Origin of the sequence: Gilliamella sp. W8145, assembly GCF_016101145.1 — a bacterium.
Lineage (GTDB): Bacteria > Pseudomonadota > Gammaproteobacteria > Enterobacterales > Orbaceae > Gilliamella > Gilliamella apis_A.
The window spans coordinates 1499458-1614800 of record NZ_JACFRC010000001.1 but is presented as its reverse complement, the minus strand read 5'-3'; the positions used below and the strand labels follow the sequence as shown (position 1 = coordinate 1614800).

The window sequence follows — 115343 nt, the reverse complement described above, 5'->3', positions numbered from 1 at the left end:
TAGGTTTCTAAAATTTTGTTAGTCGTTCTAGGATAAACATAATCAGTACCCACTAAAACCCAACGTTCAATATTAAATTCTTTCTTCAAATAATCTACAGCAGGAATGGCTTGTTGATTTGGTGCTGCGCCGGTATAGAAGATATTTTTTGAGGATTCTTCTCCTTCATATTGTACTGGGTAAAATAGAATACCGTTAAGTTCTTCAAAGATAGGTAATACCGATTTTCTTGATACCGATGTCCAACAGCCGAATACCGCTGATACTTTATCTTTTGCTAGTAGTTCTCGTGCTTTTTCGGAAAAAAGACTCCAATTTGATGCTGGATCGACGACCACTGCTTCTATTTGTTTACCTAACACACCACCTTTTTTATTTTGTTCATCTACCAGCATTAAAAGTGTATCTTTCAAAGTGCTTTCTGAAATTGCCATCGAGCCAGAAAGTGAATGCAATACACCAATTTTAATGGTATTTTCAGCCGCATAAATTAGATTAGTCGTGAATAAGCCAACAGCTAGACAAGTTAACTTAATGGATGTATTTAATTTGCTCATTATTGACATAGTAATACCTCTTTAAACATACAATTGGTGGTGATTTATTGTTATTTAAGGTAATGCAAAAGTTATGCCAAATAGATGATGAACTGTGTTTTTTATTTAATAAACTTATAGATACAATATTTTATACTAGCCATAGACGTTTACGTTGTAGGTTGACTATTGGTATTTTTAGCTTATAAACAATATGAATAAAAATAGATAACGCACTTTATTTGATCGAATGGTCTAAATTGGTGCAGATTAAATATGTCTTTTGACCTGAAGCTATAGTATTGATATGATTGATTAAAATGATATAAAGATGAAAGGTAATCAGATATGAATTACGCCAATAAACAACAACTATTAGATGAAATTAATAAAACAGCTAAGCTATTTATTGATGAATTCAGTGGATTAACCGAAGCGGAAAAAGATAAATTAATTGAAGGTGTTGATCGAACGCCAGCCCAGATGATTGCTTATCAATTAGGATGGTTAGATCTTGTTAAATCTTGGGATGATGCTGAACTTGCTGGGCAAACGCCTATATTGCCAGCGGAAGGATACAAATGGAATCAGTTAGGTGAATTATACCAACATTTTTATAAAATTTATCAAGATGATTCATTACAAGAACTGATCCAATTATTTAAACAGAAACTAGCTACTTGGAATAGCTGGATTGAGTCATTAGATGATAATACGCTTTTTACTAAAGATGCTCGCAATTGGACTAAGCCTTATCCTTCAGCGTGGCCTGTGGCACGATTTATCCACATTAATTCAGTTGCACCATTTAAATCCTTTAGAACTAAAATCAGGAAATGGAAAAAACTAAATTCGCATTAGTAACATCATAACAATTTTTTAAAATGGACAGAAAAAATGGCCTTTTCAGAAACCGAACGCCAACAATTATTAGAATTAAAATTTGTTGGCACTAAAATTATTGAAAGACTTGAAGAGATGCAACTTGATTCTTTTGATAAATTACGCAATGCCTCGTTAGATGAAATTCTTAACAAAGGTGCTTTACTAACAGGATCATCATGTTGGAAAAATAGCCATCAAGCTAAAACAGCCATCCAAAATATTTTGGCTTTGGTTAATCAAAGCTAATTAATATTTGATTCTAACTAATTGCTAACTCTTTGTTTATTCTTATATGTATAGGGAACACATCCAACCGAGGCACCAAAAGCCCTAATTGGGCGGTTTATCCCTATGTATATAGGGAACACTCTAATTATAACTAATTGTTTTATAATTGAAATATACAGTCGTCATTTTTTACCGATTTTATTTGTTTAAATTTTAATCAATTTATTAGAAGATAGAATTATTACTTTTTAAATGTGGATTAAATTAATTAAGATAAAAACCTAATTCTTTAGTATAAAAGGAAGATTCTTTTTCTAACTTAATTAAAACAATTATTGCATTAGATCTATGTATTTGTTGTCTTAATTTTTCTAGATGTTGTTGATCAAGTTGTGGAATGTCATTTTTAACCCTAGCCCATTTAGATGCACTAATTGTAAGATGACTTTGTTCCCAAGCATACTCACTACTACTTGAGTAAGGCAGAATTTTATCTTCATGTTGATATGCTAAATAAAGATCAACATTATCCTTTGATAAACGGGTAGAAACTTCAATTTCCTTATCCCATTCACCATTGAATTGTTCACGGCTATAGCATTTATTAAAATTTAATGTGATACTTTTAGCTTGTGAGCTTTGGCCAAGTTGTTGTCCTAGTGCTTGATAAAAAGCTTCTTGTAAACCTTCTGGTGGTTCAAGATCATGGCGATAAACAGCTTCTATAAGTAGTCTCGCATCTTCAGGCATTGTTATAACACCTCTTTCACGTAAAACTCGTTGGGTAAACCATAAATAGGCATGATTAGCGTAAACATATTTAGTATTGCGAAATTCTGGATTATCTAGCCAATCTTCGCTTGGATCATCATCCCACGTTGGTGCAAAAACGGTCAATATTGGTTTGTTACGATCATCAATGGGACGATTTTGCTCTGTAGATGGTTTGATATTGCCTTGTTTATCGCGTACATGCCTTTGTAAACGTCCTGCACGTTGAATCAATAGATCAATAGGTGCAATGTCACTAATCATTTCGTCAAAATCAAGATCTAATGATTGCTCAATGACTTGAGTAGCAATAATAACCTTACCTGTACGAATTGTATGATTTGAAGTTTTCCCCGCCCATTCGATAGTTTTTTGCTCGATAGCCAAACGGTCACAATAAGCAAAACGACTATGAAATAGCAAAATTTGCTTAGTATCAAGATGCAAATTTTGTTGTATTTGTTGATATAAACTAATGGCATCAGCCACACTATTTTTTATCCAACAAATAATTTTTCCTTGCTCAATTGTACTCTTTATTTTTTCTATACCGGAATTGATATTATCAATCCAGTCAATCTTAACTTGTCGCTTTACTTCATCTCTTGTTTCTATTGCTTGTTCGACTAAGCTTTTTTGATTTAGTTGAGTAAATAAAGGAAAAGGTAAATCTGTATTAACTGTTAAAGATGATGATGTTGATGTTAATCCACTATAGAAGGCGTTAAGCAATTTTTCGCGCAGAAAAAATGGTAAAGTCGCAGTAAGAATAATTGCACTGCCACCTTGCGATGCATGATTATGCAATAATGATTCTAATAGTTTTACCATATAACTATCATAAGCATGAACTTCATCTAAAATAAGTAATTTATGACGCAACCCTAATAATCGCAAAGATTGATGTTTAAATGGCATTACAGCCATCAAAGCTTGATCCAACGTACCAACCCCAACTTCCGCCAGTAATGACTTTTTACGAGTATCGACAAACCATTCATTGCACTCGCTACTGGCTGAATTATCATTGTTGAGATATTTTTGCTGACTAATATTATCTAAATTAATTATTGTTTGAGTAAAAGTCGGATTCATGTAACTTGCACCATGAGCCAAAACCAGTGATGGATGGCTGTCGGCTTGATACAATTGGCCGTAGACCTCTGCCGTTCGTTGATAGATACCATTAGCGGTTGCTTGAGTAGGCATACCGATGTAAATACCGTGTGCTTTCCTGGCAGCCATTAATCGATGTGCCAAAATCATGGATGCTTCGGTTTTACCGGCACCGGTGACATCCTCCATAATAAATAATTCAGGTCCAATATTGGTTAGTTGGCAGGATAGTGCTTGTTGTTGTAGTGGTGTCGGTTTTTCTATAAATGGAAACAGGTTTTTAATACCATTAAAAGGAGTAATGGAGGACCTTTTAGGTAAAGTTGCTACGGCTTTTTCAGCATTAGCGAGTGCATAGTTTGCCCAATACTCTGATAACTCCATTGATTTTGAACAAAAAGGGAAAAATTGCTCATTGGAACCTAACCAATCGCTAATAACGGTTATGGCTGCGATTAACCAGCTCAGTTTGCTGAGAATTTTGCGAAATTTTTTATCAAAAAAACTAGTGTGGTAGCCAGCTAACCGATTATCTACAATAAACAACTTATTAATTGCTTTAATATAATCTAAAGATGCATGTTTATCTTGTGAATTAAATGCTAAGTTGCCTTTGGGATCTAAGATTGGTGGCTTGCCATGGTGGCCGGTCATGATTAATAACCAAATATTATATATTTGGTCAATATTATAATTGTAATGTTCTAATTGGATTTCTGATTCTTGCATTAAATAATTCTTCCATAACCAGTGTCCAAGAGAATCATGTCGAGTTAAATAACTTTTGGCAGGATCTGGGGCGACGAGATGGGGATTATTGTGTTTGAATAATTGCTGAAATCCATTAGCGAATTTGCCAATATCATGCCAAGCTAGAAAATAGGCGAACCAAAGGGCTGCTGTTTCAGTCTCATTTGATGAAAAACCAATCTGCTCAAATAGCTCTGCAGAATTAAAATGATTGTTTTTTACTATATGATATCCACAAGCTGCAACATCTAAATTGTGGTAGGCTAAAAGGTGATAATTATCTGACTGATCGCCTTGTTGGCATTTTCCCCAATATTTGTAGAATGATTCAAGCATTAAAACGGATATCCTTATTTTAGATGATTAACTGGTTGGAATATTTAGCTTAGTATCATTAATGATTCTAAAATAATAAAAGAATATTGATTAAATTGCTAAATTTTTATACTAAAAAACCCCGTTCCTCAAAATTTTTTTATTATGAATCATGACGATTTATTCTTATCTAGTTAAAAATTTGTTTTTATAAAAGAATATATCTTAAACAAATATTGATAACAATTAATGTTATAATCGCTGTTCATTATTAAGTTTATTAATAAGGTTTTGCTCATTCGCTGGAAGTTTGGCAAAATAGTTAACTTACTATGTTATTTAGCGTATTCTAAATTGTTTGAAATTTTTAATACTCAATAGGGTAAAATCTTATTTTGATAAATTGTTGATAAAACAGGAACTAAATTAGGATGATTAGTCAAAGAAAAAAAAATATCGAAAAGTTATTCATCTCAAGCTGTTTGAGTGGATTATTATTTTGTTCAATGACTGTCTATGCCGAAGAAAAACCAAATGTCACTTTGCTGTCAGATACACCGCTACAAGCTAACCCATCAACTGAGACCATTGAATCCCAGCCGATTGACAGCATTGAACCGAATCAACCAACCGAGCATATTTACCATAAAACCATTTTTTCGTTATTGGGTGATCCGAAATATCCTGAAAATTTTGACCATCTAGAATATGTGAATCCCAATGCCCCTAAAGGAGGGATTATCAAACTACATGAAATAGGTACCTTTGATAATTTTAACCGTTTTGCTAGTCGTGGCGCACCTGAACACAATTCTGGTTCGTTATATGATTCTCTTTTTACCTCAACAGCCGATGATATTTCCAGCTTTTATCCACTGATAGCAACTTCAATTACTTATTCTGATAGTTATCGTTGGGCAGAAGTCTCGATTAATCCTAATGCACGATTTCAGGATGGTAAGCCAATAACCGCATATGACGTGGAATTTACTTTTCATAAATTTATGACCGAAGGTGTTTCACAATATCGAGTTTATAACAAAGGGATAAATGTTAAAGCGATAGATGATTATCGGGTTAGGGTGGAATTGCCTGAAACCGATCGTGAAAAATTACTTTCTTTTGTCGGTAGTATGCGTGTTATTCCTAAACATTTTTGGCAAGATCATAATTTTTCTGAGCCGTTAAGTACTCCTCCTATTGGCAGTGGTCCTTATTATATTAGTGATTATAAAATGGGGCAGTATGTAGTTTATAAGCGTAATCCTGACTATTGGGCAAAAGATTTACCTGTTAATAAAGGTTTAGATAATTTTGATGAAAAACGTATCGATTATTATATGGATACGAGTATAGCTTTAGAGGCGTTTAAAGCTGGAGAATACGATTTCCGCGGTGAAGGGCAACCGAAAAACTGGTTTACTCAATATCAAGGAAAATACTTTGATTCAAAGGATATCATAAAGCAAGAAAAAAACGTCGAAACCGCTGTAGATACTAAATGGTTAGCGTTTAATTTGCAGAAAGATCTTTTTAGAGATGTTAGAGTTCGTCAAGCAATAACCTTAGCTTTTGATTTTGAATGGCTTAATCACGCCTTTTATTATGATAGTTATAAAAGACCGTTTAGTTTTTTTGAAAATACTATTTATGCTGCAAAAGGTAAACCTAGTGAACAAGAACTTAAATGGTTAACACCATATAAAGATATTATTCCCGAGCAAGCTTTTGATGAAGCCTACACTATTTCGAAAAGTGATGGACAAGGTTTTAACCGAAATAACTTATTAACTGCAGCTAAATTATTAGAAGAAGCGGGTTGGATCATTAAAGATGGTAACTTAATTAATGCTAAAACTGAGCAACCTTTTGCGTTTGAATTGTTGACTTATCTAGGTGATGATATTAAATATGCGATTCCATTTCAGCAAAATTTAGCCCGTTTAGGGATTACAATGAAAATAACTTCATTAGATTATGCCCAATTGACGCGCAGAATGCGTGAGCGTGATTATGACATGATGCCACGTAATTATAGTGCAATAGACTATCCATCTTCAGATTTAATGATTTTTTGGGGAAGTGAATATTTAAATTCTTCTTATAATGGTTCAGGATTACATAATCAGGCAATTGATTCGATTATTGCTGAAATAATCAAAAATGTAGGTAATCAAAGTGAGTTAATTTCACTAGGAAGAGCGCTCGATCGTATTTTAACTCAAGAATATCCGATGATTCCAATGTGGTATAACAGCAAAACTTATTATGCATATTGGAACAAGTTTGGGCAACCAGCCATACAGCCAACTTATGCAATAGGTATTGATAGCTGGTGGTATGATGCAAACAAAGCAGCTAGTTTGACAAAGAATAGAGTACGTTAATATGTTGAATTATTTTATCCGTCGATTATTGCTAATTATACCAACCTTATTAATCATTTTGACTATCAACTTTTTTATTGTGCAAATTGCACCAGGTGGCCCCGTCGATCAAGCTTTAGCTATGATAGAGAATGGCCCTCAAGCAGGGCAAGTATTGCTGCCTGGCAGTGAAAATAGCCCTGCTAAGTTGACCGAACCAAAAAATGAATCAAATTATCGTGGTGCACGCGGTTTAGATCCAGAAATTGTGGCAATGATTGAAAAACAGTATGGATTTGATAAACCGCTTTGGGAACGCTACATCAATACGTTAAAGCAATATATCCAGTTTGATTTTGGTAACAGTTTTTTTAAAAGTGAATCAGTATTAAGTTTAATTGCAAAAAGTTTACCTGTTTCTATTTCATTGGGATTATGGAGTACATTAATCATTTATTTAATCTCAATCCCATTAGGGATTCGTAAAGCGGTTAAAGATGGTTCAAGATTTGATTTTTGGTCAAGTACGTTAATTATCATTGGTTATGCAATACCTGCTTTTTTATTAGCCGTATTATTAATTGTTTTGTTTGCAGGTGGCAGTTATTGGGATATTTTCCCGCTGCGCGGATTGATTTCTAATAATTTTGAACAATTAGATTTTTGGGGCAAAGTAAAAGATTATGCATGGCATATTTGCTTACCGACTATCGCTATGGTAGTAAGTGGTTTTGCCACACTAACCATGTTAACCAAAAACTCATTCTTAGATGAGATTCGTAAACAATATGTTGTCACTGCCAGAGCGAAAGGGTTAAGTGAAAGGCAAATTCTGTATAAGCATGTTTTTCGTAATGCGACCTTGCTTATTGTATCGGGTTTTCCTGCTGCATTTGTTGGCATTTTATTTACCGGTTCCGTTTTGATTGAAGCTATTTTTTCGCTTAATGGATTGGGTCTTCTCGGTTATGAAGCAATTATTCAGCGTGATTACCCGGTTATTTTTGGTTCATTGTATATATTTACATTGATTGGGCTTATTACCAAACTCTTATCAGATTTATCTTATATGATAATCGATCCACGTATTGACTTTGAGGCTCGCAACTGATGACTACGCACTATTCAATTAATCAGCTACGTTGGCAACGATTTAAACGCAATCGACGTGGGTATTATTCATTATGGTTATTTTCAATATTATTTATAATCAGCCTATTTTCTGATTTTATATTTAATGATCGACCAATATTTATCAAGTATCAAAATAACTATTATTCGCCAATATTCCATTTTTATCCGGAAACTGAATTTGGTGGGCAATTTCAAACACAAACTAATTATTTAGATCCAGCGGTACAAAATAAGATTGAGTCTGATGGTTGGATACTTTGGCCTCCATTTCGTTATACTCATAATACTGTGATTCATGATACAACCAGCACGTTTCCTACACCACCATCAAAAAACCATTTGCTCGGCACCACCGATGCTGGATTTGATGTTTTAGCAAACATTGCCTATGGTTTTAGAGTATCAATGTTTTTTGCTTTGTTTCTTACCTTTTTTACCTCCATTATCGGCGTGCTAATTGGCGCGATTCAAGGTTATTATGGTGGAAAAGTTGATCTATTAGGACAACGATTTATTGAGATTTGGAGTGGTTTACCTGAGTTATTTGTGATAATTCTGCTTGCCAGTATTTTACCGCTTAATTTTTGGTGGCTATTAGGTATTACGGTGTTATTTGGCTGGATGGCATTGGTCGGTGTTGTTCGAGCAGAATTCTTCCGAACCCGTAACTTCGATTATATTCGAGCCGCTAAAGCTATGGGCGTAAGCGATAGTAAAATTATGTTACGACATATGCTACCAAATGCGATGGTGGCAACATTAACATTTTTACCATTTATTCTTTGTGGTTCAATTTCAACACTAACGGCACTTGATTTTCTTGGCTTTGGTTTACCAATCGATTCACCATCTTTAGGGCGATTATTACTACAAGGCAAAAATAATTTGCAAGCGCCTTGGTTAGGAATTAGTTCTTTTTTAGTTATTTCCATCTTATTGTCACTGTTAATATTTATTGGTGAAGCAATTAGAGATGCATTCGATCCAAACAAAGGAGTATATAAATGAGTTCTCCTTTATTATCTATCATTGATTTAAGTATTGCCTTTAAAACTGGCCAGCATTCACAAAATCAAGTTGTTGACGCTATTAGTTTTGATATTAATGAACAAGAAACAGTGGCATTAGTCGGTGAGTCAGGCTCAGGGAAAAGTGTAACAGCACTGTCAATATTGAGGCTGTTATCAAAAGAGCGAGTGATTTATCCTTCAGGAGATATTATTTTTGAAGATAAATCATTATTACATGCCTCTGAAAAAGAATTGCGTAAAATTCGCGGTAATGAAATTAGTATGATATTTCAAGAGCCAATGGTATCACTTAATCCATTGCATACCGTTGAAAAACAACTTTATGAAGTCTTATCTTTACATCGGGGTATGCGACGTAATGTGGCTCGAGGTGAAATCTTACAATATCTCGATCGGGTTGGCATTAAAGATCCTAAAAGCAAACTGGCTTCTTATCCTCATCAGTTATCTGGTGGTGAAAGGCAACGAGTAATGATTGCCATGGCCATTTTAACTCATCCAAAATTATTAATTGCTGATGAACCAACTACTGCTTTAGATGTTTCTGTTCAAGGACAAATTATTGAACTACTCAAAGAGCTCAAAAAAGAGCTTAATATGAGCATGTTATTTATTTCACATAATTTGGGCATAGTAAAAAAATTGGCAGATAAAGTAGCGGTAATGCGAGATGGCCAAATTGTTGAATTCAATAATAAACAACGTATCTTTTTGCGTCCACAGCATGAATATACTCAAACATTATTAAATTCTCAGCCTAGTGGTGAACCGGTTCCTTTACCTGATACTCCCGGTATATTGCTGAATGTGAATCATCTTAATGTTGAGGTCGTCACTCAAAAACGATTATTTAGCAGCAAAAAGAAAAAAATTGTTGATAATATTGGTTTTGCGGTACATCAAGGTGAGACAGTTGGTATTGTTGGGGAGTCAGGCTCAGGTAAAAGTACCACCGCACTGGCTATTTTACGTTTAATCAAATCAAAAGGTGATATCCTATTTGATAGCCATCCTATCCAGAATTTATCTGGTAAGAAGTTATTACCATTCCGTAGCCGAATTCAGGTTGTATTTCAAGATCCCTTTTCATCACTTAATCCGCGCTTTAATGTTGAGCAAGTTATCAGTGAAGGTCTAATGACACATAAAAAATTGACTAAAGCTGAGCAAGAACAAGCGGTAATTGATATTATGCTAGAGGTTGGTTTGGACCCTGAAATGCGTTTTCGTTATCCAAATGAGTTTTCTGGTGGACAACGGCAAAGAATAGCGATTGCTAGAGCTTTAATATTGCAACCGGAGCTATTAATTTTAGATGAGCCAACGTCATCTTTAGATCATACAATTCAAAAGCAGATAATTAATTTACTTAAATCATTGCAAGAGAAACATCATTTTAGCTATCTGTTTATTAGCCATGATCTTGCGTTAGTCTATTCAATATGTCATCAGATTGTAGTTATGAAAGACGGTAAAATTGTTGAACAAGGTTCACGAGAAAAAGTGTTTTATACGCCGGAATCAGAGTACACTAAAGTTTTACTATCATTTTTAGATAAAACACCGAGAAAAGCGACTAAGACGTTAATTCATGCGGATATTATCGAAAAAACTCAAAAAACAGGATCATCTGAAAATGTAGAAAAAGATGGACAGTCTGATGAAAAACAACAAGCTCAGCAAGAGCATAAACAAGAACAAAAGGTTAATTGGGAAGACGCATTATTAATGCGAAAAAAATAAATGTACAACTTTGTGGCTTAGCTATAAACCACTATTAAATATTTAGTTTAGTAAACGAGTTAACAGGTTCATTATGCAAAAAAATATATTCCATTTTTTAACCGTTTCATGTTTATCATTTATCTCAATAAATGCAATGGCATTGACGTGTTCAGATAATCCCGAACAAAATAAAGTAGAGGCAAATAACTATATTTTTAAAATATTAGACTTTATTGATTCAACAGCTAAAGGGATTAAGCAAGAAGTGAGAACTTCAACCATTACATCAGATACTGGTACGATACGTTCAATTGTCAAACATAGTTTAAATTATGATCCAAATGGTTTGATTACAGAAAGTCATTACGATCTTTATTCCGGTGATAATGAAAAACTCTATTCTGAACATCTACAAAAAAACGAATCTGGCTGGCAAAATGTGATTGAGGATATTGAGGATGAAACAAGGAGCACCACTCAATTCAAAATCGATACACAAGGTAGAGTTATTGCCTCTGAACAGATAAAACAAGCGCCCGATTTTACCTTTATTGAGAATGATAGTTATCAATTTGATAATAACAATTGTTTAATTAATAAAAATGTGCAATGGCAGCTAAAAGAGTTGGATGCTAATGGCCAAGTAGTAGGGACAGAGCAAAAAGGTGCTTCGATTTATGCGTTTGGTTATCAAAATCGCCATTTAGCAAAAGTATCGGCGCAATATAGTAATAAAACTAAAAATGAAAGCGATTTTTCTTACCAATATGATGATAAAAATCGATTAAATACAATCCAATCGACTTATTCAATAGTTGGAAAAAATACAACTTATTACATGACTGAATTTTTAACTTTTAATGAGAAAAATGATTGGCTGAGTGCAACACAATCAAAACAAAATAGAAAAAACAAACAAACTAATATAGTTCGGCAGATTACTTATTATTAATCAATTAAACATGGCGTTATCACAAGTGAACTCGATAACGCCAATGAATAAACATCACTCTAGTTTTATCTTACAAATAAAATATAAATCGCATGAGCTGTCCATGCTAACGCTAAACCATACGTAAGTAGCTTTTCTCGCTTTGGATAGATATTAAATTGATGTAACAAAGTTAGAATCTGTTGCAATCCACACCAAATTGGTAGTGAAATCATTAAGCACAAAAATAATTTTCCTAATTCAGTATTGGCTAACTTTAAAATATATGAACGCGTTATTGCGTCACCAAAAGGAATGATAAACGTAACAATGATTAATACCACTGGTGCGAAAATAGCTGCCCAAAGTCCACCTAAAGCAAATAATCCTTTTGCCACTTTTGAGTCAGACTGTATTGGTTGAGTTTCTTGATTTTTCATTGATCAAATACCACTTATTTAATTATCAATAATAGTAAGCAATATGAAAGTAAAATTGTGACACCCCATAAGCCAATAATAAGTAAATATCCTTGTTTCTTTTTATGAATATTTTGCTTAAAAATAATCTTTGGCATTAACCTAAACCAGTTTATTGAATGAAATAAAGCGAGTAGTAATGCAATACAGTTTAGCACTACAACAACTGGGCTTTGTAAGAAAAAAATAAAACGATAAAACTCATCTTGTCCCATTTTATTTGTATACATACAGATAACACCATACATCAACACCAAACTAACCCAAATCATGGAAAAAGGTGTTAATTTATCAATGATTGACAGAAACAACGGCTGTTTTGTCTGTAACGATGTGATCTCGGACTGTGTACCAGCATTGTTATTATTTAAATCATTATTTGCTGGATAATTATCATTATTCTTCTTAATCATAACTTTCTCAATGTGAGTAACATTATTATGTAATTAACGTTTCTAGGGGTGAATGTTTAATGTTGTATTATAAACATTAACTGATTCAAATCGTCAAATTAAAGTCCTGCATAATATCGGTTTTTAAGGTAATAACACTAGGCAGAAAGTGCGTTGAAATGGTTTACATGATATTGCAAATGTGATTAATTAGTAAATTATTTGCTAGTAACAAATAACTTATAATCAATTAAGTATGAGCCTATTGGTGTTTCTTTAACTCTTACTTGAGCTTTAGTACCATATTTGATTTTGTCATTTAAATTTATACATAGAAAAAAGAAATAATTGTTATCTTTATCAAGAATCTTTAAACCATTTTTACAATGCCCATGTTTACCTCTACTTGGCCCTGGTGCGGTAATTTTATATTCAGTGGTATAAATTTTAGATTCAGTAGGATAGAAATAAATAATATCTATTGGTATACCTAAAAAAATTAGGAGATTAAAAGAAAAAATCATAAAAGCACGTGCAAGGTACTGTTTAATTCGTTCTAAAAATGGTTTTTTCAACATTTTTTTTCTAGAAAAAGCGAGAAGAAAACTAAGCATGATGGCTACAGAAAAAAATGAAAATTCAATTTTAGGGAAGATAATAGTTCTTTGGTGTACTCGCAAAGCAAAAAGAATATTAAGAATAAACAAGAGTGCCACTGAAAGCTGTACTATTGCTGTTATATTTTTCTTTAATACAACTTTTTTTAATAGATCTTGATTATAATTTTTAAAGTTTTGTGGCATATAAGATCTCTATCATCTCTTCTTAATAAAGTTTATTTTTACTATATCATTAATAGCTAATTTTTAGCTAAACTAAAATAATTATTAAAAATAGCGTACAATACTCAATATTAATCATCAATTCATTATCAATCATTTAGGAATTTTGTATGACAGGTAAATTTATTGTCATCGAAGGTTTAGAAGGTGCAGGCAAAACAACAGCCATCAATACTGTTGCACGTATTTTAAAACAACATCATATTGCTGATTTACAATTTACTCGCGAACCTGGCGGTACTCCAATTGCAGAAGCATTACGAAATATTATTAAAAATGGTTTAGATAATGAACCGCTAACCGATAAAGCGGAATTGCTAATGCTTTATGCTGCTCGTATACAATTGGTTGATAATGTAATTAAACCGGCATTAAAAATGGGGAAATGGGTTATTGGTGATCGGCATGATTTATCAACTCAAGCTTATCAAGGTGGTGGGCGACAGATCGATAAGGTTTTTATTGAAACATTACAAGCTCAGGTTTTGGGTAATTTTAAACCTGATTTAACCTTGTACTTAGATATTGTGCCAGAACTCGGTTTAATGCGGGCCAAATCTCGCGGGCAGCTTGATCGCATTGAACAACAATCATTACCGTTCTTTGAGCGTATTCGTCAGCGTTATTTACAACTAGCTGAGCGTGATAATACTATTGTTACCATCGATGCCAATAAATCTATAGAAGAAGTGACAGCTCAAATTGAAACTGTTTTGAATTCATGGCTAATAAATTAGGTTTTAGTTTTATGATTTTTAATAAATATCCTTGGCTTGCATTACCTTTTCAGCAACTTGCTGATACGATTGTTAATAATCGGGCACATCATGCCATGTTAATTAATTATATTCAGGGAAGTGGTGAAGAGGAATTGATAAATCTACTGGTAAATCGATTAATTTGTCAATCTTCACAACAATCAGAGCCTTGTGGTAATTGCCATAATTGCCAGTTGTTTTTATCTCAGCATCATCCTGATTATTACGTCATTACACATGAGCAAGGTAAACAATCAATTGGTATTGATCAAATACGTAGTATTTCGACTAAAGTTTATGAAAAATCACAGCAAGGTGGCAATAAAATAATTTGGATCAAACATGCGGCTTCAATGACGGAAGCGGCAGCTAATGCATTGCTAAAAACATTAGAAGAGCCACCAGAAAATACCTATTTTATTTTGAGTGATGAGCATAATAGCCAATTTTTACCCACGATTCACAGTCGTTGTTTTTGTTATTTTTTACCTATTCCAAAATTAGAACAATCTATTGATTGGTTAAAAAAACAACACAATCACCTATACAGCGATAATGAGCTTGCCACTGCATTATTATTGAGCGAAAATGCGCCACTAAATGCAGCAATATTACTTCAGCCTGAAAAATGGCAGCAGAGAAAATCATTTTGTGAAAATTTATTAGAAATCTTACCGCAAAATAATTTTTGGCAATTAGCAAAAACTTTTAATCATGAAGGTTTTTTTGAGCACATTATTTGGTTTTGTGCATTGTTAAGCGATGCCTTAAAAGCCAAACAAAAAGTAGGTCGATACATAGTTAATCGCGATCAAGTGCCTTTAGTCAGGCTACTTGCGACAAAAAATAATGATGAAATAGCTTCGTTGTATCAAATTTGGTTACAAGCGAGGAATTTATTGTTATCGGTCACTGGATTAAATAAAGAATTGATTATCTATAATGCTTTAGCTCAATCACAACTAATTGGCTATCAGCAGCAGAATTAAGAGAGTAATAATATAGAAATAAAGTTTTGGTCAACGGTATATTTACAGATGAAAGGATTGCAGTGAGTTATTTATCGATTGAATTTGGTCTAATTTTTGTGGGTTTCTTTGCGATATATTGGGCTTTTAGATTATTACCAAAATTTCAGAATATATTACTTTTGATTTCAAGTTATCTTATTGTTAGTAGTTATAGTTTGCAGTTTGCTGTTATCCTTTTTATTTATACCTGTGCGATATATTTTGTTTCTGTGATGATTGCTGGTTCCAAACATCATGCTAAGCGATGGTTGATATTAGGATTGGTTGCGGCAATCATCAATTTAGCATTATTTAAATATTTTGATTTTTTTCGGTATGAGTTACAGTCATTATGTAATTATTTAAACTTATCAATTTTAATACCTGTTGTTACGGTTCTTATTCCAATAGGCATTTCATTTTATACTTTCCATTCTGTAAGTTATTTAGTATCAATTAAAAAAAGAGAATTACCGGTAGCGAGATTTAGGGATTTTGCTTTGTTTTTAGCTTTTTTCCCCAGTTTAATTGCCGGTCCAATCAATCGAGCAAAAACGTTTCTACCTCAAATAGCAGTAAGTCAACCTAGAGATATTTTAGAACCCTTTCGCGCTTTTACATTAATTATTTTAGCCGTCATAAAAGTTTATTGTCTGGGCGGATTAATTAGTGAAAATTGGGTAACGCCAATTTTTTCAAACCCTTTAGAATATAGCGTTATTGATTTATTAGTTGGCTTATATGCTTATGCTATGCAAATTTATCTTAACTTTTCTGGTTATACTGACTTAGTGACAGGAATTGCGCTTTTATTAGGTTTCCGGCTGCCGATTAACTTCAATTTTCCTTATTTAGCCTCTAATTTACGTGAGTTTTGGGATCGCTGGCATATTAGTTTATCTCATTGGATTAGAGATTATATTTATATTCCTTTAGGTGGTAGTCGTCGTGGTTTTGTTCGCACTCAAATTAATGTGATGTTAGCTATGTTACTGTCTGGATTATGGCATGGAGCAGGGATTAATTTTATTATTTGGGGCGCTTGTCACGGTATAGGCATTGTCTTTCTTAATATTTTAGACCGTTGTATAGGTCGAGGATGGATAACGCAACGTTCGCCAATTGTTGCACGATTATTAACTTGGCACTATGTCTGTTTTACCTGGCTATTTTTCTGTTGTGAGAGCTTCACTGATGCATTAGATTACCTATATGCTTTATGCCACAATTTTACCGTAGATTCACATTATATCGGGGCATTTATAAGTATAGGTATCGTATTTTTTATATATCCAATATGTAAAAATATTCCTACTTGGAGTGCGTTACAATTTAGTAAAATAAATAGTATTTACCTGCCAGTCTTTTTTATCCTTATATTATGGCTAACAATCTATTTAGCACCTTCTGGTGTACCAAATTTTATTTATGCTAATTTTTGATTATGATGAAAAATTAAAATGACATACAAAAAAACATTTTCGAAAAATAGAAGAAATACGTCTAAAAAAATTAGGCCACAAAATCAAGTGTTGAAAAATAATAGTTTTAATAATAAGAGAACTAAAAACAATTTTAAAAAATCAGATTGTTTACTAGATAAGCAAGATACGCTTTCTGCAAAAAAAATTTTTTTCCTATTATTTATTACCGGTATTGCATTAATTGCAATTTATCACCGATCAATTTTAATCTATTGGCAACAAACTTATCATTCCGATCTTTTTAATTCAGAAAGTGTTACTCAAGACTTCATAAAAGAAGATTCTGACGAACCTATAGATGAAATTTTATTAGGATCTCAAACAACAACCGTTGAACAGAATGATAACTTAAAAGATGTTAATATTCATTTGGTTAAAGATGTTCTAATTATTTCACAACCAGATGTTGTTAAAATAAACAATACGACTAAACAACAAATACATAATCAATCCATTCCTAATAATAAAGATGTTACTCAATCAAAAAATCAGCCAAATGAGCTAGTAAACAATCAAGCATCTTTATTAACTGATATTGAAACACCTAAAGTGCCAAAACATGATATCCCATTAATTCATGAACCATTACCAATAGTATTAACCGAAAATGATAAGGTCTTTTTTGCCGGTGATTCATTAATGCAAGGCGTTGCACCATATGTTAAAAAAATGTTATTCAAACAATATAAAATAGAAAGCATTGATCTTAGTAAACAAAGCACGGGACTTGCTTACCCAAAAGCCTTTAATTGGCCAAAAACAATTAGTGATAACTTAATTACCGATCCTTCTATTAAATTACTTGTGGTATTTCTGGGGCCTAATGACCCGTGGGATTTTCCCTTAAAAGGATACCCTAAATACGTTAAATTCAAATCACCTATATGGGAAGAAGAATACCGTTTGCGTATAGCTGCTATTTTAAATAGTGCTTATGAGCATGATGTACAAGTCCTTTGGCTAGCAGCTCCTTGTATGCGTAAACCGAAACTCAATGAAGGCATGGTGTATTTAAATATGTTGTATCAATCTGAAATAGAAAAAGTACAACAACATTTTTTAACTACTAATCAGTTATTAGGTTGTACTTATGAGAATTTTACAAGTTTTGTTGAATCCGATAAAGGAAAAATAAAAGTAAGGGTTGATGATGGCGTCCATTTTACCACCACCGGCCAGAAAATTTTAGCCACGGCTATTATGGAAAAAATCATTTTTAAACAATTAGAGGACAATGATAGTGATTAAACTTTTAAAGTATATTCTTACTGTAATGATTGTCACTGTTTCTGTTGGTTGCAGTGTCGCTGAAAGTAGAACAAGTGCACTATCCGGTATTGTTGACTTTGGCGATCCCAATAGCAAACAATTTATCCAACGATTAAACTCATTGTCCAAAAATACAAATAGTAATCAAGTAGTGAATATCACTCAACTTGGCGATTCTCACTCTGCAGCAGATTTTTTTACTGGTGAATTTCGAACTTTGATACAACAAAAATATGGTAATGCAGGGATTGGCTGGGTCACTCCGGTTGCGATAAAAGGTCAAAGCCATGCAGGGGTAAGTTGGAAAGTAAAAAACTGGAATGTATTAAGTAGCCGTACATTAAGTAATTTAGATTTCCCGATGGGAGGATTTATTGCTAAGCCAACCAAAGATGTAGCGACTATACAGCTGATACCTAAAAATGCAGGCAACAAAAATTGGCGAGTACAATTAACCGTTAAAGTTTTAAAAAATAGTCCTAATTTGTTGAATATTTATGATGCTAATGATAAAAAAATAGATATTAGCTATTCATCCAAAAGTAATGTCTGGCAGACAATATCTTTTATCACTAAAGCACCTTTTTCTATCAAAGCAACTAACGATATTGAAATAGGTGGTATATGGTTAACTCGTTACCAACAATCTGGCGTTGTTGTCTCTTCGATTGCAACTAATGGTGCCAAACAGACAATATGGCAGAAGTGGGGCCCTAACTGGTTAAATGAATTATCGGCATCAAAAAGTGATTTGATTATTCTTGAATATGGTACAAATGAAAGTTTTGATGAAACTTTAGATGCGAATGCTTATCGTAAAAACTTGGTGAAAAATATTCGTCAAATTCGCAAATCCTCACCAAATTCGGTAATATTATTAATGACGCCACCAGATACAATGTTAAATGAAAAGAATTTTCCAAAGTCTTTTGCTAAAGTAATGAGTATCCAAAAACAAGTTGCTAAGTCAGAGAAAACGCTATTTTGGGATTGGCAACTGGCTATGGGCGGCCCTCATTCTATTAAAGATTGGCGTAGGCGAGGCCTTGCTCGTCCAGATTTAGTACATCAAACATTACAAGGTTATAAAGAAAGTGCTCGTATATTCTATGCTGATTTAAGTGAATTTATTAAAAAGAATAGTTAAAAATTTATAATTAAAAGGAATAACTAAGTTATGTCATCTCCAATTATTGTTGCTGTTGATTTTTCTGATACAAAGTCCGCATGGAATTTTATTGATAAAGTTGAACCTAAAGATTGTCGCCTTAAAATCGGTAAAGAATTATTTACTCATGCTGGTCCTGATTTTATTAAACAGATACAACAAAAAGGTTTCGATATTTTTTTAGATCTCAAATTTCATGATATTCCTAATACGGTAGCCAAAGCGGTAGCTGCTGCTGCTGAGTTAGGTGTCTGGATGACAAATGTTCACGCCAGTGGTGGGATTCGTATGATGGAGGCGGCAAAAGATGCCCTTTACCAATATGGAAAAGATGCACCTTTATTAATTGCGGTCACTGTACTAACGAGTATGGAATCTTCAGATCTTAAAGAAATTGGTATTGAGGTATCGCCATTAGAACAAGCAACTCGTTTAGCATTATTGGCCAAAAACTGCGGACTTGATGGTGTAGTTTGTTCAGCTAAAGAAGTACAGAGCTTTAGAACGCGACTTGGTAGTGATTTTAAATTGGTGACACCAGGTATCCGTCCGGCCGGTTCTACACCTGATGATCAGCGACGAATTATGACACCACAACGAGCGCAAGCAGCTGGTGCAGATTATTTAGTCATAGGTCGTCCTATAACGCAAGCGGATGATCCAAGCAAAGCATTACAAACTATTTTATCAACACTTGATTCATCTAAGAGCAATTAGTATGTCAGATAATCCAATTGTTTATTCAACTGAGCATGGTCGAATAACACCTAAAAAAGCCACTAAGCCTCGTCCTAAAGGTGATGGTATTATTCGTATTTCACGTCAGACATCGGGCCGAAAAGGAAAGGGTGTTTGTGTGATTGATGGTTTTGACTTAGATGATGGCCAATTACAGCAATTAGCCGTCGATCTTAAAAAACGTTGTGGTTGTGGCGGTTCGGTTAAGGATGGAAAAATTGAGATTCAAGGTGATAAACGCGATCTATTAAAATCACTAATAGAAGATAAAGGATTTAAAGTTAAACTTGCTGGAGGTTAGTAACCAGAAAATAATACCCTTTTAAAAAAGGGTATTATTTGAAAAGAAATTAATTAGAACGGTAACCACGCATTTTTTTACTGATGTCACGACGTTCCTTAGAAATTTCAGCATTTTTGATGATGTAATCATCAACACGATCATCGTAATCGCTCTTCATGTTGGCAATAATAGCTTGAAGCTCTTCGTAAGTCATATCAGGTTTAATATAATCACTTAAATTTTCAAGTAATAATACGCGCTTTTGGTTGTCACGAATTTTCTTCTCGTTATCTGAGATTTCGCGTTTTAATTTGTTTAAACGACGTGACAAACGAATGTATTCAAGAACATCTTGAAATGATGGTGCGGCTGATTTTTCCTTGTCCATCTATAACCCCTTATTTCTGAAAAAATGAAAAACAATTATTCTTTAATTATATACCAATAATTTTTTGTGGTCATATTAAATATAGTTTTATTGTTAAATGTTATAGTTAAAAATTAATTTTGATGATTATTTTTGTTTTGTCTGAACTTTTTTAAAGTTTGGTTGTATATTATTTTTAAGTAATATCAAAAATTTTATTGAATTGCGGATAAATTGATATAAAAGCAAAAACAAGTATTAAGAATTATTGCAAAGTATTATACAATACGTCGTTAATTATAGAGTACCGAATGAGAGAATCATAATGAGCTGGATTGAAAAAATTCTGAGTAAAAATAATATATCGTCAGATCATAAAAAGGCGAATATTCCAGGTGGTGTTTGGACTAAATGTAGCAATTGTGAGCAGGTCATTTATCAAGCTGAACTTGACCGAAACTTAGAGGTCTGTCCGAAATGTGATCACCACATGCATATTCCTGCCCGAGTTCGCTTATATCGTTTTTTAGATGAAGGATCTGATGTCGAAATTGGTGCAGAACTTGCTCCGAAAGATATTTTAAGATTCAAAGATACTAAAAAATATAAAGATCGTTTAACTGCTGCACAAAAAGAAACTCACGAAAAAGAAGCTATGGTCGTTATGAAAGGAACACTACTAGGGATTCCGGTTGTCGTAGCTTGTTTTGAATTTGCTTTTATTGGTGGATCAATGTCATCGGTGGTTGGCGCTTTATTTACTCGTGCTGCTGAACAAGCAATTGCAGATAAATGCCCACTAATATGTTTTTCAACCAGTGGTGGTGCTCGTATGCAAGAAGCACTATTCTCATTGATGCAAATGGCAAAAACGAGTGCTATTTTAGCCAAAATGCAAGATGAAGGGTTACCATACATTTCAGTAATGACTGATCCAACAATGGGCGGTGTATCTGCAAGTTTAGCTATGCTCGGCGATATTAATATCGCCGAGCCTAAAGCGTTAATTGGTTTTGCTGGCCCTAGAGTGATACAACAAACTGTACGTGAAACATTGCCAGAAGGATTCCAACGTAGTGAGTTTTTACTTGAAAAAGGCGCAATTGATATGATTATTCATCGTCGAGATATGCGACCAAAAATTGCTGGTTTATTGGCTAAATTAATGAAACTTCCTAACCCTTTTGATAATGTCGTTAATGATGAAACAATTTAATTGATCATGCAAAATAAAATCCCTGATGCCATGTCAGATCTTGAGACATGGCTTTGTTATTTGGAACAGTTACACCCTTCAAGCATTGAATTAGGGCTGGAAAGGGTAAAATCAGTCGCTGAGCGATTAGATCTATTACAACCAGCACCTTATATTTTTACTGTAGCAGGCACTAATGGCAAAGGGACAACTTGCCGTACGCTAGAAATGATTTTACTTGCTGCTAATAAGCGTGTTGGTGTTTACAGTTCTCCACATTTATTACGTTTTACTGAGCGAGTTAGAATCAATAATCAAGAGTCAACCCCATCAGATACTGTTAATGCATTTGCTGCGATTGAAAAGGCCAGAGGCGATGTTTCATTAACCTATTTCGAATATGCAACACTGGCGGCTTTATATCAATTTAAGCAAGCTCAACTAGATATCGTTATTTTAGAAGTGGGGCTAGGTGGTAGGTTAGATGCCACCAATATTGTTGATGCTGATATTGCAATTATAACGACAATCGGTATCGATCATGTTGAATATCTTGGCAATACCCGAGAAAGCATTGGGCAAGAAAAAGCGGGTATTTTTAAACCTAAAAGCATCGCTGTAGTTGGCGAACCTGAAATACCATCTTCCATTTTAGACGTTGCCCATGCTATAAATTGCCCTATCTTTGCTGTAAACAAAGATTGGTCTTATCAACAAATTGATAAATTATTCTGGCAATTTCATTCTTCGATAAAGCAGTATAAAAATCTTCCGATTCCACATGTACCTCTCTCTAATGCTGCAACAGCAATTGCAGCCCTTAGTTATTCGCCATTTTCTATTACTCAAAAACAAATAGACAGTGCTCTTGAAAAAACTAGCTTGATAGGACGTTTTCAAATCATCCAATCATCACCAACTGTAATCGTTGATGTTGCGCATAACCCTCATGCGGCTAGTTATTTAGTCAAGCAAATTGAGTTATTAAAACAACAACAATCAAAAGTTGGAAAAGTGAGATTTGTGATAGGAATGCTTAAGGATAAAGATATTAAAAGTACTTTATCTATATTTAATGCTGATCAGTGGTATTGTGCTTCACTTTATGGTGAACGGGGATGTAATGCTGATATATTAAAGCAGTTTTTACAAGAAGAAAATGTAGCGAACATTGCAACGTTTGATTCGGTATATGAAGCATATCAAAAGGCTATGCAAGAATCTAAAGAAGATGATATTATTGTCATTTGTGGTTCATTTCATACCGTTTCTGCCGTTTTGGATACTGTAAGCAACTAGGCAAATGTGAACATGGATAATAATCAAGAGAAAATTAAATGTGGCTCAAATAAAGTTAGAAATCAACTTATTGGTTTTGCTACATTTTTATTAATAATTGCTATTATTGCTCCAAATATAATCACGGATAAATCTAATTCGCAAACATCAACAGTTCCTATATTACAATCAGGTGTAATAGATGAACAAAATCAAGATGTTGCTCTGAAAAATGATTCTTCTTATACACCTGATTCAGATCAATATCCTAGCCCTTTAGCTTCACCTGATATTATTGATGAGAGTTTTGATTCTCAAATAACGACATCTTCTGAACAAACTGATAAACCCTATATGATTCAGCTTGGTGCATTAAAAAATAAGAAAAAAATTGAGGAACTAGTTGCCTTATTAAGGTTGAATAACTATAACGTTAGAGTGATACCAAATAATCCTGGACCAAATCAACTAATGAAATTACAGGTAGGTCCTTATGCGAAAAGAGAACAAGCTGAACAGTTGATTAGTAATTTAAATAATTTAACTAAGTTAAAAGGTGTAATTATTACTAATTAACAACCATTTTATGATGTATAAAGATTAAAAAATATTAATATAAAATTGTGAGTTATTATGATGAATTGGGTTGATTTTACGATTATCGGTGTGATTCTTTTATCTGCACTGATTAGTATTATTAGAGGTTTTGTCAAAGAAGCGCTATCTTTAATTAGTTGGGTGCTAGCGTTCTTTATTGCCAGTCGTTTTTATATGTACATTACTAGTTATTTGACTTATTTTGATAGTGATGTCATTCGGATTGCAGTTGCTATTGCGATACTTTTTATTTCGACATTAATTGTTTGTGCAATCGTCTCTTATATTATAAGTCAATTAGTCCAAAAAACAGGACTATCAAGTACCGATCGAGTATTGGGAATTTGTTTTGGGGTATTAAGAGGTATTTTAGTTGTTGCAGCAGTGCTCTTTTTTGTTGATACCTTTACACCTTTATCTCAATCTCCATATTGGGTGCAATCACAACTTATTCCGCATTTCCATTTTATTATTCGCTGGTTTTTTGATTTTATACAGCAGTCGTCTTCATTTTTAGTTCAATAAGTTTGAGGTAATCATTGTATGTGTGGTGTTGTTGGTATTGTAGGATGTAGTACTGTTAATCAATCTATTTATGATGCTTTAACTGTTTTACAACATCGTGGACAAGATGCAGCTGGGATTGTAACCATTGATGAACAAAATCGCTTTCGTTTACGTAAAGCAAATGGTTTGGTAAAAGATGTATTTCAAGAACATCATATGCAACGTTTACAAGGTAATCTAGGTATAGGTCATATTCGTTATCCAACCGCGGGTAGTTCAAGCCCTTCAGAAGCTCAACCTTTCTATGTAAATTCGCCATATGGCATAGCATTGGCTCATAATGGTAATTTAACTAATACTGAACAGTTACGAGATAAGGTGTTTGAATTAGCAAGACGTCACATAAATACTAGCTCAGATTCAGAAGTATTACTTAATATTTTTGCTAGTGAGTTGGATAAATTTCCGACTTATCCGTTAACTGCAGATAATATCTTTAGTGCTGTCCATCAAGTTCATCAAATTATTAAAGGAGCTTATGCTTGTGTCGCAATGATTATTGGTCATGGGCTGGTTGCTTTTCGCGATCCATTTGGTATCCGACCATTGGTTATTGGTAAAAAAGTTATTGATGATCAAAAAACAGAATATATGGTTGCCTCTGAAAGTGTCGCTTTAGATATCCTCGATTTTGAATTTATGCGAGATGTAGAGCCAGGTGAAGCTATTTATATTACTCAAGATGGCCAGCTTTATTCTAAACAGTGTTCTGATAATCCGCAATATTACCCATGTATTTTTGAGTATGTTTATTTTGCTCGACCTGATTCATTCATGAATGGTGTATCTGTTTATCAATCACGGATATTAATGGGGCAAAAACTAGGACAAAAAATAGCTAGAGAGTGGAAAGATATTGATATTGATGTCGTCATCCCTATTCCAGAAACATCCTGTGATGCAGCTCTTGAAATTGCTCGTATTTTAGATAAACCTTATAGACAAGGATTTGTTAAAAATCGTTATGTAGGGCGCACCTTCATTATGCCTGGACAAAATGCTAGAAAACTTTCAGTAAGAAGAAAACTTAATGCTAACCGTATTGAGTTTGAAGGTAAAAATGTACTTCTTGTTGATGATTCTATTGTCCGAGGGACGACGTCTGAAAAAATTCTTGAAATGGTTCGTTCTGTTGGCGCTAAAAAAGTTTATTTAGCTTCGGCTGCACCAGAAATTAGATATCCTAATGTTTATGGTATCGATATGCCTGTTGCTAGTGAGCTAATTGCTTATAATCGATCAGTAGATGAGATTGCAAAAGAAATCGGAGCTGATAAATTAATATTTCAAGACCTCTCTGATTTAATTGATTCTATTAGAGAACAAAATCCCAAAATTCACCATTTAGAATGTTCTGTATTTACTGGCAACTATATTACAGAAGATGTTGATGATAATTATTTTAATCAATTAGAGAATAATAGAGCAGAAACTAAAATATCTTTGCCAATTAAAGAATCTGAAAATCTTGAAATTTATAATGAAGAACAATAGCAGTTATTTAATATTGCTAAAAATTATGACAAGATTATAATAAATAAATCTGAAGTAGTAATTTCAGATTTATTTATTGAAACCAATCAGTTTAATTAGTTTGAAATTTGAACGTATCGATTAATTGTTCATTAATAAAAAACTATATTTTTCAACAAAGTAATAAAAAAGCTAATTTATCCTAAAAAACTCTCTAATATAACCTTATGAAAAATAATGATAAAATCTATCTTTACAAAAAAAATCAAAAAAAAGAATAAAATATTTTGATAAATGACTTTTTTGTAATAAAATTCTTATAAATTTGATCTTTTTGTAAAGAAATATTAATTTTGTAAAAGTGATTTAATAATATATAAACTTAATTAAAAGCTAATAAATAATCACAACTATTAATGACAATGGTGTAATGCTAAAAAACATAAAAAAAACATTCTAATATTGTCAGAGGAATATAAGGAATAATTAAGATGACAAAGAGTCTTAATTTAAAAATTATCTCAGCTTTCGTAATTGCAACGTTGTCTCTACAACCTGTTTATGCTACAGACTCGGAGACAGCATCAAACGCAGTTGATAGTAATAAGATAATTGAATTAAAGAATGGAACTAAAGCTCGAGAAATGATAAATAATCAACAACGTAGTCTATATCAGATTGCGTTGTTAAGTAGTATTTCTATTTCAGAGTTAAGAACGATGAACGCCGGTCGATTTGACAAGAAAGATGTTGTTGATGTTGGTGACCGTTTAATTTTGCCTGAAAATTCCCCTTTATTACCAGCTATAAAAGTTAGTAATGATAAACAAGATAAATATTCGAATTTACCTAAATTGGGCTCTGACGATAATTATAATGTAAAACAAGATAAAGATGCTTTAGCTACACAAGTGGCGTCTACATTACAAACTCTCGCTACTCAAGACTGGAAGCAAATTACTTCATCAGATAACGGCGGTATATCTGGTCATTTAAAAGACAAAGGTAAAAATTACGCTGAAAGTTATGTTCGTAATGGCGTTAAGACACAGGTTGTCGATCCTGTTCGTAATGCTGCACAAGATTTCTTAGGGCGTTTTGGTACTGCTCAGTTACAGTTTGATTTGAGTGATAAGGGCCAATTTAATAACGTCAATTTAAAATTATTTAGTCCTTGGATTGATACCGAGGATATGTTGATTTTTAGCCAAATTACATTCCAAGAATATGAACATAATCGCCGTATAGGTAATATTGGTATTGGTCAACGTTGGGATGTAGCCGATAAAAAATGGTTACTTGGTTATAATGTGTTTTTGGATCACGACTTTCAACGTGCACATAACCGTTTAGGTATTGGTGCCGAGGCATGGAGTGATTATATGAAATTCGCGGCTAACTATTACCATCCACTCTCAGACTGGAAAAATTCTAAAGATTTTGATGATTATTTAGAAAGAGCTGCAAAAGGTTTTGATATCCGTTTTCAAGGTTATCTGCCACAATATCCTCATTTAGGTGGATCGCTAATGTATGAACAATACTTTGGTGATAAAGTCGCATTATTTGGCAAAGATAACTTACAAAAAGATCCTCGAGCGATAACTGTTGGCTTGGATTATACCCCTGTTCCGCTTTTCACGATCAAAGCACAACATAAACGCGGACAAGATAATAAAAAAGCTACCACAGCAGAATTAACCATGAATTATCGGATTGGTACGCCATTAAAAGACCAATTAGATCCAGATATGGTGCAATCTGCACGATCTTTAAAAGGCAGTCGATATGATTTAGTTGATCGTAACAACTATATCGTCCTTGAATATAAAGAGAAAAAAATGACTGTCGATTTAGGATTAGAATCTGTTCAAATAATTGAAGGTTCAACATCTAATATTTTTATAGGTTTGCATAATGCTAAAGGTGTATCCCAGTTAGTGTGGTCTGGTAATATGCAAGATATCGATAATGGCGGTGGTTTTTTATGTTCAGCAACCGGAACGTGTACTGGTTCTTCATGGCTTAATCCACCTGCAACTGTTGATAATTGGAAAATAGTAGCACCGAAGTATCTGAATAAAGACGGTCAACGTCAACCTGTAAGTACTAATGGAGTTTATTCTTTATCGGTAACGGTTACTGATAGTAGAGGAAAATCAGCAACCTCCAATGCTGTATCATTTGAAGTTCTACCTAATACCGAACTTCGTAGAGTTGGTGTTTGGGCTATTGATAAACTTGGTAGACCAAGTGCAGATCCTATTCAGAATCCAGCTAATGGTTCAGAAGCAGTTACGGTAATGGCAACTTTGGTTATGCCAAAAGATGAAGTAGCAAGTCGAAGCATGACTGATTATGATGGATTTAGTGATGATGTTTTGATGGATAGCATTGCTAATACGTTTGAAGCTTCGGTTACCAATTTGTGGATAGCAACTAGCAATGGTAAGCCAATTAATTTGATTGATGGAACTTCTGGAGATGTAAGTGCCTGTCCATCAGTAGAGCCTTGTGTCATTGTTAAATCATTTGAAAAAGTTAAGATGGGACAGAAGGTATCTAGTAATGCTGCAACAGCGAAGGATATCGAAGTAATTGGTGATACTTATGCTATTGATGTAGCTTCAAATATTACTGGTACGGTGGATTTTGTGGCTAAACTAAATCAATATGGTCAATCCATGAACCATGCTGTTGTTTACTTCAATGGTGGGCAAGCTGGTAAGCTTGAAGTTTATCGAAGTCCAGACAATGCATTAGTTGCAACTAGTGATAATAGTCCTTATTTGGTATTCAATCCGAATGGTCCCAAAGAGTGGAAAGTTCATAGTGAATATTATGTAGTCGCTTACGATATGGCTGGTGAAGTAATTCAAGACCCATTTGTTGTCTGGTCACTTGTTGGTTCAAATGAGAGTGCATGTCCAGGTAATAAGACGACTCATATAAAAAATGATTACGCTAATCCAGATTATCGAAATGGACCGTGGTTTAACGTAAGTATGGGTAAAAATGCACATTATAAAATTCGAGGAATCAAATCGAAAGGAAATGGCAGTAACAGCGATGGTGAAGATAGCTATGCGTTTATAGGTACAAGTATTGAAAAAGTTGATGGTGCACCTGAGTATGTGAATTGGCAACAAGTATCTATTCCTGAAGGGGCATGTGCTGGTGACCAAGGCTTTTTATTACAAATTACAGCTTATTAAAATTAGAAGAGTTTTTAATTGTCACGATTTATCGTTGATAATTTAAAAGGGAACACCAAAAAATGGTGTATTTATATAAATACAACATGTTAATTTATCAAAGAAAATAGGAAGTTAAACATGAAAAATCTAGCAATCAAAAAAGTCGCATTAGGCTTGTTCTTAGCTGGTTATGCAGCTAGTAGTGCCTATGCAGTAGATCTATCAAGAATAGCAACTAATCTAATAGAAGGTAATGCACCTGTTATTTATTCTGACCTAAATAAAAAAGAACGACAAGTGACTGTTCGTATTTCTGCAGACGAAGCAGGTTCAACAGCTACAGGTCATGATAAAAAAGCACAAGTTGGTGATTATATTCACGTCTTTTATGAATTAAGAGATTTGGATGGCGATCTAGATGAAACTGGTGCCGTAAAAGATACATTAAAAGTATGGATTAATGATGGTACGAATTGGAAAAAGATAACCAACCTTCTTGATATTAGATATGCCAATGATGGTGAAAAAGGTCACTTATATTTTGAAATCACTGAAGATATGGCTGGTGCTGTGAAAGTTGGTTTACAACTTCAAGAGAAAACTACATTTGGTAACCCAAATACAAACCAATGGTTAGACATTGCTGATATTTGGGGTGATAATGAACCGGGAATAAAACCAGATCTTGGTGACGATGAAAAACCAGGTGACGATACTGGTCCAGGTGATTCAGATCCTGATAACCCAGTAGGACCAATCATTTCTGAAAAAACTACAAAAATTGGTATTTTCAAATATAATACAGATGGTTCACTTGATATGACTATAAATTTAGCTAGTTTGTCAAGACCAGCAAGCATTACAAATGATGATGAGTGGGCTCAAAAATCAACACCACGCTACGGAGATCGCTTAGCTGCTGTTGTTTGGCAAAAAGTGAGCGGTGACACTAGTGATACTGCTGCACCAGGTGCTAACGATAGAATAACAACAGATTTATATACATTCACATGGAATCTATCAGGCCCTTCTAACGACACTACTGGTAATGTAGCATCTTCAGCAGAAGTTACTGCAGGTGTTTATACTGTAGTTGGTAATAATACTAATGATTCAATTGCTTTAGGTGCGGTTAACGCAGCAGGAGGCAACGTTGCTTTAACAGGAGCAAAACATAACTCAGTATATAGTATCGCAGGTACTAAAGCTGGTATTCAAGGCTTCAGACTTAAAGTTACAGCAAACTAATTATTCATTAGTTATGAAATTGATAAAAACCACTCTTTTGGGTGGTTTTTTTTTGATTAAATAAACTTAATTTAAGCTCAATGGCTAAAAGTTTTAGTCAATATAATATTTTATTGTGCACTTCTTAGCATGAAATTGATACAATAAACTGAAATAGCCCAATAGATAACTACAATCATGATTATTCCTTGGCAAACACTTGACCCTCAAACATTAAATAATCTTATTGAATCTTTTGTATTAAGAGAAGGTACTGATTATGGTGCACAAGAAAAAACGCTTTCTGATAAAGTCAATGATGTGAAACTTCATTTACTTAATGGAACTGCCGCAATTTTTTGGTCTGAATTACATGAAACAATTGATATCAAAATTATAAAATAATGATTAAAATCGTTTTATTGAGTATATGATTTATTGTGTAACTTTGTTATAGTGTTATCGTAGTAATTGAATGGAGAGGACGGAATAATGATTGGTAAACAGCAATCAGATACAACATTAGAATGGTTTTTATCTCATTGCCATATTCATAAATATCCAGCTAAAAGTACCCTTATTCATCAAGGAGAAAAAGCCGAAACTCTCTATTATATTTTGAAAGGATCTGTTGCTGTATTAATTAAGGATGATGAAGGTAATGAAATGATTTTGTCTTATCTAAATCAAAATCAATTTCTAGGTGAATTAGGTCTTTTCGAAGAGGGCACGGAGCGTAGTGCTTGGGTTAAAGCGAAAACAAGTTGTGAAGTGGCTGAAATTTCCTATAAAAAATTTAAACAGCTTGTACAAGTTAATCCCGATATTTTAATGCGACTCGCTAGCCAAATGGCAAGTCGATTACAAGTGACATCAGAAAAAGTGAGCAACTTAGCTTTTTTAGATGTTGCTGGACGAATTGCACAAACCTTATTGAACTTAACTAAACAGCCAGATGCAATGACTCATCCGGATGGTATGCAAATTAAAATTACTCGTCAGGAAATTGGACAAATAGTTGGTTGTTCACGTGAAACGGTAGGCAGAATTTTAAAAATGCTTGAAGACCAACATTTGATTTCGGCACATGGCAAAACAATTGTGGTTTATGGTACCCGTTGATTATCGAAGTTGTGATTAAAATGATTGAGATATTACGAGATATTAAATGACACAACAAAGATATATTCCAAATCATGTCGCTATTATAATGGATGGTAATGGTCGTTGGGCTCAGCAACGTAATCAATTAAGGGCGATTGGTCATCGAGCGGGTTTAAAAGCGGTTCGTAAAATTGTCACTCATGCCGCAAAAATAAATATTAAAGTATTGACTTTATATGCTTTTAGTAGTGAAAATTGGAAACGACCCTCTAATGAGGTTTCAGCGTTAATATCACTTTTTATTTATGCTTTAAATCGTGAAATCAAAAATTTAAATAAACATAACGTTCGTTTAAATATTATTGGCGATATATCAAAGTTTCATGAACATCTCCAAAAACTGATTATTGATGCCCAATACTTAACACAAAATAATACTGGCCTTGTTCTCAATATTGCGGCTAATTATGGTGGTCGCTGGGATATTGTACAATCAGCGCAGAAAATGGCAACTGAGGTTTTGCAAGGAAAAATAAAAATTGAAGATATTAATGAGGATAGCTTTGCTTCAACTATTTGCATGAGTGATTTGCCTGAAGTTGAATTAGTTATTCGTACTGGTGGAGAGTATCGAATGAGTAACTTTTTATTATGGCAAAGTGCCTATGCAGAACTCTATTTTACTGACACACTTTGGCCTGACTTTAACTCAATATCCTTCGATGAAGCGATAAGCGTATTTAATACTAGAGAACGACGTTTCGGCGGTGTTCAAAATGAGGAACTTTAATGTTAATTCACCGTATTCTAACAGCACTAATACTTATTCCGCTGGTAATTTTTGCTTTATTTTTTGCGCCATTATCAATATTTTCTTATCTAATCATTGTTGTTTGTGGAATGGCAGCATGGGAATGGACTAATTTTCTCGCTATCACTAAACCATTAAATAAAATTATTTTTGCATTTTCTGTTGTAATGTTATTAAGTTTAGTTTACCTAATTCCAAATACAGAATTAATAAAATACAGATTATTCAATTATATAATTTGTTTATCGATTATTTGGTGGTTAGCTGCATTATTGCTGGTTATTAGTTATCCAAAATCAGCAAAATACTGGTCTAACTCTATAGTTATTAAGTTGTTATTTGCTTTATTTACTCTGTTTCCTTTCTTTATCGGTATGATTGAGCTACGATCAATTAATTATACATTAAATACTTATACTGGTGCTGTTTGGTTGCTATATGTATTTGTGTTAGTATGGGCTACAGATACTGGTGCATATTTTGTTGGAAGAGCGTTAGGTAAACGAAAATTAGCAGCAAAAGTATCGCCCGGTAAAACGATAGAAGGCTTTTTAGGTGGGGTTGGTTCTGCTATTTTAATTAGTACGTTTGTTTATTTAACTGGTTATTTTCAATTGAGTTTCACTACCTTTATATTGAGTTCTTTATTGGCTATTTTGGTTTCAGTATTAGGCGATTTGACTGAAAGTATGTTTAAAAGAGAAGCGGGTATTAAAGATAGTGGTAATTTAATACCTGGGCATGGTGGCATTTTAGATCGGATTGATAGTTTAACTGCGGCAATTCCAATGTTTGCGGCACTATCTTTACATTTACTTTAAAAGGTTATTGATTTTGCTCTGGTCACTGTTGTTATTTATTATTACTATCAGTATATTAGTCACCGTACATGAGTTCGGACATTTTTATGTGGCTAGATTATGCAGGGTTCATGTTGAATGTTTTTCGATAGGTTTTGGTAAAAAAATATGGTCACATAAGTTTTCAAGTGGAACTGAATTAGTTATTGCTATTATTCCTCTAGGTGGCTATGTTAGAATGCTCGATAGTCGAGCAGGGCAATTAGCTCCCGATTTTGAAAAACTTGCTTATGATAAAAAGAAACTATGGCAAAGAGCCGCAATTATTTTTGCGGGTCCATTTGCTAATTTTGTTTTAGCTGTGCTTATCTATTGGATTATTTTTTTGATGGGAGTCATTGAGTATCCAGTTAAAGTAAAAAATGTCATACCATTAACTCCGGCTGCAACTTTGAGTATCCCAGCTGATTCTGAGTTAAAAATGATAGATAATGCAAAAATTGATAGTTGGAATGATGTAAATATTGCATTATTAACTGCTTTAGGTAATCAAAATATTAAAGTAACCTATATAGATAGTTTAAATGGCGATAAAAAAAACAAAGAAGTGACTAAAAATGTTAATATTAGTCATTGGTATTTTGATATAGAGAAAGATTCTGCTATAACCGCATTTGGTTTTATACCTAAACAGTTGGAAATTTATCCAATTGTGAGTAAAATTGTGAAAGATTCAGCTGCTGAACAAGCTGGTTTGCAAGTTGGTGATAAAATTATTAGTTATAATGATCAGTTATATACAAATTGGAATGATTTTACTAATACAATAAAAAGAGCCGAAATTATGGTGTTGAAAGTGGATCGTAATGGTAAAAATATCAATATGACTCTAACACCCAAAATAAATCAAAATGGAGAGGGTGTTGCAGGGTTTTATCCTACATCTGATTCAGTAATTAAGCAGTATAGTTTTTTAAATGGATTTGACAAGGCGATGGAACAAACTATATTAACAACAAAGTTAACTGTTCGATCTCTTTATCAATTAGTAACAGGTGTTATTGGTCTTAAGCATTTATCAGGACCAATAACTATAGCAAAAAGCGCAGGGCAAACAGCAAGTTATGGTTTTACTCCTTACTTATATTTTCTTGCCTTTATTAGTATAAGCTTAGGTGTAATCAATCTTGTTCCATTACCAATGTTAGATGGGGGGCAGTTGCTTTTTTTATTCTTTGAAAGAATAAAAGGAAATGCCTTATCAAATAAAGCACAAGAGCGTTTTTTTCGTGTCGGATTTGTTTTATTAATGGTAATAATGGGAATTGCACTATTTAATGATATTTTACGATTGTAATGGGATGAGGTTATAAATATATACGATGAAAATAAATAACTTACTTATAGCATCTTTGCTGTTTAGTACTACAGCAGTATATAGTTCCAATGCATTTTGTGTTGATGATTTTGTAGTTAAAGATATCAAGTTTGAAGGTCTGCAGCGAGTAACTGTTGGCGCTGCCATGCTTGAAATGCCAATCCAAGTTGGTGATTATGTAAATGAATCTGACTTAGGGCGTATTATTAAATCTCTCTACTCAAGTGGTAATTTCGATGACATCACGGTATCAAGAGATGGGGATAGGCTGATTGTTCATGTGCAAGAGCGTCCTACTATTGCCAGTATTACTTTTTCCGGTAATAAATCTGTTAAAGATGATATGTTGAAAAAGAATTTAGATAGTACAGGTATCCGAGAAGGTGATGCATTAGATCGCACAATGCTCTCAGGTATTGAAAAAGGTTTAGAGGACTTTTATTACAGTGTAGGCAAATATAATGCTCAAATTAAAGCTGTAGTTACGCCATTGTCTCGTAATCGTGTTGATCTAAAATTAGTTATTGCTGAAGGCAAATCTGCGTTAATTGATCAAATCAATATCGTTGGTGCAAAAGCTTTTTCATCAGAAGAACTGATTTCTCGTTTTACATTACGTGACGAAGTTCCATGGTGGAATATGCTAGGTGACCGTAAATATCAAAAACAAAAATTAGCATCTGACTTAGATGAATTGCAAAGTTTTTATCTAAATCGAGGTTATGCACGTTTTAACATTGAATCTACACAAGTTAGTTTAACTCCAGATAAAAAAGGTATCTATGTAACTATTAATATCCATGAAGGTGAACAATATAAATTATCTGGTTTAGATTTTAAAGGTAACTTTGCTGGTCATAAAGAGGCAATAACCAAAATAGCCAAAGAAAAACTAACTGTTGGTGACCTTTATAGTGGTAGCAAAATTACTGATATTGAGGATAATGTAAAACGCTTATTAGCTAATTTTGGTTATGCTTACCCACAAGTATCTATTCAACCAGAAATGGATGATGCATCACATACTGTTAAATTGATAGTATTAGTTGATGTTGGTCAACGTTTCTACGTCCGTAATATTAAGATTGTCGGAAATACAATTACTAGTGAAAGTGTCGTTCGTCGTGAACTTCGTCAAATGGAAGGTTCATGGTTAAGTAATGGCTTGGTCGAACTTGGAAAAGATCGTTTAAATCGACTTGGATTTTTTGATTCGGTAGAAGCGAACACCGAACGTGTTCCTGGTGTAGATGATCAGGTTGATATCATCTATAAAGTTTCCGAACGAAATACAGGTAGTATTAAATTTGGTGTTGGTGTTGGCTCTGATAGTGGTGTTAGTTTTAATGCTGGTATTTCACAAGATAACTGGTTAGGTACTGGTAATAGTGTTTCTTTTGATATTAATACTACTAGCAATGATAAAACAGCATCAATATCGATTGTTGATCCATATTTTACGGTTGATGGTGTCAGTTTAGGTGGTAGTGTTTATTATAATACTTATAAAACTGATAGCGATGATGATGAGTCAGAATATTCAAGTAAAACTTGGGGCGCTACAGCTAATTTAGGTTTCCCAATAAGTGAAAATAATTTTCTTCGTTTTGGCGCAGAATTTGCTAACCATCAATTAACTGATATGCAGGCGCAGTATAATATGTGGCGCTATTTTGAATCAATGGGTGAAAATATGAAAAATAAAGATAAATCTTTTTCATATGATACCAACGATTTGTTGCTAAATGCTTATTGGACATATAATTCATTAGACCGCGGATACTTTCCAACTGATGGTTTAAAAGTGACTGCAAATTTAAAAGCAACAGCGCCAGTATTTGACAACCGATACTATAAAATGGTTACTGATGCATCTTATTACTATCCAATTGATGGAGATCATAATTGGGTGTTCTTAGCTCGTGGTCGATTAGGATATGGTGGTGGATTTGGTGGTAAAGAGTTACCATTTTATGAAAACTTCTATGCAGGTGGTTCAACCGTTTTACGTGGTTTTAAGTCGAATACTGTTGGACCTAAAGCGGTATATTTTAACAAAAATGGTTGTCGAACTCTAAATGATACATCGGGATGTGAAAAATCTAAAGATGCTATCGGGGGGAATGCTCTAGCATTTGCCAGCACAGAATTGGTTGTCCCTACTCCATTTGCCAGTGAAAAATATGCCGATAGTATTAGAACATCAGTATTTTTTGATGCCGGTACTGTTTGGGATACCGAATGGGATCTAAAAGGAAAAAATATTCCTGATTATAGTTCCCCATCGGATATTAGAATGTCAGCTGGTCTTGCTGTTCAATGGATGTCTCCATTAGGTCCATTGGTATTTTCTTACGCACAACCACTTAAGAAATATAATGGTGATTCAGCACAACAATTTCAATTTAATATAGGTTCAACATGGTAATACCAAGTTGTGAATAACTAAAATATATAGGTGAATAAAGTGAAAAAAATTATATCTGTTCTTGGTCTTAGTGTTGCATTACTTTTTACTGGTGTAGCAAATGCTGAAATTAAAATTGGTGTTATTGATGTTATGTCCGTGTTACAACAAATGCCACAACGAGAAACGGTTGGAAAAGCTTTAGATAAAGAATTCGAAGCGAGAGCGAAAACATTACAACAAGAAGAGAAGAAAGCTAATGAAGCGGCAGCTCGTTTAAAGAAAGATGGTTTAACTTTATCGTCTTCTGAAAAAACAAAATTGAATAAAACTATTTCTGATTTTGAAAATAAAGCAAAAGCTTTTTCAAATGATTATCGTAAACGAGAAACAGAAGAAGCCAGTAAATTATTAACTAAAATTCAAGAAGCTGTTAAAAAAATAGTTGAAGAAGAAAAATATGATTTAATATTAAAAGCAGAAGCAACTTTATCGGCTTCAGATGCAGTTGATATTACAAATAAAGTTTTGGAAAAGGTTAAAAATTAATGTTTGCTTTTCGTTTAGAGCAATTAGCTGAACAGTTGGGTGCTACTTTATACGGTGATGGTGAATTAATCATCACTGGTGTGGCATCAATGACAAGTGCAAAGCAAGGTCAAATAACTTTTTTGTCCGATAAGAAATTCCAAAATAATTTATCTAGTTGTGATGCATCTGCTGTTGTCATGACTGAAGATAGTCTTAAATATTGGAGTGGGGCAGCTTTAATCGTAAAAGATCCTTATTTATGTTATGCAAAATTAGCCCAAATTTTGGATACCACTCCTTTGCCAGCTAAAGATATTGCTGATTCAGCAGTTATCGATCCCACTGTGAAACTAGGTAATAATATTGCTATCGGTGCAAATGCCGTTATCGAAAGTGGTGTTGTTCTTGGTGATAATTGTATTATTGGTGCCGGTTGCTTTATTGGCAAGGATACAATTATCGGAGCGGGTACTAAACTATGGTCTAATATATCTATATATCATAACTGTGTTATTGGTGAAAATTGCTTAATTCAATCAGGAACTGTAATCGGCGCTGATGGGTTTGGTTATGCTAATGATAAAGGTAAATGGATAAAAATTCCTCAACTAGGCCGAGTTGTAATAGGTAATAATGTTGAAATTGGCGCATCAACTACTATAGATCGTGGTGCTCTAGATGATACTGTTATAGGCAATGGTGTCATCATTGATAATCAATGTCAAATAGCTCATAACGATATTATCGGTGATCATACCGCTGTTGCTGGGGGTGTAATCATGGCTGGAAGTTTAACTATTGGTCGTCATTGTTTAATTGGTGGTGCAAGCGTCATTAATGGACATATGGAAATTTGCGATCAAGTTACAGTAACAGGAATGGGAATGGTAATGCGTCCAATTACCGAACCTGGTGTATATTCATCGGGAATCCCATTACAACAAAATAAAGTATGGCGTAAAACAGCTTCATTAGTATTACATATTGATGAAATGAATAAACGTTTGAAAGCACTTGAGAAGAAGCAGTTAAATATCTCGACGTAGTCGATTACGGTCGGTATAATGCTTTCCTATTTTGTAAAATTAATTAGCTCAATTATTGTTTATAATATGATTATGAGCGAGTATATTTAATAATTTCGAGGTATAAAGATGCAAGTTTCGGTAGAAACAACACAAGGTTTAGGTCGTCGTTTATCAATTACTATTAAATCAGAAGATATCACTAAAGCGGTTAATAAAGAACTTTTAAATACTGCTAAGAAAGTTCGTATCGATGGTTTTCGTAAAGGCAAGGTTCCTTTAAAAATTGTTGAGCAACGCTATGGTGCTTCTATTTTACAAGATGCTTTAAGCGATTTAATGCAACGTAATTTTATCGATGCTATCATTCAAGAAAAATTAAACCCAGCTGGTGCACCAGTATATACTCCAACAGAATATAAAGATGGTGAAGATTATACTTTTACCGTTGAGTTTGAAGTTTATCCAGAAATCAAAATTAAAGATTTAGATAAAATCGAAGTTGAAAAACCAGTTGCCGAAGTTGTGGATGCAGATGTGGAAACAATGATTGAAACTTTGCGTAAACAACAAGGTTCTTGGAAAGTTGTTGAACAAGAAGCTAAAGAACAAAACCGTGTTACTCTCGACTTTTTAGGTAAAGTTGACGGTAATGAATTTGAAGGTGGTAAAGCTGATGATTTTGCTCTTGTTTTAGGACAAGGTCGTATGATTCCTGGTTTTGAAGATGCAATTATTGGTCATAAAGCTGGTGATCAATTTGATATCAATGTAACTTTCCCAGAAGATTATCATGCTGAAAACTTAAAAGGTAAGCCTGCGGTATTTGCTGCTACACTTAAGAAAGTTGAAGAGTTTGAACTTCCAGAACTTAATGAAGATGTGGTTAAAAGATTTGGTATTGCTGATGGAACTGTTGAAAGTTTACGTGCAGAAGTACGCAAAAATATGTTACGTGAACTTAATGCTACAATTCGTAATAAAATTAAATCACAAGCTATTGATGGTTTAGTTAAAAATAACGATACTGAAGTTCCTGCCGCTTTAGTTAATCGTGAAGTTGATGTGTTACGTCAACAAGCGGTTACTCGTTTTGGTGGTAATGCTAAACAAGCAATGGATCTTCCTAAAGAGTTATTTGAAGCAGAAGCTAAACGTCGCGTATTAGTTGGATTACTATTTAGTGAAATTATTGAAAGCAATAAATTACAAGCTGATGATACTAAAGTTCAATCATTGATTGATGAAATTGCAACAGCTTATGAAGATCCAAAAGAAGTAGTAGATTATTACCGTAAAGATAATAAAGCAATGGATAATATCCGTTCTGTTGCGCTAGAAGATCAAGTAGTTGATTTATTATTAGCTAGTGCTAAAGTAACAGAGAAAACCTATTCGTTTTCTGAATTAATGAATCAGCAAGTTGCATAAGCAATTTGTTATTTTATTTAATTAAAAAATTTTTTATAAAGCCCAAATAAGGATTAACTGTTTGGGCTATTTTGTTTAATTAGGAGATGAAAATGCCTTTAGAACCATGCATGAGTGTGATTCCAATGGTTGTTGAGCAAAGCTCTCGAGGAGAAAGGGCTTATGACATTTACTCACGACTATTAAAAGAAAGAATTATATTTTTGACTGGACAAGTCGAAGATAATATGGCGAATCTAATAATAGCTCAAATGCTTTTTCTTGAAGCAGAAAATCCTGAAAAAGATATTCATTTATATATTAACTCTCCTGGTGGAGTTGTAACTGCTGGTATGGCTATATATGACACGATGCAGTTTATTAAACCAGATGTTAGTACTATCTGTTTAGGACAAGCATGCTCAATGGGCTCTCTACTTTTGACAGCTGGAACTAAAGGTAAACGTTACTGTCTACCGAATGCTCGTGTTATGATTCATCAACCTTTGGGTGGTTTTCAAGGTCAAGCATCCGATATTCAAATTCATGCTCAAGAAATTTTGCAAGTTAAAAGTCGATTAAATAATATCTTGTCAATGCATACAGGGCAGGATATAAGTGTGATTGAAAAAGATACAGATCGAGATAATTTCATGTCAGCTGAAAGAGCGGTTGAATATGGATTAGTTGATGCCATATACAATAAGCGTTCTTAAATATTAAATAGGTGGTAAAAGTGGATAAAGAAAACTCAGAAAAATTACTCTATTGTACTTTTTGTGGAAAAAGTGAGCATGAAGTCCGTAAACTAATTGCTGGGCCATCATCTATTTATATTTGTAATGAATGTATTGGTTTGTGTAATGATATTTTAAAAGAAGAGAGTAAAAATTTTCTATCTCATGAAGAATTCATAAGTAAACCATTGCCAACTCCTCATGAAATACGTGATCATCTTAATGAATATGTCATTGGTCAAGAACGAGCAAAGAAAGTATTATCTGTGGCTGTTTATAATCATTATAAACGCTTGCGTAGTTATTCTATTCGTAGTGATGTAGAGTTAGGTAAAAGTAATATTTTATTAATCGGTCCAACAGGTAGTGGTAAAACACTATTAGCTGAAACATTAGCGCGCTTTTTAGATGTACCTTTTGCTATGGCAGATGCAACAACTTTAACCGAAGCAGGTTATGTTGGCGAAGATGTTGAAAATATTATTCAAAAATTACTGCAAAGTTGTGATTATGATGTAGAAAAAGCCCAACGAGGAATTATCTATGTTGATGAAATAGATAAAATCTCAAGAAAATCAGATAATCCATCTATCACACGAGATGTATCAGGTGAAGGGGTACAACAAGCATTATTAAAAATAATTGAAGGTACAGTGGCATCGGTTCCCCCTAAAGGTGGACGTAAGCATCCGCAACAAGAATTTTTACAAGTTGATACCTCGAAGATTCTTTTTATTTGTGGTGGTGCGTTTAGTGGCTTAGATAAAGTTATTGAAAATCGAGTTTCTACTAATACTGGTATTGGTTTTGGTGCAGATGTAAAAAGTAGCAAAAATAAAGCAACAGAGTCTGAATTACTAGCTCAGATTGAGGCAGAAGATTTGGTCAAATTCGGTTTAATTCCAGAATTTATTGGTAGACTACCTGTTATTGGCACTTTATCGGAACTAGATAAAGATGCTTTAATTAATATATTGACAGAGCCTAAAAATGCCTTAACTAAACAGTTTAATGCATTATTGGAATTAGATGGTGTAGAACTAGAATTCACGAAAGAGGCTTTAGAGGCAATTGCCATTAAAGCTATGAAACGTAAAACAGGTGCTAGAGGATTACGTTCAATTGTGGAAAATATATTGTTAGATACAATGTATGATTTACCATCAATGGATAATGTAAAAAAAGTACTTGTTGATAAAGAAACGGTTGATCAGTTGCAATCACCTAAATTAATTTATAGTGAAAATGCAGAATTGTCTGCTTAATAGGTAAACTAATAAATTTTTTAAGCAGATAAGTTACAGTTAATGTTCAGCAGCCTAAAATACGTAGGTGCTTTGATAGTGCTTACGTATTTAAAACGTCAAAGGAAAAGCTTGAATATCTTTAAATGGCCCCAATATAAGACAGATAAGTTTGTACTACCGAGAGAATAAAATGAAGACAAAACAAACTAAACAAATGATTATGCCTATTTTACCATTACGTGATGTTGTTGTATTTCCTCATATGGTGATTCCTCTCTTTGTTGGTCGAAATAAATCAATTCGTTGCTTAGAAAGTGCAATGGAAATGGATAAGCAAGTTTTCCTTGTTACGCAAAAGCATCCTTCCCAAGATGAACCAAATGTTGAAGATTTATATGAAGTAGGTACCGTAGCTAATGTCTTACAGTTACTTCAATTACCAGATGGTACAGTGAAAGTACTGGTTGAAGGGGTTACTCGAGCTAAAATTGTTGATATTGTTGAACGAAAAGAAGATGATTTTTTAATAGCCAATATCAAACCCTTAAAAGAGTCGAAGAAAACAGATAAGATCAATCAAGCAATGACAAGGGTACTACTGTCAAACTTTGATGATTATGCCAAACTTAATAAAAAAGTAACACAAGAAGTTGTTGATTCTATTCATCTTATAAAAGAACCATCACAACTTGCTGATTCCATTGCCGCAACCTTGTTTATAAAAGTTGAACAAAAACAAGATATTTTGGTTACGGCGGATTTAGAAAAACGTTTTGAATTACTTATTTCATTAATGGAAGCTGAAATCGATTTGTTACAAGTAGAAAAAAATATTCGTCAACGAGTCAAGCAACAAATGGAAAAGGCTCAAAAAGAGTATTATCTGAATGAGCAAATTAAAGCAATCCATAAAGAGTTAGGTGATATAGATAATAAACCTGATGAATTTGAAGAGTTAAACTTAAAAATTTCTAAGGCAAAAATGCCTCAAGAGGCCAAGGAAAAAACGCTATCCGAACTAAATAAACTTAAAATGATGCCAGCTATGTCGGCTGAAGCAACTGTGGTTCGAGGTTATATCGATTGGATGTTACAGTTACCTTGGCATAAACGTAGTAAAGTAAAAAAAGATATCCAAGCAGCACAAAAGGTATTAGATAAAGATCATTATGGGCTTGAGCGTGTAAAAGATCGAATATTGGAATATTTAGCCGTACAAGGGCGTGTTAATAAAGTAAAAGGTCCAATTTTATGCTTAGTAGGTCCTCCGGGTGTCGGTAAAACGTCATTAGGCCAATCTATTGCGAAAGCAACTGGACGACAATATGTGCGTATGGCATTAGGCGGTGTTCGTGATGAAGCAGAAATTCGTGGTCATAGAAGAACTTATATCGGATCCATGCCGGGTAAATTAATCCAACGGATGGTTAAAGTTGGGGTTAAAAATCCCCTATTTTTGTTAGATGAAATTGACAAAATGGCTTCTGATATGCGAGGTGATCCAGCTTCTGCATTGCTTGAAGTACTTGATCCAGAACAAAATAATGCATTTAATGATCATTATTTAGAAGTAGACTATGATTTATCTGACGTAATGTTTGTGGCAACGGCTAATTCCATGAATATCCCAGCCCCATTACTTGATAGAATGGAAGTCATCCGACTGTCTGGTTATACGGAAGATGAAAAATTAAATATAGCTAAGCAACATTTAATCTCTAAACAGATTGCTAACAGCGGTTTAAAAGCCAAAGAAATTGATATTGATGACTCCGCTATTATCGGTATCATTCGCTATTATACTCGTGAAGCTGGAGTGAGAAGTTTAGAAAGAGAAATAGCTAAAATTTGCCGTAAAGTGGTTAAACAACTGGCTTTAAATAGTAAATTACATAAAGTGAATATTAATCAAGATAATCTAAAAGACTTTTTGGGTGTACAACGTTTTGATTATGGCAAATCAGAAAGTGAAAATCGAATCGGTCAAGTTACTGGTTTAGCATGGACGGAAGTCGGTGGCGATTTATTGACAATTGAATCGGTAAGTGTTGTCGGGAAGGGGAAATTAACTTATACCGGCTCTCTTGGTGATGTAATGCAAGAATCGATTCAAACTGCACTGACTGTTGTTCGTTCGCGAGCAGAAAAACTTGGTATCAATAACGATTTTTATGAAAAACGTGATATACATGTGCATGTTCCTGATGGAGCTACGCCTAAAGATGGTCCAAGTGCAGGTATTGCGATGTGTACCTCGTTGGTATCAACTTTAACCGGTAATCCAGTTCGTTCTGATGTCGCGATGACCGGTGAAATAACCTTACGAGGTGAAGTATTACCAATTGGTGGATTAAAAGAAAAGTTATTAGCCGCTCATAGAGGTGGTATTAAAACAGCATTGATTCCTATTGATAATGTTAAAGATCTTGAAGATATCCCAGATAATGTGAAATCTGAAATTGAGATTACACCAGTAAAATGGATTGATGAAGTATTAACTATCGCCTTACAAAATAATCCATTTGGTATTGAGCCTATAACAGAAAAAGTGAAAAGCAAAAAAGCTAGCACAAAATCTAGTAGAACTACTAAAAAAGTATAAATGTGTTTGCTAAATTTCTGAAGTGAGATGAATAAAAAGTCAACCGTGTGTTGACTTTTTTTATCGACTTTTAATTGAATAATAGCCTATTTTAGCAAATATGCTATACTTGCGAAATTCAAATTCAGGTGTATGGAGAATAGCCAGTTATGATGGAAACAATTAGAACAGCAGCAAATAGTGTTGTTGTTAAAATAATCTTTGCAATCATTATTTTATGTTTTATTTTTACCGGCGTTGGATTTTTTGGTTTTGGTGGTAGTGGTAATAGCGCCAATGATGAGCAGTTATACATTGCTAAAGTTGATGGTGAAGGTATCAGCCGAGCAGGATTTGAAGAGCAAGCTAAACAGGCGATTGAAAACACTTCCGGTGATGCTTCTCTTATCAAAATGTTGCGTCGAAATATTTTAGCTCAGCAAATAGATAATTATTTAGCTTATCAGTTCGCGGACAAAATTAATACCGCTATTAGTAACGAAAGTATAAAAAACTATATTAAACAACAAAGAGTTTTCTTTATAGACGGTAAATTTGATAATCAGAACTATTTAGATTTACTGGCTAAAAATGGTTTCACTCCTGATAGTTATGCTGAAATCTTAAAAACGTCATTACAACAACAACAAGTTATGGATGCTTTAGTTCAATCAAGTTTTGTTCTGCCATCTGATTCCGAAATTGGATTATTAAAAAATCAAACGAGAAATGTTTATGCGACGGTAATTGATTCATCAATTGATGATAATAAAGATATAAATATTTCTGAAGCGGATGAACAAAAATATTATAATGAACATCAAAATGATTTTCATAAGAAAGAACGTGTAAAAATTAAATATATTTACAATTCAAAAGACCTTATTGCGAATTCAGTTAAAGTCAATGAAGATGAAGTTAAAGCTGAATACAATAAAAACATTCATGAATATAGTTATCCTGCTCAAAAAGCGTTCAGTGTCATTTTTGTAACAGATAAAGCACAAGCTTATAAAATAACTAAAGAATTGGCTGCAGGTGCTAATTTTGAACAAATAGCACAATCTATCAATTTAAATAACGATATTTCACCGTATGGTAAGAATGGCGCATTAGGCTGGTTTGCTGAAGATAGTTCTTTACCTGAACTATTTAAAAAAGCAAAACTAAAGAAAGTTAACCAAATTTCAATGCCAATACCAACTGATGATGGATATGCAATAATTAAGTTAGATGGTGAGCAGCCAGCCAAAAGTATAGATTTTAATTTGGTAAGAGACAGAATTGAAGCAAGCATAGCTAATCAAAAAATACAAAATGAATTTAATGCAATTGAAGATAAAATTAAAATTGCATTAAGCGAATCACCTAAAACTATTGAGGAGTTAGCTGAAAAAACAGGACTGACTGTAAATACGACTGATTGGACAACTTATCAAGATCCTTTTTCAATCATGAATCATCCTGAAATAAGCGATTTAGTCTTTAGTGAAGAAATGATAACTGATGGTCAGTTAACTCATAAAATATCTGATTTAATTCCAATTGAAAGAAAACAAGGTAGTTATGATTTTGTTATTCAAGTTATTGATAATCGTGCTGAAGGAATAGCGCCATTTGATGAAGTTAAAGATGCCATTAAACAACAATTAACTAAAGATATATCTGATAATCGTTTTAAATCTAATGTTGAAAACCTATTAGCTGAATTAAATACTACTGGCAAATCAGATAAAATTCGATTAAGTCAAAGGTATGAGTTAAATAGAGACTCAACCAATTTAGATAAACAAGTCGTCGATATGGTATTTAATTTAGAGCAACCGATTAAAGGTGTTAAATCTGTGACTTATGGAGCAGAATTCTTAGAAAATAATACAGCTTATATTGTTGCATTAACTAAAGTAAATACTCCAACTGAGTATCAAGATATTTCATCAGAATTATTACCATTATTTGCTGCTGATACGTATTATTATCTTCGCGATGATATTCGTTCTAAATCAAAAATTGAAATAATGCCTGATGCTAATATGTGATTGAGATCGAAATAAATTTCTATTAGCTGTAATTAAAGCAAAGCCACTTAGGTGGCTTTTCGCATTTTTATTATAAGTAAAATTCATTTTATTAACGTTGTGAGATAGTTAACTTGCAAGTTTAGTTGCATAATTATTTTGGAGTTAATCAAATGAAAATTTTTACAATATTATGTTTTTTATTCTCAAGCATCTTTTTTCCAACTATCTGTTTTGCAGAATCAAAATCAGAAACTACTACAGCAGTAGAAAAACAAGTTGCTCAAGTTAATATCAACACCGCAACAGCTGAAGAATTGACTAAAGAGTTAGTTGGTATTGGTATGAGTAAAGCTCAGAAGATTATTGAATATCGAGAAAAATTTGGTCCTTTTATTTCTATAGAGCAGTTAAAGGAGGTTTCAGGTATTGGTCAAGCAACACTTGATAAAAATATAGGAAAAATTACATTATAAATTTAGTCTCTTCCAACAAATTACCTGTTGGAAGAGTTATTTAATTATCAATTGGATCAACATCAATATTCCATCTTACTTTTGATGCTTCGTTCCACTGAGTGATATTCATAAGAAGATTATCTAATATTTGCTGTAATAATTGTCGGTTGCTATGTTGCAAGAGTAATTGCCAACGATTATAGCCCGCTTTTTTCGGTTGGCTTGCAGGCATAGGGCCAAGTTGCCATAAATTTTGATCATAATTTGCTTTTAGCCAATCATGAATACGCTGTAAAAATTTTGGTGCTTGCTGGTTATTACGATCAGCGGCACGAATTAACACTTGATAGCTAAATGGAGGTAATAATGTTTGCTTGCGTTCTTGTAAGGTTTGCTTGGCAAATGCTTGATAACCTTGAGTTAGTAATATATTCAATAATGGATGTTCTGGATGATAGGTTTGTAGAATAACATCACCAGCTTTTGTTTCCCGACCAGCTCGTCCTGACACTTGGGTATATATTTGTGCAAATCTTTCTGTGGCTCTAAAATCACTTGAAAATAGAGCTCCATCAACATCCACTATTCCAACTAATGTAACATCGGGAAAATGATGTCCTTTAGCCAGAATTTGCGTACCAACTAAAATATGAGCACCGCCTTCTTGGATGTCATGTAAGTAAGTGTTTAATGCCTCTTTTTTGGTTATTGTATCGCGATCAATACGAGTGATTTTTACATTCGGAAATAATATATTGAGTTGTTTTTCTAGTTGTTCTGTTCCAAATCCAATAGGTAATAATTGCGTTGAACCACATTTAGGACATTGTTGGGGAATGTCTCTAGGTGTATCACAATAATGACAAATTAGTCTATTTTGTTTTTTATGAAAGGTATAAGGCCGATCACAGCGTGGGCACTCGGCAATCCAACCACAATCATGACAAATGATTAATGGCGCAAATCCCCTACGATTAAGAAACAACATAACTTGATTATTATTATCTAAATGTTCTTTTATATGGGCAATTAATGGCTGGGAAAGCCCAGAAGCCAGAGCCATGCCACGAATATCTAAAATAGATTGTTTGGCTAATCTTGCATTGCCAGCCCGTTGTGTAAGCTTAATTTGCTGATACTTATGGCTTTGGGCATTATTAATGGTTTCAAGAGAAGGGGTCGCCGAACCTAAAACTATAGGTATATTTTCAATTTTAGCTCGGATAATTGCTAAATCTCTGGCATTGTAACGCCAGCCTTCTTGTTGTTTGTAGGAACTATCATGTTCTTCATCAATAATAATGATACCTAAATCTTGCAATGGAGTAAAAAGTGCTGATCGTGTACCTACGACGATAGCATTGTCACCTGCTTTACTTCTTAACCAAACTTCAAAACGTTCCTTATCAGTAAGGCCTGAATGTAAAATATCAATTGGTGCATTAAAACGTTGTTTAAAACGTTTGATAGTTTGTGGAGTTAAACCAATTTCAGGTACTAATACTAAAGCTTGTTTCCCTTGCGCTAAAACATCAGAAATGATATTTAGATAAACTTCAGTTTTACCAGAACCTGTTATACCATCGAGCAAAAATACACCAAATTGTTTGTTTTGTTTATTAATAGTTGTGATTGCATTTAATTGTTCGTGATTTAATTGGAACGGTGCTTTGTTGGTTGAATAATCTGTATGCCAACAAATTTTATCAGGTTGACGATAAACAAGCTCAATAAGCTGTTTTTTCTGTAATTCTTGATAGATATTAGAATTAAATTCACTTTCATTCAAACAGTTGTTTCTGAGTGAAGATATTAATAATTTCTGTTTTGGTGTTCGTGATAGTAGGTTTAAATCAATTTGTTGCCCTTTTGGTGTTAATTGCCAATATTTTATGCCATCTTTGATGGCTGGGCGACCTTGCCTTAATAGGATCGGCATAGCATGAAATATTACTTCACCAATTGGGAAGTGATAATAACTGGTTGCCCAATTTAATAATTGCCAGACTGGTTGAGGAAAGAGGTTTTTTGTATCAATAATTTCTATAATAGATTTTAAATTCTCGATATCAAAAGTTGTTTGCTGATCAATCTTAACGATGATTCCAATCATTTCTCGTTTACCAAATGGCACTTTAACCCGCATACCAATTCTAGCTTGCGTATTAAGTGTGTAATCAAACAGTTGATAGAGAGGCACAGGTAAGGCTATATGGGCAATCAGCATTAACAATCACTATTACAGTTATAAAAATTGCTATTGTACGCAGATTTTATTTAACTCGCAAAAATTACGCAGATTAATTAATTATTTCAAAATTAAATATCCAAAACTTTATGAATACGCTAGTAGTATAGATAAACAAAATTTGTTATCTTGAGTGACAAATTAAAATATAATGTTTAAGGATGTTTAAAAATGTCAGCGTCATTTTCACATATTAATCAACGTGGTGATGCTCATATGGTGGATGTTTCAGAAAAACAGATAACCCATCGAGAGGCTAGGGCAGAATCAATAGTTTTAATGAATGCGGAAACATTTAATATGATTATTGAAGGAAAACATCATAAAGGTGATGTGTTTGCGACAGCTCGAATTGCAGGAATTCAAGCTGCGAAACGGACTTGGGAGTTAATACCACTTTGTCATCCATTACTACTTAGTAAAATAGAGGTTAATATTGAACCTCTATTTGAGAATCATAGTGTAAGAATTGAATCAATCTGTAAGGTAACAGGTCAAACAGGTGTGGAAATGGAAGCATTAGTTGCTGCTTCTGTCGCTGCATTAACGATATATGATATGTGTAAAGCTAGTCAGAAAGATATGATTATCAATCAAGTTAAATTATTAAATAAAGTTGGTGGTAAATCAGGCGAATATAATTTAAACAAAGTAGAACAATAAAAGTATGAATAAAATTTATTTTTTTGCACAAATTAGAGAGTTGTTAGGCGTTGAATCTTTAGAATTAATGGTAGATCAAATCTCAATAGCTCAACTTTTAGAGCAGCTTAGTTTACGGGGTGACAAATGGTCATTAGCTTTAAAAGAAAAAACCGTATTATGTGCGGTAAATCATACTTTAGTTGATTATCATCATATAATTCAACAGAATGATGAAATTGCTTTTTTTCCACCGGTAACAGGTGGGTAATAATATGAATATTATTGAAATTAACCAATCAGCTATTGACATAAATTCATTGATAAAATGGTTATACGAGTCACCTCAAGATGGTGCCGTAGTTACTTTTATGGGTAAGGTGCGTAGTTTAGAAAATCAAGTGATTTGTTTAACATTGGAACATTATCCTCAAATGACGGAAAAAGTATTGAGCAACATTATTCATCAAGCCAGAGATAGATGGTCAATTAATCGAGTTGCATTAGTTCATCGTGTGGGCAAAATTAATGCTAATGAGAGTATTGTTTTTGTTGGTGTTAGTTCGGCACATCGCAGAGATGCTTTTGCCGCAACTGAATTTATTATGGATGTATTAAAAAATGAAGCACCGTTTTGGAAGAAAGAACAAACTACTAGTGGTGAAAATTGGGTAGAGGCTAAGCAGTCTGATGTAAATGCCTTGAAGAAATGGTATTAATCCCTATTTAATATATAATAAAGTTGTTATGTTATTTTTATGAGAGGAAAAAGATGTCAAGTTATACTCCTAATGGTTCAATTATAGAACGTGCTAATAGCCGTATACAAACATACATGAGTCAAGTGTATGGTTGGATGGCTGTTGGTTTACTTTTAACTGCTTTTGTTGCTTGGTTCGCATCAACTAGTTATGAGTTTCTCATTTTATTATCACGAGTAATGTGGGTACTTTTAATTGCTGAAATCGGATTGGTATTTGTTATTTCAGGAATGATTAATCGTTTGTCTGGTGCTGCAGCAACAACTTTATTTATGCTTTATTCAGTAATAAATGGTTGTACTTTTTCTATATATTTTATTTATTATACGTCATCTTCAATTGCCAGTGTCTTTTTTATTACTGCTGGAATGTTTAGTGCGTTAGCATTTTATGGCTATACGACTAAACGAGATTTATCTGGTTTTGGTGGCTTTTTATTCATGGGATTAATTGGTATTGTTATAGCATCTCTAGTTAATCTATTTTTGCAAAGCGAACCTTTAATGTGGGCGGTAACCTATATTGGCGTATTCGTTTTTGCCGGATTAACTGCTTATGATACGCAAAAACTTAAACAACTGGGAGTCAACTTATCGCAAGATGATCAAAATATGTTTAGGCGTTATGTAATATTAGGTGCATTAACACTCTATCTTGACTTTATCAACTTATTTATCATGTTACTGCGCATCTTTGCTGATCGAAGATAACCATTCATAACATTATAAGAGGGCTCTACAAAGAGCCCTTTTTGTTAATTTTATATTAATTTCTATACTTTTATTGTTTTTTTGTTAAAAATTTTGCGGAAAGCAATAAATCAAAATAAAAAAACATTATTATTAAAAAAATTTCAGTCTTTTACCTAATGGATTCCTATGAAAAAACTTTATTTGTTCTTGTTAGTAAATATTTCAATTTCGTCAATAATAGCAATCCGATATTTTTGGGTACCTGGTTCTTCGTTTACTTGGGATGGAAGCCTTTTTGCATTTATTGCTGTTTTAGGTCATTTTTTTTCAGCTTATTTATTAATTTTTGTTTTATCTATTCCTATCCTTTGGATAAATAAAAAAATAACTAATATCTGCTTGGCACTTATATTCAGTTTATTGCAAATTGTTTTATATATAGATACTATTGTCTTTCAACAATATCGATTTCATATCAGTGAATCGGTATTATCAATGGTGTTTTCGGGTCAGGTTGTAGATTTTTCAGCTATGACTTATTTATTAATATCTTTATTAATATTCGTTTGTTTTGCAACGGAATATTTAGTCCTTTATCTACTTGATAAGAAATTTAATCTTAATAATATTCGATCTAAATTATTAATTATACCGACAGTTTTTCTTGTTTGTTGTTTGGTTATCAGTCATCTGATACATATGATTGCTTTTTATTACGCCTATTCTCCGATTATGGTTGTCAAAGAATATATTCCTTTATATCGTCCATTTACCTCAAAAAAGATAATGGGATATTTTGATAAATCAGGGCAACGTAAAGTGCTTATTGAAATGGATAATCAGCATGCAAGTATCTATTACCCTAAAAAAGATCTTATGATTAATCCAGATAATCAAGCAACACCTAACATTATGTTTATTGTGTTAGATTCTTGGCGTTATGATTCTTTTAGTCCAGATATTTCCCCCAACACTTATCGTTTTGTTAAACAGAATGATAGCATAATTTTTAATAATCATTACTCAACTGGTAATGCTACTCGAACCGGTATTTTTGGTCTTTTTTATGGTATTCCCGGCACGTATTGGGATGCTTTTTTAAGAAACCGAATCCCATCGTTATTTATAACCACTTTGCAAAAAGAAAATTATAATATTGGTATATTTACTTCAGCCAAAGTTACCGCCCCTGAATTTGATCGTACGGCGTTTTTGACTATCAAAAATTTAAGAATTAGTAGTAGAGATGGTAAGGCATCTAGTCGAGATAAACAGTTAACGGAGGATTGGCTAAATTGGTATAAAACTAGAGATCAATCTAAACCGAGTTTTTCATTCTTATTTTTTGATGCTCCACATGCTTATGATTTTCCTAATAACTTTGACATAAAATTCCAACCTGTCGGTGAACTTAATTACATGACATTAAGTAACGATACTGATCCTGTCCCAATTTTTAATCGATATAAACAGAGTGTCTATTATGATGATTATTTGTTGCAAAAAGTCTATGATGAACTCAAACAGTCTGGTTCATTAGATAATACCTTGATTATTATAACCGGTGACCATTCACAAGAAATGAATGACAATAAACTAGGTTTTTGGGGGCATAATGGTAACTATACTGATGCACAAACTAAAGTTCCTTTTATTATTGTTGGGGCAAAAGATCTTCAACACATGAGCGATAACATAAATAAATTTACTAGTCATGAAGATGTAGTACCAACAATAATGCGGAATTATTTACATGTCGAAAATGATATTAGTGATTATTCGACAGGTTATGATTTGTTTAGCCCGATATTAAATCGAGATTGGTTATTAATGTCGAATTATAGTTCTTATGCTGTACGGACTAAAGACAACATTTATTTTGTTAATCGTCTTGGTATTAGTCATTATTTCGATGCTTATAATAATGAAGTAAATGAAACTCCTAATTATAATCTCATCCATGCTGCAATGAATAATATGCGTTATTTTTTCCAAACAGAACAATAAGAATAAATAATAATCCACCTTAATGGTGGATTATTTGAATTATTTTATATCAGCACAGTTTATGCAGTAAATATAACGATTTTGTCCATCTTGGAACTTGTCCCAGAACGAAACTTGTTGCTTGATCTGTTTTATTTCTGGTAGTTGTTCGAACAATATTTCTGCTGTTGATTTTGGCATCATTGCAATCATATCTGAATATAAAGCATTGATCCAATTACCTTCTTGTTTTTGCCAATCTATTTGGTAATCTGAAATATTAGCTAATGTGGCTGCCATTTCAATTGCATCATCAAAATCACCTAATTTATCAACTAAACCGTTTTTACTTCCTTCTGAACCCAGCCACACTTGACCTTGGGCTATATTATCTACTTGTTCGATAGTCATATTTCGTGCTTTTGCTACTAAAGAGATAAAAGTGTGATAACCATGATCAATATTCATTTGAATAAATTGGTTCATTTCATTGGATAAATTCTGAGTTATGCTTCTATTTGCTAACGGTGATGTTGATACTCCATCATTATAGACTCCGATATGAGAAAGTGAATTTTCAATGGTTGGTACTATACCGAAGATGCCAATGGATCCGGTTATAGTATTTGGGCTGGCAACAATATAGTCTGATGCAGTTGATATCCAATAACCGCCAGATGCAGCCATTCCGCCCATGGAGACAACCACCGGAATTTGGTAACTACGTAAAGCCTCTAATTCATTGCGAATTGCTTCTGAAGCATCAACACTTCCACCAGGACTATTTACCCTAAGTATGACAGCTTGTATATTATTTTTATTTAAATTTTTACGAATGTTTCTTAATTGCGCAACAACATCTTGGCTTCCGGCGACGTTGCTGCTATTTTCTCCGTTGGTAATTGTTCCATTAACAAAAACAACGACTATTTTTGGTTCTTCAGTTGCTGGTTTAGCATTTTCTTTCAGCTGGTAATCATAAATACTTACTCTATTTTTTATATTGATTTCAAGTTCGAACTCGTGATTAGTCGCTATTGCATCAATCAAACCATTTGCTAAAGCGTATTGTGCCATGTTGCCATTAGCTGCTTTTAATTCTGATAACATGTCTTCAGGTAATGGTATTAATTGTGTCGGTGCTTTTTTTCGTTCTTCTGAAATATCACCAAGGTAGTTATTCCACATTAGATTTAACCATCGAGAGGTGTTGCTTCTGGCTTCATCCGACATATTGTCTCGAATGAACGGTTCAATAGCAGATTTATAAGTACCAACACGAAAAACATGAGTATTTATCTTTAAATTATCTAATAATGTTTTGTAATATAAGTTATTGGCTGATAATCCAAATACACTTACAGCGCCTAATGGCGTTAAGTATATTTTATTAGCATAACTGGCTAAATAATATTGACTTTGATTAAAGTTTGAACCAATGGCATAAATAGGTTTATTAGCTGCTTTGAATTTCGTTAAATATTTTCCAATATATTGTAGAGAACTCATGTCAGCACCAACAAAATTATCTAATTTCAATACCATACTTTTAATATTAGGATCTGATGTGGCTTGAGATATCTTTTGCACTAAATCAAATAAGCTATTTTCACGAGATAGATTTACTCTTTTGCCATAAATCTTATCTTGTATTTCATAAATTTCATCACTATAAAGTGAGTTGTCAACGACAACACCCTCAAGATCCATAATTAAAGTGCCTGATTGAGGAATGACATCTTGCTTGTTTACTTCTTTTATTAATGCGATACCACTAAAAATCAATAGAATAATGATTAAGAAAACGAGATTAAGAAAAATTTCTCTGATTAAATTGATAATTTTCCAAATTGATTTGATAACAGATAGTGCAGACATAATAAAATAGCCTTTTTCTAATTTAATTAGTTTCTATATTTCTCTTTTTGAAGTATTTTTTGTCTTCAAATCGTAAACAAGTTAATTTGCCACCCCAACAACATCCTGTATCAAGCGCGTAAATATTTTCAGGCGTGCCTTTTCCATTCAGTGCTGCCCAATGACCAAAAGCTATACTATAATCTGAGGGGATTTTTCTTGGCAGAGCAAACCAAGGTTTAAGCTTTGAGGGAACTTGATCGGGTTGATTTTTGTAATAAAAATCGAGTCGGCCATCTTCGTAGCAATAACGCATTCGCGTTAATGCATTGGCAATAAATCGTAGTCGATCTAATCCTTGTAGATCCATTGACCACTCATCAGGAAAATTACCATACATTTTGTCAAGAAAAAGTGGATAGGAATCACTGCTTAAAATGACATTTAGATCATGGGCACATTTTTTTAATGTTTCCATATCCCATTGTGGCGAGACGCCTGCATGAGTCATAATAAGTTTTAATTTTTCATCTATTTGGACTAGTGGTTGTTTACGTAACCAGTTCATTAATTCATCCAAATCATGTGCATGAATTAATTTATCAAGGTTATCTTTCTTTTTAGGAGGGGTAACATTGGCATAGATTGATAACAGATGTAAATCATGATTACCTAACACTAATCTAATTTGTTCGCTATTTTGTTTAACAAATCTAATAACTTCCAGTGATTTAGGCCCCCTAGCAACTAAATCACCAGTTAACCATAACGTATCCGATGATGAAAAACCTGCTTTTTCAAGTAAACGCATAAATTCATCATAACAACCATGAATATCACCAATTATTAGATTTGCCATAAGATTATTTCCAAGCGTTTGCCAATAGACAATATTGTTTTACCGTCAAATTTTCCGCCCGTAAATTAGGGTCAATATCTAATTCGAGCATTTGTTCTGCCGTAAATAAATTACCTAAGCTATTGCGTATGGTTTTACGTCTTTGATTAAATGCTTCTGTAGTAATACGTGAAAGTACTTTGACATCATTAACTAAATAAGGTTTTTGCTTATAAGGGATTAGTTTCACTACAGCGGAGTCAACTTTAGGCGCGGGTTTAAAAGAAGTTGGTGGCACTTCTAAAACAGGGATAATTTGGCAGTAATATTGTGCCATCACACTTAAACGGCCATAATCTTTACTATTTGGCGCTGCAACTAGACGAGTAACTACCTCTTTTTGTAACATAAAATGCATATCAGCAATAATAGGCGCGTATTCAAATAAATGAAACATTAAGGGCGTCGAAATATTGTAAGGTAAGTTACCAAATACTCTTAATTGCTGACCTAATTGCTCGAATAATAGATTAAAATCAAATGTTAATGCATCTTGTTCAATCACACTAATTTTATTTTGTAAAAAAGGATTTTCGACCAATCGACTAGCTAAATCCCTATCAATTTCTATCACAGTTAGATGATCAACATGTTTACTTACCGGTATAGTCAATGCAGCAAGTCCTGGGCCTATTTCAACTAAAGCTTGCCCTTGTTTAGGTTGTATCGCTGCAACAATACTTTCAATAATATAATCATCATGTAGAAAATTTTGACCGAATCGTTTGCGAGCAAAATGCCCTTGATGAACACGACTATTCATTCTTTCCTTCACCTGTAATTTTAATATAAGCATCACCTTTAAGTTCTTGAATCCAAACTTGTGCTTCCTCGGCAAATTTTCGGTTAAAAATAAGTCGGTAAGCTTGATCTTTTTTAACCATATTAGTACCGTCAGTCTGTCTGGTATCAATTAGTTGAATTAAATGCCAACCGTAAGATGATCTTATTGGTTGACTGATTTCACCTTTTTTCAATTGTAATAATGCACTTTTAAAACCATTATCATAAACTTCAGGTCTATTCCAGCCTAAATTACCGCCATTGTCTTTAGAACCGGTGTCTTCAGAATTCGCTTTTGCCGCCGCTGCGAATGTGGTTGCTCCACTAGTAATGGCTTTACGGATATCAGTTAATTTTTGTTTAGCAACTTGATCGGTAACTAATACGTTAGTTTTAATTAATATATGTCGAGCATTCACTTCTTGAAGAGTAATTTTTTTCGGCGCTTCAGAACGAGTATCATCAACTTTTATTATATGAATTCCAACGCCTGAACGGATAGGTCCAATTACACTACCTTTTGCTGCACGAATCAGACGTTCTTCAAAGATAGTCGGTAGTTCATTGAGTTTTCGCCAACCCATAGAACCACCTTTTAGGGCTAGGTCATCATTAGAATATGATGTGGCTAATTTAGCAAAATTTTCCCCTTTTTTTGCTCGATTAATAATATCCATGGCTTTATTTGTGGCACTGTCAACTTGTTGTTTAGATGCTTTTTCTGGAATAGAAATTAAAATATGACTAATTTTGACATCAATATTGTTGGTTGGTTGATTTGTCATTGTCTTGGTTAATTGTTCTACTTCTCGAGGTGAAACTTTGATTCTTGGTCTAACCTCATGCATACGAGCTTGCTCAATCAACATATCATTATGAATGCGTTCTCGATAAGTACTATAGCTAATTCCCATTGCTGATAATCTACTTCGTAGTTGATCGATTGTCATGCCATTTTCAGCAGCGATACCATCAATTGCACCAGTTATTTCATCATCACTAATAGTAATTTTGGCTTTAGCAGCCCTTTGTAAAATTAAATTTTCAACTATTAACCGATCGATGATTTGTTTTCGGAGCACTTTGTCACTAGGTAAAGTTCTTGGGTCGGCACTAGCTTTAATGGTTTTTAACATATCATTAACGTCACTTTCTAAAATGACATTATTATTAACCACTGCGGCAACTTGCTCTATAACTTTTGGAGCAGCATGAGCAGAAATTGGTGTAAACAGTGCTACGTTAATACTTAAGTTTAATGCAATAAAAAGTTTTAATAATTTCATATTTATTTAACTCATTATATTGTTGTGATATCAATTTATCACTATAAATGTATTGGTTAGTTTATTCAAATGTTGATGTATAAGGTAACTTACCAAAATCTAACATTTTGGCGTTGCTATCTCGATTATTTCCTAAACCTTGTAATTCAAAGTTAATCGAAAATTTATTTTTGTATTTGCTCACACGGGTTGTTTCATCCCAATCGGTTAGCTTTCGGCCATATTGCATCGTCACTCCCCAGCAACAATCACTATAATGTAAACCAATAAAGCTATCTGCAATTTGATTCTGTTTCATATCATAATAATATGAACCGACAGCACTCACTGTTTCAGATAATGGCCAACTAGCCATAATACCGGCTTGAGATAGATCTTGTTTATAGCGTTTTTCTGATGAATCTTTATATCTGTCATCTACAGTAGTAATATAATTATGGTTTGCATATCGATAAGATAATTGCATTAATTTATCACCGCTTGGTCGATACTCAAAGGTGGTGTTGGCTAAGGCAATGGTGTCAATTCGGGTATCATATTGGATGCCACTACGAAAAATAATATCATTACTTATACGCCAAAAATTATCTGTTGCCCATGTAATACTACCCGTATCTGAATTTTTATCTAATTCATTATTGTGCTCACTAGTTTTAGATTTAGTGAAATAAGTAATTTGACCAAGAGATAAATTGAACTTTTCAATTTTATTACTATCATAAAAACGTGTGGTTACCCCTGTAGCAAGTTTGTTAGTCGAGGCTATCCGATCTAAACCGCTGTATGCCAAATCTCTAAATAATCCAACGTAATCCGTCTGTAAATAACTTGAGTCATAGTTATCGATATTGGATTGATTGCGATAGGGAATATAAGTATATTTAATACGTGGTTCAAGTGTTTGGGTATAATCATTCATAAACTCAATGTCACGTTCGAAAATAACTTTACCATCCAGACTAAATTTAGGCATAAAACGATTTACACTACTATCTAACTTTTTATCTAAATTTTTGGTTAACCGATTATATCTTTTAAGATTTTGTTGTTTGTAATGAGTCGCCATAACGCCAGTTTCTGTTGCTAATGATGCCCAAGAATTAGTTACTGTATAATTAAGTGTTGGTTCAATATGGGTTCGCCATGCATTAGGTTTATCTTTTGTGGCATTTATAAAGTGAGATACTTGTGCAAATGTTTTGAATTTTAGTGGGCCCAGGTCGTAATTATAATAGTTAATATCGAATTGTGGCTGGGTTTGGTAAAGGTTATTATTGTGAAATGGTTGAAAATGTTTGTAACCTAAAGCTACATCCCAATTTTCATCATTATAGGCTAACTTATAAAATTGCGTTAAATATCCATCTGTCTGAGAGGCATAGTTAGAGCTAAGATCAGTTAAATACTGATTATCACTGACACGTGTAACATCAGTATATAAGCGCCAATTATAATTTATTAATTCGTCATTTTTCCAATGGAATAACCATCGATTACGATTATCATCATACTTATTGCCATTCAATGATTTTTTTCTATCTTCACTATATTTACTATCATGCTGTAACCAGTCAAAAACGATAGTTCCTAAGCCTAATTGATTTAAATAGCGAAATTCAGTCTGTAATTGTACACCACGATGTTGTAAAACTCTTGGTGTTAATGTGGCATCATAATTTGGTGCGATATTCCAATAAAAAGGTAAAGCAAAATCAATACCATCGATACTGTCATAACCAAAAGTTGGCATTAATAAACCTGAACGTCTTTTATTGCCGGTTGGTAATTGTAAATAAGGTGAATATAAAACGGGAACTTTGCCGATGCTAAATACCGCATTCCATGCTTCTAGTAATTGTTCTTCGTTATCATGAATTACTGTAGTACCTTTAATATTCCAAGTACTATCATCTACAGGGCAAGAAGTAAAACTACCATTTTTTAGAATAATATAGCGATTTTTCTCCAGTTTCATTTCATCGGCTTTACCACGTCCAAGCCGATCAACTAAATGATATTCACTGGGATTCATATTTGAATCATTATTATTAAGATTTATCGCTGCATGACGACCTTTCATTTTTATCAAGTTATCTTGATAAGTGATATTTCCATCTAATATTGCCACTCGGTTATTTGCATCTTTAGAATCAATAGTTACTTTATCAGCTTGAACGGTGCGATTACCTTGTTCAACATACACGTCGCCACTATAAATAGCTAAATTAGGATAAATCGCTTTAAACTCATCAGCTTCTGCATTAACCGGTAATGTATTTATATCACCATTTACTATTGGTCGCTCAAATTTTGGTACATTAATAAGACACTGAGGATTGCTCGTAACGTTTTTAGGTATGCCAATTGCATAGCTAGTACTATCATAATTATACAGAGAAAATGTAACAGCTATAGCAATAAGAGAGAGTGATAATTTTTTCATCAATGATTAGAGTGTAATTATGATTATTTTAATTAAAACATTATAGCGGTTATTTACAAAAGTGCGAATGAAAATTAACGTTTAATACGCCGTTTATTGCTTTTACCAATCTGTTTAACCATAGATATTTTTCTTTCGGTGGATACATGTTGAAATTCATCCCACCATTTGGCTAAATCTAACAATTCACCTTTTTCGATAGATGATCTCATTTCTAGTAAATCATAAGCGGCACGAAATTTTGGATGTTCCAAAATCGCAAAGGCACGTTTCCCTTCACGTTTTTTCATTCTTAATTGTAAGCGCCAAATGTCACTCATTACATTTGTTAATCGTTTTGGTATTGCGATAATTCGACACTGTTCGCTTAGCACATCATTAATAGCCATAGAAAAAGAATCATAATACTGTAAACCACTTTCAATACAGTTAATCTGAGTCTGTTCTATAATTGGATACCAAAAAAAGGCAGCGTATAAAAAAGCTGGATTGACACGTTGCTTATTTTCTATTCGATAATCAGTATTTTTTAATACGTGAGCAATAATTTTTTCCAAATTACTATTATTATTTTGTACAAATAAGCGTTCAATCACTGGAAAAAGTTGTTCAAATAGTTGGTACTGTTTTAATAAAATATAAGTGTTGTAACCATGACCAGATTGCAATAATTTTAGAGATTCATCAAAAAGTCGTGCTGATGGAATATTTTTTAATAATGGAGCAAGTTTTTTTATGGGATCTGCCGATGCTTGATCAATTTTCATGTTAAGTTTTGCCGCGAAACGAATTGTTCTTAACATTCTAACCGGATCTTCACGATACCTTGTTTGCGGATCGCCAATTAATCGAATAACACCATTTTTTAGATCTTTTAATCCGCCACAGTAATCACGAATAGTAAAGTCTTTAACATTGTAATAAAGGGCGTTCATTGTGAAGTCACGGCGAATAGCATCTTGTTCAATCGTACCATATACATTGTCACGTAATAGCATGCCAGATTGCGATCGTTTAGAGATATTGGCCTGTTCACTTTGATCATCATGGTCACCACGAAAAGTAGCAACTTCAATTATCTCTTTACCGAACATAATATGGGCGAGGCGAAAACGTCTTCCAATTAATCGACAATTACGAAACACCTTTTGAATTTGTTCAGGAGTAGCATTTGTGGCAATATCAAAGTCCTTAGGTTTTTTACCTAAGAGAAGATCTCTAATACATCCACCAACTAGATAAGCTTCATATCCTTGTTTATTTAAGCGATAAAGAACTTTTAAGGCATTTTCGCTTATATTTTTGCGAGAAATATTATGTTCATTACGAGAAATGCAGACATAGTGTGATTTTTGCTGTTCTTCATGCTGAAACATTTTACGATAAAAGCGAGAAACTTGTTTAAAAATAGCACACCTCAAATTAATAATAGTCTATATAGCAATCTAGCGCGCGATTATATCGTAATTACGGTTAACTTTCCATTTTTCTTAATATGGTTATGGTAAGTAGAATAAAGAGATATAGTTTATAATCATTAAAGATTCTATTTGATTTTTTAAACATAATTATCAACAATAGCAGTTTATATAGTACAATTAATGAAATTAGCCTATTAAGCATCAAGAAATTATGCATAACAACAGATTTTATCTGTATTTAAATAACTAATTAATTTTACTGAATTTGATACTCTTATTTTATAAATGATTTTTATCCGAAAAACAGTAGTTTTTTATATCTATTTATTAGATTTCTGAGTATATAACCATTAACTGATAATTTTTTGGGGACACTATGAATATTCGTGATTTGGAATATTTTGTATCGTTAGCTGAATTTCGGCACTTTCGTAAAGCAGCAGATGCTTGTAATGTTAGTCAACCAACATTAAGTGGTCAAATCAGAAAACTTGAAGACGAATTAGGTGTAATGTTACTTGAGCGAACTAGTCGCAAAGTGTTATTTACCCAAACTGGCATGATGCTTGTTGAGCAAGCCAAAGAAATTTTACGTAATATACAAATTTTAAAAGAGATGGCTAGCCGTCAAGGTGAAGAGATGTCTGGCCCGATGCATATAGGTTTGATTCCTACCATTGCACCCTATTTATTACCGCATGTAATTACGGTATTACATGAATCTTTTCCTCAATTAGAACTTTATTTGCATGAAGCTCAAACAGCCAACATTGTTGCTCAACTTGAGAGTGGAAAACTGGATTGTGCGATTATTGCTCAAGTAAAAGAAACGGCACAATTTATTGAATTACCGTTATTTAATGAACCAATGTTTTTAGCGGTTCCTGCAAATGACGAATTAGCCACTAAACAAACAGTTAAACTTTCTAATTTAAAAGGGCAAAAATTTTTAATGTTAGAAGATGGTCACTGTTTGCGTGAACACGCAATGGGATATTGTTTTCAAGTCGGAATCGATGAAGATAAACAATTTAAAGCAACAAGTTTAGAAACATTGCGTAGTATGATATCTGCTGGACGAGGTATTACCTTATTTCCAGAGTTGGCAGCACCGAATGAGCGTACTCGCGATAATATTTGTTATATTCCTTGTTGTGATCCTATACCGACGCGAAGTATTGCTTTGATTTATCGACCAGGTTCTCCACTAAGAGCTCGGTATGAAACTATAGCTAAAACTATTCGCGATCATATGCCAAAAGTATTTGCAGAAAAAGAGCGATTATTAGGGCAAACAAACTGATAACTTATATTTTTATCATGCTGAATTTTGAAAATGAAAAACATTAAAACCGGTGGTATCAGAGCGCAGCAAAAGGAAAGAACTCGTCGAAGTTTAATTGATGCTGCGTTTAATCAACTTAATGCTGAACAGGGTTTTGCAAGTTTAAGTTTGCGTGAGGTTGCTCGTGAAGCTGGTATTGCCGCCACCTCATTTTATCGACATTTTCGTGATATGGATGAATTAGGTTTAGCGATGGTTGATGAAAGCGGTTTAACGCTTCGCCAATTGTTAAGACAAGCTCGAAAACGTATCGAAAAAGGTGGCAGTGTGCTTCGGACTTCTGTAACCACCTTTATTGAATTTATAGATAAAAACCCTAAAGTATTTCTATTATTGCTGCGCGAAAAAGCCGGAACATCTTCTGATTTTCGATCGGCGATTGCTCGTGAAATTCAGCATTTTATCGTCGAGCTTGTTGACTATTTAGATCATGCTAATCAAATGCCACATCATTATAATGAAGCTCAAGCAGAAGCGATGGTTACCATTGCTTTTAATGCTGGTGCTGAAGCGCTTGACTTTGATAGTATTCAGCGTCAAAAATTAATAGAAGATCTTATTTTTCAACTTCGAATGGTTTCTCGAGGGGCCTATTACCTTTATCATAAAGAACAAGTAAAACTTGAAAATTATTGATCATTTCTTTCATTGTATATTTATACCCAATTTATAATTTAGATTTCAATTATAATAAAAAGAACCTTGTTAAGGATAATGTATGGTTAGGCTACTTTTCTGTGTAATTAATTTATTTATTTTACTTTTTCCTCTTATTTCCAACGCATCAGAATATATTGGTTTCAAGCGAATTCATTATGATATACAAGATGGAAGACCATTAGATATTGCTGTTTGGTATACAACAAATAATAAGTAAAATTTAATAACTATAGCTGATAATGCTATTTTTTGGTTTTGAAGTTATTGCTGATACAAGACCGGAAATAAAGAGCACTCAATTTCCATTAATTTTACTTTCACATGGTTATGGTGGCAGTTGGCAAAATTTAAGCTGGCTTGCACATGAATTAGCTGCAAAAGGATATATTGGTGTAGCTCCTAATCATCCAGAAACAACTATATTTGATAAGAATACAGAGCAGTCAGCTAAACTATGGTTACGTCCGCAGGATTTAAGCAAAACTATTGATGCTCTGGCTGAAGATCAAATACTCACAAATATTATTAATTTTAATCAGATTGCCGCTATAGGCCATTCGTTAGGTGGTTGGTCAGTTATTACACTTTCTGGCGCTAGATTTAATACTGACACTTTTAATGAGGATTGTAAAAAGTATTCATATTTAAAAGGTTGTCATTTGATGTCAGAACTTGGTTTAGCAAATCCAGAACTGAATAAGAGTATGTTAGACCCTAGGATTAAGGCATTCATATCTTTAGATGCTGGTTTGACAAGAGGATTCACCGTAGATAGCTTAGAAAAAATTAAAATTCCTGCTCTTATTATTGGAGCTGGAATAGATATAGGTGATACAGATGCCAAACTTGAATCAGGTTATGTACAAGAATTTCTACCAAAATCATCCTCCAATTATATTATTATTCCAGATGCAATGCATTTCAGTTTTATTCAAATTTGTAAATCCAATGCATTAGATATCTTAAATCAAGAGAAACAAGATGAAAGTATTATTTGTAAAGATGGTGGTTATCGTGCGAGAGGGGAGATACATCGTGAAGTTACCGATCTCATTATTGGTTTTTTATCTAAAACATTCAAAAAATAAAAATTGTCATTAAAAAAACTGCGACTTAAGTCGCAGTTTGTTGTTATTTTTAATGGTTACATTATTATAAATTTTGCAACACTTTTTCAACACTATCTTTAGCATCACCAAATAACATGTAGCTATTTTCTTTAAAGAATAGTGGGTTTTGCACGCCAGCATAGCCGGTGTTCATTGAGCGTTTTGAAATAATGACAGTTTTTGCTTTCCAAACTTCTAGAACCGGCATTCCTGCGATAGGACTATTAGGATCTTCTTCTGCCGCTGGGTTAACTGTATCGTTAGCACCAATTACCCAAACAACATCTGTATCAGGGAAGTCATCATTAATTTCATCCATTTCTAATACAATATCATAAGGGACTTTTGCTTCAGCTAATAATACGTTCATATGGCCAGGTAAACGTCCTGCAACTGGGTGAATACCAAAGCGAACTTCTATACCCATACCACGAAGTTTTTCAGTAATGTTACTTACTGCACCTTGAGCCTGAGCAACGGCCATACCGTAACCAGGTACGATTATTACTGAGCGAGCTTCTTTTAAGGTTTGCGCAACTTCTGCTGGTTGCATTTCACGGTATTCACCTTGTTCTTCTTCTGAAGAGCTTGATGAACTGCCATCACTACCAAAACCACCGGCAATTACGCTGATAAATGAACGATTCATTGCTTTACACATAATGTAAGAAAGAATTGCACCAGAAGAACCCACTAACGCACCAGTTACAATTAGAAGATCGTTTTGTAACATAAAGCCTGCCGCTGCTGCCGCCCAACCAGAATAGGAGTTAAGCATTGAGATAACAACAGGCATATCCGCACCACCAATTGATGCTACAAGGTGGAAACCAAACACTAATGCAATAATTGTCATGATAAGTAAACAAACTAAGGCTCCTGCGCCAGTTTGTACATTAATAAATATAAACATCAAGATAACTGATACAACTATTGCTGCTAGATTTAGGTAGTGTTTATATGGGAGAGATAATGGTTTTGAACTAATTTTACCATTTAACTTTCCAAATGCTACAATTGATCCTGAGAAGGTAACAGCACCGATAAATACACCTACAAAAATTTCAACTAAATGAATTGTTACTTCATTCGGTGCAACCATGTGCGGATCTAAGAAGCTGTTTATACCAACAAGAACGGCCGCCATACCAACAAAACTATGGAGAAGCGCAACCAGTTCTGGCATTTGGGTCATTTCTACTTTTTTAGCTAGATAAAGACCGATAGCGGCACCAATAACCATAGCAATAATGATCCAGTGTAGTCCACCTTTGATACTAGCAACAGCAGCAATAAGCGCAATTGCCATACCGATCATGCCATAAATGTTTCCAGATTTAGCTGATTCTTGATTTGATAGGCCTCGTAAACTAAAGATAAATAGTAATGCAGCAATAACATAAGCTGCTTGAATGATTCCATGACTTAACATTATCAATAATCTCCTTTACTTGCCACGTTGGAACATTTTCAGCATTCTTTGAGTAACAAAGAATCCACCAAAAATATTGATACTAGCAATTAAAATAGCAACGAAGGCAATCGCCGTTGTTAAGCCATTATCATCACCGACTTGTAATATTGCACCGACTAATATAATACCCGATATTGCATTAGTAACTGACATTAGTGGTGTATGTAATGAATGAGTTACATTCCATACTACGTAATAACCAACTACACATGATAATGCAAATACGGTAAAGTGACCTAAAAAGCTCTCAGGCACAGAGTTTGCTAACCAGAAATAGGCAATAATTAATAAAGCTAAAATGCCATATTTTTTGGTTGATGACATTGGTTTTGGTTCAGGTTTAGCCACAGGCTCAACCGCTTTTTTCTGTGGTTGTGCTGAAACTTGAATTGGTGGAGCGGGCCAAGTTATTTCTTTGTCTTTAACTACAGTTACACCACGAATCACTACATCATCAAAGTTGATGTCAATATTGCCATCTTTTTCTTTAGCAAGTAGTTTTAATAAATTAACAATGTTAGTACCGTATAATTGTGATGCTTGTGCAGGCATACGGTTAGCTAAATCAGTATAACCAACAATTTTAACATTATTATCAGTTTCGAATACTTCACCAGGTTTAGTTAATTCGCAGTTACCGCCAGTTAAAGCTGCTAAATCAACAATAACACTGCCTGGTTTCATTGATTCAACCATCTCTTTTGAAATAAGTTTTGGTGCAGGTTTACCTGGAATTAATGCTGTAGTGATAATGATGTCAACATCTTTAGCTTGTTCAGCAAATAATGCCATTTCTGCTTCAATAAATGCAGCAGACATTTGTTTAGCATAGCCATCACCAGAACCGGCTTCTTCTTCGAAATCTAATTCTAAGAAGTCAGCTCCCATACTATTAATTTGTTCTGCAACTTCAGGTCGTGTATCGAATGCACGAACAATAGCACCTAAGCTAACTGCCGCACCAATTGCAGCAAGGCCCGCTACACCCGCACCAATTACCAACACTTTTGCTGGTGGTACTTTACCTGCAGCAGTAACTTGCCCAGTAAAGAATCGACCGAACTGATTTGCTGCTTCAATAACTGAACGGTAACCAGCAATGTTAGACATTGAACTTAATGCATCAAGTGATTGAGCTCGTGAAATACGAGGTACACAATCCATTGCCATTACAGTGATATTTTTAGTTGCAAGTTTTTCTAAAAGATCTTTATGTTGAGCAGGATAAATATAGCTGATAAGCGTTAATCCCTCTTTCATTAGAGCGATTTCTTCATCAGTTGGCGCATGAAATTTTAAAATAAGATCATTTTGCCAAATATCCTTTGTACTTTGAATAGTGGCTCCAGCATCAATAAAAGCTTGGTCTTCGAAATGAGCAGCATGCCCAGCACCTTGTTCTACTGAAACTGTAAATCCAAGTTTTAACAGTTGTCCAACGGTTTGAGGTGTTGCTGCAACTCTAGCTTCATTGGCTAACCGTTCTTTTGGTATACCGATATGCATTGCGTTACATCCTTATGTTAAGAAAGATTATTCATGTTTTGCGATTTTAGCATAAATTAGCGACAGTGCGAGTAAGGAATTAATTTTTTATTATCAAAATTAGATTATTATTTTTTATGATAACTTGATATAGCGTTATGAGTTATAGCAAAAGTATAGTTATTTTGCTGATAGTTATTACTAATAGATGTGACAATAATAAAATGAATAATTTTCATTAAATTTTATTATTTTTAAAGCAGTCGAGTCCAACCTATCTTAGTTCCGTTTGCTTCTGTTTTATCTCATAAGTTATGATTATTATCACTCTTTTAATGATTTAATCCAGCTATACTTTGATTTAATCATCAAGAGGTTTACTTTATGTTCTTAGAAGAAAGACAAAAAGCTATCTTAGCTTATTTAGATAAACATGAAAAAGGTAGTGTTCAATATTTTTCGGAAATATTTAAAGTATCTAAAGAGACTATTAGAAAAGATCTCTCTACATTGGCGAAACAGTTATTAGTTATTCGTTGTCACGGTGGTGCCATGATAAAAAGGCACAGATTAGTAAGCAATGTTACTGATAAAGAGTGTATTACCTCATTAATGACGAGATATGAAAAACAGAAATTTAAAAAACTAGGAGACAGAATGAACGGTAATGTTTGTATTTTAGGTTCATTTAATGTTGATATTGTTGCGCAAGTAGCAAGATTTCCAAAAGGTGGTGAGTCAATTCTGGCACAAAAAAGTATGATTGGTCCAGGTGGAAAAGGTGCCAATCAAGCACTTGCTGCAAGTCATGCCGATGCAAAAGTTCATTTTGTCGCAAAAGTGGGAACAGATCAATTTAGTCAATTTGCTCATGATCATCTTTCTTCATCGAAAATTAACTCATTTACTTTGTATCAGTCAGATAAAGAACCTACTGGCAATGCCGTCATTTATGTTTCTGAAGAGAATGGCGAGAATATGATAGCCATCTATCCGGGTGCAAATTTAACAATTACTAATAAAGAAATTGTAATGTTAGAAAGTTATCTTAAACAATCTGATATTCTATTAGTTCAACTTGAAAATAATATTGATGCTGTTTTAAATGCAATGAAATTAGCTAAAGCAATGGGGGTAAAAGTGGTGTTAAACCCGGCGCCTTATTCTAAAGATATTCAGCAGTTATTGTCTTATATCGATATTGTTACTCCGAATGAAACTGAAGCAAGTTTAATGTCAGGAGTTGAAGTTAATGATTTCGATAGTGCTAAGCTTGCAGCAGAAAAAATCTATTCATTAGGGATTCAAACAGTCATTATTACTTTAGGTAGTAAAGGCTCTCTTGTCTATGATGGAAAACATCATCAACATATTAAGCCTTTTTTAGCTGTTCCTGTTGATACAACTGGTGCTGGTGATGCTTTTAATGGCGCTTTTTGTGCTTCATTGGCTAAAGGAGAAACCCTTTATCAAGCAGCAATTTATGCTTCAGCTTTTGCATCTTTAGCCGTTGAGCGCGAAGGTGCATCAAATATGCCATCGCATCAAAATGTGCTTAAACGAATGGCAAATATATAAATTTACTTGAGGAACCGATTTATGATGAATCAGCCAAAAAAAATTATCCTTGATTGCGATCCCGGTCATGATGATGCTATCGCACTTTTATTAGCTCATGGTAATCCAAATATTGAATTGCTAGCGGTAACTACGGTTGTTGGTAACCAAACATTAGAAAAAGTAACTCGCAATGCATTATCTGTTGCACGTATCGCTAATATTACAAATGTACCTTTTGCTGCAGGAGCGGTAAGACCTTTAATTAGAAATGTAGAAGTGGCACCTGATATTCATGGTGACTCTGGACTTGATGGCCCCGTTTTACCGGAACCGGCAATTCAATTAGATAAAAGGCATGCTATTGATTTAATCATTGATACCATTATGTCACATCCCCCTAAAACAGTCACATTGGTTCCAACAGGCGGTTTAACTAATATTGCAATGGCGGTACGTAAAGAGCCGAAAATCGTTGAGCGAGTAAAAGAAGTTGTTTTGATGGGTGGTGGGTATCATGTTGGCAACTGGAGTGCTGTTGCTGAGTTTAATATCAAGATAGATCCAGAAGCAGCTCATATAGTATTTAATGAAAAATGGCCTGTTACTATGGTTGGATTAGATCTTACCCATCAAGCATTAGCTACACCAGAAGTAATTGAAAAAATATCTGCAATAAAAACAAAACCAGCTAAATTTGTTTTGGAAATGCTGGAATTCTTCGGAAAAATGTATAAACAAGCTCAAGGTTTTACTTATCCGCCAGTGCATGACCCTTGCGCTGTTGCTTATGTTATAAATCCTGAATTAATAAAAACTAAACGAGTGCCAGTTGATATTGAATTGACAGGTACATTAACTTTAGGAATGACCGTGGCTGATTTTCGTTTTCCTCCTGATGATAGTTGTCATACTCAGGTTGCAACTGAACTTGATCATACTGGTTTTTGGGATTTAATTGTTGACTCCCTAGAACGAATAGGTGAGGTTAATCTATGATTGAAAAAAGTAAAGGTAAATCCAGTGTATTTACACTGATGATGGCTTTACTTGCTGCATGTGTTGCTTTCCAACTTAATGCTAGTATGTTAAGCCCTGTATTAGTAACCATAGCAAAAGAGTTAGGAACGAATGATGCTGCTGTTGGGCTATCGCAAACCTCATTTTTCACAGCAGCAGCTCTATTTTCATTATTTTTACCACGATTAAGTGATATAAAAGGGCGAAAAAAAGTCTTAACAGCTATGTTATTAATCATGACATTAGGTACAGTTTTAGCTGCTGTTGCACAAAATATTGAAGTGTTATATGCCGCGCGGATTATTCAAGGTGTCTCTGGACCTGTCGTACCTCTATGCTTGTTAATGTTAAGTTTTGAAGTAAAAGATGTTAAACAATATGGTATGTTAATGGGAATAATAACAGCAGTAAATGGTGGTATTGCTGGTGTTGATGCGATAGCTGGTGGTCTACTTGCAACTCATTTCGGTTTTCGTTCTGTATTTTGGGTTATAGCTATAGTGGCTGCAATTTCCACTTTATTTGTTCACCGTTTTGCCTCCGAATCCAAACCATCGGCAGGCACTAAAATGGATTGGTTAGGTGTTTTGCTAATTGTCTTAACCATAGCTGCGCTATTACTCGCGCTTAATGAAGCGGGTAAACTGGGTAATGCAAATTGGTTGATAGTGGTAGCATTAACACTGTTTGCTATCTTATGTTTTATTCTATTTTGGCATGTAGAAAAAAGAAATAAACAACCACTTGTTACCACCAATCATTTGAAAAAACGTGCTACATGGGCTTTATTATTAACAACAACTTTAACCATGACAGGTATTTTCGCCATTGTTAATGGTTTGGTCATGTCAATTGCTCAAAATCATGAGATTGGCTTTGGATTAGAAGCGGATTGGGCTTCACTCATTTTTCTTACTCCTTATGCTTTAATTGGTTGGTTTGTGGGACCATTTTCCGGAAGGTTGGCACCAACAATGGGTTATAACAATGTGTTAAAATTAGGTCTTGTGGGCTGTGTTATTGGCATTTTAGTTATTATGTTTTATGGCATTCATTCTCTACCTATTTTATCGGTAGGGGTTATTGTGCTAGGTATTTTCTACGCAGGCATGGCCAATATTATCTTAAATGGCTTAGGTGTTGTTTTATCTCCTAGCGAAAACCCAGGTTTTCTACCAGGAATGAATGCTGGTGCATTTAATTTAGGCGCAGGCTTAAGTTTTGCTTTATTACCAGCAATTCAGATGATGAATGGTAGTTCAATTGATGGTTATTTTAATGGCATGTTACTTGGATTAGCGATTACGGTATTAGCTCTAATTTGTAGTTTTCTTATACCTCGTCCAATTAATGCTGAAGTTTAATCAGATGATTAATAGGAAACGGGATATTAATCCCGTTTTTTATATATAAATTAATCTTGTGTCGCTAGTTGGTTATTTTTACTAGCAAGTCAATTTCAACCCAATAACATTTGGCCTTTGATTGGGTTTAATAGTTACTTGCCCTTTATCATTGGATATCTCTGTTTTATCTAAATTATTAACTACATCAATAGTGACAGGAGTACTGGTCAGCGGTTTACCCTCTTTATTTGCAGTAATTGATAAGTTGTCACTGCGCTTCAATTTTGTTGGATTTATAGAAAGCACCAGTTGTAGGTTAATATTCTATTATTTTTGTATCTATAGAAGCCAATTTGATTAAGGTAATAAAAGTAATTTGAGAAAATGGAATATAGTATATTACATCTAATAATAAATCCTAAACTTAGCTATTTTTAACTACTACAATTTGTTATATAATCGATAAAATTTTGTCCATAACACAATATATTGTGTTTCTCATATTATTTTAAGATGTCAGGCTTTCTGAACATCCTTAATTAAGGAATCACTATGATGGATTTTTCCCAATCAGTGCCAGAACTGGTCTCTTGGGCAAAAAAAAATGATTTTTCGATTGCTTTGCCTGTTGAGCGATTAGCCTTTTTGTTGGCAATAGCTGTATTAAACAGTGAACGCTTTGATGGTGAAATGACTGAATCTGAATTAATTGATGGTTTTCGACATGTTTCACACATTTTTGAGCAAAGTGAAGATACTATTACTGTCCGTGCTAATAATGCGATTAATGATTTAGTACGCCAGCGTTTAATCACACGTTTTGCTAGCGAAATGACCGATGGTTATTCTATTTATCGATTGACACCTTTGGGAATTGGTATATCTGATTACTATATTCGTCAACGAGAATTCTCGACTTTACGTTTATCAATTCAGCTTTCAATTGTTGCACAAGAATTAAAACGTGCCGCAGATGCTGCTCTTGAAGGTGGTGATGATTTACATTGGCATCGTAATGTTTTCGCACCTTTAAAATATTCAGTAGCTGAGATCTTTGATAGCATTGATATCACTCAGCGAGTGATGGATGAACAACAAGCTGATGTAAAACAAAATATTTCTGCATTATTAAGTCAAGATTGGCAGGCGGCAATTAGTAGCTGTGAGGGCTTACTGACAGAAACATCGCAAACCTTACGTGAATTACAAGATACATTAGCAGCGGCTGGCGATAAGTTACAAGCTAGTTTGCTTTTAATACAAGATGCGACTTTGGATAATCCTGAGTTAGATAAAATTAATAATGTAGTTATTGATTTACAAGGTAAATTAGACCGAATCATCGGTTGGGGACAAAAAGCAATAGACCTATGGATAGGTTATGATAGGCACGTTCATAAATTTATTCGTACTGCAATTGATTTAGATAAGAATCGAGTTTTTTCTCAACGATTACGCAAATCGATCCAAAGCTATTTTGATTCACCATGGTCACTTACTTTTGCGAATGCTGAACGTTTACTGGATATGCGTGACGAAGAGTTGGCATTACATGAAGCTGAAGTGACAGGTGAGTTACCTTCTGAACTCGAATTTGAAATGATTGAAGAAATTCAAGAGCATATAGTTGCACATATTGAACAAAATCTATTGATCTTTAAACAAGAAAATAAACCACTTGATATGAGTATTGCTATTCATAGTTATTTAGCACAGTTCCCACGAGAACAGCATTTTGATATTGCAAGATTGTTTATTGATCAGGCTATTCGATTAGGTATTGCCGAAAGTGATTTACTTGGTATTCCTGCCGAATGGAAACCTATTAACGATTATGGAGCTAAGGTACAAGCACATGTCATCAACAGATACTAAAGATATAGAAATGGAACAAACTGCTCATCATCTCGATGAAGTCATGGGACGTATTGCTGCAAGTTCTCAAGCGTCTATAGATAAATATATGCCAGTGAAATTGGCTCAAGCTATTGCCAATCCAATTTTTCCTGAACTAGATAGTTTATTACGCTCAGGCCGCCATATTGGTATTGATGAACTGGATAATCATGCATTTTTGATGGATTTTCAATTTGAACTTGAACAGTTTTATCAACGTTATAATGTTGAGCTTATTCGTGCACCAGAAGGCTTTTTTTATCTTCGTCCTCGTTCAACCACTTTAATTCCCCGTTCAGTTCTTTCTGAATTAGACATGTTAGTGGGTAAAGTATTGTGCTATCTCTATTTAAGCCCAGAACGATTAGCGCATGAAGGTATTTTCACTTTGCAAGAACTTTTTGATGAACTGGTTTCCTTAGCGGATGAAAGTAAATTGTTGAAATTAGTTAATCAACGTTCAACGGGATCTGACTTAGATCGTCAAAAACTATTTGATAAAGTAAAAACCGCATTAAATCGCTTACGTCGACTAGGCATGATCTTCTTTATTGTAGGTAACGATAGTAGTCGATTTCGTATAAATGAATCTATTTTCCGCTTTGGTGCTGATGTTCGCAGTAGTGATGATGCGCAAGAAGCGCAATTACGCTTAATTCGAGATGGTGAAGCGATTAAAATAGAATCATCACTTATTTTGGATGATGATAATAGTGAAGAACAAGATGAAAATGTTAATGAGGAGATTGAATAATGATGATGGGACACGGTAAATTTCACTCATTAACCTTAATTAACTGGAACGGTTTTTTTGCCAGAACCTTTGAGCTTGATCAGCTGGTTACCACGCTTTCAGGTGGTAATGGCGCAGGTAAATCAACGACTATGGCTGCATTTGTCACAGCGCTAATTCCTGATTTGACTTTATTACATTTTAGAAATACCACTGAAGCGGGTGCAACCTCCGGTTCTCGAGATAAAGGTTTACATGGTAAGTTAAAGCCAGGTGTGTGTTACTCTATGCTAGACGTTATCAACTCTCGTAATCAGCGAATTATCTGTGGTGTACGTTTACAGCAAGTAGCAGGGCGTGACAAAAAAGTAGATATTAAACCTTTTTTAATACAAGGCTTACCAGTCAATATTAGTCCAACCGCATTGGTAACGGAACGTTTAAATGATAAACAGGCTCGAATTTTATCACTACCAGAATTAAAAGATAAAATTGAGTCAATGGAAGGCGTTATTTTTAAACAATTTAACTCTATTACCGATTATCATTCAGTCATGTTTGATTTTGGTGTATTACCGAAACGGTTACGCTCTTCATCTGACCGAAGTAAATATTATCGCTTGATTGAAGCTTCTCTATATGGGGGGATTTCAAGTGCTATTACACGATCATTACGTGATTATTTGTTGCCGGAAAATAGTGGTGTCAGAAAAGCCTTCCAAGATATGGAAGCAGCATTACGTGAAAATAGAATGACACTTGAAGCTATTCGAGTAACACAATCGGATCGTGATTTATTCAAACACCTTATTACTGAGTCTACAAACTACGTTGCTGCTGACTATATGCGTCATGCTAATGAACGTAGAGTCCATATCGAATCGGTTTTAGGATTGCGTCGTGACATGTTTAAAACGCAAGATCTGCTGATTAGTAATCAATTCCGCCAAGTTGAAATGGCAAAAGAATTAAAAGAATATCAAGATGCTCAAAGTGACTTAGAAACGGATCTTCAGGCAGCCAATGATCATCTTAACCTTGCGCAAACAGCTTTACGTCAACAAGAAAAAATAGACCGTTATCAAGCGGACTTAGATGATCTGAATTTGAAACTTGAAGAGCAAAATGAAGTTGTCCTCGAAGCCAATGAACAGTATCAAACTTACCGTGATCAAGTTGAGCAGACTGAGCAAGAAGTTGATGAAATAAAAACCCAATTAGCTGATTATCAACAAGCTTTAGATGTGCAGCAGACTCGAGCAATCCAATACCAACAAGCTATTCAAGCTTTAAAAAATGCTCAACAACTATGCCAATTACCAAAATTAGGTATAAGTAATGTTGAAAATCATTTTGAAATCTTTGAAGAAAAACAAAAAGAAGTTACTGAACAACTGTTAGAATTAGAGCAAAGACTAAGTGTTTCTGATGCCGCAATTAATCAATTTGATAGAGCTTATCAACTAGTTGTTAAATTAGTGGGGGACGTAGTGCGCAGTGATGCTTGGCGTGCCGCTAGAGAAGCATTAAAGCAGTGGCCTTCACAATGTTACCAAGCCGATCAAGCAGAACATTTACAACTACAATTAGATGAATTAGAGCAACGCTTTTTTGAGCAAAAAGAAGCTGAATCATTATTAACTCAATTTTGTAAGCGTTTTGGCCGTCAACTTAATTATGATGAGCTTGATGAATTCAAACAAGAGCTAGAAGTTCAACTAGATCAAAATGCTGAGCTTGCCAATGAATCAAGTGAAAAACGTATTGAATTTAGACAAGAGCTTGAGCAAATTCAAACGCAAATTGGTGCTTATCGACAAAAAGCACCTTTATGGTTAAAAGCCCAAGATGCACTTATCGCATTGCAAGAACAAACAGAGCAAACGTTTACTAACAGTCATGCAGTCACGCAACATATGCAACAATTGCTTGAACAGGAACGTACTTTAGTTACACAACGTGATCAAATAAACTTCAAACGCAATCAACTTGATGCACAAATTGAACAACTCAATCAACCAAGTGGTGTTGATGATGGTCGTTTATCGACGTTAGCGGAAAGGTTTAATGGTGTATTACTTTCTGAAATTTATGAAGATGTAACGATTGATGATGCGCCTTACTTTTCAGCATTATATGGTCCATCAAGACAAGCTATTGTGGTACCTGATTTATCACTGGTAAAAGCTCAACTAGAAAGCCTGACAAATAGTGAAGAAGATTATCCAGAAGATATCTATTTTATCGAAGGTGATCCATCTTCATTTGACGATAGTGTTTTTGATTGTGAAGAGATGACTAAATCAGTATTAGTTAAAACCGGTGATCGTCAATGGCGCTTTTCCAGTTTTCCTAAGGTCCCTTTATTTGGCCGAGCAGCACGTGAAATTCATCTTGAAAAATTATCGTCAGAACGCGATGAATTACATGAACGTTATGCAACAATTTCATTTGATCTGCAAAAATTACAACGTATTGAGCAAAATGTTGGGCAGTTTATTGGTGAATATCTATCTGTAGCATTTGATATCGATCCAGAAGCCGAAGCGCAAAAGTTATCGACAAGACGTAATGAAATCGAACGTCAGCTCTTGGCACAAGAAAGTATTGATAAACAAAATCAACAACAAGTTGCAAATTGTAAAGAGCAGTTAATCACTGTAAATCGATTGGTAGCTCAAATGCATTTATTGGCTGATGATGATTTAGCGGATCGGGTTGATGATCTACGTGAGCAAGTTGCTGAAGCGCAAGAGGCCGCGCAATATGTTAGTCGTCATCGCCATACTATTGCAGAACTTGAACCCATTGTTGCAGTATTGCAAAGTGATCCTGAGCAGAATGAATCGTTACGTGAGCAGTACAATTCGGTTAAAGCTCAGCAGCAAACCATTCGCCAACAAGTTTTTGCTTTAACGGAAGTGATGCAACGTCGTGCACATTTTAGCTATGAAGATTCAGCGGGTATGTTGAATGAAAATAGTGATCTCAATGAAAAATTACGTGCTCGATTAGAAGTTGTTGAAGGACAACGAGGTGAAGCTCGTCGTCAAATGCAACAGTATCAAGATAAATATAATCAATACAATCAAACATTAGCATCCCTTAAAAGTGCATTTGAAACTAAGCGAGACATGCTTAATGAATTGCATAAAGAGATCGAACAAATTGGTGTTAAAGCGGATGCAATCACTGAAGAGCGAGCTCGTATCCGTCGTGATGAAATTCATCAAAAACTCAATAGTAATCGCCAACAATGTACGTCTTTGGAAAAACAACTTATTATGTGTGAAAGCGAAATGACGCAAATGCAAAAACGCTTAACACAAACACTGCGTGATTATAAACAATTACGTGAACAAGTTGTTGAAGCAAAAGCTGGTTGGTGTTTAGTGTTACGACTTGTTAAAGAAAATAGTGTAGAACGACGATTACATCGACGAGAATTGGCTTATCTCAGTGCTGATGAACTACGTTCTATGTCGGATAAGGCACTTGGTTCATTGCGTTTAGCGGTAAATGATAATGAACACTTACGTGATATATTAAGATTATCCGAAGATCCGAAACGACCAGAACGTAAAATCCAGTTTTATATTGCGGTTTATAAACATCTACGTGAACGAATTCGCCAAGATATCGTCAAAACTGATGACCCAATTGAAGCCATTGAACAAATGGAAATTGAGTTGTCACGCTTAACTGAAGAACTTACTTCACGAGAACAGCAATTGGCTATTAGTTCAAAAAGTGTGGCTAATATTATTCGTAAAACTATACAACGTGAACAAAACCGTATTCGTATGCTTAATCAAGGATTACAAGCGGTGGCATTTGGTCAGGTTAATGGTGTTCGTTTGAATGTTAGTATTCGTGAGGCACACTCTTCATTATTAGCTGCATTAGCTGATGATCAAAATGAACATCAGGATCTATTTAGTAATAATCGTATTACCTTCTCTGAAGCGTTAGCCAAACTTTATCAACGTTTAAATCCACATATTGATATGGGACAACGAACTGCACAAAATATTGGTGAGGAGTTGCTAGATTATCGAAACTATTTAGAGATGGATGTGGAAGTTAATCGTGGTGCTGATGGTTGGTTACGAGCTGAAAGTGGTGCTTTATCAACCGGTGAAGCGATTGGTACAGGTATGTCTATTCTACTTATGGTAATTCAAAGTTGGGAAGAAGAGTCTAAACGTCTACGTAATAAAGATATTTCACCATGTCGATTATTATTTTTGGATGAGGCCGCTCGTCTTGATGCCAAATCGATTGCTACACTCTTTGAGTTATGCGAACGATTAGAAATGCAGCTTATTATTGCTGCACCAGAAAACATTAGCCCAGAAAAAGGTACAACCTATAAACTAGTTCGTAAGGTTATCAATAACCAAGAACATGTTCATGTTGTTGGCTTGAAAGGTTTTGCTTAATAAAGTTAGCTATGGTATTTTATAAAAATATTGCTGGTATTTACCAGCAATATCTTATTTTGATATAAAAATTCATAAAGATATATGGATTTATCTGCAATATGAATATTGGATGTAGTTGTATTTTATAGATTAGTAGATAGCTTTAAGTGTTAATTATATAAATTCACTGAGTTTGTACTTTCTAAAAAGTGAGCCAATGCTTAACTTGTCCATTACATTCAAATCAATCAAATAGTCGTTTTCAATAGATCATAATTAAACATGATTTCTTATCTAGTAATATTGGATAATTTGCGTCATAAAAGAAATGCTTATTTTAATCTATTGAAAATGAAAACAGTCGAAATTTCTCGTTTAGATAGTCTTTAAATCGATTATTTAGCTTGCAAATTGACACTTTTAACGACAATTTAATATTTTTATCTGATGATATTTTATTAACTATATTGTGACTATAGTTTTTATTATGGGATAAAAAATAAAAAATTTAATAAAAAGGTCAGGCTAATTTTTGTCTAAGTTTAAATTAGCATAGCTTAGCTAGTTGCATCTGATGTATAAAAATGATCACCAAAACAGATAAAAATAAAGAAAATATACGTCACAATTTCGGTTAAAAGCGTTGTTAAGAATTTCTATTTTGGTTTCTGAATGAGAATTAACCAAATTACCTATTTTGTTACTGATTTCGTTAAAACGAGTGATTTTTAATCAGCATTGTTTGTTAACGGTTACACTAATTTGTTTGATTATTTGTCTTATTTTATTGAAATAATTAAATTATTTATAAATAAGGTTTTTTTTGTTAAAAATTGACTTGATCGGCATTTTGTTTTCTGCTTAAATAAAAAGGAATTTAAGCGATACCATGTATTAATTGGTATCGGTTAGATTTAAATTTAAAATTAATTTTTTGGAATAAGGAAAAAAAATGAAAGAATTAAACAAAGTAGAAGTTGAACAAGTATCTGGTGCTGGTTTCATCGCTGATGCAGGTGGTGCTTTAGGTAAAGGTATCGGTTGGATCATTGATGCTAAAAATCCAAACAATGGTGGTTTAGGTCAACAAGCTGGTGGCGCTTTAGGCCAAGGTATCGGTCAAATCGTTGAAGCTGGTATCGGTGCTATTAGCCAAATTATCGGTGCAGGTTTAGGCCTAATCGGTCTTGGTAAAAGATAGTAGTAGCTGATTGTCCTTAATTTATATTGTTTAAAGTGGTAAAACGGGAAGCGAGATTCGTTTCTCGTTTTATTTTGAAATGTCATCTAGTGAATTGAAACAAAGCCATCTTAAACTAAGATTTAGCAATTTTTCAATAAGTCATTATCTTTAAATTATAAAATGCCAAATTAATTTAGATGCTAGTTTTAATTATTTTAAAAATTAATTAACACTCTCTAATTGGTTTGTTTATACATTAAGAAATAGAAATATCACAGTAAAGTCGAAAATAATTAGCATATTTTCAATATGATAGTCTTATAAAAAATAAAGTTTACATACTTAACTATATAAATAGAAATAATAAATATATCGTAGCTACTTAATGGTAAGGAAAAATAGGTAACATATTGTATGGAAGATAATCGATTGTTTCGTCAAGAAGCTGTTAATTACCAAAAAGCTAAATGGATGGGAAAGGCATTATTACTTAAAGGATGTTCAGCATGGTTAGTTTTCTTATTATCAATTACTTTCATTATCATTTTAGTGCTCACGGTAATATTCGGCACCTATACTCGACGAATTAATGTCGCTGGTGAAATTACCACTCAACCCAGAGCTATTAATCTATTTGCACCACAGCAAGGTTTCATTACTAATAGTCATGTTAAAGTTGGCGATATAGTTAAAAAAGGTGATCCTATTTATGAATTAGATGTAAGTCGAACCACACAGTCAGGTAATGTAACCCAAATAACAGTTGAAGCAATTAATAATCAAATTAATAATATATCGAAAATTATTGCCACACTAACTGAAAACAAACAGATCACATTAAATGCGCTACAGCAACAAATAGACGAGTATAATAAATCCCATCAAGAATCTTTATCTTTGGTTAAAAATGCCGAAAAAGGTATGACAGATATGTATGAAAGCATGCAGAATTTTGCTGTTTACCAAAAGAAGGGACTTATTAATAATGAACAATTTAATAATCAAAGATATTTATACTATCAACAACAAAACGCCTATCAATCACTACAGAATCAAATCATTCAAGAAAAATTAGGTATTATTCAGCTCAACAGTGAATTAGTGACCAAGATAGCTGATTTTGATAACAAAATATCTGAATACCAATATCAATTAAATGATTTACAACGCCAATTAACTGAAGTTAACGCCAGAGGAATGTTAATTATAAGTGCGCCTAGTGATGGTCGTATTGAATCACTAAGTGTTACAGAAGGGCAGATGGTAAAAAATGATGATAGTCTTGCACAGATTATTCCTGCGAACACTAATGGTTATTATTTAGTGCTTTGGGTTCCTAATGATAGCGTTCCTTATATCTCGGTTAATGATAAACTTAATATTCGTTATGAAGCTTATCCATATCAAAAATTCGGTCAGTTTTCCGGTAAAATTATGTCAATATCTAAGGTGCCGGCTTCTAATCAAGAAATGTCGACTTATAGCAGTTCTCCACTATCCCAAAACACCATTAATTACCAAGCATATTACAAAGTAATGGTATCGCTTGATAAACAGCAAATGGCTAAGTTCAATAATAAAATTAAATTAACTAATGGCATGAAAGCTGATATTACTCTATTTTTAGAGAAAAGACCTATATATCAATGGATGTTATCACCTTTTTACGATATTCAGAAAAGTATTACAGGACCAATCAATGGCTAGAAATCAATTCCAGCATATACTTCAAAGTTTACATTTTGGATGGCGAAGAAAAATACCACAAATTTTGCAAACTGAAGCTGCAGAATGTGGCCTTGCTTGTTTAACTATGATTTGCCGCTATTATGGCATGAATGTCGATTTATTTAGCTTACGAAATCAGATAGGGGTTTCATCACATGGTGTCACTCTTGCTACATTAATTAATATGTCGGCTTGCGTTCAATTACAAAGCCGTCCTCTTTCTTTAGATTTAAATGAGATAAACCAGTTAAAAACACCCTGTATCTTACACTGGGATCTTAACCATTTTGTGGTATTAGTTGCCGTTAAAAGAAACAAATTTATTTTACATGATCCGGCATTTGGTCGTCGAGAAGTTGGTATAAATGAAATGTCAAAGCATTTCAGTGGGATAGCACTTGAGTTATGGCCAGATAAAGAGTTTCAACCACGTACACAACGTAGTCAGCTTAGTTTGCTAAAAATGTTGTTTCAAATTGATGGTTTAAAAGGGTTTTTAGTTAAAATTCTGTCACTATCTCTGATTATTGAATCCATTAATTTATTACTTCCGATTGGAACGCAATTGGTTATGGACCATGTAATTATCGCCAAAGATCATAGTTTATTAGGTTTAATTTGCATTGGATTATTGTTCTTTATTTTATTTAGAACTTTTATTGCGATGTTACGATCTTGGTCATCATTAGTTATGGAATCTTTAGTCGATATTCAATGGAAAGCCGGACTTTTTGGGCATCTAATGAAGTTACCTTTAGCCTATTTTGAAAAAAGAAAACTAGGTGATATACAGTCTCGTTTTGTTTCATTAGAGGTTATACGTTCAACGCTAACAAAAAGTATCGTAAGTAGTATTATTAACATTTTGATGACAATCGGTGTCTTTATCATGATGCTACTGTATGGTGGCTGGTTGGTTTGGATTGTCTGCGGTTTTACTCTAATTTATATAATATTAAGAGTGGTAACTTATCAGCGTTATCGACAAGCATCTGAAGAAAAGATTGTGAAAGAGGCCAAAGCTAATTCCCATTTTATGGAGAGTTTATATGGTATTGATACACTAAAATCATTAAAACTCACTGAGTCTAGAGCTCAATATTGGCTTAATATGAATATTGATACAACTAACGCCAATATTCGCCTAACCAAATTAGATATGATATTTAATGGTGTGAATACATTAATTATGCTGGTTGAGCAAACTTTAATATTATGGGTTGGTGCATCGCTGGTAATGAATGACAAAATGACACTTGGTATGTTTATTGCGTTTACCGCATACAGATCTCAATTTTCTGAACAAGCAGCAAATCTGATAAATATGGTATTAGATTTGAAAATGCTAAATTTACATACCGAACGATTAACCGATATTGTATTGACTAACACTGAAAACGATATTGAATCAAAAAATCAATTACCGAAAGATATCCCTGTTGAATTTGAACTGAATAATATAGCTTATCAGTATGATAACCTTTCGCAGCCTATTTTTTCTAATATAAATATGAAAATTAAGGCTGGTGAGAGTGTCGCAATTATTGGTCCATCAGGTGCAGGAAAGACAACCTTGATGAAAGTCATGAATGGCCTACTAGAACCAACTCAAGGCGAAGTTCTTATAAATGGTATTGATATTTATAAGTTTGGTGTCAATAATTATAGAGATATTGTTGGAAGTGTATTACAAAATGATAAACTTTTTGCAGGATCTATTTCTGATAATATCGCCAGTTTCGATAATGAAAAAAATCATGAATGGCTGGTTGAATGTGCTAAGCACTGTAACATCCATAATGAAATTATGAAAATGCCCATGGGATATGAAACCTTAGTCAGCGAATTAGGTAATAGTTTATCAGGTGGGCAAAAACAGCGTTTATTGATTGCTAGGGCATTATATCGTAAACCTTGCTTGTTATTTCTTGATGAAGCGACAAGTCATTTAGATGAAGATAATGAAACTAAAATTAATAATGCAATATCTTCATTAAAAATAACACGTATCATTATTGCTCATCGAACATCAACAATAGCAAGTGCCGATCGAGTGATTGATATCACATCAGTGAATCATTAAAGATCAGGATATTAGATAAGAATGAACTTAGTATGGTAAATTTTATTGCTAGTTTATCGCTAATAAAATCTAGCAATTAGTTTAATAATTTTTCTTTATATTAAAGATTAATTAATCTAAATAAAAACGCATTAAAAGATTTCACCGACGGTCGTCGGTGAAATTATCTTTTCAACCGCTGTTTATAATAAGCTAATAAGTCAATTTTAATGAGGATATCATTAGCCAATCACGCTAATGGATATCTAATACTGCATGGAATGCTTCTTGTGGAATATCAACACCACCAAATTTACGTTGCCTTATCTTATTCTCTTTAATATTTTTAGCGATTTTTTTCTTTTTCGATGCCGAACCCGAATAGCCACGACCGGTGACACTTTTACGTAAAGGTGGAATGTCTTCCCGAGCAATAACTTTATTTTCGACTACTGATTGAACCGGCATAGGATAGAGTTTACGAGGAATAACATGTTTCATCTTTTGAACAATTTGTTTACCTCGTTCAAAACTTTTATCTCGAGGTAAAATAAATGAAAATGCATCCACAATTTCATCATTCAACCAAATATCCATTTTTACCAAATCCGATGCAATATAACTTCTATCACGATAATCTATAGATGCATAGCCATGAGTAATCGATTTAAGTGAATCATAAAAATTGTATGCAATCTCTGAAATTGGCAGTTTAAAGGTCAACTCTGCCATTTTATTATTCAGATAAATCATATCGACGTAGATACCTCGTTTTTCCTGACAAAGTTCCATAATTTCGCCAATATTTTCCATAGGAATAATAATTGCTGCATCTATAAATGGTTCTTCAATATAGTCAATTTTTTCAAAACTCGGTAACAACATAGGATTATTAACATTGATGATTTCACTATTTTTTAATGTTACACGGTATTCAACACTAGGAAAGGTAGAGAGAATTTCGATACCATATTCTCTTTCAAGTCTTTCTTGAATAATCTCCATATGTAAAATGCCTAAAAAACCACAACGGAATCCTGCGCCAAGGGCCATTGAGTTTTCTTGTTTATAAATAAATGCAGAATCATTTAGGGATAATTTTTCAACCGCATCTTTAAGTTTTTCTTGGTCTTCATTTTTTATTGGAAATAATCCAGCATAAACCATAGGTTTGACTTCTTTATAACCAGGTACTGCTTTGGTATTTGGGTGATTAGGATCAATTAGGGTATCACCGACTTTGACATTTGCGACGATTTTAATATTAGTCGAAATATATCCAACTTCACCTGCATCAAGTACATCAACAGTTTTCATTGCTGGTAAAAATACGCCAGTTTGTAATGCTTCAAATTCAATATCACTTTTGAGCATTTTAATTTTCATTCCAGTATGAATAGCACCGTTAAAAACGCGTACATGTAGCACGACACCGCGATACACATCATAATGAGAATCAAAGATTAACGCTTGCAGTTGCTTATCTTTATTAGCTTCTGGCGCAGGAATGTTTTCAACGATTGATTCTAAAATATTATCAACTCCTACGCCGGTTTTAGCTGAAGCTAAAATAACTTTATCTAAGTTAATGCCATCTAACTCTTCGATTTCTTTAATCACGCTGTCAACATCCGCATTTGGCATATCGACTTTATTGATAACTGGAATAATAGTTAAATTCTGCTCTTGAGCCAGTTTTAAATTAGCGATTGTTTGTGCTTGTACGCCTTGAGTTGCATCAACTAGCAACAAAGCTCCTTCACAAGCAGCTAAACTGCGCGAAACTTCATAATTAAAATCAGTATGTCCAGGGGTATCGATGAGATTAAGCTCATATTCAATATTATTTGAAGCTTTATAGTACATGCGTACGGTTTGTAACTTAATTGTAATACCACGTTCTCTTTCAAGATCCATGTTATCTAATAATTGCTCTTTCATATCACGTTCAGAGACAGTATTGGTCATCTCAATTAATCTATCTGCCAGTGTTGATTTACCGTGATCGATATGGGCAATAATACAAAAATTTCTTATATTATTTGGGTTCATGTTAATTTCTCCCATACTTTTCTTAACTGTTGGCGTGAACTATAATGGTTAGAGTAACTCTAAGTCAAGTTTGGTCAAATTGTCATACTTGCTAATCTATTTAATTGATTTTTATGAAAACATGGGTATAAATATGGTAAATATAAATGATTGTATTGCATCAATTGCACAAAATGGGGAATTAAACCAAACACCTAAATACTCTGTGACTAAAGCAGCTAAAATGTTAGGCTTATCTGTGCATACATTAAGGTATTATGATTCATTAAATTTATTTCCATTTTTGCAACGTGACCAGAATGAAAAACGGCTTTTTTCTGATGCCGACTTACAGTGGGCAAAGCTAATTGAATGTTTACGTAACGCGAATATGTCAATTAAAGATGTTCAACACTATGTCAAGCTGTGTCTTAAAGGTGATGAAACATTGGATGAGCGCCTAACTATCATTAATCAACAAGAAAAGATATTAATCGATACTATAACTCAACTAAATGAGCAATTGGCTTTATTGAGATTTAAAAAACAATACTATAAAGCCGCTCATCAAACAACAAATAACTAAGCTTTTCCAATGAAAACTTTTCCTATGAAAAAATTTTGAGGAAAGGGGTTTTTGCTTCTTTCCCCATTCCGGTTTATTTTATAACCGTTTCCTGACTAATTAAATGTTCGTAAGATGGTATAGACTTCTCAATTATTTTTACAACAAACCAATAAATTAAAATAACCGTTATCTAAAAGCAATTAGGGAATTAACTGCTAAAAATTGTGAAGAATTTGGAACGAATACTATTTAGTATTAATATGGTAAAAGAATAAAGCTACTTTTATTAAAGTATCTCAGGAAGCTTAATTCCTAATTTGTAGATATTAACATAGCCTGATTCTTTTTTTAGTTTTTGTATATTAGACTTAGGTATTTCATTTTGATCATCTAAAATAAAGTGGTTAATCGTAAAATCTTCATCGCTCTTCTGATGAGAATATATAATTAAACAATCTATATTTTGTCGATAATCTGTTACTTTTAATTCTTTATAGACTTTTTCAATTCTTGCATAACCACTTATTTGTCTAATGTCATCAATAATTACTGATTGATTGTGGTATTTAGGTTTATATTTAGTATCAATTACAAATTTGAAATCTGCTTGGTTGGTAAATTTTAAGATAAAATCTAATTCCTGATATTTTGCTTTATAGTGATATTTTACTTCCTTTGATGTAAATATATTTCTCAGTTTTTTATAAACATATAATTCAAACAATTTACTCATATCAATCCAGAAAGGTGGGGTCATGATTCGTTGTTGTTCGGTATTACTAATATTGTAGGCGTAACGTTTCAAAATCAGTAATGCTAATTTGATCGCTTGATCATACTCTTTATATAACGGATTACTTCTGAAGGTTTTTATTTTTGTTATATCAATATCATCAGATACCTGCTCAAAAGCAGGGTGAATGTAATTAATCCACTGCAATAATGGTGTTTTATCAAATCCGTTTTCAAATTTTTGAATGACGCGTTGGGAAAAACGATAGGCTTTTTTTAGAATTTTATTTTCATCACAATTAACGCCAAATTCTTGATATTGGCAGATTGTGTTAATTTTTTTACCACTAACTAAATTCTGTTTGATATTTTTACTGACAAGAATTTTTCCTTTTACGCGGGCATTAAGATTTTCGATTTTAGAATAATAAGATTTTTTTAAGCCTTTTTTTACAATTTGTTTCATAACTTTAAGAAACAGGGCTATTAAGAACGGAGAAAGTAAATCTTGCTTTTGTGTTATTGGGATATGAGGTTTATCAAAATAAATATATAACAAATCATCTAGATGCTTTAGATTTTCGGGCTCTTCAATCGCATCTAACAACATTCGCATATAATCAATCTGCGTTGATTCATTATTTAATTTTGGTTGTATATATATTGGGAGTTTATTTTCAACAATCCAATTGATACCAACAAAATAAGACGTTTTGAAATAGAATAACTCTTTCTCGCAATTTATTGAGTAGCAGGACTGTTTTTCACCTTTTCGCAAAACTTGGTATTCGTATGAGTCTTTTTCCTTTAAAATAGCAATATAATTGTCACACGCATTAATACAGTGATCTTGTTTTAAAAGTCCATCATACTGTTCAAAAAGTTCAATCATGGTTGATTCGAGTATTTATTTTCGATTTCTTTAATTTTAGCTTTTACACCATCGACATCTTTAAAAATGCCATCCTTTATATATTCCTTCAAAATAGGAATTATTTCATATTGAAGGCGTGTTTGAGTTATATCCTTTTCATCTTTACCATTTATTATAAAGTAGCTTTGCCCTAACCAAACATCTTCAACTCGAAATTCATCAGACAAATATATTGATGGATTCAATATTTTATTTTTTTCATATTCTTCATAACTTTTAATAAATAATTCAGAAATATCTATGAATAAATCCTTTTTAAAATTGGCTTGTAAAGATGTTGGTAATATGTCAATAAATGCAAAACGACGACGAATAGCATAATCAATCTGTCCAACACTGCGATCAGCAGTATTCATTGTGCCAATAATATAAAGATTAGGAGGAATGGTTAGCCTATTATCATCATTAACCGCATACATACTTTCGACTTGTTCGCCGCGATACTCTAGTGCATAAATTAATTCGCCCAATACAGCAGGAAGATTTGCTCGGTTTATTTCATCAATGATCAAAATATATTTTTTTTCAGGATCAGCCGATGCTTTTTTAGCCATTTCTATAAATAGTTTATCTCTCGTAATATATTGAGGTTGGCCATTTTCTGTTTTTACTTCAATTCCTCGCACAAAGTCTTCATAGGTATAGGCAGAATGAAATTGGATGAGTTTAAATTGTTTATGAGATTGTAAATTAGATGCTTGCTTATTTTTATCTAAAGAGACCTTGTCAAAAATGAGTTGTTCAGCAATATTTTTTGCTGTATAGGTCTTTCCAGTTCCAGGAGCACCTTGAAGGATAATTTGTTGTTTATTTTTGAGTAACTCAATATATTTTTTTAAATCATTCATATCATTAACGTTTTCTATATTTTCTTTAAATAGATAATTTAATATATATCCGGGAATAGTTTGTGACTTAAATAGTGTCCCAAAAGGCGGCCATTTAGTTTCTGGTTCAGTAATCTTTAAGTCCGAAGATTTAATATACTCATTTTTAGTCGCATCATAGCTAAGCCAAGCAACATCTACATAGTGTGAATAGAAACAACGGTTATTTTGTTCATCTTCTCCTGCAAAATGAATATTTTTTTTATATCGGTAGGAAGATAGCGCAACACCAATACCCCATAATCCATGATTATTGTTTGTAGTGCAAATTATATCGCCATATTTGATATCTTTTATATTTTTAAATGCTTGAATTGCTGGTGATTTTTCCGGATAAGAATTTTTTATTTCTTCAGCTGTAGAATTAGAATAATCTTCATCTTTCCAACCAATAGCCATAATCTCATTGTTCAAAAAACTATTCCATGCTTTTTTTTTGAATTTAGGACAATGAGTCGGAGAAATAAAATAACAAGCGCTATTAGCATTAAAATCAGAAAGGTCAATATTATTTGGTACAAAGAATTTTGTTTTCTCTATTTCTTTTTGCATAAATGGGCTAATAAATTTTTGAAATTGATTAATTAAAAATTCATTATCCTCTATTTTTGAATAAAGTAATCGTTTTGATAAAATTTTATTTGTCTGCCTGCCATCTTTATTCTTATTATTTTTATGGATTTCAATGGAATTGTTTTTATAACCTACGAAACGGCTTGGTCCAAAAAATAGTTTGTTGCCAATTTTTTCAACAGCAAACCATACCCCATTGTTATAAAGATCTAAAACGTCAGTCTTGTTATTGCCACTAATCAAACTGCGATAAAGGGTTAGAAAATTTTTGATAACATCACTTCTTTTTTCTACGAATTCTTCTTGCATAGCATCTGGTCTTCAACAGCTAGGAAACAATATCGAAAATTATATAATCTTATATATGATTATATAAGAATAAGATTGTTTATAAGCAAAGGCAATATTTTTGTGTAGTTAATATAATTTTGTATCTTGAAAGGATTTAGACTTCATTTATGGGATGTAAATTATTAGTAAATTGTAGATAGGCTATACTAATTCATACCAGTTTTATAACGTTATTCTTATGATAAATTAAAAATAAAAAGTTGATTTGTCTTGAACAATAATTTATTTGCCTTGTTAACCACAGCATTAAAAATGAGACTGTATTTATTTTTTTATTCTAAATAAAGAAAAATATAAATAAAAAAACATGATAGAGAGTATACCAAAAGTAATACCTCATATTGAAAAAGTCTTAACAAACTTCCAATGGTGGATTGTTTATCTTTTTTTTGAGCCATTGCTATCTGAATTAATGAACTTTGAAACAGTCCTTCACCTAAACCATAGCTCATAGTAGCTATAACATAATTAAAGACTGAAATATTAAAACTTATAAATAAAAGTAAGGCGAAAGCAAATAGCATAAACGGTAAAGCATAAATTAGTATTATTTTATTACCACTTGAATTTATGATTTTTTGGGCAAAGACATTTAACTGTTTCTTATTTATTATTTAAGGGTTGTTTTTCCTAATCATATAACTAAAAATTACTGATAGTAAATGTATCTTACTGATGCTTAATGAATAACAAAATAGGCTTTAAGCCTTATGTTTGTAGGTTTTGATGTGTTTTAAAGGATTTAAAAGAATGTTAATGAATATTGAATTGGTGCGTGGGCGGGACTTGAAAAGCAAGTGTTTAAATCATTTTTCATAAAGCATTGTGTTTGTTTCTTCTGTTTGCCGTACCCCCATTTGTACCCCCAAAATAAAAACTGACCCCCAATATTAGGTATTTTAATCTTGCCAAATTGAAAGGTTAAAAATTGGTTTTAGAATTTTGACGGTGTAAAAATTTATCTAGGTGAGCGGTATCCGTTAATTATGTTTTAGATTTTTATACCTCCCCCCCCATAAAAATAAAATTTTATAAAAAAGTGTTCACGGTGTTCACTACTTGCTTGAAGCCTTATTATAAAAGGGTTTGAGCGGTGTATACTTGAATATTTACTATTCACAAGTGTACACTTTAGGTGTTCACCACAAGATAAATAATGGATTAATTTAGATCTAGCTATATATGTTTAGCTAAATATTCCACCATTTCTTTATTATTTAAAAAAGCATAAAATCTTTTTGCTAAGGCTTTTATTCCTGTATATCGTTTTGCTTCACTAAGTTGTTTTTCGGCACAATAACAATTAAGACCATCATACATATCAAAGTAATCATAATAGATAAAAAGCCAATAGTGCTTTATTCGATGAAAATATCTGTTTCCAAATTCTATATATTTAAATACAAAACTATGAAGAAGATCGCCAATATCTTTTAAACTATTACATATCATAATTTTTTGGCTAAAAAGTCTCATGAAAACTAAACAGCTATAATTAATGCTTGGTATAGAAATATTTTTTTCGGAAAGATATCTTTTTAAGTACGTCATAACCTCATCGCTATCTATTTTTTTATCAAGTCCCAAAGAAGCAATAATCAATAGTATTTCTGAATCATCACCTTGCATAACTTGTTTTTCAGCCCAATCAATTATTAGGCCACTAGAATAAAAATATTCTGATGGTGAACCATAATATTGATTAAATCTATAAAGCGATAAAATTTCATCGAGAGATAAATTGCTCAATTTTAAAACCTTTTATTTATAAAAAAATACCCATTAAATGTATCTTATCTTACATAAATGAACAACAAAAAACCGCCCAAATTAGGCGGTTCATCGGTTAACAAATATTAACAACGAGCTAGTTCTTCAGCTTTGGGTAGCCAATCTTGACTAGTATTGATATTAAGCTCTACGTTGGTCCTCATCCCTTTATTTGCTCTTTTACGCATGTAGTCTTTACCGTTTTCTTTCATTGCATAATTAAGCGATGTGCCAAATTGCGTTAGTGATAGCGGATTGTTTAAACCTGTATTGCGGATGTATTCAATATAAGCATGGTATAAATATTTTCGGGGGTTAAAGGGCATTATTCCCATATTGCCAATAAACATACCATTGGGATAATCAAGCGCATCAAGATAACTACAAAAATCTACCAAGTGGTCGGATTCGCGTTTAATCGCCGTCGCTTCGTCTGATTGTTGTTGCTGGTGTAGTCTTTCTTTAGCTTCTGCTGGACTGGTAAACTCATTTAATAGCAACCTCACAATTGAGGGGAGTTCTTGCTCTATTTTGCTAACCAAGTTTAAGTCTCGTTCTTTTTCAGGGATAACCTCGCCAAAGTGAAAGATAACCCGACGCCGTGATATACCGCCGTTACGCTCGTTAAATCTCATTGCCTCGTTATTGATAACCAAGACTACCGCAGGGATTTTACAAGAATAGGGTTGCTTGTGTTTTGGGTCTATTGCGACTTCATCACCGCCAGTAATTGCTTTTAATCCTGCGCCACTGCCAATATATCGCGGTTGGTCTGGTAAAATGATAAGAGAGTAACCAACTACTAAGGCCCTATCTCTTGCCTTTTCCAGTGATTCCATTGTGCCTATAACAGTGTTATTCTTGCCCGATAACATAGTTGCGATTTCAGCAAAAACACTTTTACCGCTACCGCCTGCGCCTGTAACCTCTAAGAATAATTGCCAGTCATGACGATTAGCCAATATCATATATAGCGCGGCTAAGATATTTTTAGCCTTATCTTGATTGCCTGATGCTCTTTTTAGCCATTTAGCGAAGTTTGGCGCGTGAGTATCAAAAGATTCATTTTCTTTGGCAGGGTAGTAATCAATATCATTACTGACTAATAACCAATCTTGCTTATTGTGAGGTCTAAAGGTTTGGCTTTTTAGCTCATATACGCCATTTTTAAAGCAGATTAAATCTTTCTGAGGTGTTCCCATTATAGGCAGTGATAACCTGAGCGATTCAACCGCTGAGCTAATTCGCATAGGGTTAAATGGCTCGCCTGATTGAGTGAATAAATCGGCTAGCGTTCGCATTAACAGTTTATCGCTTATAGGTTGCCATGCGTTATCTTGATAGTGATAGATTTCATCGGTAGTTAAATTAATGGCGAGGTTATGGTTATAATGCTCTTTTAACAATTCAGCGCGCTGACTGGATGCCATTTGTGATAAATTCATGTTTTGGGTTTCAACTTTTTTCAAGTTTTGGTTGTTATTATTTGTTAAGGTTTGAACGTTAATTTTTGATAAGTTTTTATCGAATAAAACTGAAGTTTTCTGAAGTCCAAACTGTTGTCTATAATCATCAAAATCACATTTATAATCAGTGTCAGGGATTGTGTAATAACCGTTAATCGCAGTAGCCGCTTCTATCGCTTTTTCTTTACCTGTGTTTTTATGACTACCTATATCATTATCACCAGCGATGATAATATTTGCTTTAAAATTAACCTCACGGACAGCTTTAGCCACATGAATAAGATTACCTGCATCAATAGCTGATATCACCAGTGACCGATGGCGGAATTCCGCTATCGATATACCTGTGGCTAATCCCTCGCAAATAATAATCTCGGAAGCTGTGAGTAATTCTTTTTTTACCTCGTCAGGTCTGCCCAAATTTGGGCTGACCCATATAAAAGCGCCTTTTTTATTTGAGCTTTTCATTAAGTGCTTACTGCCGTCAGGCTCGATAAATTGACCACCTGCGTATTCATTATGAAGATTCAGAATGGGCACAAAAATGCGCCCGTTATCTAACAAAGGTAAATCAAAGGTTAACCCTTTCTCGGTCAGGTATTGAGATTGTCCTAATGTTGCTTTAGATAGTAAATACTCGACCTTTTTACATACGGGATTATCTGGTATGTTATCGTTATGCAATTGTTCGGATTCTATTTTTCTAAATGCGAGATTTTCCCGTATTTGGTTATTCTTATTAGACAGATTTAAACACTCCACTACTTTACTCGATGCTTCTTTAGCGTCGCATTGACAATAGTTTTTGATAAGTTCTAAGCCGTCACCGCTACCACATTGATTGCAGATATAAGTACCGCGCCCATTTTTATTATCAAATCTAAATCTATCTTTACCACCACAGACAGGACAAGAGCAATGTTTGCCATTACCCACTTCAATACCTAATGATTGAAAGATATAATCCCATTTACCTACCGCTTGGGTGGTAATTTCATTTATTCTCATTACCGCCCCCTTAATGGATTGTCCCGTTAGATTCAGCTTTGATATCTTCGACTAAATCAATAAACAATGTTGAAAGTAATTCTTGCCCGAATGGAGTTAATGAAATAGGTTTATCTGCGCTTTCTGTGTACATATCTTTCAACATTCCATAAGTGCGATTTAATCCATCCTTTTCTCCGAAATCCTCAATCAAGCATTGCTTAAGATTGATATCTAAACCTAAGACAATTAAATCTTTGTTAATATCAATCTTAGTGCCTTCATGAATAAATACCTGACTATCATTTTTGTTAATCTGCTCAATTAAAAACAGACTTGCTACTATCGCCATAGTTGAATCAACGATGATATGGTGGATTGCGGTTATTTTATTGTTATTATTCATTATCTTTAACTTCCTTATGATTAAGTTTATCGTCAAGTAAATTAATTTGATTGGAAGCAAAGCAAACAATGTTTTTTAATTGTGCTAACAGGTAACCAATGTCGCGTGTATCGTCTTTAAATTGTTGTTCCTCATATTCTTCACATTCAGAAGCCCAAAATAACAAATTACCAATAGCACCGATTCCCCATAGAATTGATTGTCTGAGTTCCTCTAAGTGTGCTTTTGCGTGTAATAAGTTATGTGGTTGGATATCAGCCTGATATAAATTCAAGACGGATAAAAGGTTAGATAGGTCATATTGCCCATTTTTAGGGCATAGGGTATCATTATTATTAGCCATAATCATTACCTCATTTAATGGTTTGGTTAGATCCCTCGATAGTGTTGGTAGCACTTCGGGGGATTGTTTTTTAGCACCACAAAATTCGCTTGGTGCATAAACACTATAAAATAAAGTGCATAAACACGTCAATGCTTTTTCTAAACAATTTTTTAATGTATAGTGTTTGAACACTAAATTGATTAGGATTTTTTTACTAATGGCAACGGGATACAAAAATAATAAATCTTTTACCAAAGGAATTCGCTTTCCACACGAGCTAATAGAAAAAATAGATGAGCAATCCCAAAAAGAGAACACCAACTTTTCAGCTTGGGTTATTTCTGCTTGTCGAGAAAAACTCACCAAACCAAATAAGAAATAATTTACTAGCTTAATACCACTTTTTGGTGGTATTTGTTTTCTTGGTTTCCTTTTTATGGACTGACAAAACTTAGTTATTAGTATTCTGCTTTCCCTTTTTATGGACATGCAAAACCATTTTTTAAAATTCAACCTCATGCAATGAGTTTTCCGATGCATACGCGCGCGCGTAGTGATATCAATAAAATCTTTCCTAACGTGTCGGAAAATTGCACCGTAACGCTTCACAGGGCGATTATTTAAGGATTGGGTATACATCTGTATTGCTAGGTTGTTATATAAGCTTGTAGTCATGATTTAGCCCTCTAACGTGTCCTTAAATTATTAATCGTTTTATTAGTGGCGATTAAGTCAAATTTGGATTGCTCCAATTCAATATCATTATTTTTAATACTTAAATCTGTCATTTTTCATCTCTCTTAACGTGTCAGAAAATTCCCCCTTTTAGCTAAATTTAGGCAAGGGAAAACCGTAACGAATTTTTTCGCTTTGCTTTAAAATCAATTAGTTAATTTGGTGTTTTAGCTAGACACTTATCGCGAGATTGGCTATCATTGGAAGCGTCATTATTCCAGTGTTAGCCCTTTATCATTTCGCGATATAAAGGGTTTTGCTTTATCACCATTAAGCCACCTCTCGACGTTCTACTCTACGAGATTCAAGCCAAGAGTAAATTTCATCAGCGCGATACCCAACGCGACGCAAGCCGATTCTGATTTTTTGGGGAAAGGTTTTATCTTTCTTTTCTAGCGTATAAAGACTAGTGTCAGATTTGAAGTGAAGTAAATTTTTAACTTCTCTTCTGGATAGGATTGCATTTGTCATTTGTTACCTCGTTATAAAAGTTATTAAAACAAGGTAACTGTAGCATTATGGTATAATTAAAATAGGTGGGTTAATTTTTTAATAGTAGTAACTTATTTAATTGAAGTATTCCTATCCATTTATATAGAAAATACAGTAAATAGGCTTACCCCTTTCTTCGTCCTACTTTTCTTAATTCGAAAGGACGCAATACTATATCAACCGCTTCTGCTAAGTTTTTAGATACTCCTTTACCAATTAAATAATCAATTACTTCTTTTTTTGTCGGAGCTGTTTGTTTATTTTCGGTATCATAAGTAGACCAAAATTGCTCAATTATCTCTTGTGTTAACTCCAATCCTTCGGAAGAGTGCTGTGTGTTATTTGGTAATTTTTTTATATTATTATCTTCTATACTGATTTCTTGAATAATAGGGGAAGGGTTTTTTTTAGCTCGATATGGAAGAACTAAGATAACATTTTCATTAGTGACCCATTGATTTAAGGAACTTCTTGTTATTATGGTGTGCCGATAAGACATTGTTTCTGTTCTATCATTTGGATCTATCTTTGTGGCGCTCATCTCATTTAGAAATTCATTATATACATATTTAGCACATATAATTGGCGTTAAAATTCCCCTTCTGATAGAGGTTTCTAACGATAGAGCATAACCATGAGCTAATTTCCATCTAGAATGATTTATTTGTTTTACTGAATCTAATCCCTCTTTAAAATCGAAGGGATCTAATCCTGCCAATAATAAAGACGCTTGCTCTATAGTAAATTCTTGTACAGCTTTCCAATGCATAACATTAGGATAATCATCACAGTAAATATGTTCCATATACCACCTTTCACGATCTAAAAAAATTTGCGCCAGTTCGTTAGGTTTGCTAATGTTCTGGCATCAGCTTAGGCGAAAATAATACTTTAATATACAGTAATATACATTATAGCACTGTATTTATATACAGTTAAGTGTTTATGATAAAATTGGCAGACTAAAATAATATTTTGAGGATAGGTAAATGAGAGATTTAATAAAAGATAATAATAAATATTTGAGCCGTCGCGCTACATCAAAATATCAGGCTCGCACGGTAGCAAGATAGTTGTAAGCTCTTTGATGGTTTTTTTAAATTCAACCCCATGAAAGGGATTTGTAAGTTGTCTTTATTATGAAGATAACTGCCTTTTATGATTAAATTTGTATCCATTTATTAAATACCTTTTTACTGGATACTTGTTTGGATACCTATATTAAATAGATTTTTAGGTATTTAAATTCCATATGAAGTGGCTCAATTTGAGCATCTAAAACTTAAGCAGGTAACAAGTTTATGCTCTTTGCTTGTCAGGTGGTTAAATCTTTTGGTGGTGGCGATACTAGTTCTATACGTATTGGTTTGGATTTGGCTATAATGCTACTTCCCATAGATTGATGATCTAATGTCTGCTTTTCAGAATAACCATGATTAGCAAGCATCAATTTGGCAATACTTGCGTTAAACTCACCTTTTAAACCTTTATTAATCAACTCCACTTCTTGGCGCGCTTTGATAAGTTCTAGCAGGTCCTTAAATTCTTAGCTTGAACTCGCATAATTATATAAACTCGACCTTGAACAGTTAGCATATAAAGCCAGTCCAGCCATAGAGGGAATGATTTCGCCATTTTTAATATAGCCCTGTTTATGCAAATACTCTTGCCCTAGTTTTAACGTGTCCTTTATCTTCGATTTTCGTCCTGCCATATTGCCACCTAACTTACTAATAATAAAGCTATTATAATCCAATAAGGCGAATTATTAGATTGTTTTCTAACGTGTCCAAAAATTCACTAAGCCAACCAAGAGGAGGGGGTAATAAATCTCTACAGCTTTAAGCCCTAAAAACCGCCCACCCTCATTCATTTTAACGCTAACCCGATTTTTTTAGTTTTTTTTAATGTTACCTTTTCCGTAATCTCCCTGTATGGTGGAAATCACCATAGAGCATTTATTCTTTTCCTCTAATAATATCTCTGGATCAACCTTAAAATCATCCTAACTTAAAATATTGATTAATAATTATTTTATTTTAATAAAAAAATGACGCTATCTAAATATATTTATATTTCAATTAGTTAATTACAGGATCAAGATTATTTTAATAATGTGTATAGTAGTGAACAGTAGTGAATACTAATGAACACCAAAAAATATATATAATAAGTATATAATATATTGATATATATAAATTAATATTAGATTGGTGAATAGTAGTGAACACTTTATATTAAAAGTTTAAGATTATGGGGAGGTAAGAATAAAAACAACCTAATAATTGGCATAGGTAAAGGGTGACATTTGAAAAAGCACCCCTCAGATATGAGGAGTGGTTTAATATAAAGTTATTGAAGTGAGTAACTCAAATTTGAGTTACGGTTTTATCGTAACCCAAATATGGGGCACGGTATGAATAGCGCGATATGGTTAATGATTAACTAGCTTTAAATTGCGGTTACCTGATAGTGAGACATTTCCTTGGCTTGCTTGCTCGACAAAGTCACCCCACCAGTCAAGCATAATACGCTTTTGATGTTCATATTCTGCTTTGTTGTAGGCTCGCCTTACTGCGTTTTTATCTACATGCGATAATGCGCTTTCAATGACATCATAATTAAAGCCTTGTTCGTTTAAAGCGGTACTAGCTAAAGCTCTTAAGCCATGCGCAACAAGCTTATCTTTATATCCCATGCGCTTTATTGCCATGTTAGCGGTTTGGCTACTCATTGGCTTGTTATAAGGCGGTCTTGCTGTTGGGAAAACAAACTCACTTTTATGATTAATAGATTTCATTATCTCAAGTATTTTTATTGCTTGCGGTGATAAGGGTATATTGTGTGGTCTATCCATTTTCATGCGTTCGGCAGGAATACTCCATAATTTTTTATCTAGATTAATTTCTTCCCACTTAGCCCCTACGGCTTCACTTGGTCGTGTTAATGTTAATAACTGCCATTCAATCACGCATCTAGTTTGCAATTCAATCTTTGCCATAGCTAAAGCTTGCATGAACTGCGGTAACTCAGTAGGGGGAATAGTTGGCTGATTTTTTACTTTCGGGCTATTAAATACGTCGGTGATTTTGGCTAGAGGGTTATTATCGATAATTCCCATATTGACAGCATAATACATTATTTCATTAATTCGCCGGCAAACTCTTTTTACTGTTTCGTATTTATTATTGTTATTTAATGGCTGTAATGCGTTAATCGCTTTGATAGCTGTTACTTGGTTTATTGGAATATCTTTTATATAAGGGAAAACATGATTTTCTAATGAACGCCAAGCCTTTTTGAGCGTTTGTTCTTCTAAACCTTGTTCTGTTTTGAATTTGAACCATTTCTCAGCCATAGCGTAAAAGGTATTATTACAAGCTTCTTGCTTACGTTGTTCTTGTTCCGCTTTGTGATGTTGTGGATCTATCCCTTGCTTTATTAATTCTCGCGCTTCATCTCGTTGTTTTCGCGCTTGTTGTAGCGATGTTTCTGGGTATTTACCGAAAGATAATAATGTCTCTTTATGTGATATTGGCTTTTTATATTTAAATCGCCATAATTTAACCCCTGTCGGTTTAACTAACAAAAAAAGACCTCCACCATCAAAATACTTTTTATCCTTACTAGTGGCTTTTAATGCTTTTATTTGTGTGTCAGTTAAGGGAGTAGTTTTTACAGCCATTTTTCACCTTTGGGGGTACGCAATAATAGGGTATTTAATTATACCCCCAAATATACCCCCATTATTTTTGGTTGTAAATGTACCTTACTGATACTTAATGGGCAATAAAATAGACTTTAAGGCTTGTTATTACTGGGTTTGGTGTGCTTTGCAGGGTTTAAAAGAATGTTAATGAATATTGAATTGGTGCCGTGGGCGGGACTTGAACCCGCATGCCCTTAGAGCACTACCCCCTCAAGATAGCGTGTCTACCAATTTCACCACCACGGCGCCGTTTTTATTCTGGAATATCTGATGTAGGATTAATATTCTGTGGTTGAATAACTGGGTCAGCAGTTGGAATTACTTTTCCATTACCGCTAGTGCTTTCAGTATTTTGTTGCGTAGTCGCAGGAGCACTATCTCCAATATTTTTAAATTCATCACTTGAAGTTGTGGTTTTTGAGCTGCCAAGGTTTGATAAAATAATGCTTAACACAAAAAATAACACACCAAGTATTGTTGTTGTGCGAGTTAGAAAATTGCCACTTCCTGATGAACCAAATAAAGTTGCAGAAGCGCCTGCACCAAAAGATGAGCCCATGTCGGCACCTTTACCGCGCTGAATTAGCACTAAAACGATTATCGCAAGTGCGATAAATAAATAACCTATAATTAAAAGTTCGTACATTTCAACCTGTCAATTTTTATGTTATAGAACAGAATTTATTGATGCGAAATATTAGCGAAAGAGTGAGCAACAAGCAAGTATATTTTATTATTTTCTGTATTTATCATAATCAATTGTACGTTTTTAAGGGAAAAATCAGTATAATGTCGCCATTTTTATTCTTGGCAAATGCAGTTGTATGAAATTTATAGTTAAACTTTTCCCCGAAATTACCATCAAAAGTGAGTCCGTTCGTTTACGTTTTATTAAAATTCTTACTAGTAATATTCGTAATATTTTAAAGAATGCTATTAATGATGTGGCAGTTGTTCGTCATTGGGATTTTATTGAGGTTCGCCCTAAAGTTGAAAATAGTGAAAATCAAATATTAGAACTATTAACAAGAATTCCAGGTATCCATCATATTTTAGTAGTTGAAGAACTTACTTTTACTGATTTACATGATATTTATGAAAAAGCGTTTAATCATTATGCGCCTTTAATTGAGAATAAAACATTTTGTGTAAGAGTTAAACGACGAGGTAAACACGAATTTACCTCAATTGAGGTAGAACGTTATGTCGGTGGTGGTTTTAATCAACATGTTGCTACTGCTAAAGTCAAATTAACGCGTCCAGATATTACGGTTAATCTTGAAATTGATAAAGATAAACTTCTACTAGTTAAAGAACGGCATGCCGGAATAGGTGGTTTCCCAACCGGAACACAAGAAGATGTCATTTCTCTTATTTCTGGTGGATTTGATTCTGGTGTTTCTAGCTATATGCTGATCAGACGAGGCTGTCGAGTCCATTATTGCTTTTTTAATTTAGGTGGCAAAACCCATGAAATTGGCGTGAAACAGATGGCTCATTATTTGTGGGATAGATTTGGAAGCTCTCATAAAGTTCGTTTTATTGCCATCGATTTTTCTGATGTTGTTGGCGAGATTTTAGAAAAAATTGATGATGGCCAGATGGGGGTTATCTTAAAACGAATGATGATTCGTGCAGCCTCTAAAGTTGCACAGCGTTATAATGTTGAAGCTCTGGTTACAGGCGAAGCGTTAGGTCAAGTATCAAGTCAAACCTTAACTAATTTGCGTTTAATCGATAATGTCAGTGATACATTAATTTTACGTCCACTTATCACCCATGACAAAGAAACGATAATTAATTTAGCTCGTCAGATAGGCACTGAAGATATTGCTAAGACTATGCCTGAATTTTGTGGTGTCATATCGAAAAGTCCAACGGTAAAAGCAGTTAAAGAAAAAATAGAAGCTGAAGAGGAAAACTTTGATTTTGCTATTTTAGATAAGGCTGTTGCCGAAGCTGAAAATATTGATATTCGTGAAATAGCTAAACAAACTAATAATACTATTACTCAGGTTGATACCGTTACAACATTAGAAGATAATCACGTTATCATTGATATTCGGGCGCCAGAAGAGCAAGAGGAGCATCCACTGGAAATCGAAAATGTTGAAGTTAAGCTTATACCATTTTATAAATTGGCAACTCAATTTGGTGATTTAGATCAATCAAAGCAATATTTACTTTATTGTGCTAAAGGAGTAATGAGTAAACTACAAGCGCTTTATTTAATCGAGCAAGGTTTTAACAATGTTAAAGTATTTAAACTGTGAATCTTAACAATTATTTACGATATTTTTCTCATATATCTATATAATATTTCCTAAAATATAAAATCTAGTTATCGTCTATTTAATAGATATAAAAACTAAGGATTTTATTACTTATTGAGGATTATAATGAGCAAATTACTTGTAGTTGATGATGATCTAGAAATTGCTTCGTTGTTATGTGAATTATTAGAATTGGAAGGATTTACCGTTGAAGTTGCAAATAATGGTATTGAAGCGTTAGAAAAGTTTGATGATTCCATCGATCTGGTTTTACTTGATATTATGATGCCAGAAATGAATGGATTAAGTGTTTTGTCTTCATTAAGAAGTAAATTCACCGTTCCTGTTATCTTCTTAACAGCTAAGGATAGCGAACTCGATAAAATCAATGGACTTGAACTTGGCGCTGATGACTATATTCTTAAACCTTTCAATGATAGAGAATTGATTGCTCGAATTAACGCTTTATTGCGTAGAGCTAGATGGGATACAGTTGGTAATGAAAGTAATGAAAAACCATTACAATACACTATTGATAAACTTGTGGTGAATACTAAGCAGCAATCTGTTTATTTTGATGACAAATACATCGAATTAACTGGCACAGAATTTCAAGTATTACTTAAATTACTTGAAAATAAAGGGGTGACAATTTCAAGAGATACTCTTAGTGAAACGGTGTTGGGAAAAGAATTTATCCCATTAGCACGTTCAATTGACGTTCATGTCTCTAATTTACGTAAAAAACTTCCACCTCGAAGTGATGGTTTACCATGGATTAAAACCTTGCGTTCAAAAGGATATCTATTTGTTGTAGATCAAAATGATAATTTGTTGCAAAATTAGCTTTTTTCAATATGGTAAGAATCTATGTGGATTTTTGATCGTCTGACAATTAGAATTTTCACAATATTCTTACTTACTATCGCTTTTTTCCTTGCGCTTGTAATGGTATTACCCGAACTCGACTCACGTAATTTAACTTATTTGGCGAATAAAGATAAAGAGAGTGGTAAAGTTCTTGCAAGCCAGATTGAAAAGGATCTCGCTAAGATACCGAAAGATAGTTTTCGCTGGTGGATGAGATTTATCGTAGTAATGGATAATTATCAAAAAACTGGTCAAGTCCTATTTATTGTTACACCTAATCAGCAAATTATTACTGCGGATACTAAAAATATTGATTTAGTAAAAAGCTTTAGTGAAAAATCGCATGATGTTGATGATCCAGCTAAGAAAATTTATGATAACCAAGAAATTATCGGTCCTTTCCTTATTCATTATGCTAATGATGAATATCAACTGTTTTTGTTACAGCCTGCATCAGATATTCAATCTCAATTTGTTAATTTGATTTTTGATCATCCTTTCTTACTTTTGACATTAACCATGTTAGCCAGTTCACCATTTTTGTTGTGGTTATCTTGGAGTATTGCTAAACCTGCTAGAGGGTTAAGATTAGCCGCAGAACAGGTTGCAAATGGTAATTTACAACAGTGGCCTGAGCTTGAAAAAGTTGGTTCTTATGAATATAAAGCCACAGGTGCAAGTTTTAACCATATGCTCAGAGAATTGAAACGGCTGCAAGATCTACAGCAACGGCTGTTTTCTGATATTTCCCATGAATTACGTACGCCATTGACCCGATTGCAATTGGCAACTTCGTTATTGCGCCGTAAGCAAGGTGAAAGCAATGAGGTTTTGCGGATAAATAATGAAGCTTTAAAGCTTGATTCGATGATAGGTGACTTATTGTCCTTAGCAAGGAATCAACATGATAATAATGAAGTTCGTGAATTTAAACCATTAGATGTATTATTTAAAAATGTATTGGATAATGCGACTTTTGAAGCCAATCAGATAACAAAACAATTTTCTATTCAAAATTCTCCTTCTAACCATACAATTTTGTGTTATCCAGAAGCGTTATGTAGTGCGCTTGAAAATGTGATAAGAAATGCATTTCGTTATTCAAATCAAAAGATTGTGGTGAATTTCACTATTCAACAACAAAAAGTTGTTATTACTATTGATGATGATGGTCCAGGCGTTGCCGATAATGAGCTTGAGCAAATTTTTAGACCATTTTATCGTACTAATGAAGCTCGAGACCGAGAGTCGGGTGGTACTGGGTTAGGATTAGCTATTGTGGCGAATGCTATTACTCGAGATAATGGCACAGTTAAAGCTGAGAAAAGTCAGTTAGGTGGGCTGAAAATTGTGATAGTATTACCACTTCAAAAATATTAATTGTTAAGAGAAATTATTGTGTTGAATGCGCCTTTAAATATTGTGTTGTTTGAACCTGAAATTCCGGCTAATACGGGTAATATTATTCGTTTATGTGCTAATACTGGTTTTAATTTACATATTATCGAACCAATGGGATTTTTTTGGGACGATAAAAAACTAAGGCGAGCAGGACTTGATTATCAAGAATTTGTTGATGTAAAACGTTATAAAAATATTGATCATTTTTTAGAGGCAAATCAGCTTGATTTGGCTTCACAAGTTTATGCTTTAACCACAAAAGGCCAAAAACCACATAGTGAAGTTAATTATAAACAAGCAGATTTTTTAATGTTTGGCCCTGAAACTCGAGGTTTACCAAATCGCATTCTTGATGAGCTACCACAAGATAGAAAAATTAGAATTCCAATGGTCGCCAATAGTCGCAGTATGAATTTATCTAATTCTGTTGCTGTAGTTGTTTATGAATCATGGCGACAACTAAATTATATTGGTGCTAAATAAACTAAAATTCTTAATTTATATATTGTTAGTTTATTGGCATTCGCTGGTTTGATTGAGTGCTGGATAGGTAATTGTCGAAAAGCTGTGCCTCATTATTGAAATAAAAACCCCTTTCCTCAAAATAAATATTAACTTTCTTACTTAGTAAATAAAAAAGAGGTCATGTTGACCTCTTTTTAAAAATAGCTTTTATATCTCGTTAATATTATTTAACACGTGAAACGTATTCACCAGAACGAGTATCAACTTTAAGTACTTCACCAATTTGTACAAATAATGGAACACGTACTACAGCACCAGTTGATAGTGTCGCTGGTTTACCTCCAGTTCCTGCAGTATCACCTTTTAGACCTGGGTCGGTTTCAATAACCTCTAGTTCAACAAAGTTTGGTGGCGTTACCGCAATTGGTTGACCATTCCATAAAGTTAAAATACATTCAGCTTGATCAACTAACCATTTAGCATTGTCACCTACAGCTTTAGCATCAGCAGAAAGTTGCTCAAATGTATCGTTATTCATGAAATGCCAAAATTCACCATCAGTATATAAATAGGTTAAATTCATATCAACAACATCAGCGGCTTCAACGGATTCACCTGATTTGAATGTTTTATCAACAGTCTTACCTGAAAGTAATTTTTTTATTTTTACGCGGTTAATTGCTTGTCCTTTTCCTGGTTTATAAAATTCATTTTCAACAATTACACACGGTTCGCCATCTTGCATTATTTTAAGACCGGCTTTAAACTCATTAGTACTAAAAGATGCCATAAAAGCTCCAACTATCATTCTGAATTACAAAAATGAGCCACATTATACAGCAAAATATTGAACAACCAAATAAAGATGAGTGGATTTTTGAACTTGCTAATGTCGTTACCGATATCAAAAAGCTTTATCGTTGTTTGAATTTAGATCCTGAGACGATTTCTTTGCCTATGGTGCAAGCGAGAAAGCAATTCCCGCTTAGGGTTCCTATGGCTTTCATAAATCGGATGAAAAAAGGTGATAGTCTAGATCCATTGTTGTTACAAGTTCTTTGTGATGAAAAAGAATTAATTAATGTAGCGGGTTTTAGTGAAGATCCTTTAGAAGAGCAGAATAACACCATTCCGGGATTACTACATAAATATCATAATCGTGCATTATTAATGACTAAAACTGCATGTGCGATTAATTGTCGATATTGTTTTAGACGACATTTTCCTTATCACGATAATCAAGGCACTAAAAAAAATATTGGTGCAGCATTGGAGTATATTGCAAGTCATCCAGAACTGGATGAAATTATCCTTTCAGGTGGTGATCCGTTAATGGCTAAGGATCACGAAATGGCTTTTTTAATAACCGAATTAGAGAAAATACCTCATATCAAGCGGTTACGTATTCATAGCCGTTTAGCTGTGGTGATACCTAATCGTATTACTAGCGAACTGTGTCGGTTATTTGCTAAAACCAGGTTACAAATTGTATTAGTTACTCATATTAATCATCCAAATGAAATTGATGATAATGTTACTAATGCTATCAAGCGTTTAAAGGAACATCAGGTAACGGTTTTGAATCAAAGTGTGTTATTGAAAAAAGTTAATGATGATGCTGATGTATTAGCTTGTTTAAGTAATAAATTATTTTCAATAGGCATTTTACCTTATTACATCCATTTATTGGATAAAGTGCAAGGAGCTGCTCATTTTTTAGTGGATGATGACAATGCTAAGCAAATTATGAGACAACTTGCGAAAAATGTATCGGGTTATCTTGTGCCAAAATTAGCTCGTGAAATCGGTGGTGAAAAAAGTAAGCGAGTCATAGCGATTAATGATTAATAAGGGCGATATATTCATTTAATACAGTCCTTACAATTTATGTATCAAAATCTCATTGACGAAAAATAAAATAGCCTCTATAATTCGGGCCTCTTTAATTAATGCTGTGGAGTTTATACTCTACAACTTGTTGATAAATTAGATTTGGATATAAATCGTCATGAAACGCACATTTCAACCATCAGTATTAAAACGTAATAGAACTCACGGTTTCCGTGCTCGTATGGCTACTAAAAACGGTCGTCAAGTTCTTGCTCGTCGTCGCGCTAAAGGCCGTGTTCGTTTAACCGTTGCTAGCTAATTTAAAGTTGAGTGACTAAACTCACTTTTCCTCGGGAGTTACGTTTGTTAACTCCCTTCGATTTTAATCGCGTCTTTCAAGAATCTATTCGTGCAGGTTCGCCTTTTCTTACTTTAGTTACACGGAAAAATGATCTGGCTCATGCTAGATTAGGTTTTGCTATAGCTAAAAAACAGGTTAAACGAGCACACGAGCGTAATCGAATTAAACGATTAGCTAAAGAATATTTTCGTCACCATCAACATCAGTTTCCTAATATCGATTTTATTTTGATGGCTAAACAGCCTGTTATACAATTGAATAATCAACAATTAGTTGAGACATTAGACAAACTATGTCAACAAATCATCAAAAAACAAAGAAACTGAATAAATTAATATTGATATTTAAACAGCATATTTATGCATTTAAATATTTGATTATTAATATTTTTGTTTTTGTCATTAAAATATACCAGCGTATTATTAGTCCTTTATTAGGGCCTAAATGTCGCTTTACTCCATCTTGTTCTCAATATGCTGTAATTGCATTAAGACGCTTTGGATTAATAAAAGGTAGTTGGCTAACTGTCAAACGTGTATTAAAATGTCACCCTTTACATGAAGGAGGTGAAGATTTTGTACCTCCTAAAACTAAAACCGATAGAGAAAAACACTAATGGGATCTCAACGTAATATTTTAGTCATTGCTTTACTTTTCGTCTCTTTCCTGCTTTGGAAAGCATGGGAAGAAGATCATGCACCAAAACCGCCAGTTGCTAATCAATTGACGCAACAAATAGGTGAAGATTCACCAGCGGATTTCGCACAAGGTAAAACAATCACGATAAAATCTGATGTATTGTCATTAACGGTTAATACCTATGGTGGCGATGTACAAGCTGCACAATTGTTAAAATATGAGCAGTCTCTTCATTCTGGTACGCCTTTCCAATTATTAACATCTAAACCTGACTTTATTTATATTGCTGAAAGTGGCTTAACAGGTAAAGATGGTCCAGATAATGCAATTCAAGGAAGTAAACGTCCAGTATATCAAACTGCTCAATCTGAATATGTTTTAGCTGATGGTGTAGATGAGTTGAAAGTTCCATTAACGTATCAAGTTAATGGAGTAACTTATACTAAATATTATATTTTACATCGTGGCAAATATGCTATTGATGTTCAGTATGATATTGATAACCAAAGCCAAAATCCTATAGAAGTATCGATGTATGGTCAGTTAAAACAAACTATTGATTTACCAGATGATGCTGTTACCGAAGGTGGTGGCGGATTAGGATTAAGTGCGTTCCGTGGTACTGCTTATTCCAGTGCTGATACTAATTATAGTAAATATAGCTTTGGTGATATCAAAGATAAGGCTTTATCTGTTGAAACTAATGTTGGTTGGGTTGCTATGTTGCAACACTATTTCGCTTCTGCTTGGATTCCGGTGCAGGATCAAAACAACCTATTTTATTCACGTGCTACGGCTAAAAATTCCCAAGCTACGATTGGTTTTAAAGGTGAAACAGCCGTTATTCAACCAGGTAAAACTCAATCAGTTAGTGCGAAACTATGGTTAGGTCCTGAAATCCAAAGTCAGTTAAAAGAAACCGCTAATCATCTTGATTTAATAGTTGATTATGGTTGGTTATGGTTCTTATCGCAGCCCCTGTTCTATTTATTGAAATTTATTCAAAGCTTTATAGGTAATTGGGGCTTTTCAATTATTGTTATCACCTTTATTGTGCGTGGTATTTTATTCCCACTAACACGAGCACAATATCGTTCAATGGCTAAAATGAAGTTATTACAACCTCGTTTACAAGCATTAAAAGAACGTTATGGTGATGATAGACAAAAAATGAGTATGGAAACAATGGCTCTTTATCGACAAGAAAAAGTTAATCCTCTTGGCGGTTGTTTACCATTGTTGATTCAAATGCCGATCTTCTTATCACTGTTTTATATGTTAGGTAATACAGTAGAGTTACGTCATGCTCCATTTGCTCTTTGGATTTATGACTTATCAGCGCAAGACCCATATTATATTTTACCGTTATTAATGGGTGGTACCATGTTCTTAATTCAGAAGATGTCACCAACACCGGTTACCGATCCATTACAGCAAAAATTAATGACATATATGCCATTAATCTTTACGGTGTTCTTCTTATGGTTCCCATCAGGTTTAGTTTTATACTATATTGTAAGTAACTTATTTACGATTGCTCAGCAACGTATAATTTACTGGGAACTTGAGAAAAAAGGTCTTCATGAGAAGAAAAAGAAATAGTTTGATGGAAAGGAGGAGTAATATCCTCCTTTTTAATATTTATTTTTTGGTGTTGATGTTATGGATATACAAAAACAATATAATTTAATCGGTAACGAAAAAGGCTACTGGTTTGTGAGTAAAAATGGTCGTCTATGGTTACCTAATGGCGAAGTTCCCAACGGTAGTGCCAGTGAATTAGGATTTACCAATAAACTTGCTCAGCCTATTGGTGAATGGAATGGACAAACTGCGTGGTTAATTTGTCAAGAAATGAGTAGTTCCATGGGTTCGATTAGACCTTTACTTAATAGTGCTGATCAGTCTTTGTTTAATATGGCTGGCAGAGCGGTACAATTGTCTGAGTTTTATCGGTCTCATAAATATTGTGGCTACTGCGGTCATGAGATGTATATCAGTCAAACCGAATGGTGTTGTCTATGTGATCATTGTCATCAACGTTATTATCCACAAATTTCACCATCCATTATTGTCGCTATTCGCAAGGAAAATAAAATTTTATTGGCAAAACATGTAAGGCATAATCAAGACAATTTATATACTGTATTAGCGGGTTTTACTGAAATTGGTGAAACTATGGAAACAACAGTGGCCAGAGAAGTCTATGAAGAGTCAAAAATAAAAATTAAAAATATTCGTTATGTAGGTTCGCAACCTTGGCCATTTCCTAATTCTATGATGATGGCTTATTTAGCAGATTATGATAGTGGTGAGGTTACTATCGATAAAAATGAGTTAGTAGAAGCGGATTGGTACCATTATTCTCAATTACCAAAAATACCTGAATATGGTACGATTGCAAGGCGTTTAATTGAGGATACAATTATACTTTGTCGTGAATATGATGAGTTTGGTGAAAACTGATCATATTCACTTTATTTAATAAGTTATAGATACTCAATGGTTCTGGTTAAATTAATTTTACTTGAACCATTCCCCGTTGTTTCACAAACAGCTTTGGTCCAGTCATTATTTTGGTTATATTCAGAATAACTACAAGTTTCAGTAGATTCTAATTCTTGTTCATTTTTATCATTAATGATGACTTCACCTTTAGCAGATAATTTGAAGGTACGAGTAATCGTTTTTTCTAATTGTTTGTCTGCATTATAAATAACATCTTTTTCTCTTACTAAAACGGGTAATTGTTTTTTATCATCCATTTTTACATAAGCGTTATATAAGACTTGTTCGACCAGATCATTTTCATAAATAATCTTACTGGTAAAATTAATATTATTATCAGCGAAGTTAGATAAAGTGGTTTCAACTAAACGGCCTTGCTCGTCAAATTCATTAATAGCAACAATTTCATCATTACTATTTTTCATACCAATGATATTTTTCGATTCATCGAAGGTAATGTCATAACTGTTTCTGGTATCTTTCATACCATAAATGTATTTAGCTGTATCATAATTTATTTCGCCATATAATCCTTCCAAGTCGTAATCTTTAACATAACCTTGATCATTATAATTAATAGACTTTTTGTTCGAACTTTGAATTGTTTGCTGTTTAATGAGTTTCTTATTAGGTAATAACTCAGGTTCGGTATGAAATAGATAGCTATTGGTTACTTGTGTTGGTAACTGTGATTTATTTTCACTACTAGAATTTATTGTATTGTCTTCATTATTGTTTGTTGTACTGGTCGTTTTATCAGTTTGGGTATCAGTATTAACTTCATTATTTTGATTAGTCGATGGAGTTGCATCGGATGATGATTGGCTGTCTTTTTTATCATCACACCCAGTTAATAAGAGGATACTTAATAAGAAAAGATAGATATAATTTTTCATAATATTGGCTTCTTAATGTTATTGGTTAAAATTTTATTTATATCTAATAGCGATATTAATATTTCGATTCATCAGCTTATTCTAGCTCTGGCAATAATATTTATATTATTGAATAGTTACTTGATCATCATATCAGACAAATCTTCACTCTCATCACCTAATTTGTGATTTTTAGTGCCAGAATAAGTAACTTAATATATTTTATCCATAAATTAAGATTTTGTAATTGATTTAGTTTAATATTTATTAAAAAAATAAAAACATTAATGATGTTATTAATTATGGAAAAGCTTGATTGAGCTAATTTGGGGTATTTTTTTATCTAAAAAGATTCGATTTTGCTTTAAAAAGTTGTGCTTGTTTTTCCGTGGTTAATCATATCAATTCACTATAATTAGCAAATTGATACGATAAATATAATGCAGCTATTACTGGTTATTAAGCCATTGAGCTACTTGCTTAGCAAAATAAGTTAACACGCCATCGGCACCAGCTCGTTTGAAACAAAGTAGAGATTCCATGATAGTAGACTTTTCATCTAACCAACCGTTTTCGATTGCAGCCATCAACATTGCATATTCTCCTGATACTTGATAGGCAAATGTAGGTACTGCAAAGGTTTCTTTTACTCGGCGAACGATATCTAGATAGGGCATACCAGGTTTTACCATGACCATATCTGCGCCTTCACTTAAATCTTGATAAATTTCTTGTAAGGCTTCATTGCTATTTGCTGGATCAAGTTGATAAGTTTTTTTATTGCCACCTTTGATATTATTGGCTGAACCAACTGCATCACGGAAAGGTCCATAAAAGCTAGATGCATATTTTGCCGAGTAAGCCATAATTTGGCTATTAACAAAATTATGTGATTCTAGCTCTTTACGTATTGCGCCAATTCGGCCATCCATCATATCACTTGGTGCAATAATATCTGCTCCAGCATCTGCTTGTATTAGTGCTTGTTTTTTTAAAGCTTCGACAGATATATCATTGAGAACATAACCGTTGTCATCAATAATGCCATCTTGGCCGTGTGTCGTATAAGGATCGAGAGCCACATCGGTTAAAATTCCGAGTTCTGGTATTTCTTTTTTTAATGCTCGAATTGCTTTAGGTACTAAACCTCTTTCATTATAAGCTTCTTCGGCTAATAGTGATTTTAGGGAGGGCTCAATAGCAGGAAACAATGAAAGTACCGGTATACCTAATTTAGCAACTTGTTCAGCTTCTTTCACCAATATATCAATACTCATCCGTTTTACATTCGGCATTGATGACACGGGTTGGCTGATATTGTTACCCTCAACGATAAATACTGGATAAATAAGATCATTAACCGTCAAATGGTTTTCAGCTACCAGACGACGACTAAAATCTTGTGCACGGTTTCGACGTAAACGTTTTTGTGGATATTGACCAGTAAAGAAAGACGACATAAAACACCTATATATCTTTAATTAAACTATTTTATTATCTGACTCAAAAAGTAGATTAGCAAATTAATTTATCATATAGTAATTATACGATATTTTACTTTACAACCCATATCAATTAGGAGTAAAATTGCGCACTAATTTTAGTCCTTTGTGATATTAAACAAATTTGAGGTGAGAGGCACATGCCAGTAATTAAAGTACGTGAAAATGAACCTTTCGATGTAGCATTACGTCGTTTTAAACGTTCTTGCGAAAAAGCAGGAGTATTAGCTGAAGTTCGTAATCGTGAATTTTACGAAAAACCAACAACTATTCGTAAACGCGCAAAAGCAGCTGCTGTTAAACGCCATGCTAAGAAATTAGAAAGAGAAAACGCTCGTCGCACTCGTCTATATTAATTTTATACTGAAAATTTAAATTGTTTTAAAAAAACAATTCATTTATATTCTAGATATAAACAATTTTAACAAGCCGTATTATTATTACGGCTTGTTGTCTTTTCATAATGCCATAATTGGTTGAATTTTATCATGAAAGGTCTTATTCCTCGCGATTTTATTTTAGATTTGCTTGCCCGCACAAGTATTCTTGATGTGATAGGTAAGCGCGTTAAAATGAAAAAAAAGGGAAATAATTATTTCGGTTGTTGTCCTTTTCATGATGAAAAAACGGCTTCTTTTTCATTAAATGAAAAAAAACAAATTTACTATTGCTTTGGATGTGGCGCATCAGGCTCTGCTGTAAATTTTTTAATGCAGTATGAACGATTAACCTTTCCTGAAGCCATTGAAGAAATTGCTAGTATGCAAGGCATTCGTGTTCCTTACACGGAAGGTGATAGTAATCAAGCTGATCAATCAAAGCAAATTGAATCACGTAATTTGCGTCGTGATCTCTACTCCTTGATGGCAAAAATCACCGATTTTTACCAACAACAACTAGCTTTATCAACTTCAAAAGATGCTCATATGTATCTTGAGCAACGTGGTTTAAATCAAGAAATTATAACTAGATATAAAATAGGTTATGCTCCTAATGAATGGCGTTTAACTTCACAAAATGTAGTAAAAACTAAAGCTGAAACGAAATTATATAATCAAGCTGGCATGTTAGTTACTAACGATAGTGGTAATCAATATGACCGTTTCCGTGGTCGTATAATGTTTCCAATTCGCGATAGACAAGGTAATGTCATTGCTTTTGGTGGTAGAACGATTATCAATGATTCAGCTAAATATATTAATTCACCCGAAACGCCTATTTTTCATAAAGGTTTCCAATTGTATGGTCTTTATGAAGCGCAAGAGGTTAATCGAAATCCTGAACAGCTGATTGTGGTTGAAGGATATATGGATGTCGTTTCACTGGCCCAATACGGTATTGATTATGCAGTTGCTGCATTGGGTACATCAACCTCTGAAGAACATATTAAATTATTATTTAGAGCAACTGATTCTGTCATATTTTGTTATGATGGTGATAATGCAGGGCGAAGTGCTGCTTGGCGAGCACTGAACGTATTACTACCTTGTTTGATTGATGGTAAACAAATTACTTTCGCTTTTTTACCACAAGATGAAGATCCTGACAGTTACGTACGTAAAGTCGGTAAAGATGGTTTTGAAGATTATGTAAAAAATGCACCTAATCTCTCCGAATTTTTGTTTGATGAATTATTAAAACAAGTTGATCTAAAAACCCCTGAAGGTAAAGCTAAATTGAGTTCACTGGCCATACCTTTGCTTGAGCAGGTCAAAGCAAAAGCATTTAGACTTAATTTGCTTCAGGAATTAGGTCGTTATTTAGGCTTACTTGATATATCACAAATAGAACAACTGATTGCCACAGATCAAAACAAAGGTGAAAATAAACCTATTGAACCAGTATCTGCACCGCAGATGAAATTAACTACCATGCGAATTTTGATTGGTTTATTACTGCAATATCCTGATATGGCTAAAATGGTTTCAGATATTAATGTTATGCGACAAGTTAATTTAGCTGGCATAGATATATTTATTGAGCTACTTGAATTATGCCAACAATACCCAAATATAACTACAGCACAGATATTAACAGAGTGTATCAGTCGACCATTTTATAAACAGCTAAGTCGTTTAGCTACATGGGAGTACCATTACCAAGATGATGAAATAGAGTCAATTTTTTCTCATACTTTAAAAGAGTTATATGATAATATACTCGCCCAAAGGCAAGATGAACTGATCGCAAAAGAGAGAGTCTCCGGATTAAGTACCGCAGAGAAAAAAGAATTAGCGACATTAATACTTGTTTTATCAAAAAAAGACTAAATATACAGGGTATATGTAGAAAATTATTTTCTATTCTACATATATAATATACATGACCGAATAACTAAATGTGGATACCTTTATGGAGCAAAATTCTCAATCACAGTTAAAACTCCTGATCATCCGAGGAAAGGAGCTAGGATACCTGACCTATGCTGATGTCAATGATCACTTGCCGGAAGAAATCATTGATTCAGATCAGATTGAAGATATTATCCAAATGATCAATGATATGGGCATTCAAGTACTTGAAGAAGCCCCTGATTCAGATGAATTATTACTTTCCGATAATGTTCCGGATGAAGAGGCCGTTGAAGCAGCTACAGCATTAGTTTTATCTAATGTAGAATCAGAAATAGGTAGAACGACAGATCCTGTCCGTATGTATATGCGGGAAATGGGTGCAGTTGAACTACTAACCCGTGAAGGCGAAATTGATATTGCCAAACGTATTGAAGATGGTATTAATCAAGTTCAAACCTCTGTATCTGAATATCCAGAAGCGATTACATATCTTTTAGAACAATACAATTTAGTGGAAAGTGGTGAAGTTCGCTTATCTGATCTTATTACCGGTTTTGTTGATCCTAATGCTGAAGAATCAACCGAAGAGCTTCCAGAAGAGTTGGAAGAGAGTGAAGCTGAAATCGATATTGATGATAGCGATGATGAAAGTGAAGAAGATGGCGATTCTTCCGCTGATGATGATGTTTCAATTGATCCGG

The 115343-nt window shown here is 33.6% G+C and carries 99 protein-coding genes and 1 tRNA gene (2 of these 100 only partly in view); 68 read left to right on the top strand and 32 right to left on the bottom strand.

Features of this window, described 5'->3' with window-relative positions:
• Positions 1-566, bottom strand: partial view of an urea ABC transporter substrate-binding protein gene (urtA, locus tag H3T80_RS07185; protein ID WP_294912242.1) — the 5' end (the start) only. It extends 730 nt beyond the left edge of the window; 566 of the gene's 1296 nt are visible here — the first part of the coding sequence; its start codon is at positions 564-566; the stop codon falls past the left edge of the window.
• Positions 567-884: 318 nt separating this feature from the next.
• Between urtA and H3T80_RS07180 the strand changes: the two genes are divergently transcribed.
• Both H3T80_RS07180 and H3T80_RS07175 read left to right on the top strand, forming a co-directional pair.
• The gene (locus tag H3T80_RS07180) at positions 885-1397 is read left to right on the top strand and encodes a ClbS/DfsB family four-helix bundle protein (RefSeq protein ID WP_110447098.1); all 513 of its coding nucleotides are present in this window, start codon (positions 885-887) and stop codon (positions 1395-1397) included.
• 36 nt (positions 1398-1433) lie between these two features.
• Positions 1434-1667 (top strand): helix-hairpin-helix domain-containing protein, encoded by a 234-nt coding sequence (locus H3T80_RS07175; RefSeq protein ID WP_110447099.1) that lies wholly within the window; start codon positions 1434-1436, stop codon positions 1665-1667.
• Between the two features lie 246 nt (positions 1668-1913).
• Here H3T80_RS07175 and cas3 read toward each other — a convergent pair whose 3' ends face one another.
• Entirely contained in the window at positions 1914-4622 is a 2709-nt protein-coding gene (gene cas3, locus H3T80_RS07170) for a CRISPR-associated helicase Cas3' (RefSeq protein ID WP_198201001.1), read from the bottom strand.
• A gap of 410 nt (positions 4623-5032) precedes the next feature.
• On the opposite strand from cas3, the gene H3T80_RS07165 reads away from it, so the two are divergent.
• The 5 genes from H3T80_RS07165 (at position 5033) to H3T80_RS07145 (ending at position 11809) form a co-directional block, all read left to right on the top strand.
• Positions 5033-6988: an extracellular solute-binding protein gene (locus tag H3T80_RS07165; protein ID WP_198200997.1), complete on the top strand. Its 1956-nt coding sequence runs from the start codon at positions 5033-5035 to the stop codon at positions 6986-6988.
• 1 nt (position 6989) lies between these two features.
• A complete protein-coding gene (locus tag H3T80_RS07160) occupies positions 6990-8078 on the top strand; it encodes a microcin C ABC transporter permease YejB (protein WP_110447102.1) in 1089 nt (362 codons plus the stop codon).
• Positions 8078-9109 carry an ABC transporter permease gene (locus H3T80_RS07155; RefSeq protein ID WP_065577742.1) on the top strand — a complete coding sequence of 344 codons (1032 nt, stop codon included), beginning with the start codon at positions 8078-8080 and terminating at the stop codon, positions 9107-9109. Before H3T80_RS07160 ends, H3T80_RS07155 begins: the two co-directional genes overlap by 1 nt.
• On the top strand, positions 9106-10875 hold the full coding sequence (gene yejF, locus H3T80_RS07150; protein ID WP_198200995.1) for a microcin C ABC transporter ATP-binding protein YejF: 1770 nt from the start codon (positions 9106-9108) through the stop codon (positions 10873-10875). Before H3T80_RS07155 ends, yejF begins: the two co-directional genes overlap by 4 nt.
• A 73-nt stretch (positions 10876-10948) precedes the next feature.
• Complete coding sequence (locus H3T80_RS07145; RefSeq protein ID WP_198200987.1) at positions 10949-11809, top strand: hypothetical protein; 861 nt, start codon at positions 10949-10951, stop codon at positions 11807-11809.
• Positions 11810-11874: 65 nt separating this feature from the next.
• Here the strand turns inward: H3T80_RS07145 and frdD are convergent, their stop codons facing one another.
• From frdD to H3T80_RS07130, 3 genes are all read right to left on the bottom strand, one after another.
• Positions 11875-12228 (bottom strand): fumarate reductase subunit FrdD, encoded by a 354-nt coding sequence (gene frdD, locus H3T80_RS07140; protein WP_144189561.1) that lies wholly within the window; start codon positions 12226-12228, stop codon positions 11875-11877.
• Between the two features lie 14 nt (positions 12229-12242).
• On the bottom strand, positions 12243-12680 hold the full coding sequence (locus H3T80_RS07135; protein WP_198200985.1) for a hypothetical protein: 438 nt from the start codon (positions 12678-12680) through the stop codon (positions 12243-12245).
• A 197-nt stretch (positions 12681-12877) separates the two neighbouring features.
• Complete coding sequence (locus H3T80_RS07130; protein WP_110447108.1) at positions 12878-13462, bottom strand: hypothetical protein; 585 nt, start codon at positions 13460-13462, stop codon at positions 12878-12880.
• Between the two features lie 149 nt (positions 13463-13611).
• On the opposite strand from H3T80_RS07130, the gene tmk reads away from it, so the two are divergent.
• The 7 genes from tmk (at position 13612) to yciH (ending at position 20229) form a co-directional block, all read left to right on the top strand.
• Complete coding sequence (tmk, locus tag H3T80_RS07125; protein ID WP_198200978.1) at positions 13612-14238, top strand: dTMP kinase; 627 nt, start codon at positions 13612-13614, stop codon at positions 14236-14238.
• A gap of 11 nt (positions 14239-14249) precedes the next feature.
• Positions 14250-15248, top strand: a complete 999-nt coding sequence (holB, locus tag H3T80_RS07120; protein ID WP_198200976.1) for a DNA polymerase III subunit delta' — start codon at positions 14250-14252, stop codon at positions 15246-15248.
• A 62-nt stretch (positions 15249-15310) separates the two neighbouring features.
• The gene (locus tag H3T80_RS07115) at positions 15311-16711 is read left to right on the top strand and encodes an MBOAT family protein (RefSeq protein WP_198200974.1); all 1401 of its coding nucleotides are present in this window, start codon (positions 15311-15313) and stop codon (positions 16709-16711) included.
• Positions 16712-16729: 18 nt separating this feature from the next.
• Positions 16730-18001, top strand: a complete 1272-nt coding sequence (locus tag H3T80_RS07110; protein WP_198200972.1) for a DUF459 domain-containing protein — start codon at positions 16730-16732, stop codon at positions 17999-18001.
• Positions 17994-19169, top strand: coding sequence for a GDSL-type esterase/lipase family protein (locus tag H3T80_RS07105; protein ID WP_198200970.1), 1176 nt, complete (start codon positions 17994-17996; stop codon positions 19167-19169). Before H3T80_RS07110 ends, H3T80_RS07105 begins: the two co-directional genes overlap by 8 nt.
• 30 nt (positions 19170-19199) lie before the next feature.
• Positions 19200-19907 carry an orotidine-5'-phosphate decarboxylase gene (gene pyrF / locus H3T80_RS07100; RefSeq protein WP_198200968.1) on the top strand — a complete coding sequence of 236 codons (708 nt, stop codon included), beginning with the start codon at positions 19200-19202 and terminating at the stop codon, positions 19905-19907.
• A 1-nt stretch (position 19908) separates the two neighbouring features.
• Complete coding sequence (gene yciH / locus H3T80_RS07095; RefSeq protein ID WP_370548226.1) at positions 19909-20229, top strand: stress response translation initiation inhibitor YciH; 321 nt, start codon at positions 19909-19911, stop codon at positions 20227-20229.
• Between the two features lie 49 nt (positions 20230-20278).
• Here yciH and tmaR read toward each other — a convergent pair whose 3' ends face one another.
• A complete protein-coding gene (gene tmaR, locus H3T80_RS07090) occupies positions 20279-20599 on the bottom strand; it encodes a PTS system regulator TmaR (protein ID WP_065577725.1) in 321 nt (106 codons plus the stop codon).
• 304 nt (positions 20600-20903) lie between these two features.
• On the opposite strand from tmaR, the gene accD reads away from it, so the two are divergent.
• The 21 genes from accD (at position 20904) to H3T80_RS06985 (ending at position 46637) form a co-directional block, all read left to right on the top strand.
• On the top strand, positions 20904-21794 hold the full coding sequence (gene accD / locus H3T80_RS07085; RefSeq protein WP_110447116.1) for an acetyl-CoA carboxylase, carboxyltransferase subunit beta: 891 nt from the start codon (positions 20904-20906) through the stop codon (positions 21792-21794).
• Between the two features lie 6 nt (positions 21795-21800).
• Positions 21801-23072 carry a bifunctional tetrahydrofolate synthase/dihydrofolate synthase gene (folC, locus tag H3T80_RS07080; protein ID WP_232350115.1) on the top strand — a complete coding sequence of 424 codons (1272 nt, stop codon included), beginning with the start codon at positions 21801-21803 and terminating at the stop codon, positions 23070-23072.
• A gap of 12 nt (positions 23073-23084) precedes the next feature.
• Positions 23085-23627, top strand: a complete 543-nt coding sequence (locus tag H3T80_RS07075; protein WP_198200966.1) for an SPOR domain-containing protein — start codon at positions 23085-23087, stop codon at positions 23625-23627.
• 60 nt (positions 23628-23687) lie between these two features.
• Positions 23688-24173, top strand: coding sequence for a CvpA family protein (locus H3T80_RS07070; RefSeq protein WP_198201190.1), 486 nt, complete (start codon positions 23688-23690; stop codon positions 24171-24173).
• Between the two features lie 18 nt (positions 24174-24191).
• Positions 24192-25709: an amidophosphoribosyltransferase gene (gene purF / locus H3T80_RS07065; RefSeq protein ID WP_110447119.1), complete on the top strand. Its 1518-nt coding sequence runs from the start codon at positions 24192-24194 to the stop codon at positions 25707-25709.
• Between the two features lie 470 nt (positions 25710-26179).
• Positions 26180-28903, top strand: coding sequence for an inverse autotransporter beta domain-containing protein (locus H3T80_RS07060; RefSeq protein ID WP_198200964.1), 2724 nt, complete (start codon positions 26180-26182; stop codon positions 28901-28903).
• A 120-nt stretch (positions 28904-29023) separates the two neighbouring features.
• On the top strand, positions 29024-30133 hold the full coding sequence (locus H3T80_RS07055) for a hypothetical protein (RefSeq protein WP_198200962.1): 1110 nt from the start codon (positions 29024-29026) through the stop codon (positions 30131-30133).
• A 177-nt stretch (positions 30134-30310) separates the two neighbouring features.
• Positions 30311-30517, top strand: a complete 207-nt coding sequence (locus tag H3T80_RS07050; protein WP_198200960.1) for a YheU family protein — start codon at positions 30311-30313, stop codon at positions 30515-30517.
• Positions 30518-30601: 84 nt separating this feature from the next.
• Positions 30602-31234: a cAMP-activated global transcriptional regulator CRP gene (crp, locus tag H3T80_RS07045; RefSeq protein WP_034903327.1), complete on the top strand. Its 633-nt coding sequence runs from the start codon at positions 30602-30604 to the stop codon at positions 31232-31234.
• 46 nt (positions 31235-31280) lie between these two features.
• Positions 31281-32006, top strand: coding sequence for an isoprenyl transferase (locus H3T80_RS07040; protein ID WP_198200958.1), 726 nt, complete (start codon positions 31281-31283; stop codon positions 32004-32006).
• Entirely contained in the window at positions 32006-32848 is an 843-nt protein-coding gene (locus tag H3T80_RS07035; protein ID WP_198200956.1) for a phosphatidate cytidylyltransferase, read from the top strand. The genes H3T80_RS07040 and H3T80_RS07035 overlap by 1 nt, the downstream gene beginning before the upstream one ends.
• A gap of 13 nt (positions 32849-32861) precedes the next feature.
• Positions 32862-34184 carry an RIP metalloprotease RseP gene (gene rseP, locus H3T80_RS07030; RefSeq protein ID WP_198200954.1) on the top strand — a complete coding sequence of 441 codons (1323 nt, stop codon included), beginning with the start codon at positions 32862-32864 and terminating at the stop codon, positions 34182-34184.
• Between the two features lie 25 nt (positions 34185-34209).
• Positions 34210-36633 (top strand): outer membrane protein assembly factor BamA, encoded by a 2424-nt coding sequence (bamA, locus tag H3T80_RS07025; RefSeq protein ID WP_198200952.1) that lies wholly within the window; start codon positions 34210-34212, stop codon positions 36631-36633.
• A gap of 39 nt (positions 36634-36672) precedes the next feature.
• Positions 36673-37161 carry an OmpH family outer membrane protein gene (locus H3T80_RS07020; RefSeq protein WP_198200950.1) on the top strand — a complete coding sequence of 163 codons (489 nt, stop codon included), beginning with the start codon at positions 36673-36675 and terminating at the stop codon, positions 37159-37161.
• A complete protein-coding gene (gene lpxD / locus H3T80_RS07015) occupies positions 37161-38189 on the top strand; it encodes a UDP-3-O-(3-hydroxymyristoyl)glucosamine N-acyltransferase (protein ID WP_198200948.1) in 1029 nt (342 codons plus the stop codon). The genes H3T80_RS07020 and lpxD overlap by 1 nt, the downstream gene beginning before the upstream one ends.
• A 108-nt stretch (positions 38190-38297) precedes the next feature.
• A complete protein-coding gene (gene tig, locus H3T80_RS07010) occupies positions 38298-39599 on the top strand; it encodes a trigger factor (protein WP_198200946.1) in 1302 nt (433 codons plus the stop codon).
• A 92-nt stretch (positions 39600-39691) separates the two neighbouring features.
• Positions 39692-40294, top strand: coding sequence for an ATP-dependent Clp endopeptidase proteolytic subunit ClpP (gene clpP, locus H3T80_RS07005; RefSeq protein ID WP_294882269.1), 603 nt, complete (start codon positions 39692-39694; stop codon positions 40292-40294).
• A 20-nt stretch (positions 40295-40314) separates the two neighbouring features.
• Positions 40315-41580 (top strand): ATP-dependent protease ATP-binding subunit ClpX, encoded by a 1266-nt coding sequence (gene clpX / locus H3T80_RS07000; protein ID WP_198200941.1) that lies wholly within the window; start codon positions 40315-40317, stop codon positions 41578-41580.
• A gap of 172 nt (positions 41581-41752) precedes the next feature.
• Positions 41753-44164 (top strand): endopeptidase La, encoded by a 2412-nt coding sequence (gene lon, locus H3T80_RS06995; RefSeq protein WP_198200940.1) that lies wholly within the window; start codon positions 41753-41755, stop codon positions 44162-44164.
• 149 nt (positions 44165-44313) lie between these two features.
• Entirely contained in the window at positions 44314-46182 is a 1869-nt protein-coding gene (locus H3T80_RS06990) for a SurA N-terminal domain-containing protein (RefSeq protein WP_198200939.1), read from the top strand.
• Between the two features lie 152 nt (positions 46183-46334).
• Positions 46335-46637: a ComEA family DNA-binding protein gene (locus H3T80_RS06985; protein ID WP_110447133.1), complete on the top strand. Its 303-nt coding sequence runs from the start codon at positions 46335-46337 to the stop codon at positions 46635-46637.
• A gap of 40 nt (positions 46638-46677) precedes the next feature.
• Here the strand turns inward: H3T80_RS06985 and priA are convergent, their stop codons facing one another.
• Positions 46678-48846, bottom strand: a complete 2169-nt coding sequence (gene priA, locus H3T80_RS06980; protein ID WP_198200938.1) for a primosomal protein N' — start codon at positions 48844-48846, stop codon at positions 46678-46680.
• Positions 48847-49038: 192 nt separating this feature from the next.
• Between priA and moaC the strand changes: the two genes are divergently transcribed.
• From moaC to H3T80_RS06955, 5 genes are all read left to right on the top strand, one after another.
• Entirely contained in the window at positions 49039-49530 is a 492-nt protein-coding gene (gene moaC, locus H3T80_RS06975; RefSeq protein ID WP_198200937.1) for a cyclic pyranopterin monophosphate synthase MoaC, read from the top strand.
• 4 nt (positions 49531-49534) lie between these two features.
• Positions 49535-49780 (top strand): molybdopterin synthase sulfur carrier subunit, encoded by a 246-nt coding sequence (moaD, locus tag H3T80_RS06970; RefSeq protein WP_034904250.1) that lies wholly within the window; start codon positions 49535-49537, stop codon positions 49778-49780.
• Positions 49781-49784: 4 nt separating this feature from the next.
• Positions 49785-50228 (top strand): molybdopterin synthase catalytic subunit MoaE, encoded by a 444-nt coding sequence (gene moaE, locus H3T80_RS06965; RefSeq protein WP_198200936.1) that lies wholly within the window; start codon positions 49785-49787, stop codon positions 50226-50228.
• 53 nt (positions 50229-50281) lie between these two features.
• Positions 50282-50980 carry a Bax inhibitor-1/YccA family protein gene (locus H3T80_RS06960; RefSeq protein WP_198200934.1) on the top strand — a complete coding sequence of 233 codons (699 nt, stop codon included), beginning with the start codon at positions 50282-50284 and terminating at the stop codon, positions 50978-50980.
• Positions 50981-51148: 168 nt separating this feature from the next.
• Entirely contained in the window at positions 51149-52969 is a 1821-nt protein-coding gene (locus H3T80_RS06955; RefSeq protein ID WP_198200932.1) for a sulfatase-like hydrolase/transferase, read from the top strand.
• A gap of 39 nt (positions 52970-53008) precedes the next feature.
• On the opposite strand, the gene sppA is transcribed toward H3T80_RS06955, so the two are convergent.
• From sppA to pcnB, 6 genes are all read right to left on the bottom strand, one after another.
• Complete coding sequence (gene sppA, locus H3T80_RS06950) at positions 53009-54826, bottom strand: signal peptide peptidase SppA (RefSeq protein ID WP_198200930.1); 1818 nt, start codon at positions 54824-54826, stop codon at positions 53009-53011.
• A gap of 22 nt (positions 54827-54848) precedes the next feature.
• Positions 54849-55664 carry a bis(5'-nucleosyl)-tetraphosphatase (symmetrical) ApaH gene (apaH, locus tag H3T80_RS06945; protein ID WP_198200928.1) on the bottom strand — a complete coding sequence of 272 codons (816 nt, stop codon included), beginning with the start codon at positions 55662-55664 and terminating at the stop codon, positions 54849-54851.
• Positions 55665-55668: 4 nt separating this feature from the next.
• A complete protein-coding gene (rsmA, locus tag H3T80_RS06940) occupies positions 55669-56466 on the bottom strand; it encodes a 16S rRNA (adenine(1518)-N(6)/adenine(1519)-N(6))-dimethyltransferase RsmA (protein WP_198200927.1) in 798 nt (265 codons plus the stop codon).
• A complete protein-coding gene (gene surA, locus H3T80_RS06935; RefSeq protein WP_198200925.1) occupies positions 56459-57772 on the bottom strand; it encodes a peptidylprolyl isomerase SurA in 1314 nt (437 codons plus the stop codon). Before surA ends, rsmA begins: the two co-directional genes overlap by 8 nt.
• 61 nt (positions 57773-57833) lie before the next feature.
• Positions 57834-60215, bottom strand: a complete 2382-nt coding sequence (gene lptD, locus H3T80_RS06930) for an LPS assembly protein LptD (RefSeq protein ID WP_198200924.1) — start codon at positions 60213-60215, stop codon at positions 57834-57836.
• Between the two features lie 74 nt (positions 60216-60289).
• Entirely contained in the window at positions 60290-61591 is a 1302-nt protein-coding gene (pcnB, locus tag H3T80_RS06925; protein ID WP_232350113.1) for a polynucleotide adenylyltransferase PcnB, read from the bottom strand.
• Between the two features lie 421 nt (positions 61592-62012).
• On the opposite strand from pcnB, the gene oxyR reads away from it, so the two are divergent.
• The 4 genes from oxyR (at position 62013) to H3T80_RS06905 (ending at position 64729) form a co-directional block, all read left to right on the top strand.
• Positions 62013-62939: a DNA-binding transcriptional regulator OxyR gene (gene oxyR, locus H3T80_RS06920; protein ID WP_198200923.1), complete on the top strand. Its 927-nt coding sequence runs from the start codon at positions 62013-62015 to the stop codon at positions 62937-62939.
• Positions 62940-62972: 33 nt separating this feature from the next.
• Positions 62973-63617, top strand: a complete 645-nt coding sequence (fabR, locus tag H3T80_RS06915; protein WP_198200922.1) for an HTH-type transcriptional repressor FabR — start codon at positions 62973-62975, stop codon at positions 63615-63617.
• A gap of 82 nt (positions 63618-63699) precedes the next feature.
• Positions 63700-63858 (top strand): hypothetical protein, encoded by a 159-nt coding sequence (locus H3T80_RS06910; RefSeq protein WP_198200921.1) that lies wholly within the window; start codon positions 63700-63702, stop codon positions 63856-63858.
• A gap of 22 nt (positions 63859-63880) precedes the next feature.
• A complete protein-coding gene (locus H3T80_RS06905; RefSeq protein ID WP_198200920.1) occupies positions 63881-64729 on the top strand; it encodes a hypothetical protein in 849 nt (282 codons plus the stop codon).
• A gap of 64 nt (positions 64730-64793) precedes the next feature.
• Here H3T80_RS06905 and pntB read toward each other — a convergent pair whose 3' ends face one another.
• Both pntB and pntA read right to left on the bottom strand, forming a co-directional pair.
• A complete protein-coding gene (gene pntB / locus H3T80_RS06900) occupies positions 64794-66182 on the bottom strand; it encodes a Re/Si-specific NAD(P)(+) transhydrogenase subunit beta (RefSeq protein ID WP_065650792.1) in 1389 nt (462 codons plus the stop codon).
• 15 nt (positions 66183-66197) lie between these two features.
• On the bottom strand, positions 66198-67730 hold the full coding sequence (pntA, locus tag H3T80_RS06895; protein WP_198200918.1) for a Re/Si-specific NAD(P)(+) transhydrogenase subunit alpha: 1533 nt from the start codon (positions 67728-67730) through the stop codon (positions 66198-66200).
• Between the two features lie 363 nt (positions 67731-68093).
• Between pntA and rbsK the strand changes: the two genes are divergently transcribed.
• The 9 genes from rbsK (at position 68094) to H3T80_RS06850 (ending at position 83679) form a co-directional block, all read left to right on the top strand.
• Positions 68094-69287 carry a ribokinase gene (rbsK, locus tag H3T80_RS06890; protein ID WP_198200916.1) on the top strand — a complete coding sequence of 398 codons (1194 nt, stop codon included), beginning with the start codon at positions 68094-68096 and terminating at the stop codon, positions 69285-69287.
• Between the two features lie 24 nt (positions 69288-69311).
• Positions 69312-70265, top strand: a complete 954-nt coding sequence (locus H3T80_RS06885) for a nucleoside hydrolase (protein WP_370527995.1) — start codon at positions 69312-69314, stop codon at positions 70263-70265.
• Complete coding sequence (locus H3T80_RS06880) at positions 70262-71650, top strand: MFS transporter (protein ID WP_198200915.1); 1389 nt, start codon at positions 70262-70264, stop codon at positions 71648-71650. Before H3T80_RS06885 ends, H3T80_RS06880 begins: the two co-directional genes overlap by 4 nt.
• 534 nt (positions 71651-72184) lie before the next feature.
• Positions 72185-73507, top strand: coding sequence for a chromosome partition protein MukF (mukF, locus tag H3T80_RS06875; RefSeq protein WP_086353907.1), 1323 nt, complete (start codon positions 72185-72187; stop codon positions 73505-73507).
• A 43-nt stretch (positions 73508-73550) separates the two neighbouring features.
• The gene (gene mukE, locus H3T80_RS06870; protein ID WP_198201186.1) at positions 73551-74282 is read left to right on the top strand and encodes a chromosome partition protein MukE; all 732 of its coding nucleotides are present in this window, start codon (positions 73551-73553) and stop codon (positions 74280-74282) included.
• A gap of 2 nt (positions 74283-74284) precedes the next feature.
• Positions 74285-78703, top strand: coding sequence for a chromosome partition protein MukB (gene mukB / locus H3T80_RS06865; protein ID WP_198201184.1), 4419 nt, complete (start codon positions 74285-74287; stop codon positions 78701-78703).
• A 934-nt stretch (positions 78704-79637) separates the two neighbouring features.
• A complete protein-coding gene (locus H3T80_RS06860) occupies positions 79638-79886 on the top strand; it encodes a hypothetical protein (protein WP_110447153.1) in 249 nt (82 codons plus the stop codon).
• Positions 79887-80282: 396 nt separating this feature from the next.
• Entirely contained in the window at positions 80283-81575 is a 1293-nt protein-coding gene (locus H3T80_RS06855) for an HlyD family secretion protein (protein WP_198200913.1), read from the top strand.
• The gene (locus H3T80_RS06850) at positions 81568-83679 is read left to right on the top strand and encodes a peptidase domain-containing ABC transporter (RefSeq protein ID WP_198200911.1); all 2112 of its coding nucleotides are present in this window, start codon (positions 81568-81570) and stop codon (positions 83677-83679) included. The genes H3T80_RS06855 and H3T80_RS06850 overlap by 8 nt, the downstream gene beginning before the upstream one ends.
• 234 nt (positions 83680-83913) lie before the next feature.
• Here H3T80_RS06850 and lepA read toward each other — a convergent pair whose 3' ends face one another.
• Complete coding sequence (lepA, locus tag H3T80_RS06845; protein WP_232350110.1) at positions 83914-85710, bottom strand: translation elongation factor 4; 1797 nt, start codon at positions 85708-85710, stop codon at positions 83914-83916.
• Positions 85711-85843: 133 nt separating this feature from the next.
• Between lepA and H3T80_RS06840 the strand changes: the two genes are divergently transcribed.
• A complete protein-coding gene (locus H3T80_RS06840; protein ID WP_158092448.1) occupies positions 85844-86275 on the top strand; it encodes a MerR family transcriptional regulator in 432 nt (143 codons plus the stop codon).
• Between the two features lie 268 nt (positions 86276-86543).
• Here H3T80_RS06840 and H3T80_RS06835 read toward each other — a convergent pair whose 3' ends face one another.
• From H3T80_RS06835 to H3T80_RS06810, 6 genes are all read right to left on the bottom strand, one after another.
• On the bottom strand, positions 86544-87881 hold the full coding sequence (locus H3T80_RS06835; protein WP_198200908.1) for a hypothetical protein: 1338 nt from the start codon (positions 87879-87881) through the stop codon (positions 86544-86546).
• Complete coding sequence (locus H3T80_RS06830; protein WP_198200906.1) at positions 87878-89692, bottom strand: AAA family ATPase; 1815 nt, start codon at positions 89690-89692, stop codon at positions 87878-87880. Before H3T80_RS06830 ends, H3T80_RS06835 begins: the two co-directional genes overlap by 4 nt.
• A 1218-nt stretch (positions 89693-90910) precedes the next feature.
• Positions 90911-91483, bottom strand: a complete 573-nt coding sequence (locus H3T80_RS06825; RefSeq protein ID WP_198200904.1) for a hypothetical protein — start codon at positions 91481-91483, stop codon at positions 90911-90913.
• Between the two features lie 107 nt (positions 91484-91590).
• Positions 91591-93978 (bottom strand): primase-helicase zinc-binding domain-containing protein, encoded by a 2388-nt coding sequence (locus H3T80_RS06820; RefSeq protein ID WP_198200902.1) that lies wholly within the window; start codon positions 93976-93978, stop codon positions 91591-91593.
• A 10-nt stretch (positions 93979-93988) separates the two neighbouring features.
• Complete coding sequence (locus H3T80_RS06815) at positions 93989-94363, bottom strand: hypothetical protein (RefSeq protein ID WP_198200901.1); 375 nt, start codon at positions 94361-94363, stop codon at positions 93989-93991.
• Positions 94356-94838, bottom strand: coding sequence for a hypothetical protein (locus H3T80_RS06810; protein ID WP_198200900.1), 483 nt, complete (start codon positions 94836-94838; stop codon positions 94356-94358). The genes H3T80_RS06815 and H3T80_RS06810 overlap by 8 nt, the downstream gene beginning before the upstream one ends.
• Positions 94839-94905: 67 nt before the next feature.
• Here H3T80_RS06810 and H3T80_RS06805 point away from each other — a divergent pair, with 67 nt between their 5' ends.
• Positions 94906-95070 carry a YlcI/YnfO family protein gene (locus H3T80_RS06805; RefSeq protein ID WP_086361636.1) on the top strand — a complete coding sequence of 55 codons (165 nt, stop codon included), beginning with the start codon at positions 94906-94908 and terminating at the stop codon, positions 95068-95070.
• Between the two features lie 623 nt (positions 95071-95693).
• Here H3T80_RS06805 and H3T80_RS06800 read toward each other — a convergent pair.
• From H3T80_RS06800 to secG, 7 genes are all read right to left on the bottom strand, one after another.
• Entirely contained in the window at positions 95694-95894 is a 201-nt protein-coding gene (locus H3T80_RS06800) for an AlpA family transcriptional regulator (RefSeq protein WP_198200899.1), read from the bottom strand.
• Between the two features lie 145 nt (positions 95895-96039).
• A complete protein-coding gene (locus H3T80_RS06795; RefSeq protein ID WP_198200898.1) occupies positions 96040-96720 on the bottom strand; it encodes a hypothetical protein in 681 nt (226 codons plus the stop codon).
• A 510-nt stretch (positions 96721-97230) separates the two neighbouring features.
• Positions 97231-97449, bottom strand: a complete 219-nt coding sequence (locus H3T80_RS06790; RefSeq protein WP_255547868.1) for a DNA-packaging protein — start codon at positions 97447-97449, stop codon at positions 97231-97233.
• 12 nt (positions 97450-97461) lie between these two features.
• Positions 97462-97629 (bottom strand): hypothetical protein, encoded by a 168-nt coding sequence (locus tag H3T80_RS06785; RefSeq protein WP_198200896.1) that lies wholly within the window; start codon positions 97627-97629, stop codon positions 97462-97464.
• Between the two features lie 720 nt (positions 97630-98349).
• A complete protein-coding gene (locus H3T80_RS06780; RefSeq protein ID WP_034882780.1) occupies positions 98350-99600 on the bottom strand; it encodes an integrase domain-containing protein in 1251 nt (416 codons plus the stop codon).
• Positions 99601-99784: 184 nt separating this feature from the next.
• Positions 99785-99870: transfer RNA gene (locus tag H3T80_RS06775), tRNA-Leu, on the bottom strand.
• 7 nt (positions 99871-99877) lie between these two features.
• Positions 99878-100270, bottom strand: coding sequence for a preprotein translocase subunit SecG (gene secG, locus H3T80_RS06770; RefSeq protein ID WP_198200894.1), 393 nt, complete (start codon positions 100268-100270; stop codon positions 99878-99880).
• Positions 100271-100448: 178 nt separating this feature from the next.
• Between secG and thiI the strand changes: the two genes are divergently transcribed.
• From thiI to trmL, 4 genes are all read left to right on the top strand, one after another.
• Positions 100449-101897, top strand: coding sequence for a tRNA uracil 4-sulfurtransferase ThiI (thiI, locus tag H3T80_RS06765; RefSeq protein ID WP_198200892.1), 1449 nt, complete (start codon positions 100449-100451; stop codon positions 101895-101897).
• 126 nt (positions 101898-102023) lie between these two features.
• Positions 102024-102743 (top strand): response regulator, encoded by a 720-nt coding sequence (locus H3T80_RS06760; RefSeq protein ID WP_110447158.1) that lies wholly within the window; start codon positions 102024-102026, stop codon positions 102741-102743.
• Between the two features lie 30 nt (positions 102744-102773).
• Positions 102774-104147 carry an envelope stress sensor histidine kinase CpxA gene (gene cpxA / locus H3T80_RS06755; RefSeq protein ID WP_198201182.1) on the top strand — a complete coding sequence of 458 codons (1374 nt, stop codon included), beginning with the start codon at positions 102774-102776 and terminating at the stop codon, positions 104145-104147.
• Positions 104148-104168: 21 nt separating this feature from the next.
• Complete coding sequence (gene trmL / locus H3T80_RS06750) at positions 104169-104651, top strand: tRNA (uridine(34)/cytosine(34)/5-carboxymethylaminomethyluridine(34)-2'-O)-methyltransferase TrmL (protein WP_110448020.1); 483 nt, start codon at positions 104169-104171, stop codon at positions 104649-104651.
• Between the two features lie 205 nt (positions 104652-104856).
• Here the strand turns inward: trmL and efp are convergent, their stop codons facing one another.
• Complete coding sequence (gene efp / locus H3T80_RS06745; RefSeq protein ID WP_034901106.1) at positions 104857-105423, bottom strand: elongation factor P; 567 nt, start codon at positions 105421-105423, stop codon at positions 104857-104859.
• A 32-nt stretch (positions 105424-105455) separates the two neighbouring features.
• Between efp and epmB the strand changes: the two genes are divergently transcribed.
• From epmB to nudC, 6 genes are all read left to right on the top strand, one after another.
• Entirely contained in the window at positions 105456-106481 is a 1026-nt protein-coding gene (gene epmB, locus H3T80_RS06740) for an EF-P beta-lysylation protein EpmB (RefSeq protein WP_198200890.1), read from the top strand.
• Between the two features lie 160 nt (positions 106482-106641).
• Positions 106642-106782, top strand: coding sequence for a 50S ribosomal protein L34 (gene rpmH / locus H3T80_RS06735; RefSeq protein ID WP_025314679.1), 141 nt, complete (start codon positions 106642-106644; stop codon positions 106780-106782).
• 11 nt (positions 106783-106793) lie between these two features.
• Complete coding sequence (gene rnpA, locus H3T80_RS06730) at positions 106794-107150, top strand: ribonuclease P protein component (protein ID WP_110447160.1); 357 nt, start codon at positions 106794-106796, stop codon at positions 107148-107150.
• Between the two features lie 47 nt (positions 107151-107197).
• Positions 107198-107440, top strand: a complete 243-nt coding sequence (gene yidD, locus H3T80_RS06725) for a membrane protein insertion efficiency factor YidD (protein ID WP_232350107.1) — start codon at positions 107198-107200, stop codon at positions 107438-107440.
• Positions 107440-109065, top strand: coding sequence for a membrane protein insertase YidC (gene yidC, locus H3T80_RS06720; RefSeq protein ID WP_110447162.1), 1626 nt, complete (start codon positions 107440-107442; stop codon positions 109063-109065). Before yidD ends, yidC begins: the two co-directional genes overlap by 1 nt.
• A 60-nt stretch (positions 109066-109125) precedes the next feature.
• Positions 109126-109929, top strand: a complete 804-nt coding sequence (gene nudC, locus H3T80_RS06715) for an NAD(+) diphosphatase (RefSeq protein ID WP_198200888.1) — start codon at positions 109126-109128, stop codon at positions 109927-109929.
• Between the two features lie 23 nt (positions 109930-109952).
• Here the strand turns inward: nudC and H3T80_RS06710 are convergent, their stop codons facing one another.
• Positions 109953-110867: a hypothetical protein gene (locus tag H3T80_RS06710; RefSeq protein ID WP_198200886.1), complete on the bottom strand. Its 915-nt coding sequence runs from the start codon at positions 110865-110867 to the stop codon at positions 109953-109955.
• Between the two features lie 428 nt (positions 110868-111295).
• A complete protein-coding gene (hemB, locus tag H3T80_RS06705; protein ID WP_110447165.1) occupies positions 111296-112306 on the bottom strand; it encodes a porphobilinogen synthase in 1011 nt (336 codons plus the stop codon).
• Positions 112307-112488: 182 nt separating this feature from the next.
• On the opposite strand from hemB, the gene rpsU reads away from it, so the two are divergent.
• From rpsU to rpoD, 3 genes are all read left to right on the top strand, one after another.
• A complete protein-coding gene (gene rpsU, locus H3T80_RS06700) occupies positions 112489-112704 on the top strand; it encodes a 30S ribosomal protein S21 (RefSeq protein WP_034882800.1) in 216 nt (71 codons plus the stop codon).
• A 132-nt stretch (positions 112705-112836) separates the two neighbouring features.
• Positions 112837-114618 carry a DNA primase gene (gene dnaG / locus H3T80_RS06695; RefSeq protein WP_198200884.1) on the top strand — a complete coding sequence of 594 codons (1782 nt, stop codon included), beginning with the start codon at positions 112837-112839 and terminating at the stop codon, positions 114616-114618.
• 82 nt (positions 114619-114700) lie between these two features.
• A protein-coding gene (rpoD, locus tag H3T80_RS06690) for an RNA polymerase sigma factor RpoD (protein ID WP_110447167.1) crosses the window boundary here: on the top strand, positions 114701-115343 show its beginning. 1196 nt of this gene lie beyond the right edge of the window; only the first 643 of its 1839 coding nucleotides appear in the window; the start codon lies at positions 114701-114703; its stop codon lies off the right edge, out of view.

Bases quoted from the DNA above. Each gene is read 5' to 3' on its own strand.
- H3T80_RS06905 (WP_198200920.1), top strand. From the start codon at position 63,881: ATGCTATTTTTTGGTTTTGAAGTTATTGCTGATACAAGACCGGAAATA.
- epmB (WP_198200890.1), top strand. From the start codon at position 105,456: ATGAGCCACATTATACAGCAAAATATTGAACAACCAAATAAAGATGAG.
- H3T80_RS07035 (WP_198200956.1), top strand. From the start codon at position 32,006: ATGTTAATTCACCGTATTCTAACAGCACTAATACTTATTCCGCTGGTA.
- accD (WP_110447116.1), top strand. From the start codon at position 20,904: ATGAGCTGGATTGAAAAAATTCTGAGTAAAAATAATATATCGTCAGAT.
- H3T80_RS06860 (WP_110447153.1), top strand. From the start codon at position 79,638: ATGAAAGAATTAAACAAAGTAGAAGTTGAACAAGTATCTGGTGCTGGT.
- tmaR (WP_065577725.1), bottom strand. From the start codon at position 20,599: ATGGACAAGGAAAAATCAGCCGCACCATCATTTCAAGATGTTCTTGAA.
- rsmA (WP_198200927.1), bottom strand. From the start codon at position 56,466: ATGAATAGTCGTGTTCATCAAGGGCATTTTGCTCGCAAACGATTCGGT.
- holB (WP_198200976.1), top strand. From the start codon at position 14,250: ATGATTTTTAATAAATATCCTTGGCTTGCATTACCTTTTCAGCAACTT.
- nudC (WP_198200888.1), top strand. From the start codon at position 109,126: ATGGATATACAAAAACAATATAATTTAATCGGTAACGAAAAAGGCTAC.
- H3T80_RS06840 (WP_158092448.1), top strand. From the start codon at position 85,844: ATGGTAAATATAAATGATTGTATTGCATCAATTGCACAAAATGGGGAA.
- oxyR (WP_198200923.1), top strand. From the start codon at position 62,013: ATGAATATTCGTGATTTGGAATATTTTGTATCGTTAGCTGAATTTCGG.
- moaE (WP_198200936.1), top strand. From the start codon at position 49,785: ATGAATATTATTGAAATTAACCAATCAGCTATTGACATAAATTCATTG.
- frdD (WP_144189561.1), bottom strand. From the start codon at position 12,228: ATGAAAAATCAAGAAACTCAACCAATACAGTCTGACTCAAAAGTGGCA.
- H3T80_RS06830 (WP_198200906.1), bottom strand. From the start codon at position 89,692: ATGCAAGAAGAATTCGTAGAAAAAAGAAGTGATGTTATCAAAAATTTT.
- H3T80_RS07060 (WP_198200964.1), top strand. From the start codon at position 26,180: ATGACAAAGAGTCTTAATTTAAAAATTATCTCAGCTTTCGTAATTGCA.
- lon (WP_198200940.1), top strand. From the start codon at position 41,753: ATGAAGACAAAACAAACTAAACAAATGATTATGCCTATTTTACCATTA.
- H3T80_RS07165 (WP_198200997.1), top strand. From the start codon at position 5,033: ATGATTAGTCAAAGAAAAAAAAATATCGAAAAGTTATTCATCTCAAGC.
- H3T80_RS07055 (WP_198200962.1), top strand. From the start codon at position 29,024: ATGAAAAATCTAGCAATCAAAAAAGTCGCATTAGGCTTGTTCTTAGCT.
- H3T80_RS06795 (WP_198200898.1), bottom strand. From the start codon at position 96,720: ATGGAACATATTTACTGTGATGATTATCCTAATGTTATGCATTGGAAA.
- H3T80_RS06760 (WP_110447158.1), top strand. From the start codon at position 102,024: ATGAGCAAATTACTTGTAGTTGATGATGATCTAGAAATTGCTTCGTTG.
- hemB (WP_110447165.1), bottom strand. From the start codon at position 112,306: ATGTCGTCTTTCTTTACTGGTCAATATCCACAAAAACGTTTACGTCGA.
- H3T80_RS06835 (WP_198200908.1), bottom strand. From the start codon at position 87,881: ATGATTGAACTTTTTGAACAGTATGATGGACTTTTAAAACAAGATCAC.
- H3T80_RS06880 (WP_198200915.1), top strand. From the start codon at position 70,262: ATGATTGAAAAAAGTAAAGGTAAATCCAGTGTATTTACACTGATGATG.
- secG (WP_198200894.1), bottom strand. From the start codon at position 100,270: ATGTACGAACTTTTAATTATAGGTTATTTATTTATCGCACTTGCGATA.
- apaH (WP_198200928.1), bottom strand. From the start codon at position 55,664: ATGGCAAATCTAATAATTGGTGATATTCATGGTTGTTATGATGAATTT.
- H3T80_RS06955 (WP_198200932.1), top strand. From the start codon at position 51,149: ATGAAAAAACTTTATTTGTTCTTGTTAGTAAATATTTCAATTTCGTCA.
- folC (WP_232350115.1), top strand. From the start codon at position 21,801: ATGCAAAATAAAATCCCTGATGCCATGTCAGATCTTGAGACATGGCTT.
- H3T80_RS06815 (WP_198200901.1), bottom strand. From the start codon at position 94,363: ATGAATAATAACAATAAAATAACCGCAATCCACCATATCATCGTTGAT.
- efp (WP_034901106.1), bottom strand. From the start codon at position 105,423: ATGGCATCTTTTAGTACTAATGAGTTTAAAGCCGGTCTTAAAATAATG.
- H3T80_RS06805 (WP_086361636.1), top strand. From the start codon at position 94,906: ATGGCAACGGGATACAAAAATAATAAATCTTTTACCAAAGGAATTCGC.
- lptD (WP_198200924.1), bottom strand. From the start codon at position 60,215: ATGAAAAAATTATCACTCTCTCTTATTGCTATAGCTGTTACATTTTCT.
- moaD (WP_034904250.1), top strand. From the start codon at position 49,535: ATGAATAAAATTTATTTTTTTGCACAAATTAGAGAGTTGTTAGGCGTT.
- bamA (WP_198200952.1), top strand. From the start codon at position 34,210: ATGAAAATAAATAACTTACTTATAGCATCTTTGCTGTTTAGTACTACA.
- H3T80_RS07130 (WP_110447108.1), bottom strand. From the start codon at position 13,462: ATGCCACAAAACTTTAAAAATTATAATCAAGATCTATTAAAAAAAGTT.
- mukF (WP_086353907.1), top strand. From the start codon at position 72,185: ATGATGGATTTTTCCCAATCAGTGCCAGAACTGGTCTCTTGGGCAAAA.
- H3T80_RS06855 (WP_198200913.1), top strand. From the start codon at position 80,283: ATGGAAGATAATCGATTGTTTCGTCAAGAAGCTGTTAATTACCAAAAA.
- tig (WP_198200946.1), top strand. From the start codon at position 38,298: ATGCAAGTTTCGGTAGAAACAACACAAGGTTTAGGTCGTCGTTTATCA.
- yidC (WP_110447162.1), top strand. From the start codon at position 107,440: ATGGGATCTCAACGTAATATTTTAGTCATTGCTTTACTTTTCGTCTCT.
- H3T80_RS06785 (WP_198200896.1), bottom strand. From the start codon at position 97,629: ATGGCAGGACGAAAATCGAAGATAAAGGACACGTTAAAACTAGGGCAA.
- rpmH (WP_025314679.1), top strand. From the start codon at position 106,642: ATGAAACGCACATTTCAACCATCAGTATTAAAACGTAATAGAACTCAC.
- H3T80_RS06850 (WP_198200911.1), top strand. From the start codon at position 81,568: ATGGCTAGAAATCAATTCCAGCATATACTTCAAAGTTTACATTTTGGA.
- H3T80_RS06820 (WP_198200902.1), bottom strand. From the start codon at position 93,978: ATGAGAATAAATGAAATTACCACCCAAGCGGTAGGTAAATGGGATTAT.
- H3T80_RS06800 (WP_198200899.1), bottom strand. From the start codon at position 95,894: ATGACAAATGCAATCCTATCCAGAAGAGAAGTTAAAAATTTACTTCAC.
- priA (WP_198200938.1), bottom strand. From the start codon at position 48,846: ATGCTGATTGCCCATATAGCCTTACCTGTGCCTCTCTATCAACTGTTT.
- lepA (WP_232350110.1), bottom strand. From the start codon at position 85,710: ATGAACCCAAATAATATAAGAAATTTTTGTATTATTGCCCATATCGAT.
- mukE (WP_198201186.1), top strand. From the start codon at position 73,551: ATGGGACGTATTGCTGCAAGTTCTCAAGCGTCTATAGATAAATATATG.
- H3T80_RS06780 (WP_034882780.1), bottom strand. From the start codon at position 99,600: ATGGCTGTAAAAACTACTCCCTTAACTGACACACAAATAAAAGCATTA.
- thiI (WP_198200892.1), top strand. From the start codon at position 100,449: ATGAAATTTATAGTTAAACTTTTCCCCGAAATTACCATCAAAAGTGAG.
- H3T80_RS06985 (WP_110447133.1), top strand. From the start codon at position 46,335: ATGAAAATTTTTACAATATTATGTTTTTTATTCTCAAGCATCTTTTTT.
- pyrF (WP_198200968.1), top strand. From the start codon at position 19,200: ATGTCATCTCCAATTATTGTTGCTGTTGATTTTTCTGATACAAAGTCC.
- H3T80_RS06960 (WP_198200934.1), top strand. From the start codon at position 50,282: ATGTCAAGTTATACTCCTAATGGTTCAATTATAGAACGTGCTAATAGC.
- clpP (WP_294882269.1), top strand. From the start codon at position 39,692: ATGCCTTTAGAACCATGCATGAGTGTGATTCCAATGGTTGTTGAGCAA.
- H3T80_RS07180 (WP_110447098.1), top strand. From the start codon at position 885: ATGAATTACGCCAATAAACAACAACTATTAGATGAAATTAATAAAACA.
- rpsU (WP_034882800.1), top strand. From the start codon at position 112,489: ATGCCAGTAATTAAAGTACGTGAAAATGAACCTTTCGATGTAGCATTA.
- H3T80_RS07075 (WP_198200966.1), top strand. From the start codon at position 23,085: ATGGATAATAATCAAGAGAAAATTAAATGTGGCTCAAATAAAGTTAGA.
- H3T80_RS07110 (WP_198200972.1), top strand. From the start codon at position 16,730: ATGACATACAAAAAAACATTTTCGAAAAATAGAAGAAATACGTCTAAA.
- H3T80_RS06885 (WP_370527995.1), top strand. From the start codon at position 69,312: ATGAATCAGCCAAAAAAAATTATCCTTGATTGCGATCCCGGTCATGAT.
- rbsK (WP_198200916.1), top strand. From the start codon at position 68,094: ATGTTCTTAGAAGAAAGACAAAAAGCTATCTTAGCTTATTTAGATAAA.
- H3T80_RS07070 (WP_198201190.1), top strand. From the start codon at position 23,688: ATGAATTGGGTTGATTTTACGATTATCGGTGTGATTCTTTTATCTGCA.
- yejF (WP_198200995.1), top strand. From the start codon at position 9,106: ATGAGTTCTCCTTTATTATCTATCATTGATTTAAGTATTGCCTTTAAA.
- H3T80_RS07175 (WP_110447099.1), top strand. From the start codon at position 1,434: ATGGCCTTTTCAGAAACCGAACGCCAACAATTATTAGAATTAAAATTT.
- H3T80_RS07135 (WP_198200985.1), bottom strand. From the start codon at position 12,680: ATGATTAAGAAGAATAATGATAATTATCCAGCAAATAATGATTTAAAT.
- tmk (WP_198200978.1), top strand. From the start codon at position 13,612: ATGACAGGTAAATTTATTGTCATCGAAGGTTTAGAAGGTGCAGGCAAA.
- H3T80_RS07145 (WP_198200987.1), top strand. From the start codon at position 10,949: ATGCAAAAAAATATATTCCATTTTTTAACCGTTTCATGTTTATCATTT.
- yciH (WP_370548226.1), top strand. From the start codon at position 19,909: ATGTCAGATAATCCAATTGTTTATTCAACTGAGCATGGTCGAATAACA.
- cas3 (WP_198201001.1), bottom strand. From the start codon at position 4,622: ATGCTTGAATCATTCTACAAATATTGGGGAAAATGCCAACAAGGCGAT.
- purF (WP_110447119.1), top strand. From the start codon at position 24,192: ATGTGTGGTGTTGTTGGTATTGTAGGATGTAGTACTGTTAATCAATCT.
- pcnB (WP_232350113.1), bottom strand. From the start codon at position 61,591: ATGTTTCAGCATGAAGAACAGCAAAAATCACACTATGTCTGCATTTCT.
- H3T80_RS07040 (WP_198200958.1), top strand. From the start codon at position 31,281: ATGACACAACAAAGATATATTCCAAATCATGTCGCTATTATAATGGAT.
- H3T80_RS06710 (WP_198200886.1), bottom strand. From the start codon at position 110,867: ATGAAAAATTATATCTATCTTTTCTTATTAAGTATCCTCTTATTAACT.
- pntB (WP_065650792.1), bottom strand. From the start codon at position 66,182: ATGTTAAGTCATGGAATCATTCAAGCAGCTTATGTTATTGCTGCATTA.
- H3T80_RS07160 (WP_110447102.1), top strand. From the start codon at position 6,990: ATGTTGAATTATTTTATCCGTCGATTATTGCTAATTATACCAACCTTA.
- mukB (WP_198201184.1), top strand. From the start codon at position 74,285: ATGATGGGACACGGTAAATTTCACTCATTAACCTTAATTAACTGGAAC.
- fabR (WP_198200922.1), top strand. From the start codon at position 62,973: ATGAAAAACATTAAAACCGGTGGTATCAGAGCGCAGCAAAAGGAAAGA.
- dnaG (WP_198200884.1), top strand. From the start codon at position 112,837: ATGAAAGGTCTTATTCCTCGCGATTTTATTTTAGATTTGCTTGCCCGC.
- surA (WP_198200925.1), bottom strand. From the start codon at position 57,772: ATGAAATTATTAAAACTTTTTATTGCATTAAACTTAAGTATTAACGTA.
- lpxD (WP_198200948.1), top strand. From the start codon at position 37,161: ATGTTTGCTTTTCGTTTAGAGCAATTAGCTGAACAGTTGGGTGCTACT.
- pntA (WP_198200918.1), bottom strand. From the start codon at position 67,730: ATGCATATCGGTATACCAAAAGAACGGTTAGCCAATGAAGCTAGAGTT.
- H3T80_RS06910 (WP_198200921.1), top strand. From the start codon at position 63,700: ATGGTTAGGCTACTTTTCTGTGTAATTAATTTATTTATTTTACTTTTT.
- sppA (WP_198200930.1), bottom strand. From the start codon at position 54,826: ATGTCTGCACTATCTGTTATCAAATCAATTTGGAAAATTATCAATTTA.
- H3T80_RS07050 (WP_198200960.1), top strand. From the start codon at position 30,311: ATGATTATTCCTTGGCAAACACTTGACCCTCAAACATTAAATAATCTT.
- H3T80_RS07155 (WP_065577742.1), top strand. From the start codon at position 8,078: ATGACTACGCACTATTCAATTAATCAGCTACGTTGGCAACGATTTAAA.
- H3T80_RS06990 (WP_198200939.1), top strand. From the start codon at position 44,314: ATGATGGAAACAATTAGAACAGCAGCAAATAGTGTTGTTGTTAAAATA.
- moaC (WP_198200937.1), top strand. From the start codon at position 49,039: ATGTCAGCGTCATTTTCACATATTAATCAACGTGGTGATGCTCATATG.